Origin of the sequence: Gluconobacter frateurii (assembly GCF_002723955.1) — a bacterium.
Classification (GTDB): Bacteria; Pseudomonadota; Alphaproteobacteria; order Acetobacterales; family Acetobacteraceae; genus Gluconobacter; species Gluconobacter frateurii.
Genome location: NZ_BEWN01000001.1, coordinates 921,263 through 1,034,671, shown reverse-complemented (window position 1 = coordinate 1,034,671; position 113,409 = coordinate 921,263). Strand labels below are relative to the sequence as shown.

Here is a 113,409-nt window from a genome sequence, read left to right as displayed (position 1 = left end):
GCGTGCCAGAAACACCAGCGGATCTGGCAGGACACAAACAGATCGGCTTCAGGAATAAGGGGACAGGCCAAATCCAAAACTGGCGCTTTGTGTCACCGGCGGACGGAAAAGCCATACGTTATGTTCCACAACCAAAGCATGTCTTCGACGATGGTGAGGCGGCCTGGAGCATGGTTCGGGCCGGGTTCGGCATCGGATGGGCACCTGCATGGCTAGGTCTAGCTGATCTTCGTAGTGGGCATGTCGTCGAGATATTAAAGAACTGGCGGATCGCTGAAGAGCCTCTTTCTGCCGTACGTCTGGAGAAGCGCCATACGCCTGTACGCACGCAAATCGTTATGGACTTTCTTGCCGCCCTGCCTTCGACCTGGCAGATTTAAAGTGAGACCCCTGGCGGCTATTCAGCTCCCAGTTACGCTCAGGACCCACTGTTTTTTGAGATGGGTTTTGATTCAGGCTCTGTAAGGAAACTGAATATGACCGGCTGACGGAGAAGAAGAAATACACACGCTATGATAGATGACCGAATATCTTCTTCTCGGCCATCTGCCTTGTACAAGCGTTGTGTTCTGGCTAGCGGAAAGACCAGTCTATTTTCTGGTGGCCTGACATTATTCTACCAGCAGATGTCATCGGAAAATGCGCTGTGAATACTGTCGCGTTATGCTCAATGGCATAATTCAAGGCCCATTTGCGCGACATAATGGCTGCCAATGGGTCGGCGTCAAAAACGGTATTCCATTCCGGAACGTTCACCTGAACAGGGTGATGCATGACGTCCCCCGTAAAGAGGGCGCAGTCCGTACCGGACCTCAGGACAATAGATGCGTGATGTGGAGTATGCCCAGGAGTGGAGTAAAAGGAAAATCCTTCGAGAATTTCCGTCCCATCCACGTCAATCTGGTCTGCAAGACCTGCCGCAATAATGGGATCAACGCTATCTTCGCGGGTCATGAAACTGGTTTTATTGCGAGTGGTATCATGAGCGGGATCACTGAAAAAATCGTATTCGGCTTTGGAAAAGAGATACCGAGCATTTGGAAACGTCGGAACCCAGATCCCATCTTGCTGACGTGTATTCCACCCGACATGATCGACATGCAGATGGGTCAGAAGAACAAAATCGATTTCTTCCGGTCGGACACCAGCGCGCCTCAGATTTTCAAGCCATACAGTCCGCAAATGGTCAAAATACGGTGCAGCAGGACGTGCCTTGTTATTCCCGGCGCCCGTATCGACAAGAATTTTCCGGCCGCGATCCTCAATTAGCCAGCTATGAATGCTCAACGGGATCTTCGTTCCGGAAGCATCCAGCGTTTCAGACAGTCGGGGATAAGCCTGAAGAGCACGCCCGCCATCCCAGTCTGGAAGCAGTTGTTCCGGGGAGAGTGCTGACAGCGTCAGATCCTGAATTTTTAGGATACGGGCATCACCTACAGTATACCATTGATGAGCGTTCATAAATATCGGGCTTTCTTTCGTTTTGATTATGCAAGAAACAGGCACTATCATCGTGAAGGGGACAAGAGATTTCAGTTCTGGTAAGGGGCCCCAGCTATACGGCCTGACAGACAATCGAAAAGCGGAGACCGTTCTCTAATCCGCAAATCACAAATCAAGCCTTCGGACGTAAAAGAATTACAAGCAATCATCGCTTCGATCCGTTGAAAACTGTCACCCTTCATGGTCAGAAAGCCTGATTACAGTGGTTGTTCTTCAAAAGACCGGAGGCCAAGAGATTGTCTCCTTGGATCAGACGCGTGAGATACAGCCCGTGCGACGCACCATGTTTCTCTCACCCCGAGCCGTCCGACTGGTCCATGCGAAAAAGAAAAACAGCATTTCAAAGCTCTCTGTCAGAGAAGGCGCTAGCCGATCAATCGGAGAGTTCAGCATATTCCTCTTATTTCGAGGATAAATGGTCTATACGAGACATCAGTCACAACTGAGGATGATGAATGCTTGACCGTCTAACCAGCATGAAGATTTTCATCAAGGTTGTGGAATTGGGCTCTTTTGCAGCGGTCGCTCAGCGTCTGACCCTGTCGCCGCAGATGGTAGCCAAACATATAGAAGCTCTGGAGCATCATCTTGGCGCACGCCTGCTACATCGGACCACACGTCGTCAGAGCCTGACAGAAACGGGGCGACTTTACTGCGAGCAGTGTCGCCTTGTGCTGAAGGGCGCCGATCGGGCGGACAGTCTGGCGGCCAATACGCTTGGTACACCGCGCGGAACGTTATCTGTCAGTGTACCCGTTACCTTCGGACGAACGGTATTTCTTCCGTTCCTTCACGACTTTCAGAAAAGATATCCAGAAGTCCAGGTCCAGTTGTCGCTGACAGACCAACTGGTCCATCCCACCATGGATGGACATGAAGCCGTCATCCGGATTGGCAAACTGGACACGGACCTCACAGCCATCAGTCGTCCTCTGACGCCCTATCGACGCGTCATCTGCGCCACTCAGACTTATCTGGAAAAACATGGAATTCCAGATATGCCGGAAGATCTGACCGCGCATCAGTGTCTCGTGTACGAAAATGCCGGAGGTCCTGTAACGACGTGGCACTTTTCACGAGGGAGCGTGACGCGAGCTGTCACCATCTCGGGCAAGACTATCAGTAATGATTCAAGTGTCCTGCGTTCTGCGGCTCTTGCTGGTGATGGGATCCTGCTGGGATATGAGCAGGCCCTGCTGCCAGAAATAAGGAGCAAGAGCCTTGTCCGGCTTTTGCCTCAGTGGACAGTTCCGGACAGACCCATGCATCTGCTTTATAACGCGGGCCCGGTCATGGCACCCAAGCTTCGAGTATTCGTAACGGAGCTTCAGCAGGCATTTCCGACTTAAGCATTTTTTCGGCGTCAGGGCCTCGGTTTTGGGACCTGGACTTGCAAATCATGCTCTCTTCACCAGCTTATTCAGTCGGGAGGACAAACAATTCTGGAACCTCCATTCGAAAAGGTGTTTTCAGCGCGAACAGGATCGTTTCAGCAATGTCCTCATCTCCCGGCAGGCCATAAAAATTGCCACGTCGTCCCTCTGCTTACAGGAAGTAGCATCTGTGGGAGGGTTGCCGCCGTTGCATTGAGGACACCCGATACGCTTTAGGCTTTGCCTCACCATTGGGCTGCATGACACTTCGCCAAAAGCCCTTTCATAGCTGGTGAAGAGTATACGATTGCCAACATGGCCCTTTTCCCGTGGCGTAGAAGGCTGACTCTATAATGACGCGGCCACGTTCCTAAACGTTCAGGACTATCCACAGCACAGGGCATGGGCAAACCGACTTCTGCAACGACCAGCCGTTCAGTGTGGCCGTATAGTCAACCGGACATACGGAGAACTCTCAAGCCAGTTCCATGAAGGTCATGATGCTTACGATTTCAGGGCAAAGACGCAGGATCGTCTTGCAAGTAAAATATAAGAATTTGAAGTATAGTTTATTTAATTAATCCCTAAAAATCAGGCGTCATTATTCCGGATTCAAACCATTTTGACAAAATTAAATTTCTTTATTTCAGTTTACCAACATTATTTCTCAGATTTCGTGAGAAAATCTTCCATGCTCTCTCCTCATCCGACCACAAATGACCCGCTTTCCAGAAGTTTGACACACTCAAATGCAAGAATCTTTTTTCTCTTGGATGAGAACCCTATGTCCGTAAAGCTACCAGCATTATCGGACATAGGGCTTTTTCCATCAGGCCGGGAAATTTGTGGGAATTTCTCCTGGACCAGAATGGCACTTTTGCATGGTCTCGCAGCAGCCCTGTCGCTCCGTCAGAGTACCTGACGATCATGGCGTCCGTCGTCTACTTCAGCTCGTCGCGGGTGTAAGAATCTTCGCAGAAGCCGTTCCTACGACGTTTATCCGATACCCTGGATCGCGAGAATTCGAGACCCAGCCGAAATGACAGAAAGACACTCGCTGAACCGTGACACGAGCTACCCGCCTTTGCGTCTGCAAGATCAGTTGCTTCTCACCCGAGCAAACGACCAATTTGAGAGTAAACTGTCTATCCGCTTGTGAGCAGAGAATGTGAAAAGCCGATATCGGGAACGCGTAAATATGGCCTGTCTGGACGGGACTAGCCCTTTCGATTTTCCCGATGTTCCGGTGATGGACGGGATCAATCATCCGAACGACATCAGCCACCCGGAGCGGCAGGCCGGCGTTCTGCGCTTTGAGCGCGCGGCAGGATTCTGAATCTTCTCAGGTCCAGACGACGGCAACGCATCTCGATGTTCGCTCGCTGCTACCTGGTGCTCATGGCCCTGGCGTATCGCATTGGGGACATTCCGACATGGCGGGCAAAGGCCGTACTGAATGTGCTTCCCGAGCCATAGCCGACTTGCGTGGCGATATGCTCGATCGCGAACTCGCGGGTGCGCAGCAGGCGTCTGGCAAGAGCCATGCGCCATGCCAGCAGGTATTCCATCGGCGGATGCCCGACGACACGCGTGAAGCGCGCGAAAAACGCCGAGCGCGACATTCCGGCTTCGGCGGCGAGGCCTGCAATGGTCCAGCCGTGCGCCGGCCGCGCATGCATGGCCCGCAAAGCAGCGACGAGACGATCATCCGCCAACCCCCGGGAGAGACTCGGTATGGAGGTGACGTCGGCCCCGCACCGTAATACCTCGATGAGCAGCACCTCCAGCAGGCGCTCCAGGACCACCTCCCGTCCTGGGCGGGAATGGCGCGTCTCATCCGCCACCAGTTGAAGTAGAAGTGCGAGCCGCGGCTTGCCGGTGGCGACGATCATCGCTGGCAGCAGGGAGACGAGCAACGCGGCGTCCGGTGAGGCGAAACTGCAGAGTCCGATCTGCATCCGGAGGTTTACGGCTCCGTCCGGCGGTCCGACCCGAAAACGCCCCTCGCCGACCTCTGTCGGCATCATTGCGATACCATGCGAGGGCGCGTCGATGCTTTCGACGATGTGATCGCTGGTCGACGGGGACAGTACGAAATCTCCCTTTCGCACGATGATTGGTGGCCGACCGGACGACACCACTCGGCACTCGCCCTCCAGGACTGCGAAAAAGACGGGTTTGCCCTCGATGTTGCGGTGGATGCGCCATCGCCCGGTGTACTCGACAAGCTTGGAGTAACTGGCCGAAGGCTGGAGCAGGGTCACGATCTCAGTGAGCGGATCAACGGTCATAACAGGACTATCGCCAATGAATTCGAGACGAAGAAGCATAGATGGTCTGTCGATTTATAGCCATATCTGGATGACCACAAACACCTTCGGAGCATGACCATGCCGACTGTTCTTATCACAGGCTGTTCCTCGGGCTTCGGTCTCGAGACTGCAAAGCTGTTTCTCGAGAAGGGCTGGCACGTCGTCGCGACGATGCGCCAGCCCAAGGCCGATATCCTGCCCGCGTCAGCCAATCTCACCGTCTTGCCGCTCGACGTCACCGATCCGGACAGCATCAGCAAAGCGTTCGAGCAAGCCGGTGCGATCGATGTGCTGGTCAACAATGCAGGAATTGGCGCAGCCGTGCCGATCGAACTGATTGAACCGGATACAGCGCGCCTGTTGTTTGAAACCAACACGCTCGGCACGCTGGCGACGATACAGGCGATCCTTCCCAGGTTCCGCCAAAGCCGTAGCGGTACCATTATCAACGTTACGTCGACCGTAACCCTCAAGCCTCTACCGCTGGTTGGTGTCTACAGGGCGAGCAAAGCGGCCGTGAACGCACTTACCGAGAGCCTCGCAGTCGAAATGAAGCCGTTCGGCGTGCGTGTGCATATCGTCCTGCCGGGACGCTCGCCCGAGACAAGCTTTGGCAGCAATGCCATGCCGCATTTGCGGGGACTGGACAACGCTGACTACAAGCCGATGATCGAAGGCATGATCGCAAGCTTTCGCGACGAGAGCGGTCCGGTGACCCATGCTTCCGATGTGGCAGCGGCGATCTGGCGGGCAGCCACCGATCCGAGCGCACCGCTCAAAATTGCTGCGGGCGAAGATGCGGTACAGTGGCTGAGCGAGGCCGGACGGCCATAGCCTGAGCACGCAAGCAGTTGCTTCTATCAGCCTATAGCGGTCGTTCGCTCAATGGCTCGGGATTACCTTGACTTTTTCGGCGGCTGAAATGGGCGTGTCCGCAATCGCTCGAGCCTGGCTGAAGGGCTTTGAACCCATTATGTCCGGTACGCTGGTGGAAGTGGCCGAACGAACCTTGCGCGTTTTATCGGAATGAGCCGGATTAGGGGCTGCCTCAACGTGCATGATGGTCTGTTGGCGCACCAGTGCGGGCATCATCAAGGACGATTGCCCCGAAAATTCCGACAGTTCCCATCGAGACACGTCTGCGTGCGGCCGGTTCATCGTCCCCGAACCGGTCGACCGCCCAGGACAACGCCAGGACGAGTTCAAACACGTCCGCCGCGGTCACAGTGCCCGCGGCATCTCCAGAAAGGGTTACCTGCCGGAGAAAGACCGCCGTCCTGTCGACCAGCGCGGCGCACGCCGTCGCCATGGACGATTGCGGATCTGCCTGGGCGGAAGCAACACACGTTGGCAGGTCGTGCCAGATGCGCAGTCTCCAGGCGAGCCGTATCAGCCATTCCAGCAGTGCTTCCTTCGGGGCGAGCGAGCCGGACAGCGCATCGGCTTCGGCCAGCGCAGCTTCGATGCTGACCGACGCCACGGCGGCGAGCAGATCGTCCCGCGTCGGAAAGTTTCGATACAGCGTCGCATTGCCCACGCCCGCACGCAGGGCGATGCCGTCAAGGGAAGCGAGAACGCCTTCCTCCTCAAATGTGGCGCGTGCGGCCGCAAGGATCGCGTCCCGGTTGCGCCGCGCATCGGCGCGCATGGGACGCGGCATGGCCAGGCTTGTGTCCTGCTCGGCGGTCATCGATATCCTCGCTTGACGAATCGGGGGGAGTCCCCGGATAGTGTTTCGGGGATTGTCCCCACTTGATGGAGAACTACAGGATGACGCAGCCGATCGACAAGACCCACCGCACGCTGGAGGACCGGGTCGTGCTCGTGACCGGCGCTAATGGTGGTCTCGGGGAAGAATTTGTCAGGCAGGCCATTCAACGAGGGGCAAGCCGCGTCTATGCGGCGGCCCGGCAGCCCAAGGCCTGGGATAACGCTCGCATCGTGCCGCTGCCGCTTGACATCACGAAGGCCGATGACATCGCACGTGCTGTCGCCAGCGCACCTGACTGTGACCTGCTCATCAACAACGCAGCCATCGCACCGGAAGCCGATATCCTGCTTCAGCCCGAGGAGGAGACACGGCGCATCTTCGATACGAACTTCTTCGGCACGTTGAACGTTGCCAATGCCTTTGCACCGGTCCTCGGCGCCAATGGCGGAGGAACGATGCTCAATATCCTGTCATCCGCGGCGTGGATCAGCATACCGACGGCCTATGCGGCCTCGAAAGCGGCGCTGTGGTCGGCAACCAACGGGTTGCGTATGGCGCTGGAGGGACAGAAGACGCAGGTGACAGGCCTTCTGGTCGGCATGATCGACACGCCGATGACGAAGAACCGGAATATTCCGAAAAGCAGTGCGACGAGCGTCGTGACACAGGCCTATGACGGCATTGCCGCAGGGGCGCTCGAAATTCTGGCCGACGATACGACGCGCGACCTGAAAGCAAGGCTCAACACGAAAGGCGAGGAACTGTACCCTTGGCTGCATGCGCAGCTCCGGGCACTCATAGCCTCGTAAGCGGCCTACAATACCAGCATGGAGATGGGTTGATGGCTAGCCTAAGAGAACATGTCTGCTTCTCTTCCGCGCCCGACCCATGATGAAGGTCGCATATGACGCGTAAGCAGCACGTCCGCTTCATTCCGGCCATTCGATACGTTCTAATCGGGCGCGGAAAGCGGACATTGCCGGTAGCGATGCGTCGGCGTGCCTGATGGTGAACGCAGGGTCCTGCCCCCATCGGCCAGGAGACGGCAAATCTGCCCCGTCTGCAGCACTGGTTTTCACGCAGCATGTGGCAAGCTGGTGGTGTGGAATCAGTTACGCTTCAGCACCGAGGCCGCGAAAGAGAAGTGCGAGAATTCGCCTTATCTGCGCCTTCCCGTCCGAGGTGGGTGAAATTCGTAGTAGCAACGCCAGTAGCGTCAAGACATCCTCAGGATGGACGCCCGACTGTATTTCGCCCCGTTTTTCGCATGCTTCTATTAATTGGTGGACCGCGCCGACCAGGGGCCAATAGGTTTCCCGCAAATCCTTTTCGGAGATTGCCGAACTCAGCGTATCGGCAACGCCGTGCTTCACCTCGCCGAACTGGACAAAGCGATCGCACCACAGTCGCAAGGCTTGCAGCGGCGGGTGGTTGGCGAGCAGGTCTGGGGCCAGACTCACCAACTCGTCGATTTCCTTCCGGTATACACCCACCAACAACGCCTCCCGGCTTGGAAAGTGGCGGTAGAGCGTACCGGCGCCCACCCCGGCCGCTTTTGCTATGGCATTGAGAGACACCCCCGGATCTGCGGCGAATGCATCGCGCGCGATGTCAAGAATGCGGTCGCGGTTTGCCTGCGCGTCGGCGCGCAATCTTACGTCAGGATCAGCCATCATACCCCTTGACCAAACGGAGAGCTCTCCGCTAATAAATAAGCGGAGAATTGTCCATTTAATTACTCTGCAAGGACGGCCCATGCAATATGTGAAGCTCGGTCACTCCGGCCTTGAAGTATCGCCCATCTGCGTCGGTTGCATGGGCTTCGGAGACCCCGCGGTGGGTCATCCTCGCTGGTCGCTTGACGAAGAAGCCAGCCGCTCGCTGATCCGCCATGCGCTCGAAGCTGGCATCAACTTCTTCGACACCGCGAATCTCTACTCGAACGGAAACAGTGAGGAGATCGTTGGCAAGGCGCTCAGGGATTTCGTCAACCGGGACAGCGTAGTGATCGCCACCAAACTGTGCGCGCCCATGCACAACGGTCCCAATGCGTTCGGCCTGTCGCGCAAGATGATCATGACCGAGGTGGACCACAGCCTGCGACGGCTCGGCACGGATTATATTGACCTCTACCAGATTCACCGCCGCGATCAGACCACCCCCTGGGAGGAGACACTGGAAGCGCTCCACGACCTCGTAAAAGCCGGCAAGGTGCGTTATCTCGGCGCGTCTTCGATGATGGCATGGGAATTTGCCAAGGCGCTGCATCTTCAAAAGACGAACGGCTGGACGCGATTCATCTCAATGCAGGACAATTACAACCTTCTCGCCCGCGAGGAAGAGCGTGAGATGCTACCGCTTTGCGCCGATGAGGGTGTACAGACCATCGTTTACAGCCCACTGGCACGCGGCCGCCTGGCGCGTCCGTGGGGAACGACCACCAGGCGAAGTGAGACCGAGCCCGCAGGCGCTGAGCAGAATGAGGCCACCGCTGCCGCCGACCATCAGATCATCGATGCGGTGAACGCCATCGCAACCGAACGCAGCGTCAGCCCGGCGGAAATCTCGCTTGCCTGGCTGCGCCGCCAGCCCGTCGTCGCCGCATCCATCGTCGGAGCGCTCAAACCCAAGCACATCGACGATGCTATCGCAGCGCTCTCAATCGCCCTCACTGACGATGAAGCGAAGCGATTGGAAGCTCCTTATACGCCGCGTCGTGATGACCAGGGTACATCCGACCCGGCCGCGCTCGCCCGGATCCTGGAAACGGTAAGCGGATTTAAAAAGGACACGCCAGATCTCATCGAAAGAAAGTAACCCGAACCGCCTGTTATCAGCACCATTCCCGTTTCGGTCATAAACCGTTGTCCTTCTCCGCACGCATCAGTCAGCGATTTCAAGCTGCACAAGATCGGCAATCAGTCCCGGACCTGTCGGCTCCCATCCCAATACCTGCCGCGTCAGTTCGCTGGAGGCCCGCATGTCGAAACCTGCGAACATCGCGAAGCGCCCGAAGAAAGTCGGTGCCTCATCCGGCAGGATTGATCGGACCGGCAGGTCCAGGCGACGGCCGAGCGTCTCGACGATATCGCGCATCGCCACCCCCTCTTCGGCCACCGCATGCCAGGCGGTGCCTGTCGCCCCCTTTTCAATAGCCAGTCTGTAAAGACGGGCAACATCGAGCACATGCGCCGCAGGCCAAAGATTGCTCCCATCGCCCACATAGGCGCAGGTGCCGTTCCGACGGAACGTCTCGATCAGCGGCGTGATGAGCCCCTGCTTGGCTCGGTCATGGACCTGCGGCAGACGCACCACTGAAGCGCGGATATCCTGCGAGATCAGCGCCAGCGTCGTCTGCTCGGACACGCGCGGGAATGGGAAGTCCGACGGAATAACATCCTTTTCGGTCGCCACCTGGCCAGGTGGCGCCAGTCCCGCCAGTCCTCCCGTGGCAAGAAACGGCTTGTTGGAGCCGGCAAGCGCGGACCCGATTGCCTCGATGGCGCGACGATCTGTTTCGCAGCTTGCCAGGAAGTTCGACCAGTCATGAATAAACGCCAGGTGAATCACGGCATCCGAAGCCGCCGCACCCTTTTGCAGGCTGTCGAGGTCCTCAAGCGTTCCTCGCTGCACCTCAGCGCCTATGGCGGCAAGCGATTGAGCCCCCTCATCCGAACGGGCGAGGCCAAGCACCTCGTGGCCGGCGGCAATCAGCTCCCTGACGGTCGGCATACCGATGAACCCGGTCGCGCCGGTGACGAATATACGCATGAGCTAAGTCTCCCGTTTTCAGATGAAGACAAATCTCGGTCCATGCCCTATTCTGGTAAAGTAGTGACCTTATCGTATTATAAAGATTAACAGGATGAGCGAGCACCAGCACGTTGAAAAGCGGCTCGGTACCTGGCTGAAAGATCGCCGCGCGAAGCTTGATCCGGCTGCCTTCGGCCTTCCCTCGGAACGCCGCCGTACGCCAGGCCTGCGCCGCGAGGAGGTCGCGCAGCGGGCCAACATCAGTCCGACCTGGTACACCTGGCTGGAACAGGGGCGTGGTGGTGCCCCGTCAGCCGACGTGCTGGATAGGATCGCCCGCGCCCTCATGCTGACCGACGTCGAGCGCGAGCATCTGTTTCTACTCGCCCTCGGGCGCCCACCCGATGCGCGGTATCGCAAGAGCGGCACCGTCACGCCTCGTCTGCAACGTGTGCTCGACGCGTTGGACCCCAGCCCGGCGGTGATCCGGACCGCAACCTGGGATGTGCCGGCCTGGAACCGGGCGGCGACCATTATGCTGGGGGATTACGGCGCCCTGCCGCCGGCGGAACGCAACATCCTGCGGATCATCTTCCTCGACCCGCGCTCCCGTGCCATGCAGCCCGACTGGGAAAGCATGGCACGCTACGTGGTGAGTGCTTTTCGGATCGAAACAGCGCGCGCCGGCGCGGCGGATGAGGTCACTCCCCTGGTGACGGAACTCTGCCGGCTCAGCCCCGAATTTCATACGATGTGGCATGAGAACAGCGTCACCGAGACACCCGTCGACATCGTCAAGCACATTGACCATCCGGTCCTCGGCTCCTTCGCCTTCGAACATTCGATATTCTCGGTCGATGGCCGGCCGGATCTGACGCTGGTTGTCTACAACCCCGCGACACCGGAGGACGCGGAAAGAATCAAGGGTTTTCTGCCGCATGACTGATCCTGACCGAAACCACGGGCGAGCTGCCTGGATCAGATAGAACGTCTCGACAAAACCCGAGACAAATCAGTTCGCGCTCAGATGACCTGACCGCCGGAAACTTCGATCCGTTACGAATTGACCCCGCGATTGCCCTCGGACAGCAGCGAGGCGATCATCGGGCCGATATCGTCTGGCAATCTCGGGCACCCGAGCACGATCGCTTCCGCGAGGTGCCGGGCAACATCCCCGGATTGTCCCGGATAACGACCCCCGAGAAATCCGTCTGGATTGCGTCGTGCGGGCTGGTGCGCTCGCCGACAGCGACATGCTGGGACGGCATGAAATGCCCACAACATCCGAGGCACTTGAGGACCATCAGATGATCGGCTTCGTGTCGTCGCGCACTGGCTACCCCCTGCCTCTGGAGTTCACGCGCGGAAACGAGGTGATCGAGGTGACACTGCCGACACGGCTCTCGGTCAGTAGCGTTGAAACCAGTGCCGCCGCTGCGCAGAAAGGCTTCCGCCTCGTGCAGGCGCCACGTTACCGCTTTATCAATGATCTCGAGAAGGGGCAGGCTGATTGAGGTTCGGGCAGATCTTCCATCGACGCCCTCACCGCTCTCCGTGCCATATCCAAGCAATCGACAGCTTTCTCCGCAGGTACGTGTCTTAGTCGACTGACTGATGGATATTATCCGCCCGAGACTTCATCCGGGCCAATGAAGCCTCCGGCGTGCAGCCGTATCAGACTGGAGCTTCGAAGCTACCAGGACTTTGATCAGTCGCCGTCCATCCCGCAGTGCGCTCGGGACTGGCCGAAGCCAGCGCTTTCGCTACGCCCGCCGCGTCCAGGTCCGCGCCATAGACCGGTGTTCCTGGCTGCTGGCGCCAAGATTCCGCCAGCGGCCCGGCATCAACGGGATCAAATCCAATGTCGTCGACCAGTCCCATGACGGTTTTCTTCGCAGCAACATCGTCCCCCGCGACTGGCAGCGCGATCCGGTTCGCCGTGCCCACGGGGGTTCCATTTTCCAGCAGGTGCTTCGCATAGATGTTGTTGAAGACCTTGATGACCGGACGGCTGATCTGCTCCGAGACCCAGACGCTTTCCACCTTCCCCGCTTCGATGGCGGCGATGCGGCCATCCCGCTCGCGGGGGTAATAGTTCCCGGTATCAACGACAACCACGTCAGCCGGAACATGTTCGAACGGCCTGTAGCCAAGGGCAGGAATGTTCTTCTCGGGGATGGTGACGACGATCAGGTTCACATCCCTGACTGCATCCGCGACGGTAACGGGTTTCGCGCCGCTTTCCCTCGCCAGTTCGGTCAGGGTCTGTGGGCCGCGTGAGTTGGCGATCTTCACCTCATGACCACAGGCCACAAACCTGCGCGCCAATGTGCCACCAATCTGGCCTGCGCCTATAATGCCGATCTTCATGTCGTCGTCTCCCGGTTTTTGAGCACTGTTTTCGATATGGGGCGCCAGCGGACAAGGACTAGTCCGACATGTTCATTTGTGAACGCTCTTTTCCTCAAACCGGAAGGAATTCAAGGAGGCAATCTGCTTCAGCCGCGTTCCAGAAGAAGCCGACACTGGGACATGGTTTGGGCCAATAGAGCAGGATCAACGCCTCTGCTGAACAAATAGCCTATACATCGGGAGGACTGGAGGCCGCCGTTCCGCTCAGTCGGCGTTACGCATTTTATTCCAGATAAGCACCGGACAGGCGGCATCCGCTTCATTTTGGATATAAAGTGCCTATCCCGATAATAATGGACATTCATGGATGAACATAATTCAATATCAGACAGGATCTGAACAACTCTTCAGGCGATAAGTAAAAACACTTCGGTAAATCCGCAGTTCGTCTAAAACGAATTCTTAGTTCTCACCTGCCCCTTGCCCAAGCCTGTGACCAGATCTGAATCCGTGAGATTGGGCATGCCATGCGATCAGGAACCCGGAAACCGCGAGGCCCAGCACAGCCCATGGGAACGACATAGCGCCCCACGTTTCAAGCAACATACCGCCCAGAAGTCCCCCACCGGCTATCGCGCTATTCCAGACGACGACATTCATCGACAACGCGACATCCGCGCCCTCCCCGGCTGCATCGGCAAGTGCCGTCTGGAGCAAAGTCGCAGCCCCTCCAAATGTCAGACCCCATATTGTGACGCCGATCATGATCACCGCAGGCGACGTAGACCCGATTGCAAAAAGACCTGCAACAGCAGCGAATATCGCGAGACTGGTCAGAACGGACAGACGCAGGGCGTGATCGACCATACGACTGGTCAGCAAAATTCCAGCAAGAGCAGCGAGACCAAAAAGCAGCAGGATGCGATCCGCCCGCCCTGCCAGCCCAGCCGGTGTGATGAACGGCACGATATAGGTGTAGAGAACATTATGTGCGAGCATCCATGTCACCACGACGCCCAGAACAGACCGTACACCCCGGGTTCGAAGAACACGCCCGAACGGCAGACGCTCGTGTTGCGCGACACCCGGAAAATCCGGTATGCAGGCCAGAACCCAGACGATCAGCAGGAGGGTCAACCCTGACATGATCCCGAAGGCCAGTCTCCAGCCCACGACAGCGCCCAGCCATGTTCCGACGGGCACGCCTATCGAGAGAGCAATCGGCGTGCCCACCATGGCAATGGCCAGAGCCCGCCCCTGCTGAGAACGTGTCACCATCCTGCGCGCATAGCCCGCCAGCAATGCCCAGGCGAGACCTGCTGCCGCACCCGCGCCGTAGCGGGCAACAAGGATCATTCCGTAATGCGTCGAAAACGCTGTGATTGAATTGAAGATCACAAAGCCGATGATCGCCAGCAGGAGAACCCGCCTCCGTCGCCAGCGCTGCGTGGCCAATGTCAGGGGGATCGCGGCGCTCAGGGAGCCCAGGGCATAAGCGGTGACCATCTGTCCTGCCAGCGCAGGAGAAACATGCAGGCTGGCCCCGATCTGGGACAGCAGACCGGCGGGGAGCGTTTCGGTCATGATGCAGATGAACCCGGTCATGGCCAGTGCGAGCAGACCAGCGATAGGCAGCCCGTCATCGGCGCTCTGCCCGGGTGGTGTCGTATTGAGGGTCATACGGCTCTCATATATGGATCGATTGGTATGTATATAAGGACTACAAAATCTTGGCAATCACTTCTGGATCACTTAATATGAAAGTCTTTCAGAAGGAGCAGCAGCATGGCGCGGACAGGGCGTCCTCGTGAGTTTGACAGGGACAAGGCAATTGACGCCGCCACGGCACTCTTCTGGGCACAAGGCTACGAACCAACTTCCCTGACGCAGCTCAAGTCGTGCATGGGCAACATTTCGCCCGCAAGTTTCTATGCTGCGTTTGGCTCGAAAGAAACCCTGTTCCGCGAAGTCGTGCAGCATTATCTGGCGACCTACGGGCAGGTCATGGCACCCTTATGGGACGAAAATCTGGCGCCGCGCGATGCAATTGAGCAGACGTTGCGTGGGTCGGCGCGCATGCAGGCTGCCCGGACGCATCCCTTTGGCTGTCTGGTCGTATCGGGTGCCAGCAACTGCTCGCCCGAGAACGAACCTGTTCAGGTTCTTCTTGCGGAGGAGCGACAGCGGACGCGGGCTGGCATCAAGGCCTGCGTGGAACGGGCGATTGCCCACGGCGTGTTGCAGGATTGCGCAGCAACAGAGGCGTTGCCCGGTATTCTCGCGACGTTTTTCCATGGCATGACGTGCGAAGCCAGGGATGGGATGACGTCAACGCATCTGGATGCGGCAATTACCTCTCTTCTGACGTTGTGGGATGCCAATGCGGTGACACCGGAGGCAGGAAAACAGTCAGACAGATGATAACGATCCCGGCACAACTCGGGTCTTAAAGCTGCATCTTCGGTACTGGTCGATCCATAATTCCTTGACCCTGCTTTGAACGCGCATTATGGACTGATCGGTACGGAAGTAAATTCCGGAACATATCGCCGTGTCTCGGCCAAGGAATCCGGTTATGAGCAAACAGGACATTGCATTCGTCACGGGCGCCAATCGCGGCATCGGATACAGTATCGCGAAGCATCTGATTGCCTCGGGCATCAACGTGATCGGGACCTATCACTCCAACGAAGACGAGGCGAAAGCTGCCGAAGCCGCCCTCGTCGGCGAAAGCGCAAAACTGCGTATGCTGCGGCTGAATATCGCGGACCATGAGTCGTTCGCGGATTTTGCCCAGCAGGTCAAAGCACTTCTTGCCCATGAATTCGGACAGCAGACGCTGAGTTATGTGGTCCAGAACGCGGGCAATATCATTCACACTCGCTTCGATGCTGCGACATCGGAACAACTCGACAACCAGTATAACATCCACTTCAAGGGCCCCTACTTGCTGACGGTGGCTCTCCTGCCCCTGATCCGGAATGGCGGTCGCATTCTGAACATTACCTCCGCCGCGACGCGTTTCTACCTGACGGATCATGGGCCTTATTCGGCCATGAAAGCGGCAACAGAAGTCATCTCGCTCTATATGGCGAAAGAGCTGGGCGAACGGGGGATTACCGTCAACGCCGTCGCCCCTGGGGCGATCGCTTCGGATTTCGGCGGTGGTCTGGTCCGTGACGATGCCACGATCAACAAAAGCCTTGCAGAGATCACCCCCTTGGGGCGGGTCGGACAACCCGACGACATTGGTGCCGCAATCCGTGCACTTCTGTCTGACGACATGCGCTGGGTGAATGGTCAGCGCATCGAGGTGACGGGAGGTCAGTCGCTATGACATTCAGATACTCACAGCCAGGAGTGGCCCCATGATCCATGTTATGGCCAGCAGCGTCATTCCTGCATCGGTTCCCTCCGTCTGGCAGTTGGTCCGTGATTTCGGCGCCCTTGGACGCTGGTTGCCGGGCGTACACAGCTGCGTGATTGAAGGTGATGAGTCCGGTGACCGTGTCGGGGCAATCCGCCGTGTTGAGATGGGCGATGTCGGCCTCATCCGTGAACAGCTTCTGGCGCTGTCCGATGTGGATCATGCGGTCACGTTCTCGATCGTTGAATCAGCCCTGCCGATCCGGAACTATCGCTCTACGATCAGCCTTCTTCCCATAACGAAGAGCGATCACACGTTCATCCAGTGGCGGGGGCAGTTCGAGGCGCCTGTCGAGCAGGCCGCCAGCATGGAGGCCCGGATGCCGACACAGATCTATCAGCCAGCCTTCGATAGACTGGCTGAGATACTGGCCTCAGATGCACCATCGCCATGACCAGTTTTTATGGCAAATCCGTCCTCGTGCTTGGCGGAAGTCGCGGGATTGGCGCTGCAATCGTGCGCCGCTTCGCCTCGGATGGTGCAAAAGTCGTGTTCTCGTATCTGTCTTCCCCTGACGAAGCTCAGGTGCTGGCTGCCGAAACCGGAAGCGAAGCCCTGCGCGTCGATAGTGCTGACCGTGATGCTCTCATCGCGCTGATCGCGTCACTCGGCCCTCTCGATGTGCTGGTCGTCAATTCGGGCATTCTTGGCGCGGGCGATCCCCTGAACATGCCACCGGATGATATCGACCGACTTTTCCGCATCAACATCCATGCGCCTTACCACGCGGCTGTTGCTGCTGCCCGGACCATGCCCGACGGGGGCCGTATCATTTTTATCGGCTCCGCCAATGCCGACCGTATGCCGATGGCCGGGCTTGCTGCCTACAGTGCCAGCAAATCCGCATTGAAGGGTATGACCAAGGGGTTGGCACGTGACTTTGGCGCGCGCGGCATCACCGTCAATGTTATCCAGCCCGGGCCTACTGATACCGACATGAACCCTGCCGGAGGGCCACTGAAGGACGTGATGCACGGCTTCATGGCGATCAAACGCCATGCCAAGGGTGAAGAAATTGCGGGACTGGTGGCGTATCTTGCCGGGCCAGAAGCCGGCATCATCACTGGCGCTGCATATAACATCGATGGCGGCTTCACTGCCTGACGGACTGGTTTATCCCTGACAGCCTGCTGACAAAAAGGACCGAGGACCATGCTCCACCCAGCTTCCAACGCCTCCCGATCCGGCACATTCAGGATCGGCGGCGATCTCGACATCAACCGGCTTGGTTTTGGCGCCATGCGCATTCCCGGTCCGGGGATGTGGGGGCCGCCTGCCGATCATAACGAGGCCATCCGAATACTGAGACGCCTCCGGGAACTCGGCGTCAACTTCATCGACACGGCTGATTCCTATGACGAAGAAATACGGCGTGCATCCGACCCAGATCGCCCTCGTCTGGGTCCTAAAACGCAACAAGGTGATGCTGCCAATCCCGGGGTCCTACAAGGTCGCTCATCTGGAGCAAACGTCGCCGCGGCCGACATCACACTCTCCAATGAAGACTTCGCAGTGTTGGACTGCAGAAGGCCGAAAGGCGTTTCAGTCAACGCAGTAGAGAATTATACGTGGACAGTTAAAGCCCCAGATCATGTGGCAGGCAGCTAAATACGTGAACGCCTGACATTTTCGCTTTCGATGTAAATAAGGCTGCTCCAATGAAAATTTACGACTGGCCGACAGGGCCCTATCCCGCTCGTGTTCGGATTGCGCTGGCAGAGAAGAATCTCCAGTCCGACGTCGAATTCGTGCCGATCAACTTGTGGAAGGGCGAACACAAGAGGTCCGGTTTCCTCGCCAAAAATTACTCCGGAACATTGCCAGTTCTTGAACTGGACAATGGAGTGGTTCTCGCCGAATGTACGGCGATCACGGTCTATCTTGATGCGCTAGCCGGCGACCCCATGTTGACTGGTCGAACGCCGCTTGAGAAAGGCGTGATCCAGATGATGACCAAACGCGCCGAGATCGAGATGCTGGACGCCATCAGTGTCTATTTTCATCATGCCACACCTGGTCTTGGTCCCGATGTGGAACTCTACCAGAATCAAGAATGGGGACTTCGTCAGCGTGACAAGGCTCTGCGCGGAATGCATTACTTCGACGCTGTGCTGAGGAAACAGCCCTTCATAGCCGGTGAAGCTTTCTCGATGGCGGACATTGCAGTCATCGGGGGTTTTATATTTGCAGCAATCGTAGAATTGCCGATCCCGCAGGAATGTGTGGCACTTTCAACCTGGTTCGAGAGGATGCAAGAGCGTCCGAGCGTTCGGAAGCAACTGGCAATTGTTCCGCCAAAGCACTGATGTACAACGCAACACCAAACGCGTGGACAGCTTTCACCTTCGGGGCCGACATGAATTCGCGAAATTCGTTTTTTTGACAGCGACTACCACTTCCTGGAGCTCCCAACAGTCCGTGGACGGATCAGTTCTGCCCAATCCGCAATATCTTTTGAGATACGTTCACGAACCAGTCGGAGAGCATCTTTGCCCCAGAAAAGTTGCGGTGGGGGCGTCTGACGCAACAAGCTGAAGCACTGCCGCGGCGAGTTTCGCCGGATCGTCTAGCTGGCCGCCACCCTTCTCGTGTCCACCTTCAAAAAAGTGTCTGGGGAGCGGCTGATACCGGACGATTTTTCGAATGTCGTTCTATCGATATTGAATGTTGCAGAACAAGCCACGCCTGTGCCGCGAAAAATAGCCCTATAGCGCCTCTCTTGCGGGCAAGAGGATATTCTGCAATCAATAGAAACGTCATTGTATTATAGTCACTCTTATATTTATCCTTGTGAATAAATGGAATACCTCCCGGAAAAAGATCCATAGCAGACAGTATGGAAAGATATTTAGGAAAATTTCGACCAATATATAAAAGAGGAATTTAGGAAATCTCTATTTTAATGTGATATACAAGACAGGATATAGGCAATTTTCCGGAAAGAGGTATCTACTTTTTTCTCGTTGCTAAAGAACGGATATTCTATTCTTCTCGCACCGCTGCCTTTAGGTACGTGATACTGCAAGTGGCAAGCCTGCAGTATCACGTCTCAAATAGTTCTGGTTCGAAGGTTAAGGGGTAGCAATAGCGTCAAGGCGCGCCTGAACATCAGCGGACAGTTCCAGCGTTGCCGCCGCGAGATTTTCGGCCAGATGAAGGGGATTTGAAGTTCCCGGGATAAGAAGCACGTTGGATGACCGGGCCAGCAACCAGGCCAGTGCCACTTGCAACGGAGTACTTCCGAAATCGGCCGCGATCTTGGACAGGGCATCGGACTGTATCGGGCTGAACCCACCCAACGGGAAAAATGGAACATACGCGATGTCCTGTGCGGCCAGCACGCCGATCAGTTCATCATCTTTTCGATGGACGAGGTTGTAATGGTTTTGCACACAGACAACTGGCGCAATCGTCTGTGCTTCGGCTACCTGCGCAGCGGTTGCATTGCTGAGGCCAAGATGGCGGATGAGGCCCTGCTCTCTCAAAACAGCCAGTGCTGAAAACGGTTCTGCCAACGACCCTTCTTTGGGAGCATGAATGTCTCCCATCAGTCGCAGATTGACCACATCAAGCCGTTCCAGTCCCAGATTACGCAGATTATCATGCACGGCTCTGGTCAGGTCCTCAGCGCTCTGGGCTGGCTTCCATGATGCATCCTCACCACGTAGCGCGCCGACCTTGGTCACGATCACAAGGTCATCACCATAAGGGTGCAGCGCCTCGCGAATGATCTGGTTGGTGATATGTGGGCCATAGAAATCGCTGGTATCGATATGATTAACGCCAGCTTCGACAGCAGCTCGTAACACAGCAACAGCAGCTTTACGGTCCCGCGGCGGCCCGAAAACACCAGGGCCAGCAAGCTGCATCGCTCCGTAGCCCATACGGTTCACAACGCGGTCGCCGAGTATAAAGGTTCCGGCATTGACGCGACTGCTCATTGGTATCTCCTTGATAAGGGGTGCATACCAAACATGGACTACGTTCAAATGATCGATAAGCTGGTCAAACCTGAACGGGCTGTACGGAAAATCGCACAATGTCACTCGAGCTTGATGATCTTTCGGCGTTCGTCGCCGTTGCGCGTGCGGGAGGTTTTCGCGAGGCTGCGCGCGTTTCAGGTTCGTCAGCATCGGGACTTAGCGACGCTTTACGGCGACTGGAAACCCGTCTTGGTACCCGCCTGCTTCATCGCAGCACGCGTAGCATTTCGCTCACCGAAACGGGTGCCCGGCTGTTCGAACGGCTCTCGCCTGCGCTTGCCGAGATCAGCGCCGCACTCGATACGGTTCATACGCAAACCGATCAGCCTGCGGGGACGATCCGTCTCAATGTGCCGGCCAATGTCGCCAGGACCGTACTTCCGGGCATTCTGTCGCCTTTCCTAATCGCTTACCCGCAAATCCGCATGGAAGTCACGGTCGAGGACAGTTTTGTTGATATCCTCGCCTCTGGCGCGGATGCAGGTATCCGTTATGAAGAGCGTCTGGAACAGGACATGATCGCAGTCCCCATCGGGCCGCGAACTCAGCGCCTTCTGACTGTGGCCGCACCATCCTATCTGTCTATGAAAGGACGTCCCCAGCATCCAGGTGAGCTGCTGGAACACGCCTGTCTGCGCCTTCGCTTCTCCGGTGGAGCGTCAGCCATGTGGGAGTTCGAGAAAGACGGTGAGGTTATTCGCCTCGATCCACCAGGGCCCTTATTGGTTCAACCCGGATCGGCCTGCGATCTTCTGGTAGAGGCTGCCATAGCGGGTCTTGGCATCGCCTGTCTGTTCGAAGACTGGCTGGCTCCGCACATCCGTAACGGTGCGCTGGACGTGGTGCTTGAAGACTGGGCCACCCCTTTTTCTGGGCCTATGCTTTACTATTCCGGCCGTCGCCAGTTGCCTCCGCCGCTCCGCGCATTCGTCGATTTCATTCGCTCGCATGCGTCTGAGGCTTAATAATAGCTGATATTTTGATCCACAATGACTGCCGTGCTGGCTTTTCGTTGAGCGGGAGAAAGCCCCTCAGAGAGCAATGGTGGGATTCAGAGAAGCACAAGAGTTTAAAGCTTACCATCGCATAGAATACCGGAGGCCCTCGTCCACGGAAAAAGTCACCTCCAGGAAACACCGTCCGATCGTCTCCGCCACCCTACAATGCGAGACCAGTCAGTTAGTGGCGGGAATGCTAGTGACGGCGGTATCAGGCCGCATGCCAAGCTCCGCACCAACGAGACGCCCGATGAGGCTGGTGCCCCCGATAAGCAGAATGTGCGTTGTCATCGCAGTATCAGATTTGTAATGGCATCGGTGAGTTTGCCGAATGGTGGCTGAAGCAGCATTGCTGCATTGAAACGGCCCTGCCGGTACACACCACGGGCATGCGTGAGCGCGATGAAGCCTTCCTTTCCATGATACGCTCCGATGCCACTGTCCCCCACGCCACCAAACGGCAGATCGTCCTGCACATAATGCATCAATGTGCCGTTGATCGTGACGTTTCCCGAAACTGTGCGCTTCAAAAGCCTGTCGCGTTCAATACGGTTGTCGCCAAAATAATACAGGGCCAGAGGCCGGGGACGCGCATTGATGAAGGCAATTGCTTCATCAAGGTTCCTGTAGGTCAGCACAGGCAGGACAGGCCCGAAAATTTCTTCCTGCATGACCGCCATTTCAGGTTTGACGTTCAGTATGAGAACCGGCGCAAGGACATGGCTGGCGGCTGAATCGCTCCCCATCCGGATAATCTTGGCGCCATGCTCCTCAGCATCACGGATCAAACCGCTCAGCCGCTCATAGTGATGCTGGTTGAGAATGGCCGTATAATCAGGAGATCCCGCATACCCGCCCGGATGCAGCTTTTTCACGGCCTTCTGATAAGCCGTGGCGAACGCATCCCTGTCGTCTTCATGGACCAGCATATAATCGGGCGCGATGCAGGTTTGCCCGGCATTGGTCAGCTTGCCGAATGCTACCCGGTCCACCACCCGCCCCATGGAAAAACCGGGCTCAATCACCACGGGGGACTTGCCCCCTAATTCAAGCGTGACGGGGGTCAGGTTACGCGCCGCCGCTTCCGCAACCTTCTTTCCGACCGCAGTGCTGCCGGTGAACAGGATATGATCAACGGGCAGAGAAGAAAATGCAGCGCCCACTTCACCGTTTCCCGTGACAACAGAAATATGCTCCGGCGGAAAGGCGGCCCGCACGATCTCGCCAATCACCTTCGATGTGGCTGGAGTGAATTCCGAGGGCTTGAGCATGGCTCGGTTACCAGCGGCGATTGCGGTTGCCAGCGGCACAAGGGCCAGCGAGACCGGATAGTTCCATGGCGCGATAATGCCTACAATACCTACCGGCTGCCGGACCACCCAGGCACGACCGCACTGGAAATAGGCCGAGACGTGGCGACGTTCCGGCTTCATCCAGCGCCCCAGATGCGTAATCATATAATTGATCGACTGCACCAGTGGGATGAGTTCCACGATGGCGCTTTCACGCTCGGATCGCTGTCCGAAATCCATTTTCAGGGCGTGCACGATGTCACCGCGCCGCTTCAGGATTTCGGCTTTCAGGCGCCGCAGATCGGTCCGGCGCTGTTTCAGGTCGGGTGGTCCATCACGCAGAAACGCGGCACGCTGGCGGTCGAGAATACGGTGCAGGTCAGCAGGCGTAACATCGGACATCACGTCCTCCATGTTTACAGGAGAAACTTGTGTGGGCACAATATGGAGCACGACGATCTGGTGTCAATAAAAGTTTCTTCTGTAAACATGAGCCTCACAAATGAGTGAAACCAACGACCGCCCTTACCACCACGGTGATCTGCGCCGTGCCCTGATCGACACGGCACTTGCCATGCTGGCCGCAAACCAGAACTGGGCCTTCACCCTGCGGGAAGTGGCGCGGCGTACGGGGGTCAGTCACGCGGCTCCCTACAAGCATTTCCGTGATCGCGAGATGCTGTTGCGGGAACTGGCCTCGATCGGCTTCGTCAGGCTTGGAGAGACCATGACAGAGGCCATGTCCCCAGCCAGGCCTTCCACGCGTGCGCAATTCGTGGCCGCAGCGCAGGCCTGTATCGCGTTTGCCTGTCAGAACCCCGGTCTTTATCGGCTGATGTTCAGTTCCGATGCCGACAAGACGATTGATCCGCAGTTGCACGCCACGGCCATGAGCACTTTCGGGATTCTTGTGGGTCTTCTGGAAAGAGGACAATGTGACGGAAGCTTCCGGCCGGTTGCCGTCAACGCGCTGGCGGCGGCCAGTTGGGCGCAGGTGCATGGTCTGGCCATGCTGGCGATCAGTCATCAACTGCTTGAAGAGAAGGTCGGGCCAGCGCCGGTTCCGGCCGCACTGGACGTATTGCTGGATGGGATGTGCTGCCCCGATTGATTGAGCTACCACACGATGTTCGCTTTTCGGAACTGGTAATGCTTTCCTTGATGATCAGCATGAAGGCAAAAACGGACTGACCGCTTCCGCCGGCACCCAGGACATTCAGATCATTCCAGAATGGACCGGAAAGCAGACAGTCGTGGCGGGCTATGTCATTTCCGATAAGTGCGCTGGATCAGCACCGTAACCACGGTAAGCAGGCCAGCGCTGCCAGTCAGCAATGTCAAGAGTGCTAGGGCAACGCCGATCTGATCAATCAACAGACCTGTAACCCACGGTAGGATACCGCCAAGCAGATAGCCGCCCGTCTGGGTTAGCCCGGCCAGCCGTGTCGCCTCTGATCTGCCGTGTGCGAAATCCAGAGGCTGGAGGAGCGCTATCGGGAACAGGCCTCCCGTCGCAATTCCGATCATCAAAGGTGCCAGCCATGGCAGCGGCTTTGCGAGCAGCAGGCTGAGCGTACCCAGAATGGCGAGGCCGGAAAAAATTAGGGCTGCCTTGATGGTTGTAAGTTTCAGAGCGCGCATGATGACATGCATGCAAAAACTGATGCTCGTCTGGAACAGCATCATGATGGCGACAAGAAGCCCTGCAGTATGGTCAGAATAGCCCAGGGCACCATACAGGGACGGCAGCCACGCTATTGCGACGTAATTGATCCCAGCCTGAAGACCGAAGAACAGCGTCAGTCCAAGAATGCCGCTCCGGCTGATCGTGAGAGAGGGCTGTGACGCGGAGCGCGCAGGCGCGGGGATATCCTCGCGCCATAGTATCCAGCAGAACCCGGCGAGTGCCGCGGGAAGCGCCCAGAAAGCCAGACCCAGCGGCCAGTTCCCGGTGGCGTCACTGATGCGGGGCGTTCCGAAAGCGGCCAGGGCCGATCCCACGCCCATACTGGCGGCATAGACGCTCATGGCCGCAGGCGCGCGGGAGGCAAACTCACCCTTGATGAAACCCGACAGCAATGGCCGGATGATCGCGTCGCCTACGCCAACGCCGACGGCCGTGAAAAGCAGCAGCCCATAGCTGCCACCATCAAAGCGAAGGAGCAGGACGATCGTCAGAAGCGCCAATGCCATTATCATGGAGCGTTTCAGGCCAAGTCGCCGTTCCAGCATATGCCCGAGCGGAGAGAGGCCGCCCATGCACAGGACAGGAAGTGTGGTCAGCAAGCCCAGTTCTGCGTTGGAGATGGCAAGAGTTCGTTCGATCCGGTCGAGGATGGGAGAGAGGGACGCAATTCCGGTACGCAGGCAGATACCGGCACCGAAGATCATCAGCCAGGGCAGAAGCGTTTTGGCGGAACGTGTCATGCCCTCTGCTATACAGGCTGATTTTTTATCCAGCGCTCGACAGGATGCCATAAACTGTCGAAAATATGCCAGATGAAGCAACTCCGATCCCTGCAGGCCAGCAGTCTTGCTGATCCCACGCCTCCCACAGAGCTACGTCCAGTGCGCGTGCATGCGGAGCATCATGTGGAACCTGCGGATGTCGAACCTCATTGTCACGCTGATCTCGGGCAACTTCTCGCAACCACACATGGCGTGATCCGCGTCACGACCGAAGATAACCAGTGTCTGGTGCCCCCCGGCCGGGCACTCCTGCTGCCACCGGGTATTGTGCATGCTGTTCACAGCCCCAAGGAAAGCAGGCTGCGTGCCGTGCTGATTGCGCCGGAGATGTGCCGTGATTTTCTGCCAGCCTGTCGCATCATTGCCCTTACAACGTTGGTGCGGGAACTGATTGATGCGGTTGCCAGATGCCCATCAGATTATCCCGTTCCTTCACCGGCGTCGCGCATGGTGACGGTGCTGCTGGACCAGATCGCATCGGCACATTCCGAACCGCTGGGTGTACCACGTCCTTCGGATACACGACTGCGGCGTGTCACGGATGCGCTGATGGCCTCTCCGGCGGATGGCCGCTCACTGTCCGAATGGCAGGCTGTGGCTGGGGCCAGCAGTCGGACGCTGGCCAGGTTGTTTGAAGTCGAAACCGGCATGAGCTTCAGTCATTATCGTCGGCAGGTGCAGATGCAGGCCGCCGTTGGCATGCTGGCATCAGGCCTGCCAGTTGGAGAGGTCGCACACGCACTTGGTTATTCCACGGCATCCGCGTTTGCGTTTGCATTCCGCAAGACCCTCGGCAGTCCGCCCAGTCGATTTCGTGACCAGGTTGAATGGTCCGGTTGCCGGACTGTTTAAGAACGAAAGATTTCGTTTTTCGTCGAAGACACTTGGCCCCGAGGCGATAAGTCCGACCGGCAACTCTCGCCGTTATGTCGGACATACATACCTATGAACAGCTTTCTGCACAGCGGACATAAGCGGCACAGTGTTTTTTTAGCCGAGCTGGGGCTGACTTTGCCTGTTCGCTTAGCAGCCAGCTGACACGCGCCTCCAAACTTGGATCTAGATCATATGGACCTATATTCGCCTTTCAGGGTCGCCCTGTGGATACGTAAAACATAGCCAGCATGGCGGGTGTAAAGAAAAATAGGCTGGCGACACACATGAGAGCTGATGGGAGACCATAATTTCCCGTAATTCCAACGATCGAGAAGAATGGGATTGTTGTTCCAAGGACAGTGCCTCCGAGGGCTGCTCCGAAACGGAAGTCAGAAAAATACTTACAAACGTTAGGGAGGATATTCCGGACGTACCAATGTGCCAGCCAGACCGCAAAGCCAGTTACAATGGGGAAAATAAGCCAATTCGGAACGCCCAGTCCTTCAGCAATGAGCGCCATATCACCATGCGAACTCATTGCGCGAAGGGGAGCGTAACTCCAGACATTGAAGACATTAAACGCCGCCAGCCAGGTGAATAGCCACATGCATGTGAGACTCCAGACTGTCTGTAGAGGTTGCTTGCCTATAGCGCGCAAAACATGGCCACAGATTATACTGCCGCCACCGTTAGCAATTAGAGGGCCTGCAGCAGCGATTAATGCTCCCTGTAGTCCACTGTGTGCGGCGAAGATTGGTGCGTAACGAACGTTTTCGTCGATCTGCTGCTGCATGAGAATATTATCTATGGTCGGCTTTCCATAATTCAGAGCAAGAGGATTATCTTTCCAACCGAGTGCCCATGCCGTGAATGAATGAGCGAATTCATGCAGGAAAAAATCGACTGCGTGAGCGACGATCACAGAAAGAAAGACTATCATCCCATAGATATATGGAAGAGCCATTTGCTGCGTTGCTTTTCCAATGCCAATCAAGTCCGATATCCTGTCTCGAGTAATATCAAAATAAGCTTGTATCGATATTCTGATTACGACATAGGAACAATACTCTTGTGGCGGCTTTCCGGAGATCGTTCAGATGCCCCCGTTGTGCGAGATAAGGGCGAAAACGGTAGGCCTGCTTATACCGCATTTCCGATACACCGATTATAGATATATCTTCCGCAAAGCGGACCGCCTGAGAACCTAAAATCCAGACAGCTACTGATCTGTTCCTGGCCGCCCAGTAATTTGGGAACAGGAAAACACCCTTGCGTCTGCTCGGAGGTTGCAATTGTTTCGTCGCCGGTTGCTGCCGTAGGCTAGATTCCAATCGCATACCCGTCCTGACTACCCGCCATCATACGGCCATAAGATTTGTTGCCAAAGCCATGCACACGACGACCATCACGATAGAAGTTGTCCGTGCAGCCGTTGATGACGAGCCCCCCACGTGTGGTGCCTGAGCCGGATAGCGACCGAAACAACCAAGAAAAGCTTGAACGTACAACGTTCAACGATGAGGCCTGGGCCGCGACGGGGACCGGAACAAAACTTTCCAAGCCAATTTGCTTCAACGACGGAGAAGAAAGCCGGTTACGGCCGAACCCGGGTCCAGAGATCGTTGAACGCGATTCTATCAAAAAAAGCAGTTCCTGCGATGACGCGACCACCGCGCATTGTCAAAAACCATGCGTAGCTGTTGTCGTAAGGTTTACCGTCATTAGCGATGCCGTGACCGTCGAAATGTACGATCACCATATCCCGTCCTCATAAATCCCATGGATGCGCACAGGCCTGAACTTGGTCGATGATCTGTTGAACCGTGCAACAAAAGGCAGGTTTGTCTTCTCGTTGAGCTCGGCTTTACCGTTCGTCGTTCCGGCAATCAGCGAATGGCCGACGATCGTCCATCGAATATCCTCAGAGATGAGGGCGATAAAGGGCGCATTCGTTCCCCGGCTCCATGCCTCAAGAGCATTGCGGACAATATCTTTATTGCTCTGGTTAGTGGAAACGTTTGGTTTAGCGTGAACCACCGAACCTATCATTCCGACTGAGACGGCCGCTGCCGATAACACTGCTCGTCGGCTTGGATGTTTCGTATTCATCTGCTGGTTGCTTCCATAATAAGGTAACTGCGTTGTTTCGTATCCGGTCACGAATTCCGATTGCGCACGAATGGTTGGTTCCGCGAAATCTGACGCAGATCCCAGGTTGGCACTAGTCGTCCGATCCGGGATGCTCTACTGAAAATTGACCATGAATGACCGTCCCGGGCTCAACGAGCTTTCCGCATTTATTGCGATCGCCACCCAGCGCAGCTTCCGAAAGGCGGCGGATGCCCTGGGGCTCTCTGCCTCCACGCTCAGCCATATGATGCGCACCCTGGAGCACAGAATGGGGGCTCGGCTGCTCAATCGAACCACACGCAGTGTCTCGCCGACCGCCGCGGGCGAAATGCTGCTTGCCCGTCTGCAACCCATATTACGTGATCTCGACATCGCCTTGGCCGAGGTCGACGAATTTAGCGGGCAACCGAGCGGCATCTTGCGCATCAACGCCTCGGAAATTGCCGCGCTTGTGCTTCTGCGCTCGGTCATTCCGACTTTTCTCAATCGGTATCCCAAGATGCATCTGGATCTGGCCGCCGAAGGGAAGTTCGTAGATATTGTCTCGCAAGGTTTTGATGCGGGAATTAGGCTTGGGGAGTCAGTTCCGCAGGATATGATTGCCATTCGCTTTGGTGGTCCAGCCCGGCTTATTCCAGTCGCGTCTCCTTCCTATCTTGCTATGCATGGAACACCGCAAACGCCGGACGATCTTGCCGGACATAACTGCGTCCGGTTCCGGCTACCGAGCGGCAAGCTCTTCCACTGGGAATTCGAAAAGAACGGTCAGGAAATATCTGTCGATGTTAACGGTCACCTAACGCTCGACCGCGTTGATCTCATGGCAGAAGCCGCACTTCTTGGACTGGGAATAGCTTTTGTACCGGAGCGGACCGCCCTGCCCTTTATCGAAACCGGTCGGCTCACGGGGCTGCTGGATTCCTGGTGTCCAAAATTTCCCGGCCTGGTTCTTTACTATCCCGGGCATCGTCTTGTTCCTCCCGGACTTCGGGCTTTCGTAGACGTCCTACGCGAGACAGAATCCCAGCTGAGCATCGGGGACTGACCAGGCCCTCGCTAGGGGGCCTTTCCGATTGCTGCTCTTTTTTCATTAAGCCGTGCCAATTTGAACCGATAGTCGTGAGTGCCCAACAACCTTAACTAGGTGCAAGAACAAATACACTTTCCGTCGTATTCACCCAGCGGTCTGTCGGCGGAAAGACGCTCCAGCACCTAGGAACCGTCATGACAAAAACATGGTTTATCACCGGTACCTCATCAGGTTTCGGCAGAATTCTCACCGAGAAGCTGTTGGAACGGGGCGATCGTGTAGCTGCCACCCTTCGTCGCCCGGAAGCACTTAACGAACTCAAAAAAACGTTCGGCGACCTTTTATGGATCGAAGCTCTGGATGTAACTGATACGGCTGCCGTCAGACACTGCGTTGACAAAGCGTTTGCTGATCTTGGCCATATTGATGTCATCGTGAACAACGCCGGTTACGCGCTGTTCGGTGCCGCCGAGGAACTTACGGACGATCAGATCCGTCGGCAGATCGACACCAACATCATTGGCTCGATACAGGTAACACGTGCGGCACTCCCTCACCTTAGGGCCCAGGGCGGAGGCCGGAGCATGCAACTCTCTTCAATGGGCGGCCAGATCAGCCTTCCGGCATTAAGTCTCTATCACACGACGAAATGGGCAATTGAAGGCTTTTTTGAATCGGTCATTCAGGAAGTTGAATCCTTCGGCATCGAGGTCACATTGGTCGAGCCTGCAGGAGCGCGCACCAATTTTGCGTATGGCAGTATGGATAACGCCGTGCGCATGGACGTCTACACAGACACGAAAGTTGGCGAATTTCGGAAGGCGCGAGCCGCTGGCGATTATCATCCGGCCCTTGACCCGGATAAGGTCGCCCTGGCGATGATGGCGTCCCTTCGGACAAGCCCCGCGCCGAAAAGACTGACGCTTGGCAGCGATGCCTACAAGCTCGTCCATGCCGGGCTTAGTAAACGACTGGGGGCGCTGGAAGCACAAAGAGACATCGCGCTTTCCGCCGATTACGACCCAGTTCGATAGCATTCAATACCGTATTGACCGGCGCATCATTTCATCTGCGCCAGAAACATGCCCGCCAAGAGCGAATACTGACAAATCAGGAAACCATCATGACGAACAAAGTTATCGCGATCACTGGTGCCAGCAGCGGTATCGGCGAAGCCACAGCACGCCACCTAGCCAGATCGGGCGCCATCGTCGTTCTGGGCGCACGTCGCGTCGAGCGCCTGGAAAAAATTGTGTCCGAGATCAAGGCCTCTGGCGGAGAAGCGCTGGCAGTCAAACTCGATGTGACTAGCCGGGAGGATATGACGACCTTTATCGAGACCACCGTTAATCGCTTCGGTCGCATTGATGTCCTGATTAACAATGCGGGCGTCATGTTGATTGCTCCACTTGCAGAGACAAAGGTGGACGAATGGGATCGTATGATCGACGTCAACATCAAAGGCGTGCTCTATGGCATTGCCGCGACGCTGCCGGTCATGCAGCGTCAGGGCAGCGGTCATGTCATCAATGTTTCGTCAGTGGCCGGACACCGGGTCGGTAAGGGCGCTGCCGTCTATTGCGGCACGAAATTTGCCGTGCGGGCGATTTCGGAAGGCTTTCGTCAGGAGGTGGGCGGCACAATCCGCAGTACGATTATTTCGCCTGGAGCAGTCACAACCGAACTCCCAGACCATACCACAAGCCCACAGGTCGCCGAGGCAATGAAAGCCATTTACTCGACTGCGATCGACGCAGATGCCATCGCAAGGGCTATTGGTTACGCCATTGAACAACCCGCTGATGTCGATGTGAATGAAATCTTCATTCGACCGACAGCACAGGAACTCTGATGAATAGTTCTGACGCCTTTGCGTAACTGATTATATTTTTCAGAGGTGCGGCCAGATACACCACTGACTGCGCCGACATCATCAGTCAGGATGGGAGAGAAGTGAGTCTTCTCTAATGTTCCCGCCCATACCCGCCCATCCACCCTCTCAAGACCGTCATCCACCCAATCGTAACCCGGAGGGCCTTCCATGCCTGATCATAAGCTTACCCTTATCAGCCACGCACTTTGCCCTTTTGTTCAACGCGCAGCGATTGTGCTTCTTGAAAAGGGTGTGCCTTTCGAGCGGATTGACGTCGACCTGAAGGCCAAACCTGACTGGTTTCTTGCAATTTCTCCAACGGGCAAGGTTCCCCTGCTCAAGGTGGCGCGGCCAGACGGACCAGATGTCGTGCTTTTCGAAAGTGTGGCGATCTGTGAATATCTGGATGAAACGCAGTCCTCCCCGCTCCTGCTTCCTGCCGATCCCATTACGAGATCGCAACATCGAGCCTGGATCGAGTATGGAAGCGGGGTACTGGCGGATGCATGGCAATTCCTGAATGCCAAAGACGTGCCAACGGCGCAGAGCAAAGGTGCTGCATTTCGGGGTCATTTGAGCCGACTGGAACAACTCCAGGGATTTGGTCCCTATTTCGGCGGTGCTACATTTGGACTTGTAGATGCGGTATTCGCACCGATTTTTCGCTATTTCGACGTTCTGCCTGACGCTGTGGGTGCCCCTTTGTTTGAAGGTCTGCCGAAGATGTCAGGATGGCGTCAGGCTTTGAAAATTCGGCCGAGTGTCGCACAGGCTGTGGGGATCGATTATGGAGACCGCTTTAAGCGCTATCTGTTCGAGAATGGCGCGATACTCCACTGATTATTATTCTGACCTCAGGCCACGAGGGCGTGGTGCTTTTTTGGCCATGTTGGTGTCCCGTGATGCAGCTCGAGACGTCTGATGCGCTCTTTCAGCGAACGGCTTATCAAAGGTTTCCAGCTGTGGCCGGTCATGGACCTGATGATAGAAGAAGTTGGAAAAGCTGATCTGAAACCCTCGCTTTCCAGAAAACGAGCTTCATCGTGAACTATCAGGGTTTTACAAGATCAAGCTTCTGAAAGACGGCTACCGTCCTGAATCCGGGCATTCAACCCATCTATTTTTTTCCGACAAAGCGGACATAAATATTGTCCGCACTATACTCGACGGCTTGCTCGACATTTCGGCGCAGAGCAAAACGTCAGCTCCTTAAGCTGATGTAAGACGGGACGGCTATCCATTTATTTTTCAGGATATTCACATGTCGCTTCCTGACACGCTCACCATTTCTCCCTCCGTCCTCTATTTCGGTACGCCTGTGGCACTCGTTGGCACAGCAGACAGCCAGGGTAACGCGAATATTTCGCCCGTTTCTTCACTCTGGGCTTTGGGACAGACCATTGTGCTGGGGCTGGGTACAACCGGATGCGCGCTCGCCAATATTCGTGAAAGAGAAGAGTGTACAATCAATCTTCCATCGGCTGATCTGTGGCCTAAAGTCGAAGCGATTGCTCGAACGACGGGAAGTTCGCCCGTGCCCGCGGACAAGGCTGCAATGGGGTATGTCCACCATACAGACAAGTTTGCTTTGGGAGGCTTTACACCCGTGCCTTCCGAGGCGGTCGGGGCTCCACGCATCGCCGAATGTCCTCTGCAACTGGAGTGCCGCCTTTCGGCGCTTCATGGTGATGAGTCCCGGGGATTTGTCCTCGTCGATCTGACGGTAAAGCGCGTTCATGCTCATCGCGATATCGTCGTCGGCGGGACGCATCACATCGACACTAGCCGCTGGCATCCCCTTTTCTTTATCTTTCGAGAATACTTCGGCGATGCGCACCCCTTAGGTCGAAATTTTCGTGCAGGCTGCTGAAAGCCTTTCTCAGGAACACGCCCAGAGGTTGGCTACCCGTTGCGCTTCTTCAGGCCTGTCCGTAACCAGAACAAGCTGGTGGTCATGATCGCTATAAAGCGTTTCGATATTAACGCCTGCGTCAGCCATGCGCCCGGTCAGAATTCCAAGCTGCCCCGGAACAGCCTGTTTGAGACGCAGAAGAACAACCTCCCGGACACGCCCGACCGCTATTCCTGCGTTGCCCAGAGCCTTGCTGGCCGCTGCCCCGTCTTCAAAGAGGAAGTGCGCCACGCCTCTGCCTTCGGTCACCCACGCCCCGCCCCCTTCAACGCTGATTCCTGCCTGGCCGAGGGCAGTCCCCATCCGCCCCAAAGAGCCAGGACAGTCTTCAAGAAGAATTTCCACATCAAACATGATCATTCTCCACGGCTGCATGGACTGCCCTGCTATCGGACGGTGCTTCCTCCCGGTCGCTCAGCCCATAATTCCGGACAACCTGCGCAACCCGCAAACGATAATCCGAAAATACGCCGTCCCGCCCTGCCGCCTGTGCCATGCGATGCGCTGACAGACGTCTCCAGGCTGCAACGGCGTTTTCGTCCCGGAAAAACGATAATGACAGCAGCTTGTCCGGGTCAGTCAGACTCTGGAAGCGCTCGACTGAGACAAACCCCTCCACGGTCTCAAGTTCGGACTTCAGATGTGCAGCTAACGATGCATACTGCTTTTTTCCTTGCCGCGTGGGCCATGCTTCGAACAGAACAGCGATCATACTGGGTCTCCCGGTTGTTTCGGGATGATCTTAGGAGCTTGCGATGTCCGGATGTTTCGGTGCAGATCAAAGCATGAAAGACGGCCCAGACATCGCGCGAATTGCTGCTCTGATTGGTGATCCTGCACGTGCTAACATTCTGACAGCCCTCATGTCTGGCAAGGCCCTGACCGCGACTGAACTGGCCTCTGAAGCAGGTATTTCAGCGCCTACAGTCTCAGGTCACGTCCGAAAGCTGATGGATGGTGGTCTGATCGTCGGGTGCAGTCAGGGGCGACATCGTTATTTCCAGTTGGCCGGTCCGCACGTTGCGAACCTGCTGGAAGTCATCATGGGATTTGCAGCGTCTCAGGGGCATTTGAGAACGCGTCCAGGGCCTCGAGATCCCGCCCTCCGAGCGGCGCGTATCTGCTACCGACATCTGGCAGGCGAAGCCGGTGTGCGGATGTACGACAGTCTTCTGGCTCGGGCGTTTCTGGTGCTCGATGGAGACGCGTTAAGCCTCACGCAACAGGGAGAAGGCTTTCTTGTTTCACTGGGAGTGGACCTGGCAGGTTTATCGAAGAAGCATCCCCCGCATTGCCGGAACTGTCTGGACTGGAGTGAACGCCGGTATCACCTTGGAGGTCCACTGGGCCGAAGTCTCATGGACTTCATCATTCAACAGGGGTGGGCGCTTCAAGCCCCCGGCAGCCGAGTTATCCGGTTCACAAAAACGGGCCAGAAAGCATTCGAAAGGATGTTTCCCCTTTAAAACGAGGTGAAAACAGACCTGTTTCGCCGTCATGTGGGACGTTAAGCTGTTTTTTTGATCTCATAAGTGAACATTATCTAAATACGCATCGGTTGTTCGCCATATAGTAACCTTCGTATCCGTTTCATAACGGATTGTCGTTGTCTCGAAAGCGGATCATACTTCAGTGCGATAATTTGATGAGGGCGGGCATGACTGTTCTGGGGCTGAACCACATCACTCTGGCCGTGGCGGATGTCCAGCGATCCTTGACGTTTTATCGAGATATTCTGGGCTTCAGAGTGCGCGCGATCTGGGCAAAAGGCGCATACCTTGAAGCTGGTAGCCTCTGGTTATGCCTGTCTCGCGATGGTCATGTGAGACAGACACCGCATGCAGACTATACGCATATAGCCCTCAGCGTTTCCGAGGATGCTTTCGCAAACATGAGCGAAACACTGATGAGCAACAGCGTGATCTGGAAAGAGAACAGGAGCGAGGGACACTCGGTCTATTTTCTGGATCCGGATGGACATAGGCTCGAAATCCACGTCGGCTCACTTGAGAGCCGATTACAGCATTACCTGAACACGCCCTCGAAAAACGTGCAGGTTCTCTGAAAAACCGCTCTTCGTTCAGCCACATTGCGAAGCCGTAAGAACATTTCATGCAGCTTGTTCTCGCCCCGTCAAACCTTGGACTGAGTCCCCTCCATGACGAGCATGTGCCCGGAACATGGCGCGCTCCCGAAGCCCTAATGGATGCTGGTCTTGGGGAAGCCGTAAACTATAGCCACCTCCATAGCCTTCCGAGACCGGATTATCATCCTGAGGCTCAGGAGGGAACGCGTATTCGGAACGGGCATGCCATTCGTGCATATGCCCTCACCCTTGGAGAAACGACCAGGGATATTTGCACTTCAGGTGAGTTTGCGCTTGTCATTGGGGGAGACTGCTCCCTGTTGCTTGGAGCACTGGTAGGTGCCCGACAGGTTGGACCTGTTTCACTGGTCCATATCGACGGACACAGCGACTTCAGACACCCGGGGAATTACGATCCCGCAGTAGCTCTTAGCGGTGCGGCCGGTATGGATCTGGCGCTCGCAACCGGGCGGGGTGAACCGCTTTTGACTGTTTGGCCCAACGTGTCAGGTCCGCTGGTTTCGGATGTGAATGTCATCCAGATTGGTGAGCGTGAGAGTCACGATCCCGACTTTGCGTGGTCCGATATCGCAGACACGGCGATTGAACAGGTTGATATTTTTGAAGCCCAGAAGATCGGTCCGTCAGGTCTATCTCAGCGGATCCATGATGTGCTTCTTCGAGCACCTGAGCAAAGCTTCTGGATCCATTTCGATGTCGATGTCATGGATCAGGCGATCATGCCCGCAGTGGATTGCCCGGGCTCTCCTGGCCTGTCACCTCAACACTTGGTCCAGATCCTCTCTCCCCTTGTATCCAGCGCGCGATGCCTGGGAATGACCCTGACGATTTATGATCCCGATCGAGATCCGACAGGACGATGTGCCGCGACCATCATCGATATTCTTCTCGCGCTCCCTTTTCGATGACCATATTTGCATAATTGCCTAATTCATTCCCGGAACAGTCCCAGCCGGTTCAAACCGCGGAACAACTTCTGCCCCTGGAAACTCAGTGCGATCATGAGAAAGAGGGTGACCGGCCCGAGTATACCCTGCAGCGCATGGGCTCTTGCCACAGGCAGTTGCTGCGCCATCCACAACCAGACAAAAGCCCGTACCGCAAAATAAGCGGCCCAGACCCATGTATACGCCCGAAAAAACGTCTGCAGATCATGCCGGTCTGTCGGGAAGGGTTTACCCTGCCGCTGTTCGGCAATGTCCTGCACCAACGGTTTGCGCCAAAGTGCGCCGATGACAAACATGCCCGCAATCAGCAGGTTGGCGGCAACACTCTCAAATGGAGGCCAAGCCACTCGTCTTGTCACGATGTCCAGCGCGGCCAGTGCCAGAGCCAGCCCGTTGAACAGATACCAGACCCGCGGAAAGCCCAGAGCACCCTGCCAGCGACGTAGTCCGTCAGCCAGAACAAAAGCCAGCACTGCTATCGAGGCATAATGCTCATAGCCGAGCGCATCACAGCCCCAGAACAGCAGCAATCCGCCGGCTTCGAGTAGAAGAGCCTTTAAAGTAGCAGCCCGGCTCATCGCGACAGCTCCCCGGCCAGAAGAACATCCGGCACGAAACTACCGTGAAAGCCGTCAGGCACACGCTGCGGCAGGATTACGGAAGCAACCGGACCATCGGCGACATGGGCGGCATCAAAAACGGCCAGGCGCGACGAAGAAAAATCGGGTCGCCAGATCACGCTCAAAAGCCAGCCGTCATCCGATCTGGCACAGGGGTGGCGCGGTACGAAGACCGGTTCCGAGACCGAAGCCTGCCTTCCGAAATCGAACTGATCGACTGTTCCCTGCCTCAGATCGAGCCGTGCGATAGCCTGAAAGCCCGACTGCTGTGAATAAACGCGGCTTGTGCAGTAGATCTGGTCATACCGGCTTCCGGCGAGGCGATCATCGATCCGTCCGAATTCGCCACACATATCATACAAGGGCTCGACGCGGACCGGCGCGTGATTGGTGAGCGCCACGCTCCATCTGCAGGGGCGACCCCGTCTCTGCGAGGGCGGCTGCCCGTCCGGACCGGGAAACAGTGGAGGCGTGTCATACACGAACAGGTCGAAATAGAGGCGCTCCTGGTCCTCCCATGCATTGGCAATATGAAAGGCATAGACGGTCGGTGCCTCATACCACCGCACGGTGTCACCAGCCCCTCCACGTTCCAGCACAGCCAGATAACTGCCCAGATCAGGACGCCACGCAAAGCTGAATGTTTCGACAGACTCCCTGACCAGTGGAAAGACCGGCAGGGCAATGTGTCGAGGCGTCACGGCTGCATCATGGATCATGCTGCTGAATGGCGCCTCAAAGCGTGTTTCCCAGCTCAGGTAACCAGACCTGTCCAAAGCTCCACAACGGATGGCACGTGATCCAGCCCCATCGGCAGCGTAGCCAAAAAAGATGAGCTCCCCCGTTAAAGGGTCATGCTTCGGATGTGCCGTGAAAGGACCAGACGGGTAAGACGCGCCAGAACGTGTCAGCGTCGACGGCGCCAGGGCCACCGGTGGGTGTGCTTCTTCCAGAGCCATCAGTGACCCCGCATGGAAAATGGCGTGCGTATTGGCTTTCCCAAGAGCGTGTTCTGTCTGCGGCAGGACCCAACGGTTGCGGTAGGAACATCGCCCGTCCACGAACGAGAGGGCATGGATCATGCCATCTCCCACGAACCAGTGACCTTCCGGCGTTCCCGGACGAGGATTGGGGCCATTCCGATATAGCGTCCCTCGCAGACCAGCCGGCAATTTTCCCTGTACGGAAAGTCCGCAGGCATCGATTTCCTGCTCGATCGGCGCTCTATTGGTCACCATCATTTTCTCCGGTCTTTACATCGTAAAGAATGACGGATGAAGAAAGTGCTCGTCAAGTTATTTTTACAGTGTAAATTTACGTCTGGAGGATCAGGATGAAGACGCCCACGAAAAGCAGCTATCATCATGGAGATCTGCAAAAGGCCTTGGTGAACACGGCCCGGCTTATGCTGGAAAAGGACGGCATTGCGTCCCTGAAGCTCAGGGCGATCACCCGGAATGCCGGCGTCTCTGCGACGGCCGCAGCCCCGCATTTCGGCAACCTGACCGGCCTGCTGAGTGCCTTGGCCGCACAGGGTTTCGATGAGCTTTCTGAAGCCATGTCACCCGAGCACGCCAGAGAGCCTCGGGATGTCGGGCTGGCTTACGTTCGTTTTGCGATCGCCAATCCGGGACTTTTCACACTGATGTTTCGTAGTGATGCCATCGATCCGGATCATCCGGCCCTTGCGACAGCCTCAGCCCGGGCTTTTGCCAGACTGGCGGCTCTTCCGGCATCCGACCAGTCCGGTATCTCCCCGGAAGCAGCCATGGCCTCTCTCTGGGCGAAGGTTCATGGACTGGCCGTGCTTGCGATAGACGGATTACTTGCGCCGCTGATCCGGCACAGCAACGCGCCTCTTACGATCGATCAGCTGGTTGAGGAGGCTTTCCGCTAACATCCTGTTGGCTTCCGTAGCGGCAGACTTTTAATCCTGTCTTCACGTGACATTATTGGGTACCTCAGCTGAACTTACTGATCATCCAGCTGAAAAACGTGGCGTGCCAGAGAGTTTGGGCCCCGAGCTGGCAATGTTCCGCCCCTCCCGAGAGAGTGTCAAAGGTAACCGTTTCGACGGATCGTGCGCCGGTGCAGGCTTTTGCGAAATCATCAGCCTGAGAGGCAGGAACAAAGTGGTCGTTTTCACCGACGAAGATCAGAACGTCGGAGGTGATTTTTTGAGACACGTCTCTGAGGGTATAGGACGTCATAGCCTTGGCGGCTTCTGGCAGCGTAGTGACTCCAAGAGTCCAGCAGGCGTTATCAACAGCCCAGACCAGATCCGGATTTTTTGCGGCCTCAGGCTTTTGTGCGAGGGCAGTGTAGCGTTCAGCGATACTGCCCATATCGAACAGGACATCATAAGCAACGACGCCGGAGATGCGTAGATCGAAGGCAGCTGCCCGAGGAGCAAGGTAACCCCCCATACTCATGCCAATGAGAACAGTTTTCTCCGGACGGAACCAGGCGGCTTCAAAGTAATCCAGAATGGCCGCAGTAGGTTTTTCCCATTCCGGTGTGAAAGTGAGACCGTATTCGCGCAGAACGCCCCCCTGACCCGGGCCTTCATAGGTGAGGACACCATAACCGCGGTCATAGGCCGCTTTGGCCAGAACGAAATACAGTTCTTCCAGCGTGGAATCGTAGCCGCCAACCAGTACGATAAGCGGCTTTTCCTGCCACCCATCAGGACCCGGATAAAGGATGCCACGGAGGTGACCGGTTTCATAAGGAATGGTGAAACGTTCATAAGCGATACCGGCCAGTTTTAGACCATTATCGAAAGCGGCGATTTGCCGCGCCCAGGCAGTTTTGCGTCGCAGATCGTCGGAAGGTAGAAGGAATTCTGCAGTACGCCAGTAATTGTGGGACCGGAGCCAGGCATAGCCATTGCTGAGCGGATCCAGACAGGTGGGGATACGCTTTTCGGTGCGGATGGCGAGTTCGGAAAAGGCATCAAACCAGGCGTTTGTATCACCGTCCGGGATGGAGCTTATGGCTGTCAGCACTTCGCTGAGATCCGCTCCATTGGCGACGATGTCGTTCAGAGCGCGAAGAGTCTGGAAATGAAAGGTCTGATTGCGGAAAAAACGGGAAACGCCGTGATCTGCAAATTCAGAGTATGCCGAGACATTGGGTTTATCTGTCATTCGTACACTGGCCTCTAGTAAGAATAATGTTAGTCTATGCGGAATGTTTTAGGTTGCATGGACTATCTGGTTCTAAGAACCGGGATGTATTATGTTCAGATCATTGTCACGCTATGGGCGTAACCATCCGGGCGGATCAATACAGATGAAATACCAGCCAAACTGGGACTGTCATTAACGCAATCCGCCGTGATGTGTTTGACGATATGTGGATCCAGCCAGTCAGGAAATTCTGAAACATCCTGTTCTTTGGAAGAAAGTGCCAGATGCACCCATTCACCCTTTTCCAAGCACCCATAGAGTGTCGCTGACTGGTTCTCGACGATCAGGTCGACATCCGGAACGCGTTTACCGGAAGCCAGATGCATTGGTAGAGTTTCGGGTACAACGCTGTCGTATCCGTAGGCGATACCAAATCCCGAAATTTCTGAAGCAAGGCGGCGGTTTACGTCAGGGAAAGACAGGATGTCATTCATTGTATTTCGTAATGACAGATTTGGCGGCGTAAAGTTGGTTGCCAGGGCAACCTGCGCCAACGTGTTGTCAAACAACATCTGACCGACCGGTCTACGCTCGGAATGATAGGTATTAAGCAGGCTTTCAGGAGCCTGTTTTTTAACGACCATGGCCAGCTTCCAGCCGAGATTCATCGCGTCCTGTAGACCGACGTTCAGTCCCTGGCCGCCCATCGGGGCGTGAATATGCGCAGCGTCTCCCGCCAGCAGAATACGCCCTTTTCTGTAAGCAGACGCAAGACGCGTGGCATCCGTAAAGCGGGACAGCCAGGACGCTTGGCCCATTCCATAATCTTTGCCGGAGATTTTCAATGCAGCAGACGCCAGTTCTGCAACGGTGAGCGGTGTCTCCTTTGGCACCGACGACCGCTCCGCATCAATGGCGATGACCCGATGATGCGCACCGTCGCCCAGGGGAGACATCATGAGGGCGCCGCGAGACGTCACCATCGACAGCACGCCGCCTCCCTCTGGCGGCTTCGCCAGAACCACATCTCCCAGCATCGCGGTGATACGCCCATCAAAGCCGTCAAAGTTGATGGCCGCCTGATGCCGAACCAGGCTGCGTGCACCGTCGGCACCAACCAGCCACGCGGCAGAGAACTGCCCTTGGGAAGTGGTCACCTGCACCTCGGCCCCATCCTCTTTGACCTGAGTGACTTCCGTTTCACGGAGCAAAGGTACACCAAGTGCCAAGGCGCGCTTTTCCAGAAATTCTTCCGTTTTGGTCTGACGGAGAAACAGAGTGAAAGGAAAGCGGCTTTCAAAAGAGGAAAATTCAAGCCGCGTGTCCAGGGCTCCGTATTCCATCAGGGGTATTTTCTGTCCGGCTGCAAGAAAGTCTTCCACACAACCGCGTAGACCGAACATTTCCAATGTCCGCCCATGGATCGCCAGTGCGCGTGATTCCGCCGTCCGGGTCGGCCGTCGGTCGAGGACTGCGACATCGATTTGGGCAAGTTTCAGCTCGCAGGCCAGCCACAATCCCACGGGGCCCGCACCGCAAACCAATACATCATACGAAGTTTTCATGGTCTGCACCCCTCGAAACTAACATTGTTAGATTCGCAGCCTAACGGTATTAGGTTGTAAGGACAAGGAGGAGACGAGGACGCCGTGAGTGCGAAAATTGTAAGGGAGCAGGTCATCAGTTCAGCACTGCAGTTGCTGGACATGCTGGGAATGGAAGGTCTGACAATGCGCAAGCTGGCAGACATGCTGGACGTACAGGTTCCCTCACTCTACTGGCATTTTGCGAATAAGGACGCGTTGTTCGAAGCGGTGGCTGACACACTTCTCGAACAGGTAGCAACGACCACGGTCGTTGCGGAAAAATGGCAGGAAATGTTCTTCAGAATTTCCTGCGAAGTCAGGCAGGCATTGCTGGCTCACCGTGACGGGGCCCGCTTTCTGGCAAGAACTTATCCGCTTTCCGATAACGTGGCCCGCATCAGTTCCCAGATGATCTCCAGCCTTAAGGAAGCCGGTGCAGATGATCGCACAGCCACCTGGGGGACTTTTTCCACGCTCTACTTTGTCATCGGCTTTACGATCGAAGAGCAGGCATTTGCCGAAAAACGCCCCGATCATAACCAGAGTCCGGATCTCCAGTCTCTTCTGTTACGCTATCCGGTTGCAGCCTTGGCGTGGCATCAGATCCTTCAGAGCGACCCTGATGAAGGTTTCCATTTCGGCCTGAAGATGTCTCTACAGGGACTGGCACAAAATCTTCATACTTTGGAAAAAGAGCGCTGCGAGATGTCGCCATGATGACCGCCGTCAAAAGTGCGGCGTCACCTTCATGGTTTCGGATTTAATCCAGATTTTACATTACCATACAGAAACAATCTGAGGATTAATCAATTGATGACGGAAAACATTTCTTCTCAGACGGAAGTAACCAGTCTGGACTTCCAGCAGGTTGATGTATTCTCGTCTGTACCCTTGCGAGGGAACCCTTTGGCTGTAGTGGAAAAAGCGGACGCTTTGTCTGCAGCGAAAATGGCTGCGTTCGCCAACTGGACCAATCTGAGCGAAACAACATTTCTTCTGAAGCCTGAACACCCCGATGCAGATTATCGGCTAAGAATATTTACCCCTTACAGCGAACTTCCTTTTGCGGGCCATCCTACGCTCGGAAGCTGTCATGTCTGGTTATCTTCCCGGAATTTTCCCGCGGGGAGAGACATCATGCAGGAATGTGGAGCAGGCTTGGTAAGGATCCGGCGTGACAATGGAAGGCTGGCTTTTGCTGCTCCGACACTTCGCCGCAAAGGACCGCTTGAGCCGGAACTGCTGACACAGATCAGGAAGGGATTAAACCTTTCCGAGAAAGACATTGTTTCTGCTGAATGGGTGGATAATGGCCCTGGCTGGTTGTCACTTCTTCTCAAGGACCGTCAGACTGTCCTGTCACTGAAACCTGATTTCCAGGCGATCGCGGGAATTCGCGTTGGGGTCGTTGCCCCCGCAGCGGAAGAGGATGATGTGGACTTTGAAGTGCGAGCATTTTCTGCCGCCGGTTTTGAGGATCCTGTCACCGGAAGTCTGAATGCCGGGATTACCCAGTGGCTGATAGGCAGTGGCCTTGCGTCTTCATCCTACATAGCACGCCAAGGCACGGTTCTGGGACGTGCGGGCAAGGTCTATGTCACGCAATCCGGTGGCGAAATGTGGATCGGAGGTGATGTCGTGACATGCGTTAAAGGCGTGCTTTCTCTATAGTTTTGAGTGTGATAATTTTTGGACCCTGACGCTAAAGCGCGGCGTCAGGCCCTGTCTTTAAAGATGGCGAAAATAGACGATAGCTTCGAGAGTGAATTGTAACAGGCGTCTATTCTGACCAAGGCGAGGTATTTCGTTACACGTCTTCCGATTAACCCGAGCCAGACTTTCTTCTTTCCCCCAAACCTCCACTCATAACTGCGACATCGCACTGCACAGCCGCGGAAAAGCCCTCTCCATCGAGGGTTATGGAACCTGTTTGATGATCCATTTTTCCAGGATGCTGACGCTGTCTGTTATTTCCATGCCACTTGGCCAGATCAGCCCATAAGATGTTCCATCCGCGTCGAACCTGGCCGGTGCCACAAGCCGGCCGGTCGCGATATCGTCCATAGCGATGATACGGGGCGACAGAGCAACCCCCAGACCATTGGCGGCGGCTTCCAGCATCATGAAATGATGGTCGTACAGACGGACGTCGCGCGGTGTGGGCATGTCGGGCCGGAACGCCAGCCAGTTTTTCCATGCCTCGGGCCGGGTGCGCGACCCGAGTGCCAGATAGTCCCCGTCAGCGAACCGCTGTGCCATGTCAGGGCGCATGACCGGCCCGACCGTCTCCTGCGCGATTATGGTGACAGCCCAGTCGGGAGCAAGTGGGAAATCAAGACGCCGGATTGCCAGCGTAACGCGGTCACGTGCGAAATCCAGCGCGCCCCCACCGGTCGAAAGATGCACATCGATCCCGGGATGACGGTCCTGGAAGTCGGACAGGCGCGGGATCAGCCAGCGCATTGCCAGTGACCGCTCGCATGACAGCACGATCGGCTGGGCATCAGATGACGACCGGATCTCGGTCAGCGCCGCCGCAATCCCCTTCAGTGCATCGGTTGTCGCTTCAGCCAGACGCGCGCCGTCCCGGGTCGGTCGCACCCCCCGCCCGTCCGGCTCCAAAAGCTGGAGTTTCAGATCATCAGCCAGCTTGGACACCCGACGGCTGACAGCCCCATGAGTCAGAGCTAGCTCTGTTGCTGCCGCCCGTACCGAACCCAGGCGCACAACCGCTGCAAAGGCACGCAGATCGTCCAATGAGGGAATGTCAGAACGCTTCATTCGTCAGTTTTTATCACCAGAATAGGTCAGTTCATATCGGTTTTCCTAATAAACCATTTCGTTATTCTCACTGGAATGATGGAAAAAAACTTTCACAAAATTTTGCCGATGGCGGTCACGATGGGAGATCCCGCCGGGATCGGCCCCGAGATCGTGGCACGGATGTTCTTGCGGCAACCGGCACAAAAGCGCTGGATTGTCGTCGGCGATCCGCTGGTGATGCATCAGGCGTTGACAGCACTCGACTCATCGGCGTCGGTGCGGCGGATCGCAACACCAGCCGAAGCCCGGTTCGAGGACGGAGTGCTGAATGTGCTGGCCTCGTCGGAATGCGTAGAATTGCCCCCTATGGGTCAGATCAGTGCCGAAAGTGGCCGCGCCGCTTACGCGGCAGTCTTGGCCGCAACTCGTTTGGCGAAGGCAGGAGCAATCCGAGCGATTATTACCGCACCGATCCATAAGGAGGCGCTCGCCGCTGCCGGACTGCACTATCCCGGCCATACGGAAATTCTTGCCGAGCAGGCTGGCGGCTCGCGTGTTGCGATGATGCTGGCGAACGAGGACATCCGCGTCGTGCTGGTGACGATCCACTGTTCTCTCAGGGACGCGATCCAGCGCGCTGATTTCCCCGCCCAGACGGCAGCAATCCGGCTGGCTCACACGGGAGCACGCGCACTGGGTATCGAACGCCCACGTGTCGCCGTAGCGGGCCTCAACCCCCATGCCGGAGAGGGTGGCCTGTTTGGTGACGAAGAGACCCATATCATCGGTCCCGCCGTCGCCCAGGCACGTCGTGAAGGCATTGACGCATCAGGCCCATGGCCCGGTGACACGGTGTTCATGCAAGCGCGCGAGGGACGGTTCGATGTCGTCGTCGCGCAGTATCATGACCAAGGACTGATTCCCGTCAAATACATGGGTTTGGCGCAGGGTGTGAATATCACCCTCGGTTTGCCCTTCACGCGGACAAGCCCCGACCACGGCACAGCCTTCGATATTGCAGGACGGGGTATCGCCGATCCATCCAGCCTGGAAACGGCATTCGATTACGCCCTTCGCCTCACCAATGGAGCCTCAGTATGACCCGACCCGAGTTCATCTTCATGCTGACCCGCCATGATCGTACGGTGGAGAACGCAGTCGATCTGGTCGAAACTGCCCGTGAGGCAGGTGTCCGGCATATCGGGTTCAAGGATATTGGTCTGCCTTTTACGGTGCTCCAGACGCTGGCCAGCACTATCCGTGAGGCCGGAGCAAAAACCTATCTGGAAGTTGTCTCTCTCGATCGCGACAGCGAACTTCGCTCAATACAGGCCGGGATCGCTCTTGGTGTCGATTATCTGCTGGGTGGCACACATGTCGGTGATGCGCTGAAGCTGCTGGAAGGCACAAAAATCCGCTATTATCCCTTTCCCGGCCGGATCAGCGGGCATCCGAGCATTCTCGAAGGAACCAAAACCGAAATCGTACGCAGTGCGGTCGATCTCGCGGGCCGGCCTGGTGTCCATGGACTGGATTTGCTGGCCTATCGGTTCGCAGGAGATGTACCGAAGCTAATCCGGCAGGTCTGCGCCGCGGTGCCGAATAAGCCTGTCATCGTGGCGGGCTCGCTCGATCGGGCGGAGCGTATTCGCGCTACCACCTCTGCGGGTGCTTCGGGGTTTACGGTCGGCACAGCTCTGCTCGACGGCGCTTTTCCTGCATCACCCGATCTGGCGCAACAGATCGGCTACGTCCAGACTATCATTCGACAATTCTGACGGAGGAAACCAATGGAAAAAATAAACCTGACTCAGGCTTTCACGGCATTTTCCGATTACTGGAGCCCCCGTGTGGCGGGTGACATCAACACATCCCAGATCAAGCTGGCAAAATTCAAGGGAATGTTCGACTGGCACCATCACGAGCATGAGGACGAACTGTTCCTGGTTGTTTCCGGAACATTGCGCATGCATTTCCGGGATCGCGACATTGACATCGAGGCCGGTGAATTCATCATTGTTCCGCATGGCGTCGAGCATTGTCCCGAGGCTTTAGGCAACGAGTGCCATGTTGTTCTGCTGGAGCCGAATACGACCCTTAACACGGGCAATGTGACCACTGACCGAACCGTGCACACACTGTCGCGGATATAACCTGGAATTCCAGTACTGAGGACCTCAATATTCCCTCAGAAAACTGAGGATTATCTGTGCGTGAAGTGAGCCAAATATATGTCCGATTCTATACTTGGATAACCCAAAAGCGGACCTGCCGCTGTCCCCTCCCCCTCTAAGCAGACTTTAATTCGTTGGACCTTAAAATGCTGGACGTTCAGATGGGCTTCATGGGCTGGTGCCTGAGCCAACTCGAAAGCCCTCTGCATGCACATCAGGGTATCGGCGCGTATTCCAATCTCAGACCGAATGGCCATGTCGGCAGACAGGTTGGAGCGTCCGTTCCGAAGAGCACTGATCGGTTGAGCCGGGAAACACCAAAATGTTCTGCCACGGTGTTTGCCTTGATACTATAAGGCTCCAGTATTTCCGTTCTGAGCCAGTCGGCCAACATGAATAGCGTGATTTTTATAAGACACTGTTGGCGGTGACATCGAAGGTGACGTCAACGTCCAGTGCGACCCATTGACCGGTCGCCCATGGCCCCTGACCAATACCAAAGGCAGAGCGGAATAATTTCGTATGCCCTTCAGCGTGTGCTTTAGCGCCCTCTACATTGAGCGTAAACAGGAGCGTTACTGGTTTGGAAGCGCCGCGCAGGGTCAGATTTCCAACGGCCTCATAGGTATTTTCGCCTGTCCTGTGAATCTCCGCGCTGGAGAAGAAGGCATGTGGAAACTGGGCAATATCAAACCAGTCACGACCCGGCAGCGCCGTATCCCGTTGCCGGTCACCGGTTTCCGCACTGCCGAGGTCGACATCGACCGTGATATGCGCTGCTTCAAGGTGATTGGGGTCGAGGGAAATGGAGGCATTATAACGCGAGAAATGCCCCTCAAACTTTTTGCCCGTCTGGATGCCAGAAAAGCCAAGGGTGCTTTTTGCGGTGTCAATCTTCCAGTCCGCAGCCTCTGCCTGTGTCCCCATGGAAACCAGGCCAGTCATGAAGGCCACAGTCGGCCAGGACGGAAAATGTTTCATAGTCGTGATTTTCCCCAATGGAGCAGCATCCGCGCCATGATATCGTCCCTGAGAAGAAACTGGTGGCGCAGAGCGGCAAGGATGTGAAGGGCTACCAGCGCAATAAGCGCATAGGCGCCGTAGGCATGGATGGTTTTCAGCACGGCTTCGACGGGAGCCTTGTCGGTCAGGGTCGAAAAAACCGGCAGGTCCGGCCACGGCACCAATCCGTACAGGACGGTTGGGATACCGAATACGGAACTCGACACCAGCGCCCAACCTGTTAGCGGGATGATAAATAGCGCGGCATAGAGGATGATGTGGCCAGCATGAGCCGCCGTCTTTTCACCTGGTTGCATTGTCGGTGGTAGCGGAGGCGGACGATGGCTCAAACGCCACACCAACCGCACCACTGCTGCCAGAAGAACCGTGATCCCGATCGACTTGTGAAGCTGATAAAGCCAGAACATTGTATCTGGCGTGAGACCGCCATGAACCATCAGAAGGCCGATGATAACCAGGGCTGCGATATTAAGCGCCATGATCCAGTGAAGGATGATCGCCAGACGCGTATATCGTTCAACAGACCATGACGCTGGCATGGGTTTACTGCTGAAGCTCGAACGCGCCAGCGATTGTCAGCGTCACAGTATCCCCCACGAGCGGCACATACTGTTTGACGCCAAACTGGCTGCGAGCAATCGTCCCGGTCGCTTCAAAGCCAACGGTAAACATCTTGTCGAGCGGGTTGGTCCCGCTCCCGACCAGACGGGTTTTGAGCGTGATCGGTCGTGTTATACCATGCAGGGTCAGGTCTCCGGTGATATTCGCAGTGTTGGCGCCGGTCCGGACAATCCGGGTAGACTTGAACGTTGCGCTGGGAAACCGATCTGCGTCGAACCACTGCGCACTTCTCAGTTCGCCATCCAGCTTCGGTACCGTGGTGTCGACCGATTGCACCGGAACCGTAACATCGAGATTGGTCGCTGAAAGATGGGCCGGATCAATCGTGAGCGAACCGGATGCTCCCGTGAAAAAACCGGAGAAATTGCTGAAGCCCAGATGCGAGAGAGTAAAGCCGACCTGCGTATGATAGGGCTCGATCTTGTAGGTTCCGGCCTTCACTGCCGCCGGATCGGTGCTGGCCACCTGCTGTGCTGAAGCCTGTGAAACTGTACCGAAAACGATAGCTGCCATAAGGGCAGACTTAGCAAAATGACGTTTGATCATGGATGAGCATTCCTATGGGATAAGAAGGTTGTCAGAGCGGAAGATCGACGATTTCGCCTTGGGCCTGTACGATGGCAGCGTCTTTGGCATCCTCCCCCAGCGCCAGTCCTTCGGCGCGGATCCAGGTGACATCTGTCAGGCCAATGAACGCCAGGATGGAACCGAGATATTTTTCCTGATGATCCAGGGCGGCAGCCGGGCTGCCCCCGGTATAGACCCCACCGCGCGTCGAGATCAGGAATGCCTTTTTGCCTTTTGGAAGCAAACCTTCCGGGCCTGTCGCACCGTACTGGAATGTCTTGCCAGCGACGACTACGCGATCAATCCAGGATTTGAGCTGGACAGAGACGGAGAAATTATACATCGGTGCACCAATGACGATGATGTCAGCTGCCAGAAGGTCATCGATATACCCATTGCCGATCGCAAGATCATCAGCGAGTGCTGCATCCGTGACCGGTGCCCCCTGGAACGACGCCATATGCGCGCCTGTCAGGTATGGCACGGGATTTGCAGCAAGATCCCGATAGGTGACAGTTGCGTCCGGATGCACAGCCTTCAGACGCGCAACGGTGTCCGCTGAAAGCTGCCGGCTAACCGAGTAATCTCCAAGAATACTGGAATCGATATGCAGGATCTTCATCGTGGTCGTCTCCGTAGAGGAAAGTGACAGGGACTCTCTGTTGCGCCCTGAGAAGAGATTTTTGATTGCCCTGAGCATGGATCATGATGTCTCACGCAGAGACCTATCTAGAAAGTCTCTATATTCCGATATATACTATCGTTTAAAACGATACATTGAGAGGCTCTATGCTGGACGGCGTATCATTGGATCAGCTGCGCACATTCATTGCCGCCAGTGATGAAGGCAGTTTTTCGGCGGCGGCCCGGCTGCTGCACCGGTCGCAATCGGCGGTCAGCGAAATGATCGCCACCCTGGAGGCGCAGATGGGAGTGGTGCTGTTCGACCGGACGGGCCGCTACCCGCAATTGACGATCGCCGGCAGAGTGCTGCTGGCTGATGCGCGCGGCGTAGTCGGCAATGTGGACTTCATGAAGGCTCGGGCCAGAGGTATGTCCTTGGGGCTGGAGCCCGAGTTATCGGTTGTAGTGGACGTCTTCTTCCCAATGGACCGGATTACAGCTGTGGCGACCGGTTTCCGTGAGAGATTTCCGCATACGCCCCTGCGGCTGTACGTGGAGGCCCTTGGTGGCGTCTTTCAACCTCTCCTCGATGGACGGGCCAATGTCGGTATTGCAGGCCCTCTTCCCGGTCTTCCCAGTTCCATGTCGAGTGAAGCGCTGGGAGACATCCGTTTCATGATGGTCGCGTCCCATGACCATCCACTGGCGCGGATCGACGGCGTTATTCCCAGAGAAGAACTTGCACGCCACGTCCAGCTTGTGCTGACAGACCGGACCGAGCTTTCCGCGGGAAGAGAACGCGGCGTCCTGTCTCCGCTGACATGGCGGCTCGCGGATCTCTACGCCAAGCATCATTTTCTTCTTGGTGGCCTCGGCTGGGGCGGGATGCCATTCCACACTGTCCGCGCCGATCTCGAAAGCGGCCGGCTGGTCGAACTCCGCATCGAGGACATTTCTCCAGGAGGAGCCGACATGCCCATGACGGTCGTCTATCCCACGTCCGAGCCGCCTGGACCCGCCAGCCGCTGGCTTATCGACAAACTGAAGCTTTGCCCCGGCGAAATTACCGATCGCTGATTCGGATTTCAAAACGGTTGGTTTCGATCCGCTCTACAATGCACCCAAAAACCGAAAGCGACGTTATCGGGAGCTAACTTATCAGCAGAGTTCGGCGGGAGGAATGGCAGCTCCGTCAGGCCCCGCCTGCACTGTCGTCCGAGGCCTAACCGCCGATAAGCCACGAGGAAAGTCCTGATCGTTACATCGGGCATGGATCTTGCTCATAAAGCTGCCGCGTGATCGACCAAAACCTGAGAAGGTTCGCCCTTTTGCTCCGGTGGCCTACGAATGGGCGCGGATCACTGTGCTGTCAGTCGTTGCCCATTTCTGGTCTGTCAGATCACCTCATGCAGTATCCGCTCCAACGTAATGCCACGCTGAAGCAGCCAGTGAATCAATCTGACACACACATGGCTGAGTGGAACCCTAGCATGGATCGGTACTCAAGGACGTCAGTTCCATCACGTCGCGCTTGGGCGCAGTCCCAAAGCTGCGAACATAGTCCCGACTGAATTGCGACGCGCTTTCGTAACCGACTTCAAACGCTGCATGCGAAACGTTGAAGCCTTCTGACACCATCAGACGACGTGCCTCAAGCAGGCGCAACTGCTTTTGATACTGGAGCGGCGTCATGGAGGTCAGCATTTTGAAATGCTGATGGAAGGACGAGAGACTCATGCGTGCGACTGCGGCAAGACGTTCAATCCTTACCGGCTTCGCAAAGTTGGCCCGCAGCAGGTGAACGGCTTCCGCAACCCGTTGCATGTGGCTGTCGGGCAGGACGAGTTTACAGACTTCGCCCGCATGAGGCCCTGTTAACAGCCAGAAGCAGATTTCACGCATGATCGCCGGCCAGAGGATCGGGGGCGCGGCCGGATTATCGAGCAGTCGTATGAGCCGCCGGATGCAGTCGGACAGATCCTCGGACAGGTCGGCGACGAATACCCCGATACCCTGATCATTCGACGGTAAAGGGGGCTGGGTAAGTTCAGCCATGACCTCACGCAGGATACCGGCATCCAGATCTATCGTAATGCCAATGTATGGGCATTCCTGACTTGCTTCCGTCACGCGGCCAAGAGCGGGTATTTCGATGCTGACCAGAAGAAACGCCATGGAACCATATTCGAAGATGGCATCGCCAAATTCTACCTCCTTCGCGCCCTGAAGAGTGATACAGAGCGACGGTTTGTATACCATGCCATTCGGTGGCGTCTTTTCGCTCAACCTGATGATATTCATGCTGTCAAAAGCCGTCGTGAAAAGCCCGTCTGTGCCATGTCCCTGCCCGTCCAGATAGCAGGTTACAGCCCTGGCGAGAGATGAAGACATTTCCTGCTCCAGCCGAAATTCCAACACTTCCCGTCTACACGCAGCGAACCGTCTGAGCCAGAGCATTGCAGGATCGGGCAAGAAATTTGAGAGTTTGGGCATTCGTCTCTCTACCCTGCACGCCTAAGTATCGGGCGTCGGCTGGAGTTAATGGCGAGTGCTCGAAATATCAGCCTCTCTCCCCGAAGAGACTTCCTTACGTGGACAGGAGCCCAACATGAGCAAATGGACGACATCAAACATTCCGGACATTCGCGGCCGTTCATTTGTCGTAACAGGGACAGGTGGCCTCGGGTTTGAAGACGCATTGGCACTCGGGAAAGCTGGAGCGACAGTCATTCTCGCCGGCCGAAACCCTCGCAAAGGTGCGGAAGCGGTCGCCCGGATAAAAAGGGAAGCACCTGAGGCCGCCATCAGCTTTGAAGCTCTTGATCTGGCTGATCTGGCATCGATTGCTGCGTTTGGTGAGCGCCTGCGCGGCCAGCACGGCCGTCTCGACGTTCTGATTAATAATGCCGGGGTAATGACGCCCCCCGCCCGTAAAGTGACCTCGGATGGTTTCGAACTACAGTTCGGGACCAACTATCTTGGGCATTTTGCTCTGACCGCGCATTTGCTGCCCCTGCTTCGCAAAGGTCATGATCCGCGGGTTGTCACACTCTCCAGCATCGCAGCGCGTGACGGTCAGATCGCATTCGATGATCTTCAGGCCGCACACGGCTACAAACCCATGCCGGTCTACAGTCAGTCCAAGCTGGCCTGTCTGATGTTCGCGCTGGAACTTCAGCGTCGCAGCGACGCAGGAAACTGGGGGATAACAAGCATCGCCGCCCATCCCGGTATTTCGCGTACCGATCTTCTTCCGAACGGTGCAGGCGCTTCGAGCGTGTTTGGCCTCGCACGCCGGATATTGTGGTTCCTTTTCCAGCCCGCCGCTCAAGGTGCGCTGCCGACCCTCTTCGCCGCGACGTCCTCCGGGGCAAAGGGAGGCGGCTATTATGGCCCCGACAGACTGAGCGAGACGCGTGGATATCCCACCACTGCCAGAATTCCCCCTGCCGCACGCGACCGGCAGGCTGCGGCTCGTCTGTGGGATATTTCCGAAAAACTGACCCACGTGCAGTTCGGGTAAGCACCATGCACAGGACTTTCCTGCTTGCGGCCTACATCTGGCTGACCTTCAGCGGCACACTGCATTTTCTTATAGACGTGGTTTCGCAATATATGCGCCGTAAACATGTGCCAGGACCGGAGACAACCCTCTATTATGGCCTCAACACGTCGTTTGCACTGGGCCAGATTGTCTTTGGTCTCCTCTGCCTCTGGCTGGTCTGGCAGGCGCCAGAACTCAGCCATCAGCGAGTATTCACAACAGTATCGTTCGCCGCAGCTGCAGGCTGGCTCGCGGTCACGTTCGCCTTCATGAGCTATTGGGAACCAAGGGTGAATGTTATCGCCTTTGGGATCTTGTTGGCCGGGGCGCTCCTGAGTCGTTGAAGGCAGATACTGCAGGAATTACACCCGCGATCCGGCGATCAGAATGTCGACAAGACGCTTTGCGCTGGTCTCCCAGCCAGGTCCGGCCGAGAAGTTCGAGACCCCCGCCAAAGCCCGCAGTAGATCGAGTGGCTCAATCTCCGCCTTAAAGTCGCCACTGGCAACGGCAGATTCTACAAGCCTGTCGATCGCATTCTGAAGAATCATCCCGGACTGAGCGTAAAGCGCGCTCGTGCCCTCAACCAGACCATTGAGGGCGGGCGCAATCACATGTTTGGCGGCAATGTAATCCACGAACAACAGCATCCATGCTCGAAGCGCTTCTACTGGTGGATACTGTGCGGCCAGAGCCGGCGCAGCATCGGCCAAGCGATCCAGTTCCGCGCGATAGACGGCCTCAATGAGAGCATCACGATTGGGAAAATGCCGATAAAGCGTTCCAATCCCCACGCCCGCACGACGCGCAATCTCGTCCAGGGGGATATCGAGTTCACCCGCCGTAAACGCCGTCTTGGCGACGCCCAACAGGTGCTCCCTGTTGCGTTGCCCGTCACTCCGCGGTCGGCGGCGAGGCTTTTTTTCGTCGATCACAAGGTTCCCTCTTGTTAAACGGAGCATTGCTCCGTATATACTAAGCGGAGCAATGCTCCATATATAAGTTCGAGTGCTGTTTCAGCAAGAAACTGATGCACCATTCCAAGGAGTTTAACCGATGACGCAGATTTTTGGCGCACATTCGACAACTGAAGACGTCCTCTCCGGCGTGTCCCTGAAAGGCAAGCGCGTTCTCGTTACGGGCGTCTCTGCCGGTCTGGGCATAGAAACAGCCCGCGCGCTTGCTGCCCATGGCGCCCAGGTGGTGGGAGCCGCCCGTAATCTCACAAAAGCAGAGAGTGCCACGGCGCAGGTCCGTATGGACGCTGAACGCGCAGGCGGAACATTTGAACTGGTCACCCTGGACCTTGCCGATCTGAGCAGTGTCCGCGCATGCGCCGATCAGTTGAATGCAGTCGGTCTGCCGTTCGATCTCGTGATTGTCAATGCGGGCGTTATGGCAACGCCTTTCGGGCATACGAAGGATGGGTTCGAGACACAGTTCGGAACCAATCATCTCGGACACTTCGTGCTCGTTAATCGCATCGCGGGACTGATGCACGCCGGTGCGCGACTGGTCAGTCTGGCGTCGTCTGGCCATCGTTTTGCAGATGTTGATCTGAAAGATCCGAACTTCGAGCATACCCATTACGAGCCGTTCATCGGCTACGGGCGCTCCAAGACAGCCAATATCCTCTTCGCCGTTGCCTTTGATGCCCGCCATCGCGCGCGCGGGGTACGCGCCACGGCCGTTCATCCCGGTGGCATTCTGACCGAACTGGCGCGTCACATGCCGGCCGGTGCAATTGAGGCGATGGTGGCGCAGGTGAATGAACAGGCTGCGGCAGAGGGGAAACCACCGTTTCAGTTCAAAACCATTCCTCAGGGAGCGGCTACTTCGGTTTGGGCTGGTGTGGTGGCGGAGGCCGATGCGGTTGGAGGACATTACTGTGAGGATTGCCAAGTAAGTCCGGTCGTGCCCGATGACCAGCCAATCAGCCTCGTCAGTCAGGGCGTTCGTTCCTACGCCCTCGACCCTGCACACGCCGAAGCGCTGTGGGCAAAAAGCGAAGAAATGGTCGGAGAAAAGTTCTCCTGACGGGCCCTTGCTCTCCTGTTGCTGGGCATAACGGTCACGCCTGACACCCGGCTTTGCTGATCAGTGGCTCAGACGCAGGGAAGCTGAGAGTTTTTTCCTGCGCCTGAGCGCGCTACTGAGCAGGGAAATTTCTAACGATTGTAGACCTCTCGTTCGAAGAGAAAGCCGTTGGAGGATTTGAGCTATGCGCATTGCAGTTGTTGAGTGGCCAGACGAGCTGGAGCCAGATAGCACCGCCTGGAAGGCGATCATACAGGGTGTGGATGCCTCCAGGCCGGACATTCTGATCACGAATGAAATGCCCTTTGGGCCGTGGGTTGCTTCTGCGCCCGCCTTCGACACGGAAGTGGCAGCGCAAACTATTGCGATCCACGAGGCAGGCCTTGTTGCGTTATCGACCCTGTCAGCCAAAGCAGTAATTTCATCACGCCCGGTATGGGCAGGGAATAAACTTTCCAACGAAGCGATTGTGATAGAAGCGGGATGCGCAAAGGCCGTGCATCACAAGCAATATTTTCCCTCTGAGCCAGGCTGGTATGAAACCGCGTGGTTTGGCGCTGCGTCGGGCGAATTTGAAACTACCCGTATTGGTGATATCGACGTTGGAGTTCTGCTTTGCACAGAACTTATGCTCAACGAACACGCCCGGGCCTATGGCCGTCATGGCGCACCGCTTATTGCGATACCCAGGGCGACAGGCGTTTCCAGAGATCTTTGGCATTTGGCGGGGAAATTTGCGGCAATTACGAGCGGCGCATATGTCGTTAGCTCAAACAGAGTGGGCTCAGTCACCGGTCCTGTCTTTGGTGGAGGGGGCTTTGTATATTCTCCAACCGGAGAGTTGCTGGCGACGACTGATGCTGACCATCCGCTGGCAGTATTTGAATTGGATGCTGCTCTGAGCAAGCGTCAAAAGCTCTGTTATCCGTGCTACGTCGCAGAATGAGCAACACTTATCACCCATGTCGTTACACGAGAAAATTCATCTCCTCTCTCCCCGTCAATGCCTGGGGCACAATACCTGAGGTATAAAAGTAACTCTTGATTCAGCCGCGGCTATGCCCACGCAGGATGAAGCGGCTTTGCCGCTTTTCCCGAGGTTGAGCGGGAAGCGACAAGACTGATCCAAGCCTCAGCTTCAAATAATCGTTTGCCATTTCTATGTCTCTGTTTGTTCATCCATTCCCCCAAACCGCCTTCGGTAAACTGCGGGCGTGACACCCGTTTGCCGCTGAAAAGCACGACGGAATGTGTCAATGTCCCTGAAGCCAAAAGCGACAGCGACCTGCTTGGGATAATCCCCGGCCTCCAGTCTGGCACGCGCAAGATCAATGCGGATCTGCTCGACCCATTGAGCCGGAGTTATGCCAAATTCCTGATTGAAAATCCGTGTGAAATGACGGGCGCTGAGCCCCGCTCGGTTCGCCAGAGCCGCCGTACTGGCGTCTTCGTCGGGATGAGCAATGAGCCATCTTTGGATATCCTGGATGATTGAGCGTCCGGCAGGTCTGACTTCACCCCGTCTGCTGAATTGCAACTGGCCTCCCGGCCGTCGGAAAAACATGACCAACTGGGATGCGACGTCTTTTGCAAGCGCAAGACCGCAGTCTTCCTCGACCAGAGAGAGTGCAAGATCGAGGCCAGCGGTCACGCCGGCGGCTGTGCGGAGCGGTCCATCTCGCACGTGTAGCGCATCGGCCTCGATGTCTGCGGCGGGACATGCCCGAGCAAGTTGATCGACTACGGCCCAGTGGGTCGTCACGCGCCGACCATCAAGAAGACCTGAGGCCCCTAAGAGCAACGCGCCCGTGCAGATGGAGCCATAGCGACGGCAATCTGGTGCGACACGGCGGATCCAGTCGACAATTTTCGGCTCATAATGAGTGTTTTTCAGGCCCGGCGCACCGGCAATCAGGAGGGTATCGAACCGCCCGAAAGCGTCATCTACGGTACAGTCCGGTAGAAACCGCATTCCAGATGACGATTCAATCGGCCGGTCAGAGATACCCACGACAAAAAGAGCATACGCTTTATAGCCGATCTGGCTATTAGCCTCTGCGAACACATCCAACGGGCCTGAAATATCCAGCATCTGTGCACCGGGGAGCGCCAGAATGCCAATTTTGCGCATATTCTTTCCGTGTCCTGCCATGATGTAAAATGTCCTGTTTCGTCGTCAAACGACAATATGAGACATTGTATCCAAAAGATATGATTTGGGCAGACATACAGGGAAAGGGAAACCAATGCCCACCATCGAGATACCCGACAGCAAATTGGCGAAAGAGATCGCGGAACTCGTGCGCGACACCGAAACAGAGCTTCTGTTCAACCATTCCAGCCGCGTTTATATGTTCGGCGCCCTGGCCGGTGCACACAGAGGACTGAATTTTGATCGTGAGCTCCTTTACGCAGGAGCCATGTTTCATGATCTCGGGCTGATGTCTCCTTACAGCAGTCCCCATGAGCGTTTCGAAGTGGACGGAGCCAACGCGGCGAAAGCGTTTCTTTCCGGTCGGGGGATTGCCCCCCAGGATATTGACTTGGTCTGGACGGCGATTGCGCTTCACACCACGCCCGGCATTCCCAAACATATGCATCCGATTGTTGCACTCGTGACTGCAGGTGTGGAAATGGATGTTCTCGGTCTTACCTACGACGAATATACGGGTATTGAACGAGATACGGTCATCAAGACATTTCCTCGTACACCGCATTTCAAGGAAGACATTATTCAGGCTTTCTACGACGGTATCAAACACAAGCCAGAAACAACATTTGGTAACGTGAAAGCCGACGTTCTCGCTGACAAGGACCCTCATTTCCACAGGGGCAATTTTTGCAGCGTTATCCGTTGTTCGCATTGGAGCAGCTGATAACGTCACTGTTATATAGGAACAGGTTCGACAAGTCCCTGCATGCCGACCGGGTTGCTTACCCAGCTCGGTCCTCTCATCGGTCTGGAAACCATCCCGGTCTTACCGGACACTGTTACTTGTTTTAGCAGACAGCAGGATTTTACCCTGTCGCATGCGTTCCTGAGTTTCGTTGGTAACTGGTCTGACTTCTCTCAGAGAACGATAGAGAGCAGTTACCAACGACGAACGCTTATCTAACATCGCCAGCAAGACCTGAGCTGGTCCAGTTGGCTGGCGACGCCCATGTTCCCAGTTCAGACGGTCCCCTTGGCGACCCCGATGCTCCTGGCGAACTGTGCCTGAGAGAGCCGGTTCGGGTTCTGATGGCCGCCCCGTCCATAGCCGGAACACGCACCTGGTGGGTCACGCTGTTTTCGGCCTGGGCTTTCGAATAGCAAGAGCCTCATTGAGACCCGGCAGAATGCAGTCATAAGCGCCCATAATGGGTTCCCCGTATTTCGCGATCAGAGTCTTGCTTAAGTCTATCAGGGCGGACTGTTCAGACCGGATCAGATTTTCTTTTTTGGCAAAAACAATCAGCAAGGGCAGATGTCTTCCACCAAAGATGTAACGGGTTCTGTACCCTCCCCTCTTCCCGCTACCATAGGGTGAAAAGCAGATCTGTCGCAGGCTGCCGCCCAAAGAAACGCCAGAATAGCGGCCCATAAACTTCACACTATATCCAGAACCATCGGTTTTCTGCCGTAAAATCTATGTCCGTTTTTCCTCTTTTATCGGACATAAGGTATGACGCACGAAAGAAAGACCCCTAAGGGCCTTTTCGAGGCGTGTACTGCAAGATGCGCGTCCATGGATAAAGGCGTCTCCCGGAAAGACAGTCCGATCGTCTCTGCTGCCTTCTGCAAGAAGCATCTCAACTCACGCAGACCTGCAACCATGTCTAGGTGTCACGGCCGCTTTTGGGAAAACGGAATATCTCCTTTTCAGGGAAAAAGGCATAAAATAGATACGAATTTCCTAATAGGTTTTTTATATGCTTATTTGTATAGCATATTGCATATTCGAGTAGGATTGTTCTAAAGCTCTCGTCCTACCGAGGGTCCATAGTTCCTCCAAACATCTTTGCAGACTGTTCATCATGCCTCTTCCAAAACGAAGCATTCCATTCATTCACCGTCGTAATTATAGCAATTGCTATAACATAATGAAGTTTCTATTAATCATAAAATGCCCTCTTGCCCGCAAGGGAGTCGCTGTAGGACTATTTTTTCTCGGTACAGGCGTGGCTTGTTCTGCAGCACTCAATATCGATGGAACGGCATCCGAAAAATCGTCCGGTATCAGCTATTCTCCTGGGCATTTTTCTAGGAGTAGCACCCGCATTATGAAAAAAACTGCCTCCATTAATGCTGCGGTTCCCAGGCAAAAAACATCCCATTCCGAACAGATCAGTGTCGTCGGCCACCTCAACCGGGAACGCGCCCATATTTTCCCCGGGCTCGGCGCGGTGGATTACAACATCGGCCAGCAACAGATCACGGCTACACCCGGAGGCCAGAACGCTGCCTTCAGCCAGATACTTCTGCGCGTTCCCGGTGTCGTTCTAGACAGCTACGGCGAGGTCCATGTCCGCGGCGAACATGGCGGACTGACCTATCGCGTTAACGGAGTGCTTCTACCCGAAGGGCTAAATGGTTTCGGGCAGGAGATCGACACCCGGATCATCCAGTCCGTGGACCTGCTGACCGGCACCCTGCCGGCCCAGTTCGGCTTCCGCACGGCTGGCGTGGTGGATGTCACCACCAAGACGGGTGAGAATCTCAAACACAATCAGGTCTCGCTTTATGGCGGGAGTTACAACACATTCGTGCCCTCGCTCCAGTTTGGTGGGCAGCATGGAAAACTGGACTATTTCACCACCCTGTCCTTCACCCGCAACAATATCGGCATCGAGAACCCCAGCAATACCTTCCGTGCTGTTCACGACGTGACCAAGCAGGAAAAGGCTTTCTCCTATCTTTCCTGGCACATCGACGACAAAAGCCGCGTCACGCTGCTGACCAGTGCCTCATATGCGGATTTCGAGATCCCTAACTCGTTCAAGACATTCGATGCGAACAGCCCGGATTACACGACCATCTATGACACTGCCGGCGTAAATCCCCATGATCCGTCCATGAACTGGGCTAACCTGAACGACAGCCAGACGGAACAGAACTACTACGCGGTACTGTCCTATCAGCGTACGACGGACAAGATGAACTTCCAGGCTTCGCCCTATTTCCGTTACGGGCGAATTGATTACACGCCCGATCGTGACCGGGACCTGATCTATCAGGGCGTATCCGAACATGAAGTCAACGACTTCACAACCGGCGGCATGCAGTTCGACCTATCTTACGAGATCGCGCGCTATCACACATTACGCGCGGGGCTCCTTGGCCAGTACACGTCCGAGCGGCTGGACACCAACACGCTGGCATTCCCCGTCGATGAGGCCGGCAATCAGAGCTCAAACGTCCCGGCGCGACTGATCGACAATACGGGGAACTGGTCGGTCGAAGCGGGTGCCTATATCCAAGATGAATACAAGATCACCGGGAACCTGACATTCAATTACGGTGTCCGCTACGACCGTTTCGCGTCGTCTTTCGACAATGAAGGCCAGTTGAGCCCACGCGCGAACATGGTCTGGAAGCCGACACGCAACACGACCCTCCATCTGGGCTATTCCCGTTATTTCGCTCCGCCCTCTCCACAGTATGTTTACCCCTCCACGCTGGCCAAATTCGCAGGCACGACCAATGCCGCTGCGAACACAGTCAATGATGCGACCAAAGTTGAAAAATCACACTACGTGGATGGCGGCATCCTTCAGCGCATCACGCCTGAGTTCCAGATCACGCTCGACGCCTACGCGAAATGGGCCCACAATCTCACTGATCTGGGGCAGTTCGGTCGTGCGGTGATCCTCGCGCCCTTCAGCTACAGGCGCGGACTCGTCTATGGCGCCGAATTCGGCAGTTCCTGGCGGCATGGACCGTGGTCGCTTTTCGGCAATTTTTCTTACGTCAAAACATCGGCCCGCGACATCAACTCCGCACAATACCAGTTCGATCCGGCTGAACTGGCCTACATCAAAAAACATGCCATCCAGCTCGACCATCAAGGTGAATTCACAGCGACGGCCGGTGCTTCATGGGCTACGAAATACGATATGGCCTATATTGATTTCGTCTATGGCTACGGCCTTCGCAGCGGCTTTGCGAACCTTAAGAAGGAACCGCAATACGACGTGTTCAATGCCGGTTACCAGCACAGCTTCACGAAGGTGCCATTCGGACACGACATCAAGATCCGCGTTGATGTCGTAAATCTATTCGACAAACGCTACCAGCTCCGAGACGGCAGCGGCGTCGGCATCTATCAGGCCCAGTACGGCCAGAGGCGCGGAACTTTCTTCTCGGCCGTCTCAGAGTTCTGATCCAGAACGTAACCAAAGATATCCTGAGTTCTGTATGACTTCGGATTGTCCGCTATCAGAGGCAAAAGCGGTCAGTGCGGTTACGCCTACATGTCGGACGCTAGAGCGTAGCCCTACGCTTTCCCCGAAGACGACGTGGCTCATGGCTTGCGAGGATTGGTCTCCAACAATCCCGAAGCAACTCGGCCGATCCTCACCCTGCTGTAGGGTCCGGTTTCGGAGTGAAAGGCAGAGGCTCGTAGGGAGCGGATTGCGATAAATTTGGTCGTTTTGGCCCGGAAAGTCTCACCACTTCGAAGACGCGGAGCAGGTCCTCGTCGGTCAGTCTGACCGTGCCCGACCAGTCTGCGCCATTTCCTGGGCGCCCGCCGGGTACGATCGTTGGCCATTCGCGGTGAACGTCTTGCCAACGATTTTTGTTATTATGCTTGAGAAGGTTTACGAGGCTAGTCACACTCTTGAGAGATTTGTGCGTACTAATATTCAAACAACTTTGACAAAAATTCTCTAGTTCTTCGTGGCCTCTGGGGAACTTCACTGATGGTCTATCTTGGTTAGGGGGAGCCTGTGAATAGGCGTGGTACCATTCAGAAACGGACCTCTCCCAGTGGTGATAAGCTGCGACGCAGAACGCTTTGCGTAGTTCGTTGAGCGCATCCTTGGCCATATCGATGTCACACTCGACATCGTCTTGTTCTGACCAATCCTCACACCCTTCGTCATATAAAAAGTTCTTTCGAACATTCGGTGGAAGCAGCGTGAGCTGTTTTTGCAGACCCCCAATCTTCGACCGAAGGGCATCAAGGCCGGTCTGAGCAGCGATGCACAAAATGTCTATTCCGCTGTAGTATTTAATGCGCTGCAGCGGCAGAGCGACCTTGCCAGCCATTTCAGAAATTTTGTATTTTATCCGCTTTTCCATAGGCATCGGAGGACCGTAAGACCTTCTGACGCGATTTCTTGGAACGGTCATTTTCGCTCCACTTCCGAGGCTATAAGCTGCAGGGGACTGGATCTAGTCGGTAGCTTTAACACTGCGAATGGCTGCTTTCGGTCATCCCTTCATCATAACCGACTTTCCGCTCCCCTCCCCTATAGTTGACATCTTGATGATAATGACTGCGGTACTGCCTTTTCATTCAGCGGCAGGGAGCGCCTCAGATAGCAATGGTGAGTTTCAAACAGGCATAAGAGCTTAAAGCTTACGATCGCTCAGGACACGACAGTCTTACTCCGTAAATTCCATGTCCAGTTTTTCTTTTATCGGACATGGAGTAGTTTTTCATCATGCCGTGAAATGTGCTGGAATTCCTCACTGACGAGAATGGCGCTTTAGCCTCAGGCCCCATTTGATTTTTAGGTGGAATTTGATTCAAGCTCTGCGAGGAGACTGGAGATGGGTGACCTGTCTTGGCTGAAGGACAAGCAGATGGCGCGTCTTGAGCCATTTTTCCCGTAGAGCGATGGGAAACCTCGTATGTATAATGGACAGCTTGGTCTTCGGGAAAGCAGAGCGCCAGACCGTTATGAGGTGATGCGACTTACCTGAAGGCCCATCGCAGGGCGTGGAGGCTAGGGGTAAAAAAGGATCCGGGTCGCGTGATTGCTCGCACCACAGGTGGCATGAAGACGAAGCTTCATGCCATGTCCGCCCGCAATGGCAGACCTCCGAGTTTCTTCATGACGGCAGGTTGGGGCAGCGGCCCTTCCCGACAGTTTGCCAAAGGCCCACTGGTTGTAGACAGACAGGGACTATGATGCCGGCTGGTTCCGTAATGCTCTTCAGGTGAGAGGGATCAGGCCATGTATTCCCGAGCGAAAATCCCGCGCGCGTCCCGTCAAACACGACAAGCGGCATTATAAACACTGCAACCGCATCGGGATCATGTTTGGAAAGCTCAAGGACCAGAGGCGTATCGCCACTCACTATGAAAGATGGCCGAGAATGAGACGGTGGCCATCTGTCTCAGTGCAACCGTCATGTTCTGGCTACGAGGCCTGAGCCTTTTCGCAAAGCACTTACCTGCCCAATTGGTAACGGCATGAGCGCAGGGCAAGGGAGGAATTTGTGCGTCTCTATGGATTTCAGACGTGATGGGGAAGCTAGCGCTTCCCCATCATCATTCAGAGCCCGTTATCCGACGTGACGCAGATCAGCCTGGGAGACAGGAGCGTCCATCAGATAGGGTCCACTGGACACGATCTGAATGGAAAGAACGCTCGGCTCTCTGGTCAATGTGCCACCACTCTGCAGAGGCAGAGCTGCATTGCCCTCTGTCCAGCGATATGCGGAGGATTCCAGAGCATGCCAGCCTGACAGATCAGCCACAGAAAGATGCGCTGTCAGGCTCACCGTCTGCCGGGCCGCAAAGAGCGAAACGTCCCCGACAAGAACACCGAGATCACGGCGATCGTCCACGAACGGTCCGATCGTGTCACTCGGACGGCTGGTCCGTGAAACCACACGGACAGTCACAACATTCGTGGGGATCATGAACATGACCCGATCGTTCGTCTGACGTAGCGGCCGGATAACCTGACCAAAGTTCGTGACCAGATGCAGATCCGGATCCGTGGTCAGTTCAGGCTGCGTCACAGCACTTGCCGCGCGTGCTGCAATCTTTGCATGGATCGGCTCGATAAATGCACGCGAGGTCTCAAGTGGAAGCGTTTTCGAACCGCCAGCTTTTGATCCGCCAAAGAGTGCGGTCACGGTGTGATTGTCGAACTGGCTGCGGTTACCCGTGTCCAGATAGCTCTCGGTCAGTGCATTTTCCGCCCAGACTGCTTCGTGGCTCTCCAGTTCTACATGATAGTAAGTATAGCTGTTGATCGTGCGATCAATCAGGATCGAGGTACCGTTGACCAGCATACGGGCCGGAACAAGCTTGCCCTCGAAGACCATGCAGTGTTCCTGCGTCACCAAGAGATCACGGGACGGTACACCATCGGCCAGAGCGCCCTCTCGGATGCGGACGAGCCAGTTTTCTTCCGGCACAGGCTGGCTGGAGACGGTGATGGAACGATGGCCTAGCCATTTGACGGGCATGGCACCTTTGGGTGTCATGACCAATGTACCCGGCACGAGGGTCTCGACGGTTGCTTCGCCGTCTGGTGTCGTGATCGAGGTGCCTTCTGCAAAACAGGTGGAATAGATCAGACCGCCATTGCTGTCAGACGACAGCGTATAGCCATAGCTGCTGGCCCCAGGCACGTTGAGCGAGTAGGTCCCGCCCGCGGTGTAGAACGTGATGCCGGTGGTTGTTGTGGTGACGCTGGTGACACTCGCTGCCGGAATGGACGCCAAGTCGATCGTATCTGCAGGAGACCAACCCGAAATGGTGTTCGTTGGCATTGTCGTGCCGCTGATAACCAGATGCGCACCGTCGCCAGATAGCAAAATGCTATTGCTACCGACAGTACCGTTAACGACGAGTGTGCCACCAGAAGAGACAACAGCCTGCCCAGCGATCGTACCGCCAGAAACAACAGCTACGGTGCCACCATTCTGAATTGTGGGCGTGGAGATCGCGGCACCACTTAGAACATTGAAGGTAACGTTATTGGAAACAGTCCAGGTTCTAGTATCTTTAAATCCGGATTCCAGATTAACAACACCACCATTCGACGTGAAGGTTGTATTGTTGGTTCCGCCAGTTACTGTATAAACATTCAGCGTTCCGCCATCGACTACCGTGCTGGATACAACACCGCCCTGAACGTTTATCGTGCCACCGGAAGAAATACGCGAAGCGGACAGAACAGCACCTGAATTAACGGTAATCGTATTTCCGCTGGTGGCATAATTTCCGTTGGTTGCAGTAAAGGTTACGCCAGACTCAAGAATAAAATTACCGCCTGTACCAACGATTGTCGTGCTTGTCGTATTGTTAGTGTACAGGTCGAGCGTGCCGCCGCTTATGACAAGATTTTTCCCTGCACTTGTATTTGCAAGAAGAGTTGCAGAAGCACCGCTTCCAATCGTCTGGTTCGCGAGAGTTGCACCGGAAGATACAACTTCTGTAGTGCCTGCACCGGAGAGCGTGCCGCCAGAAATAGTCGCTGCGTTCGTGATTGTACCGGTCAGGATAGTTGCGGCATCCGCGATTATGGACCCACCGGTGGAGATCGTGGCACCGCTGATCACAGCCCCAGATGTTGCACTCAGTACACCACTGCTGAATGCATATGCTGCCAGCACTGTCGAACCACTCTGAGCGTCGACGGTGCCACCATTAGCAATAAAGGGGTTATCGGCTGTTCCCCCGACGTAGACGTGCCTGATACCCCCGCTTTGAATCACCCCCTGATAGGAAGAGCCACCGCTAGAGATATAATCCTGTCCTGCGCTACCAACGACACCATTGCGGACAATGCCACCGAAGCCAACATAACGTTGCCCACTGTTGCTTTGATCCTGGGTGGCCCCGCCGGATGAGACAACTTCTACGTCTCCATACACGAGAGCATTCGAAACCACTTGCCCAGAAGAAACTATATAAGTCGCCATTGCGTGTGCATCCTCAATCATCAGCCATGGAGCGTAATGTGAAAGCGTTCACGCTCTGGCCAAGTGAACTGTTTCACTGCAATTACCCGTCATCCGTATGGGGGCAGCGGCAATGAGAGGAAAAAACAAACACCCTTCAGGCATGAACTCAAGCTTTTTCCGATAAAGCTTGGCATGAGATTTTAACGTTTTTTTTACACACGAACAAAAAAACAGGCCAAAAAAATATTTGGAGTTTGAAAAGTCTAGAAATAATCAGACATTTTTCTTTTTCCAATAAAAATCCGAAAATCAATGTATCCACCTAGAGGACCAGAATATTTCTTAATCACAAAAACCGATTCGCCGTAGCTTTGACGAGAACTTTGGATTCGAAATGGAGTCTGGAGATTTTTCGATTTAATCAAAATCGGAAATTCGCCCGCAAGTGATGAGAATTTGAAGAAAAATCAGATCAGATTTCATTTTGAAATTCAGAATGCTTTCAAGCATCGCTCTAGGTTCAGGATCCATTGATTTGAGTGCGGCAATCTGATTCAGGGTCTGTGGGGAGACTGAAGATGAGCGATCTGTTTTGGCTGACGGACGAACAAATGGAGCGTCTGCGGCCCTTTTTCCCAAAGAGCCATGGTAGAGCCCGCGTTGATGATTGCCGGGTGTTGAGCGGCATCATTTTTATCAATCGGAATGGCCTGCGCTGGCGTGATGCGCCCCGGGAATATGGTTCCCATAAGACGCTCTACAACCGTTGGAAGCGCTGGGGCGCCATGGGGATCTTCGCACAAATGACGGACGGGCTGGTTGCCGGAAAGGCAAAGCCCCAGACCAACATGATTGATGCGGCGTATCTCAAGGCACACCGCACGGCTTCGAGCCTGCGGCTAAAAAAGGGGATCCAGGTCGCCTGATCGGCCGAACCAAAGGTGGCATGAACACGAAGCCGCATGCGATCACTGATCAAAGCGGACGACCGCTGAGCTTTTTCATGACTGCGGGGCAGATCAGCGATTATACCGGCGCCGATGCCCTGCTGGACAGTCTTCCTGCAGCACAATGGATGCCGGGAGATCGCGGGTATGATGCCGACTGGTTCAGAGACGCCCTGGAAAAGAAAGGGATAAAGCCCTGCATTCCAGGACGGAAATCTCGCGGAAAACCGGTCAGATACGACAGGCGAAAATGTAAACGCCGCAACCGCATCAAATCATGTTTGGAAGGCTCAAGGACTGGCGGCGGGTCGCAACCCGTTACGACAGATGCCCGACCGTCTTCTTCTCAGCCATCTGCCTCGCCGCAACCGTCATGTTCTGGCTATGAGTCCTGAGCCTAACGAAATTTATCATTATCAACCTAATAATGTGTCTTCAGAGCGTGAAGTTGACACGCCCGTAGTAGTATCCGCCCGTCATCGGCACCTGTGAAGAGAAGGTGTCATACGGATTTCCACCCAACTGATTCAGTTCGCCAGGCAGCTTACGTGGACGAATATTAAACACATTATTTGCACCTACCGCGACATGCCAACGCGAATTTACCCGGTAACCGATCTCAAGATCCGTCAGCCAACGCGGTGAGTTCTTGAACTGCGCAAAGCAACTGCTGGATTGCGAAAGCTGCTTACCATCAATTGGGCAGATCGCAGCAGTCGGTGTCCAGTCCTGATACGTCATCATGTCAGTTGTCTCACCATAGCGCGTCTGACGAACATTGATGTCCCACTTCCCAACTGTCCACAATGCGTTCAGGATAATTTTGCTACGCGGATAAGCTGTGGTGAGATAGGCGATATTTTGCGCGTTTAGTAACGGTGAGCCTGTTGAAGACATGCCATTATGTGTCAGACGCGTGCGATTCAGATCCAACGCCATGGAAAGCGTGAGATTACCGTACCGATGCATGCGGAACATGTAATCCGCTTTGATATCAAGGCCTTGGGTGCGTGTGCTAGCACCATTGGTAAAGTAATAGGTCTGAACAGAGTTTTCAGAAAGCTGTGTGAGGGCTGGCAAGGAAACTCCCATTCCTTCAAGAGCGGCGATGGCGGGAGCACCCGTCACATTACCACCTTGCACGACACGATCCCGGATGTTGATCTGGTAGACGTCTGTTTCGATGTGGAACCCGTCAATGGGTTCCAGCACGATACCGCCCGTCGCACTTGTGGAACGTTCCGGCTTCAGAGGAGAAGCGCCTGTGGCCCGTGCTTCGGAAGAAGAAACCGGAAGCAGTCCCAGCACCGACGTTGGGCCGACGTTAATCGCACTATAGTGCTGTTCCGCCATTGTCGGTGCACGGAACCCGTTGCTGATCGTCGCACGTAGACCAATGCGGCGTGTGATGTCATAGCGGGTCGAGATCTTGCCGTTCTCGGTATTGCCGACATCCGTATAGTGTTCAAAACGACCTGCGAAATCCAGATCCCAGTTCTTGAGCGGGTGGAAATCACCATCCAGATATGCGGCCCAGACGTCACGATCCCACTTGCCCGCATCCTGCGGTGTCAGACCGGCAAGAGCTGATGTTCCGCCATATTCGTAAGACGCCGGCTCGCCTGCGAGAATGGTATACTGCTCAAGCCGGTGTTCACCGCCAAAGGCAAGCGTCATCGGCACAACATTCGCGATCTTGAAGTTGCGACGAAAATCGAGGTTGTTGGTCCACTGCGCAAGGCGGAAATTGGATGTCCGCACCGTGGTTGGGCTGTAGCCCGTTGCAGCGTACATGTTCGGGTTGGTCGTGTTCTGGTTGGAGATCTTGTCGAGATCCTCACCCCAGGTGCTACTCAGATCCCAGTCAAACCCAAAGAAGTGACGTCCTTTCAGACCGAGGGTCGCCGCATAGTCGTTTTCATCGATCGTCTCGAGGGGGGAATAACCAGATGGAAACAGTTCCGGATTACTGGCGCTACTACCCGACGGAACACGGTAGTTTTCATAGGCTTCTGCGTGACGATGCGCATATGTGACCTGGCCATAGAAATCGACATTGTCAGTCAGTTTTTTGCCAAAATCGATCCCAAGGTTTTCACGTGTTTCCTCAGGTGTGCTCATGATTTTGTTGGAATTTTTGGGAACCTTGACTGACCCCGTGTACAGCTCATTTGCAGCACCCGCAGGCACATAACCTGCCAGTCGGTTGTCCACCGTGTTCGTCACAAAATGGTCAGTATGATACACTTGACCGGAAATGTGCATATAGCCATCCCGACCGAGCTTCAAACCGCCGTCGGCGTTGAGCTGATACTGCCAACCATCGCCATTATAAGCATTTGCACCAGTCTGGGCGCTCATGCTCAGACCGTGATCCTGCTTCTTGGTAATAATGTTCACAACGCCTGCAATGGCGTCAGAACCATACATTGCGGCCGCACCGTCTTCCAAGACTTCGATATGATCGATCATGTTCGCCGGGATCATGTTCAGATCGACTGGCGTAGCACCGAAATTCGGACCGGCATCAGCGTTGATGTTTGCTGTGGTATGACGACGCTTGCCATCCAGAAGAACCAGGACCTGATTTGGGTTCAGACCCCGCATCCGGATGAAGGATGTCAGGGCGCCTGCATCATTTCCCATCGTGCTCATATTGATAGACGGATAAGTCTTTGCCAGCGCGTCGGCCAGGTTCATCTGACCTGAGCGGCGTAGCGTTGCACTTGAGAGAACAGTAATCGGGTTTGTGCTTTGACGGGCATGGCGATTTGTGGCGTGCGTCCCCGTGACAATCAGCCCCTCTTCTCCACCCGAGACGGACTTCACCTGCCGACTGCGCATTGCATCTTTCTGAACTGCAGCCCGGCCTGCTGCCTTTGCCTGCGATTTGTGCACGGGCGTCTTCAGCTGATCTGCCGGCGCCTTTGTCGTAGCGGCCATAACTGAGCCGGTACTGAAACTGACAGAGAGGAAGGTGGAATAAAGCGCAAGTTTCCTGATATTCATGATCGGCTCCATTGCCCTGCCCGCGCAGGGATATCAGTCGTTTTTTTTTCAGAGGCGATGGAACAGAGGCTGCAAAGCCCCATATCACACCGGGTATTTAAAAAGTCTGGGAAGTCACGCAGCGGTGGGACTCAAAAGCCGCATAAGAGCGCCCGCAACCACCTTTGTCGCGCGCCGCAGATCTTCCAGGACCACATGTTCATTGGCTCTGTGCCCATTCGCATCCTGCAGACAACGTGGACCAGCGCCATACAGAACGGTAGGACAACCTGCATTGCTGTAGATCCGCGCATCCGTGAAAAGCGGCATTCCCTTTTTACTGATGCGCTCTCCGAACACAGCCTCTGCAGCATCCTGCAATGCGTGGATCAATGGAGCCTGCCCCTCGCTTGGAACCAGCGGCAACGCCAGAAGATGTTGCGACACAATGCACTCCACACCAGCAACTTCACTGGCGGCCCGCATGATTACGCGACGCAATTCTGCTTCCACGTCATCCGCCTGCTCATCAGGCAATATGCGGCGTTCCAAACGAAATCTCGCCTGCGCTGGCACCACATTTGCCGCAACACCGCCTTCGATCGTTCCGATCACCAGCGTGGGAGCATCAATACCCTCAATAGAACTATGATGCCCGGAGAGCTTATCTCGATATGCGTACAGCGCAGACATGACGCGGCAGGCCGCTTCGATCGCATCGGCACCGGTTTCAGGCCACGCAGAATGGGCGGCGCGCCCCGTAAAAGCGACGTCCAGCTGAAGGCTGCCGTTATGCGCGATCATCACGTCATACGTAAAACCAGCGCTCACCACATAGTCTGGCCTGCTCAATCCTTCTGCCAAAAGCCAGCCAGGTCCCACATGACCGCCGATCTCCTCGTCATACGTCAGATGAAGTTCAATTGTGCCCGAAACATTGGCACAGGCTTCTTTCAAAGCACGGAGAGCAAAGGCATATGTCGCGAAATCTGATTTTGAAACTGCGGCGCCACGTCCATAGAGCCGGCCCTCTTCAATCACTCCCGCGTAAGGATCATGGATCCAACCTTCCCCGGGTGGCACCACATCCCCATGCGCGTTAAGCGCGACCACCGGCCCTGATCCATCTCCAAAGCGTTCCCGAATGATCAGGTTGGTAGCGCTCTTCATACCGTGCCGCTCTACGAAATCCTGCGGAACGGTATGTCGCTCAACTTTAAAGCCCAGCTCTTCCAGTAACCCAGCTGAAAAAACGGCATGTGGGGCGCAGTCTCCAGGGGGATTATCGGACGGCACACTTACAAGCTTTTGCAGGAAGGGCACCTGCGCATGGTCAAAGTCACGATCGATGACGCTGCCAAGACAGTCGGTGGCCGTCTTTTCGTAACAGGAATCGTTTTCCGACATACCGCCCCCATTGAGCATTCAATATGCCCTCAGTTCATATTCCTTTTGTATACCGAATGAATTCGATCTTGAAGTGGAATGTTACGGCTATCTGAATTTTTTTTGTGATTGCTATCAGGATGCTTCGTATCGAAGGAAAACCTGCGCCCGCTCTGAGCAGCGTCCCGCAAAAAAATCAGCCGCGCGGCAATCATCCACGATCTCCCCCGCATCCACGAACAGGATCCGCGTCGCGACCTGTCGTGCGAATCCCATTTCGTGCGTCACACACATCATGGTCATTCCTTCACGGGCGAGTTCCGTCATGACCTGAAGCACTTCCTGAACCATCTCTGGATCCAAGGCGGAAGTTGGTTCATCGAACAGCATCACATCCGGCCGCATCGCCAGAGCACGCGCAATAGCGGCACGCTGCTGCTGGCCCCCAGAAAGCGCAATGGGATACTTGTTCGCGTGTCGTTCCAGCCCCACCCGACGTAGGAGCGTTTCCGCCAGAGCCTGGATTTCGGTCGTCTCCCGTTTCTGAACGATACGCGGGGCAAGCATGATGTTCTGTAGAATGGTCAGATGGGAAAACAGTTCGAAACTCTGAAACACCATCCCGGCTTTTGCCCGCAACATCGAATGATCTGTGCCCGCAGACCGCACAGCGGTTCCATCCACATAAATTTGGCCGCTCTCAAATGTCTCGAGCGCATTGATACATTTGATAAGTGTGGACTTCCCCGACCCTGAAGGGCCACAGACGACAACCACCTCTCCTTTTTCTATTTTTGCCGAACAGCCTCTGAGGACCTGAAAAGAGCCATAAGACTTCGTCACATTCTCAAGTGTGATCATGATGGCTCTCCATAAAAGCGGTTTGGGGAAAAAATCTTCAGATCAGGCCGCTCGCAGCGTCCCATAAGCATGTCCGCAATGTGCCGGCCCATTGCGGGTGCAAGCGTCACACCATTGGCTGTCACCGCCGTAAAAAAACCCGGAACATCAGGGCTTTCACCTAAAATTGGCGCACCATCCACATCAATATTCATGGCTGCCCAGCTACGGACAACATTCACCGCGCCCAGTGCGGGTATCAGGCGCTGGGCAACCCACAGGTTACCTTCCAGGTTTTCCCTCAAGGGGCGTGGATGACCGTGCACAGGATCCAGACCTGCACTCCATCCGCCTCCGATCAGCAGGGAGCCATTTGCAGCCTGTTTGAGCGTAAGATGACGACTTGCATGCGCGAGAAGTGAGTTCACCAGGGGGGCAACAGGTTCTGTAACGATCATCTGCAACGGTGCTCCGAATACGGGTAGCTGCCGTCCGACAAGCCCTGCAACTTCTCCAGCGTAGGCTCCCGCGGCATTCACGATCGCGCCTGCCGACCACGTCCGCTTACCTGCCTGAACTTTGAACCGCTCCCCCATACGTTCGATTGTGGAAAGTGGTGTTAGTTCTTCGATGCGCACCCCTGCCTGACGCGCCCGGGCCAAGACAGCCTGTGTCGCGACCATCGGATTGATCTTCCCCTCCTCGGAACAATATGCGCCGCCAAGAAATCCGTTTCGAAGGTTGGGTTCGATCCGTTGCAGTTCGTCTGCATCCACGATCCGCGCATCCACACCCAGAGACTGTTCGATAGCTACTTTGCTGCGTAGTCGCGCCATGTCAGCGTCTGTTTCCGCAACCACAAGTCCCCCGCAGACCTTGATTTCCAAGTCCCTGCCGAGCTGGGTTCGGAGCTCTTCCCACATCCGGATAGACTCCCGCTGCAAGGCCAGCGTTCGTGCGGGCATGGAAGGCCCGTCATTATCGGCACTCGAATCAAATGCCATTAACTGGGCATGGAGACTTCCCGCATTTCCACCTGACGCCAGTGCACCGGCACGTCCCCGTTCCAGAACCACAACTGACTTTCCAGCTTCAACCAGAAACAAGGCGGCGAAAAGCCCGACGATCCCGGCCCCGACTACCACAACATCCACAGCGTCGCAGGGAGTATCTGGCATCTTTGAATGGATACCCAAAGCCGAAGAGATGGCCACACGCCGGTGCCCACGCCATTCAGGTTTCTGGCGCGCGAGTGCGGCTACTGGCACTGGACGCAAGGGAATTTGTGGCGCCGTGAAATCGTGCTCATTTGTAGGCGCCGGCAGCATTGTCGTCAGGGATGACTGACAGAAGCGTCCCTGACAGCGCCCCATTCCCGCTCGTGTCGCTCGCTTGAGAGAGGCGATGTCCTGGATGTTATCTTCTGATATTCGCGCACGGACTGTTGCTGCCGTCACGCACTCGCAGCGGCAGAGAATGGTCTGGTCATCAGGCGCCGGGAGCATGACTGCGGGCTTGTAGAGCTTCCAGAGTAAGGACTGAAACTGCTCGTGCCGGGAATAAAGACGACGGCTATGCTTCAATCCCGGAGAATTGTCGCGCCCTGCACCCGCGAGAAGTCTGACCGCACAAAGCTTTCCTTGAGCCTGCGCGAGAAACGCCCCTCCAAAACGTCCTGCTTCTCCAATGATTGAGACATCCGGCTGATCAGTCCTACCATCGGGTGTTCGGCCCGTTTCCGGGTGAACAACAGGCCAGTCTCGGACCTGCTGGCGACAACCAAGAAGCCTCGGTAATTCTCCCGCTGGCACGAACCCATCCCCGAGACAGACCGTCTCTACATTTAACCAATTTTCCTGGCCGTTTTCATGGCGTACACAGGCCCGCTCTACCCGCTCATCACCTTCAATACGCGTCACCACACTCCCCCAGAGGAGAGGAACCCCCGCCCGGCGTAAAGTCAGCAGATGCTGCATCCCAGCTATGGCCAATCGGGGCGACGCCACAGACAGACGCCCCGCCAGTATCGGCCGTTGCATAGGCTCAGGAGCGCCCTCCACGACAGCCGCAACGTTCGCACCTTTCTTCACCAACTCCGCAGCGAGCTGAAGATTGAGCGGCCCATTTCCTGCAATCACGATTGGACCAGAAGGCAATGTTTCATAAGCCCGGAGCAGCGTCTGCGCTGCCCCCGTCGTCAGGACACCCGGAAGAGTCCATCCTGGGCGTGGTCTGGGTGTTTCCTGCCCACCCGTTGCAATGACAATCTGCTTCGGCCGAACATAGAAGGCTTCACCGCCCCTCAGCCCCCCAATGATGAGCTTCCCGTCTTCGCGATATGCACTCCACACAAGCGTGTCAGGCCATACCCGTGCGCCACTCTGACGAACGGCCTCAATAAGTGCCGAGCCCCGCTGTCCCTGAGCATCCTGCGCGCGGGGATGAATGGCATTCTGCTTGAAATACTGCCCACCCAGGAGGTGGCGCTCATCAAGCAGCAGAACATCCAGTCCACCCCTCGCCAGTTCCATGGTTGCAGCCAAGCCGGCTGGCCCTGCTCCAATCACCAGAACATCACAGGAATGTTCAGCTAAAGGGACCTCTCCGGCATCAGAATGTTCATCAGCCAGCACACGCGCTGTTGCAGCATCCGGAACACGCGCGTTACGTCGGACAGTCATTCCGTCGCGAACAGGCGTCATGCAGCCCCGGACCGACATTTGACCGTCCACATCCAAAAGACACTCCTGACACGCGCCGATCCCACAGAAAGGCCCCCGCTCCGAGCCATCAGGTGCAGTTCGATGGACAAGCTTTCCTGCCGCAAGCAAGGCCGCCGTCAGGGTCTGCCCACGCTTCGCGGAAACCGTATCGCCCTCGAACGTGAAACTCTGCTGCTCCGACATCAGCGGGCATCCTGCGAACTGATCGGCAGTTCCATAACCGCTTCAGGGATCACGCGCTGCTGACGACGATAAGGACGCTCTGCAAAATGTTCGATCCGCCGTTGGAAAAAATCCCAGGCTGTCGTCATCAGCAGGTAATACAGTGCCGCTACCGAGAACAGTTCCAACACCATGAACTGATCCTGAACCAGAATTTGGCTCCGTTGCATCAGTTCTTCCATGGAAATGACGGACGTCACACTCGTGGTCTTGAGGAGACCATTTACAGAGTTTCCAAGCGGCGGAATGATAAGGCGAAACGCCTGCGGAAAAGCAATGCGCCAGGCGATCTGTCGCTCGCTCATCCCAAGAGCACGCGCCGCAGCTATCTGCCCTGCAGGAACGGCATTAAGGCCCGCGCGGATGATCTCCGCCAGATAGGCCGCTTCGTTGAGTGTCAGCCCGATAATTGAACACGCCATCACGCTCAGGCGAATATCCAGCTTCGGCAAGCCAGCATAAATTACCACAAGCTGTACCAGAAGCGGCGTGCCCCGGAAAAACCACACGTAAAATCGCGCGGGCCATGAAAACCAGGGCTGCGGTGAACGCTTCATGACCGCGATCAGCAATCCCAGGAAAAAGCCCAGCACCATTGATACGGCTGTCATACCCAGCGTGAGCAATGCACCACGAAAGATATACGGGCTTCCAAGATAAGTAAAAAAGCCGTGCCAGCTCCAGATTTGCATATGGATGCCCCGTTTTAGCGTGTTGTTAAGTCAGCGTGCTTTGGCAGGATCGGGCATTCCGGAGACTGTAATATGCCCCGGAAATGGCATGACACCGTAAGGCGCCATGAGATGCTCCAGTGTTCCGTCTTTCCGCATATCTTCCAGTACCGCAGCCACTTGGCGCGCCAGATCCGGATCACGTAGCGCCAGCGCAACGGGCGTTGGATACAGCCCCGTCAGAACGGGCCTTACACCTCCCTGCTCCGCGTTGCGCCTCGCTACAGCATCAATGGAGAGAACTGCGGTGACCTGTCTTGCTCGCAGACCTGCAAATGCAATGCCGACGTTCTGAAACGTCTTGATTTCAAGGCCTGGTCGCCCGGCCGCCCGCAAAGCGTCATCAGCCTCACGGGCATGACGCTCTTCAATGCCGCCCATTTCCACCCCGACCGACATTCCCGAGAGATCTTCGATCCGGCTGAGATGCAGTGCTGCATCTTCATTGAGCGAAACACTGATCGCCTGAATTTCGTAGGGGATCATGTGCATCAGCTTTGCTCGCTGAGGTGTATAAAACATGCCCGTGTTGATGATGTCCCAGCGTTTCTCCAGCAGGCCCAGCGTCAATTGTGCAAAAGACGTGGACAGCACAACGGGCCGGAGACAAAGCCTACGGGCCAGTTCGTCACCCAACTGCATCCGCATTCCGGTGATCCTGCCGTCGACCGTCACGTATTGCAGGGGCGGCAACGTCGGATTGGTTGCCATGACCACCTGTCCCTGGGAAATCAGACCCTTGGTCGCAGGGCATGATGCTGCATGAGCTGTCATCGACAACGTCATGGAATACAGGGCAGCGCAAAGCTGCCCTGTATTCCATAGCCGCCGGGATAACCTGCTCTCAGACACTTTCTTCAAACCGGAGGTCCAGATCCCGCACGATCTGAAGCGCACGTGCATCATCTACCTCTGGCAGAGGCAAGCGCGGGGCACGTGGGCCGCCAACATCCAGTCCCATGTGCTTCAGGAGAGCCTTTGTTCCCGCCACATAACCCTGTCCCCCAACGAACTGGATCAGCGGCACATGGCGGAAATACATCTCCCTGGCCTTACCAATGTCACGATATCCGTCGCAGAGATTAAAGATATCGCTCATGACTTTCGGGGCGACATTGGATGCCACGGCTACCCAGCCGATCGCCCCTTCCAGGAAGCTCTCAAAGCCCATGATGCCACCGAAAACCGACAGACGATCACCACACAGTCGGATGATATCCCGCACACGGGTCACATCCATCGTGGATTCCTTGATCAGACAGCAGTTGTCGATATGCGAGAGCCGCGCCACCAGTTCCGGTTTCAGATCCACATTTGCCGTCGCCGGATTGTTGTAGAGCATGATCGGCAGCCCGATCGCATCCGAAATACGCCGATAATGAACGAACAGTTCATCATCGGTCGGGGTGGAATAGAACGGGGGAATGATCATGACACCGTCCGCACCCAGCCGCTCGGCCTCCTGGCTGTAACGGATCACGTCATAGGTATTTTCTGCTCCAGTGCCGATGAATACCGGAACGCGACCAGCGGCCTGATCGATCACCGTCTGAGCCACAAGCGTCCGCTCGTCATCAGTCAGTGACAGAAATTCTCCAGTCGAACCCAAAGGGATAAGACCGGCAATTCCCTGGGCAATCTGCCAGTCAGTGAACCGTCGCAGACCTGGAACATCAACACGTCCCTCGCTATCATAGGGCGTGATCATCACGGTATAGGTTCCGCGGAACTTCATCGATTTTTCCTTTATTGAGGGAGACATCAGAACTGCGGCTCCCGGAAGCCCTGAGGCGAGCCACCGGCGGATGCTCCGCTTTCCGGGTCATCGCTGTGAGTGTTCATGAATGCCGCAATATCAGGGGTCTGCGAGGCCTGCCCCCGACCATGTCCGAGCGCCCGGACATGACCCGCCTCCAGAAGAACAATCCTGTCCGACAGGGAGGCGACGACACCCATCGCATGAGACACCTGAATGATCGTCATGCCGTCACGTGCAAGATCACGCAGGAGACTGCTGACCTCCTGAACCTTCCGCGGATCCAGCGCAGAAGTCGGCTCATCCAGAAGCAGAAGTGCAGGCCGAAGCATAAGAGCCCGAGCAATGGCAACACGCTGTTTCTGCCCACCAGACAGATCGTCAGGAAGGACATTCGCCTTGTCCGCCAGACCGAGCTTTTCCAAAAGCTCGTGAGCCTCATGCTCAGCCTCACGATGCGTCCGCTTTGCCACGACGGTGGGCGCAAGGGTGAGATTTCGCAACACCGACATATGACCGAACAGGCCAAACTGCTGAAATACGATCGCAGCCTGCGCGCGGAGGACTTTTGCGGAACCGGGCTCCGACATGTTTACCATGCGTCCGTCCACGGTCATACGTCCGCACTCTACGGACTGTAGGCCGATCAGCGTTCGCAACAGCGTGGTCTTTCCCGATCCCGAAGGTCCGATGAAACTGACGATCTCTCCGCGTTCCGCCGTAAACCCGACGTCGCGAAGCGTCTCAGTCTTTCCATGTCGGACGCAGACGTCCCGAACATCAATGTACGGCAATGCGCTTCTCCAGAAGACGGCTTAGACAGGTCAGCGGATAGGAAATCGTGAAATAGAGCAGCAGCACGGCACAGAAGACCTGCGCTGAAGGAAGCCCTCGCCCGGAAAGGATCACCCCGGCCTGACTGAGCTCCACAACACCGATCTGAGACGCCAGCGCGGTGTCCTTGATGAACAGCACCAGATATCCAATTGCCGGCGGCAGGACGGCCGACATTGCCTGAGGCACGATGACATACCGCCACCGCGCCCAGAGCGGCAGGTCCAGGGTCAGTGCAGCTTCAACCTGCTCAACCGGGACTGTAAGGATCCCACCGTGCAGTATTTCGCTCAGATACGCTGCCGCAATGAGCCCGATCGAACCAATCGCCACAACTGTTGCCGATACATCCACACCGGCCATACCAGTGCAGAAAAATACGATATAAAGGGTTACGATGAACGGGATACGGCGAATGATCTGGACATACGCAACGGCCAATAGTCGTAGCGGCAGTAACACCTTGCCGCCCGAAAGACGGAGCGCCGTCAGAATCACAGCACCGGCAACGCCCATCAGACCCCCACCGACAGACAGGATGATCGTCCGCAGCAAGGCCTGAAGCAAAAGGCTGGTGTCATAATGTGAGAACGCAATCATACCATGCGCTCCAATCCACGGCGGCACAGCATGAAGATCCCAGCCAGAGCAAAGGAGAGCACCGCATAGAGCGCTCCTGTTACAAGCATGACCTCAAGAATTCGGAAGGTGGTTGATCCAATGTCGTAGGCGCGGCCCGTAAGATCTTCGACCCCGAAGATTGATGCCATCGCACTACCCAGGATCATGATCTGAAAATGATTGGCTAACGCCGGGAACATTGTGCGGCCCACATGCGGCAGGATAACCCGGAGGTAAGTCTGCCGCCGGTTCAGCCCAAGCGTAAGCGCAACCTCATGATAAACGGACGGAACCCTCGACATGCCGGCCCCCAGGATATCCGCCAGATAAGCCGCAGCATTCAGCGTCATCCCTATAACAACGGACAGGAAAGGCGAAACCATTACGCCCATCAAAGGCAGGCAATAGAAAACGGCAAAGATCTGGGAAAGCTGAGGCGTATTGGTCAGCGCCGTGCTGTATCCACGGCTCATCCGCCGCCAGACACCTCTATTTTCGAAACGAACTACGACGAGCAATACTGCGAGAGACAGCCCCAGCCCAAAGGCCAGCGCCGCGATCAGGATTGTGATCCAGACACCCCCCAGCAAATAAGGCAAGCGCACCAGGACGGGATGAAAATCCAATCGGTTCATGGCGCCCTCTGATCTGTGCCAGGATCGAACCATTTACGATGGATGGCCTCAAGCCGCCCATTTGCTTCCATCTTCTCCAGCAGACGATCGACATCTGAACGCAGTGTCACATCCTGAGGAGAAAGACCTATGCAGTCATCTCCTACCGGCGGAGCGAACCCCCGAATGACTCTCCACTGCACCTGGGGCTGGGTAGGCAGGTAATGACCGACATATTCGATCACGTCGACCATTGCGTCTCCCCGCCCTTGCGCGAGAGCACGGATTGCATCGACATAACTGTCCAACAGCAGCATTGATGCCTTTGGAGCGTGTTCGCGCAGATAGGCCACAGCCGTCGAACCCCGCACTTCCACAAGCTGATGTGCGCCGGAAGTCAGATCTCCGAAAGACATAATTTTTCGTTCAAACGGGGAAATGATCGCAAATTGCTCGGAATAGAGAGGGTGCGAAAATGCGATGACCTCAGCCCTCTCAGGCGTTCGCGTCAGGCCGCCAAGCACGATATCAACTTTGCCCGCCAGCAGGTAAGGGATGCGGCCACTCGATGACAGCGTGACAAAACGCGGTTCAACACCCAGCCCGGCCGCAATAGCCCGCCCGATATCTATGTCGTAACCAGCGAGTTCGTTGCGGGCATCGTACTCCCCCAGCGGCGGAAGCCCCGGTTCCACACCGATATTGATATGTCCGCTTTCGCGAATAACTGCACTCCCTCTTGCATCAGCATTGTCGGGCAGAAGAACACTGCAGGCAGCGCAGAACCCTAAAAACAGACTGGTCCGGATCGCTTTCAAAAAGGTTTCTCCGATGCTCTGCGACTTTAGGGTTGCGGTTACCAGATCACTGATCTAATTCGAATATACGTTATGTATACGATAGAAAACCCTTTGGAAGAAATTTCTTCTCCGGACCGATCCGAATGAGCAATGGACCCTCTCCTGTGACCTTCACTTACCTGACTCAAACGATTGAAGGTTTTGAAGGAGAACCTGTGGCCGCAGCCCTTCGCCGCGCAGGCATTCTTGAGCTCGGGCGGTCAGGAATCGACAACAGTTCCCGTGGTGCTTTCTGCTTCATGGGAAGCTGTCAGGAATGTCGTATCCGGATCAACGGCACAGTTGCTTACGCCTGCAAGGCTCCTGTTTTCTCGAACATGACGATCACGCCCTATGCCCAGTCCTGATTTCTCCCCCGTCACCGTCATCGGTGGAGGCATCGCTGGCAGTACAGCGGCCATTGCGCTTTCCCGACACGGACTGCCCGTCACGCTTATCGACGAACAATCCGAGGCGGGGGGGCAGATCTTCAGAGCTCCCTCACCTTATGCCCGCCAAACCGTACCACCGAATCACGAATTCAGCGGTGGTGATACTCTTCGTGGAAAGCTGGCAGCTTCTGACGTTACAGTGCGCCTTGGAACAAGGGTCTGGGGTCTGTCACCCAGCCTGACGCTGGACCTTATCGGTTCTGACGGCATGAGCCAGCTTCCACCTTCGACAGTTGTGGTCGCCAACGGTGCGACAGAACGTTTTTTTCCCTTTCCGGGATGGACGACCCCTCGCATCACAGGCCTTGCAGGGGCCAGCATCCTGATGCGCAATGGTGGAACGCTGCCGGGTCAGACAGTCGTGGTCGCTGGCTCGGGGCCACTGCTGTTTTCTGTAGCCCATCAGGTTCTGGAGCTCGGTGGCAAGGTTGCCGCTATCGTAGATGCAGGCAGTCGCACCGACTGGTTTCGTCTGGGCGCCATGCTCGCACTCGATCCCTCTCGCATGGCCCAGGCACTCTCTTGGATGGGGCAATTACGCAAAGCCGGAATTCCAATTCATCACCGATCCTTTCTGTCGTCTGCACAGGAAACCGAAAGCGGCCTGCTTTTGACAGTGAGTGAAATGGATCATCCCCAGCGCCGCCATCTCTATGCCGCCGAGACCGCGGCCTGCGGCTATGGCCTCAAACCCTCGACGCTGATTACGCGATCAGCTGGCGTTCAGCACCATCACGACGCGCTTGGGGGGTATCTTGAACCCGTCACGGATGTTGCCGGACGTACAAGCCGTCCCGATCTGTACGTTACAGGCGACGCCGCAGGAATCCGCGGCATGGCTGTCGCCCGTCTGCGCGGACTTGTCACGGCCCATGCCCTGGCTCAGGATCGCGGTCTGATTTCGTCAGCCACATATGAAAGTCTGACCAGAACTCCACGTCGACAGCTTCGCCGCCTTGATGCCGTCTCTCGCCGGATGCTTCCGTTGATGAACGCTGGCCGAGAACTTGCCGCAAGCGTGCATGACGACACCATTGTCTGCCGATGCGAACGCGTAACCGCAGCAACCCTGCGATCGGCCATCCATTCCGGCGCCAAGGACCTGAACCAGCTCAAGGCTTGGACACGCTGCGGGATGGGGCCGTGTCAGGGGCGAATGTGTGAAGACAGTGCACGAAATCTCGTTACTGGCACATGCAAAAACACGCCTGAGGACGCAGGGAGTTTCACTGCGCGCATGCCGTTCTTCCCCCTCCCCCTGACCTCCGTGACCGGCACCTTCGATTATTCCGACATTCCCTTGCCAAAGGCTGCTCCCCTATGACCGTCGCGCTGCATGAAAAACCAGCCGTGTATGACGCCGTCATTGTTGGCGCAGGCGTCATGGGAGCTACGACCGCCCTGTTCCTGGCGCGTGCCGGCCTGAACGTTGCCATGATTGACAGGCAGGACATGTTCCGTGCCGCTTCGGGAGTCAACGCCGGGACATTGACCTTGCATATGACCCGTGCGCAGCTCATTCCCCATGCCATTCGTGGGCGGGAAATGTGGCTTAACAGCGCCGAATGGCTCGGTGAAGATGTTGGCGCCCTTGCAACGCCTGGCCTGTCGATGGCGTTTACCGAAGCCGAAGAAGATCTCCTGCGTCAACGCGCCCGTGTCCGGCAGGAGATGGGGGCTCCGATAGAAATCGTTTCTCCCGAACGCGCCATTAGCATCGAGCCTGGTATCAATCCCGGTTTGCGTGCTGCTGCCTATTGCGCGCTGGATGGTCATATCCCGACCTATCGTGTGGGAGGAGCTTATGCCCGTGCGCTGAAACAGGCAGGCGTCACGCTCATCGAAAACGCTGCCGTTGAAACCATCGCTTCATCAGGTGGTCAGGGTTATGAAATTCGACTGGCCAATCGGAACCAAGCTGTCCACGCACATCGTGTCGTCCTGAGCACGGGGGCGTGGCTGGAAAAGATGCTCGGCTGGTTCGGCCATGACATTCCGATCCGCTGTCTTATCAACCAACTCGTTGTTACGGAAACGCTTTCTCCCGTTATGAATAGTGTCCTCAGCATTGCCAATGGACTGCTCTCTCTCAAGCAGTTTGCCAACGGCAGCGTGCTCATCGGGGGCGGCTGGCAGGGTGAAGGTAATATTCGTGACGGTGGCACTCGCGTCATTCCCGAAAACCTTCAGGGGAATGTTCGTCTTGCCCAGCATGTCGTTCCACAGCTGAACACTGCGCAGATCCTCCGGGTCTGGCTTGGCCTGGAATCCGAAACACCGGACGCCATGCCGCTGATTGGCCCCCTCACACATGATGATAACGCGTTCGTTGTGGGCTGCGTCCATTCTGGCTTCACCAGCGGTCCTTATATGGGCCGCCTGCTGGCGGAGCGCATTCTCGGCGCAGATCCTGACCTGACTGCTTTTGACCCATATCGTTTCTCCTCCTCTCCAGCCACCGGATCCCAGCCATGATTCCCGCTTCTCCCGCACCTTTCCAGGGCGTTTACGCTGCTACACTGGTGCCCTTTCTGGCCGACGGAACGCTGGACGAGACTCTTTTCTGCGAGCATCTCACAGATTGTACGGGCCGTGCGGGCACCGTAGGCATTCTGTGCAACGGACATGCTGGCGAAAATCATCTTCTGACACGCGCAGAAAAACGCCGGGTGGTGGAACTGGCTGCGGAGACCATTGGCGCGAACCGCATCATCGTTTCAGGCGTCCTTTCGGAAGACCTGAATGAAGCCTGTGACCACGCCCGTGATGCCGTAGCCGCTGGCGCAGATGCCCTCTTGGTATTTCCGCCGTTCTCCTGGGCGGTCTCACAGGACGCAGAGGCCATTATTGCTCATCACACTGCCATCTGTAATGCAGTCGATGTACCCATCATGCTTTACCAGTCATCGATTGGAAGTGGAGGCATGGCCTACTCCATCCCCATCCTTGAAGCACTTCTTCGCCTGCCGAAGGTTGTTGCCGTCAAAGAAGGAAGCTGGGAGGCCAACGCCTATGACCGTCACCGCAGGCTGGCCGCACGCGTTGCACCCCATGTGGACGTCATGGCCTCAGGTGACGAGCATCTCCTTGCATGCTTTGCCATCGGCACAACAGGCAGCCTTGTCAGCCTCGCAGCGATCCTTCCCACTGCCATGAGCCGGCTGTTCCGTGCCGTTGAAGAAAATGATCTTCCTCTAGCACGCAAGATCCACGAGGCCATTCAACCCCTTGCCAATCTGATCTACGGATGCCAGCCCGGAGGCCGCGCAACCCTGCGGCTGAAAGCCTGTCTGGTTATGCAAGGTAAATGGCCCTCCTGCCGAACCCGCAAGGCTTCTGATATCATCGCTCCTGAAGAATGGCAGGAACTGTCAGCCGCATTGGAAACTGCCATGACAGTGGAAGGACCCTAATGAGCGATTACATGGTAGCCGAACGTGAGCAAAATCTTGCGGAACTGGCTTACACGCAAATCAAACGCATGATCCTTGAGAAAAAACTGCCCAGCGGAATGTCCGTTGTGGAAGGGCGGCTTGCGGATCATCTCGAGATCTCGCGTACCCCTGTGCGCGAAGCGCTGATGCGCCTCGCCGCCGAGGATCTTCTTGTCAAACAGGGATCGCGCTCTTTTGCGGTTCGAAACGTTTCTGCCACTGAATTTTTTCAAGCCATCCACATCCGTGAAATTCTCGAAAGCGAAGCCATCAGCCTCTCTTTCGACAGGCTTGACCGGTGTGCACTCGAGGAGTTGCGTAGTGATATCGTAGAACTCGGCAAAACCCCGGACCAGACAGCCGCTCAGTGGCAACTAGATGACCGTCTGCACAGGATGTTCCCCAGAGTTTCAGGCAATAGTGTCCTTCTACGCACCATTGATGAACTCCGCACCCTCACTCGTCTGTGTGAAGTAACCTACCCATTGGGGCGCGTTCCGTCTTCCACAACTGAGCATCTGGCTATTGTCGACGCGCTGCTTGCAGGCGATCGCGACGCCGCACGCGCAGCAATGGTCACACATCTGCGGAATGTCGCAGCCGACTGCATGGATATTCTCAGAGGCGGCTAATGCGCCTCATTACAAACAGGAAAAACCGTCATGACGACTTTTGACCTTGTGATCCGGAACGGCAAGATCGTTACCGCCACTGACACGTATATTGCCGATATCGGGATCAACGGTTCGAAGATTGTCGAAATCGGTTTTAATCTTGCTGGCCATGAAACAGTTGATGCCAGCGGTCTGCTTGTCATGCCTGGCGGCATCGACGGTCACTGCCACATCGAGCAGGTCGAGGCCGACGGCACGATCCATGAAGACGACTTTGTCTCAGCGACCGGCACGGCCCTCCTTGGTGGCACCACGACCGTTGTATGTTTTGCGTCCCACATCCCGGAAAAGGGACTGGTCGAGCAGTTTGAAGACTATCGTGCTCGCGGGGCCAATTCCCGTATAGATTTCGCCATCCACCAGATCATCACCCGCACTGATGACAAAACGCTCAGGGAGGAAATCCCTGTCGTGGCCGAGCGCGGTGCAGCCGGTTTGAAGGTCTTCATGACCTATGACGATTTTCACCTTTCGGACGGGCAGTTCCTTCAGGTTCTGGAGGCCGCCCACCAAAGCAACATCATCGTTTCGGTTCACTGCGAGAACTATGACGCGATCCGTCACCTGATCCTGCGTCATCTGGAAGAAGGCCGGATTGAACCTCATGGTCATGCAACCTCTCGACCAGCAAGCGTCGAACGCGAAGCCACCTATCGCGCCATGACCATGAGTGAACTCGTAGATCAGGAAATCCAGATCTTTCACGTTTCCTGCCCTGAAGTTGCCGAGGAAATCAGTCGCGCTCAGTCACGCGGCGTAAAAGTCACGGCTGAAACCTGCCCGCATTATCTGACCCTGACGGAAGAAGCTCTGAAATACGACGGGTTCGAAGGCACAAAATACATCTGCAGCCCGCCTCTTCGTACACAGGCTCAGCAGGACGGTATGTGGCAGTATCTCCGCAACGGGGTCATCAGCATCATCTCATCGGATCATTGCGGTTACACCTTTGATGGCACTGTCGGGAAAGGTCGCCATGGCCGGGACGCAGATTTTTCCCTTATCCCCAATGGCATGCCAGGACTAGGAACACGTATGCCTGTCTTTTATGACGCTGCTATCAATAGTGGCAAATTAGCCCTGACTGATTTCGTGCGCTTGACTGCTACCACACCAGCAAAACGTTACGGCCTTTACCCCGAAAAAGGTACAATTGCCCCAGGTTCTGATGCTGATCTCATTTTGTGGGATCCAGAACGGGTAGTAACAATCACCAATGACCTCTTCAAAAGCAACATCGATTATACCCCGTATGAGGGCCGCACAGTTCGAGGTTGGCCAGTAAAAGTCTTTCTGCGCGGCACTCTCGCGATGGATGACGGAAGTCTCCTCGCCGCCCCTGGAAACGGAAAATTTCATAAGGCTCGACATCGTTGAAGTGATTTGAAAGGATCTCAGAACCGTCGAATGCTGTCATAAGAATTCAGGCTCTGTAAGGCGACTGAAGATGAGCGACCTGTATTGGCTGACGGACGAACAGATGGATCGCCTGCACCCTTTTCCTCGAACAGTCACGGCAGGCCGCGCGTTGATGACCACCCCGCGCTGAGCGACATCATCTTTGTCACATGATGCGCCCTAGGAGCACGGTCCTTACAAGATCCTGTACAACCGCTGGAAACGCTGGGACGCCATGGCGATCTGCGTGTGGATGATGGACGGTCTTTCAGCGCAAAAGGCGCCACCTCAGATCATTATGATTGAGGCGACCTCTCTCAAGGTCCACCGCACAACTTCGAGCCTGCGGTTAAAAAAGGGGATCCGGGCCTCCTGATTGCGGCGCACAGAAGGTGGCTTGGATACGAAACTTCAGGCGGTTACGGACAAAAACGGACGGCCGCTCAGCTTCTTCATGACGGCAGCGCCTGCGAGCGATTACACGTGTGCGGCAGCCCTTCGCGACAGTCTCCCTGTCTCCCCGTGGATGCGGGCCGATCGCGGGTATGATGTCCGCTGGTTCCGGGATGCTTCGGGGAAAACCTTGCATTTTCATGGCTGGAAATCCTGCAGCAAATCCATCAGATACGACAAGAAAAATCTAAACGACGCACCCGGATCGAGATCGTGTTCGGACATCTCAAGGACTGGCAGCGGGTCGCAACACGCTACGACAGATGCCCAGCCGTCTTCTTCTCCGCTCTCTGCCTCGCTGCAATCGTCATGTTCTTATTAAGAAGCCTGAGGCTAATCTGCCTTTCGTAGCAGACCCAGAGGCTCGATGTCGGCGCGCAACTCACCGGCGGCGATGGCAGAGGAGACAAGGCTGTTGACCGCGGCTTTGAGAACATCGCCGGAATGCGCATAGAGCGCCCCAGTTCCCCCGACCAATCTGTTGAGCGCGGGAGCGACGACCTGCTTGGCGGAGATCTAATCCACGAATAGTCGCATCCATGCGCGAAGCGCCTCCACCGGCGGATGTTGTGTGGCCAGTATCGGAGCCGCTTCAGCGAGACGATCCAGTTCTGCGCGATAGACAGCCTCAATAAGAGCGTCGCGACTGAGAAAGTGACGGTAAAGCGTGCCAATACCCACACCCGCACGCCGTGCGACTTCATCGAAGGGAGTATCCACTTCACCCATCGTAAAAAACGGTTTTGGCCAGGGCCAGAAGAGGCTTCCGATTGCACTGGCCGTTGCTGCGCGGTCGGCGACAAGGCCTTTTCACGTCGGTCACCTCTCCTCCTTGTTAAACGGAGTTATGCTCCGTATACAAACGGAGCCATGCTCCACATAAGATATCCAACGCCATTTCGGCAAAGAACGGATGCACCATTTCAAGGAGTTCTACCCATGACTCAGATTTTTGGCGCAACTTCAACGACCGATGATGTTCTCTCCGGCGTGTCCCTGAAGGGCAAGCGCGTTCTCGTGACCGGTGTTTCCGCCGGATTGGGTGTGGAAACAGCCCGCGCGCTGGCGGCTCATGGCGCGCATGTCGTGGGCGCGGTGCGCGATCTTGCAAAAGCAGAGCCTGCAACCGATCAGGTCCGCGCGGCTGCAGCGCAGGGAGGTGGTGCGTTCGAACTTACCGCACTGGACCTTGCGGATCTGGCGAGCGTACGCGCCTGCGCCGACCGTCTGAACACGGAGGCCACGCCCTTTGACCTGGTGATCGCCAATGCGGGCGTCATGGCGACGCCGTTCGGACATACGAAAGACGGGTTCGAGACGCAGTTCGGCACCAATCATCTGGGACATTTCGTCCTGATCAACCGGATCGCCGGACTGCTGCGCGATGGTGCACGGGTGGTCAATGTGTCCTCGGCCGGACATCGCTTCGCCGACGTTGATCTGGGCGACCCGAATTTCGACCATACGCCTTACGTGCCGTTCGTGGCCTATGGACGCTCCAAGACCGCCAACATTCTCTTTGCCGTCGCCTTTGATGCCCGGCATCGCTCACGGGGCGTGCGGGCAACGGCAGTTCACCCCGGTGCGATCATGACGGAGCTGGTACGGCACATGGCGCCTGGCGAGATCGACGCCATGGTAAGCCAGATCAACGAACAGGCCGCCGCCGAGGGCCATGAGCTGTTCCAGTTCAAAAGCATCCCGCAGGGTACTGCAACCTCGGTGTGGGCCGGCGTCGTGGCTGAGGCCGATGCAGTGGGTGCCCACTATTGCGAGGATTGCCACGTCAGCGATGTCGTGCCGAACGACCAGCCGATCAGTCTGGTCAATGCTGGGGTACGCGCCTACGCTCTCGATCCGGCACATGCCGAAGCCTTATGGACAAAAAGCGAGGAAATGGTAGGCGAAAGCTTCGCCTGACGCGTTTGCGCGAACAACACTTCGGGTCAGCACAGGGTCACGCCCGTGTCCGAAACGCCGACGGTCATCGCAAGCCGTCGGCTCCCCCTATCGATGAGGATGTCCATACTCGTGCGCATTATCGTATTCGGCCTGCTTCTATCGATCGTGATCCTAAACTGGTTATGGCCACTGCCTCTTCCGGTTGCCGTGAAACTTCCGGTGGCCGTCTTCGTCATCGTGGCGTCGCAATTCCAGTTCTGGAGCAGGCTCTCTTCGGGCTCGATGTTCGCGCCAGAGTTCCCGAAGCCGCTTATTATCCTGTTCAACTGGGCGGTCGGAACGATCCTGTTTCTTATGCTGTTTCAGCTTGCACTCGATCTCTTCGCGCTGGTGGTTGCGCTGATTACTTGGCAGCCGGTTCATATAGGCACCGAAGTCCGCATCACGGTAGGTGGACTGGCCGGGCTGCTCGCGGCCATCGGCGTCATCAATGCGCTCCGGGTGCCACAGGTCACGGACGTGACCGTCACCATACGCGGATTATCCCCGCTGTTTGATGGATACCGACTGCTCCAGCTGAGTGATCTGCATATCACGCGGCTTTTCTCTGCGGGATGGGCTGCCCGTGTTGTAGGTCGCGCCAATGCGGCTGATGCCGATCTGATCGTCGTGACTGGGGATTTTATCGACGGGTCGGTGGACATGCGCCGTGCCGACATCGCACCGCTCTCCGAGCTGAGCGCGCCCGATGGCGTATTGGCTGCTCCAGGCAACCATGAATATTTCTTCGATTACACGGACTGGATACGCCATCTGTCGGCACTGGGTTTCGATGTGCTGGAAAACCAGCACAGAATCATCACGCGCGACACGGCCCATCTTGTTATCGCAGGCGTGACGGATCGCTCGGCACGTGGGCACGGTCAGGTGGGCCCGGATCTTGACGCCGCACTGTCGGGCTGTCCTGCCCATGCGCCGGTTGTGCTGCTCGATCATCAGCCCGGCGATGCCCGGGCCGCAGCGGCTCGGGGCGTGGCACTTCAGCTCTCGGGTCATACGCATGGCGGGATGATCCGCGGTCTCGATCGTCTCGTGGCCCGGGGCAATAACGGCTTTGTCTCCGGACGCTACCAGGTGGGCGGCATGACGCTTTATGTCAGCAACGGAACCGGTCTATGGCCCGGCTTCGCACTCCGCCTAGGCGTGCCAGCCGAAATCACACGCTTTCATCTACGGGCTGGGTAGGGTTCGAGAGCAGCCTACAATCTCTTTCGGGGGCCCGACCATTTCTGTCGCCATGAGTTTGCTTGTCGGGCGTTATCAAACCGTAAATCGATTATGGCTTACTCTTGCGCAGATCCTGAACGATGAGTGTTCCGACTATGCCGTTGAATAAACGGCGGGAAATGTCCTCGGCACGGCTAACTTTTTTCATCGGCTCTCAAATCGTCTGCTGCTCAGTCAGAGGGCGTACGACAAGATTGAAATGCTGCACGTTCAGGTCGGCTTTACATTCCTGTGCCTAGGTCGGTTCGAAATCAATCTGCATACGCATCAGGGTGTCGGCACGCACTCCAAAGGCTTTTCCAAACCGCATGCCTATGTCAGCAGACAGGCTGAACCGCCATTCAGTCGATTACTGACCTTCTGAGGAGGGACGCCAAAACGCTCTGCAACGGTGTTCACCTTGATATTATAGGGCTCAGTATTTCCGCCCTGAGCCAGCCACCAAAATGAACGGTCAGTGAGGCATGCATTTTAGACACTGTGATAATTCTCCAGTGTCATATCGTAGAGGGAGCCCTGCTCGTTCAGGCGAAACACCAGCATTTTCCGAAGTCGACCGACATCGCCAACAAGACTTTTATCATTGCCCGTCTCGAAAAACCGACGTGGACCTTATTACTGAGGGACAAAACAGGAAGTATTTTCCTGCTAAGCCGTGACATTCCACGAAATTTCTTATTGGAGAAAATGGTACTTTAGAAATATTTTTCGACCGAAAAAGATCTCGTTCAGGTGCCTCACCACCCCCGCGTCCGTCGTATGCTACAGCCAAATCATGGTCGTAAGACGATTGCGAGACTGCATATTCAGAATTCTTCCAATATCTTTGATCGCAATAACAAAACTCCTAATCGCGACACAGAAATCACCCACGATCGGGAGAAATCCAAAGCATCTGATCCAACAGCAAGACGTTTTTCCAATCATGCGAAAACTTGTCCCTGTTTTTTCTCCATGGCTCTTCCTCTGGGGTGTGGGTTTGCTGCCGCAGGGAGGCATGACAGGCAAAATAGGGTCACCACCCTAGTTCGGGCTTCTTCGCAAGCCACAAGGCAAACAGAGGCCTCATTCGCGGAGTTTTAGCCGATAAGGCACAGGCCTACTCCCAAAATCAGGGGCACCTTCTGAGCTTTATTTTAACCCGCAACCAGGTTGCAGCCTACAAACATAAACGTCTTGATGAAACGTCCAGCTCCAAGTCTTAAAGTCATGACGGCTCTCTCCGTCATGAGCATCCTCAGGCCACACCGTCGCCGGAAGTAGATCCACTCTTCTATCAACACGATATAGCGATATTCCTTTTTTCGTCTTGATTAGAGAAGTTAATAGGAAACTTGCTGGCATACATAGTCTTAACGCTCTGAGCAGCTGAAAAATCTGACGCTGAACGGAGCGATTTCCAATGACTGATCTGTCTGTCGCCAGACCCTGTCGTCTTGAAATAAACGGGAAAAGCTACGTCGCTGACCTTCCCCCTTGCGTGACGTTACTGGATCTCCTTCGGGAGCGTCTGGATCTGACGGGTACAAAAAAAGGCTGCGATCATGGGCAATGCGGTGCCTGCACTGTGTTAGTCGATGGAAAGCGGGTGAAAAGCTGCCTTATCTTTGCTGTTTCCATTCCTGATGCCAAAGTCATAACGATTGAAGGGCTTGGCTCGGAAGGTCATCTGCACCCCATGCAGCAGGCATTTATTGATCGAGACGCCTTTCAATGCGGCTACTGCACACCGGGCCAGATCATGTCAGCGATTGCCCTTTTGGAAGAAGGACATACGCAGTCCCGCGAGGAGATCCGCGAATTCATGAGCGGTAATCTCTGCCGATGTGGAGCTTACAACGGCATTATTGATGCCATTGAGCAAGTCATCGCGCAGCAGCAGAAAAACCGTACGGGAGAAGCTGCATGAGACAGTTCTCCTATTCCCGTCCCACCGCGCTTTCAGATGCCTGGGATGACTTTGAGCATGCACGCTATCTTGCTGGTGGCACTAATCTCGTTGATCTCATGAAATCGGATGTTGAGCGTCCTAACCATGTAATCGATCTCAACAGCCTGCCGCTGAACAAGGTTGAGGAACTGCCGGACGGCAGACTGCGTCTTGGTGCCCTTGTTACAAATGCGGACACGGCAGCCCACCCCTTGGTCACCGAACGCTACCCTCTTCTGGCATCTGCCATTCTCGCAGGAGCAAGTCCGCAGATCCGGAACAGAGCGACAAATGGCGGCAACCTGAACCAGCGTACGCGATGCCATTATTTTTATGATCCGGATATGGCCTGTAACAAGCGTTCTCCCGGAACCGGATGTTCCGCAAAAGGTGGCCGCAACAGGATCATGGCCATTCTTGGGACCAGCGAAGCCTGTATCGCGACCTTCCCTTCCGACATGTGCGTGGCCCTCGCGGCCCTGAATGCGACAGTGACCCTCGCTGGTTCTCAGGGCGAACGCAGTGTGGCTTTCCGGGATTATCACCGCCTTCCCGGCGACCAACCCTGGCAGGACAATATTCTCCTTCCCGGAGAAATCGTGACCTCTATTGATCTCCCTGCCCTCTCGTTCGGCCCTCATTACACCTACCTCAAAATCCGTGATCGACTGTCTTTTGCCTTTGCTATTGTGTCCGTTGCAGTCGGGCTGCAAATGGAAAGCGATGTAATCCAGAAGGCGCACATCGCTCTCGGAGGTGTGGGAACAAAGCCTTGGTGCGTTCCAGAAGCGGAAGCACTTCTTGAAGGTAAGACCCCTTCTCTCTCCCTTTTTCGCGATACTGCTGAATGCCTTTTGCGTGGCGCTGTCACAGATCGTGATAATGCCGCCAAACTCAGGCTCGCTCCACGAGTGATTATGCGGGCACTGTCTCAGGCCGCTGACGGTACGCCTCAATCCCAGACGTATAAAAGTATTTCCTGAAGGAAACCGGACATGACCGTTATCTCCACGACTATTGGGCAGTCCGTCTCTCGCATTGATGGTTTTGCCAAGGTCACCGGACAAGCCAGATATGCTGCTGAACCGCATCCTTCCGGCATGCTATACGGCGTCATTGTGAATAGCCCCATAGCGCGCGGGCGTATTGAGACAATCCGTGAGGAAGCTGCCCGCGCGGTACCGGGCGTTGTGGAGATCATGACGCATCTCAATCGGCCCCATACGGCTCTTTTCGAGAAGTCCTATGTCGATGGTCTAGGTGTTCCTGGCTCTCCTTACAGACCACTCCATGACGGGGAAATCCGTTTCAATGGCCAGCCAGTCGCTGTTGTCTTTGCGGAAACCTTCGAAGCAGCTCGCGAGGCCGCGATGCTTATGGAAGTCGATTATGAACGCTGGCCTCATAATGCAGATTTTGAGGTGGCCCTTCATCAAAAATACATGCCCGAGAAACCACGCAGCAATTATGTGCCTCCCAAGTCCCGCGGTAAGGCTGCTGAGGCCTACGCTTTAAGTCCCATAAAGGTTGAAGGCCACTATCATCTGGCTCCTGAACACCACAATCCCATGGAGATGCATGCCACGACGGTCATTGTGGAAGATGATGGCAAGTTCACCGTCTGGGACAAGACACAGGGACCTCAGGCCGTACAGGCCTATCTGACAAGCGCCCTCTCGCTTTCCAAGGATCAGGTACGCGTTCGCAATCCTTATGTTGGTGGCGCTTTCGGATCTGGCCTTAGGGCACAGCACAATGTGTTTCTGGCAGCCCTTGCTGCGAAAATGCTGAAACGCTCGGTACGTGTCTCCCTGACGCGACAGCAAATGTTCACGCATGTCTTCCGCCCGGAGGCCATCATGGACATTGCGCTCGGCGCCACGCCGGATGGAACTCTGCAATCCATGATCGTTGAGGGTGTCACAGACACTTCACGTTTTGAGCATAATATGGAGAATCTCGTTGTCTGGGGGCTGATCAATTACAAATGCCCCAACGCAACGGCTGATTACAAAGTCGTCCCTCGGGATACGTACACTTCCAGCGATATGAGGGCTCCCGGAGCGGCGACAGGCGTCAATCTCTTTGAGATGGCTATAGACGAAATGGCTTATGCCTGCAGCATGGACCCACTGACCTTTCGGCTGCACAACTATTCCGATATCGACGCCATGCACGATATGCCCCTGACCAGCAAAGCTCTGCGCGAGGCGATGCTCCAAGGAGCAGAGCGTTTTGGCTGGCAAAATCGTCCAATGACGCCCGGAAAGATGCGTGACGGCAAGGAACTGATTGGCTGGGGTATGGCAACCGGCATCTGGGACGCCATGTTCTCCCCCACATCAGCGCGAGCCAGATTGACTGCCGATGGGCGCCTCCATATTGCAACCGCCGCATCTGATATCGGAACCGGAACATATACAATCCTGGCCCAGACAGCATCGGAAGCCTTCAACATACCACTTGACCAGATTGATATAGAATTGGGAGACTCAACACTCCCACAGTGCCCAACAGAAGGCGGTTCATGGACAGCCGCCTCAGCCGGAGCCGCAGTGTGGCTTGCCTGTCAGAGCTTGCGGGAAAAGCTTTTCAAAACGCTTGGCAAAAACAGTAATATTTCTGCGTGGCTAACAGAAGGCCTTCGACATAACACCGTAGTTTTACAGGATGGTTTTCTAAAAAACACTGATGGCGATGAAGCTTTTGAAATGTCTCTTCGAGACGCTCTGTCCTTGACAGGTCAGACGGAGCTTGAAGTCGAAGAAACGGCAAAGCCGGGTCTTCGTGGGACCATCAGCCAGATGAGGAAGGCCCGCTTCACCCACAGCGCAGTATTCTGCGAAGTCCGTGTGGATGAGGAGCTTGGCATCGTCCGTGTGACACGGCTAGTTAATGCCGTTGCAGCTGGACGTATCATGAACCCTAAAACGGCAGCCAGCCAGGTGCGAGGTGCAATGGTGATGGCGACAGGAATGGCCCTACATGAAGAATCCTTGATGGATGAACGTGTTGGCCGCTTCATGAACCACAATTTTTCTGAATATCATATCCCGGCGCATGCAGATATTCCGGACATGGATGTACTCTTCGTCAACGAGGAAGATACCGAAGTCAGTCCACTAGGTATCAAAGGTGTCGGCGAGATTGGCATGTGCGGAACGGCTGCAGCGATTGCTAACGCAATTTTCCATGCAACCGGTCGACGTCATTATAATCTGCCCATTGTACCCGGAGACTGATGCCGCCGCCCTCTCTGGTTTCTTCGATCCAGAGAAGGCGTAATTTAGGGAGAGGGTAGGAAGCCACATCAGCCGTTAATAATCTTCCCACCATTCACATGCAGTGTCTGCCCGGTCACAAAGGACGCATCTTCACTGGCAAGATAAACATATGCGGGCCCAAGTTCCGAAGGATCTCCACACCGACCCATAGGCGTATCTTTTCCCAGCTCAGCAACGGTCTGTGGGTCAACAATGCCCCAGCTTGCAGGCTGAAGGGGTGTCCAAACTGGTCCAGGAGCAACAGCATTCACACGAATACCTCTGGAAACCAATTGCAAAGCCAAAGAACGGGTAAAACCCATTTCCGCTGCCTTGGTTGTTGAATAGGCTAAGAGATCCTTATTTCCTGCAAAAGCATTTATGGAAGATGTATTAATAATTGCGCTTCCCTTTCCAAGATGTGGGAGAGCAGCTCTCACTAAATAGAAATATCCATTGATGTTGATATCCATGTGACGCTGCCATTCCTCGTCGGATATCGCTTCTATGTCTTCCTGAACCATCTGAACACCTGCATTATTCACCAGAATATCCAGACCTTCGAACTGCGTCACGACCTGTGCAACAGCATCGTTGCAGACTTGGCTGGAAGAAACATCGCCTGCAATAGCGAGGCCTTTACGGCCTTCTTTTTCGATGAGGCGGATTGTCTCATTCGCATCGTCGTGTTCCTCCAGATAGAGGATCGCCACGTCCGCTCCCTCGCGGGCAAAATGCAATGCTGCAGCACGCCCAATGCCGCTGTCCCCGCCACTGATCAGGGCTTTCTTCCCAGCGAGCTTGCCGCTTCCTCGATAACTGGCACGAATATGCTCCGCGTGAGGCTGCATTGGCTCTTCAAGACCGGGCTGATGATTTTGGGATTGGGGAAGAATGTGATTTGGCACGAGCAAGCGCTCCTGAAAGGTTGTGTTTCATGACGCACGACACGTCATTCAACTCAACAATCAGAATAGAAAACTGTTTCCTTCGAATGCTCTTTAACGCTTCACATTGTTTGCTACGGTTGCATATTGAGAGACTCTGGTCTGATCCTAGGGAGCCTTAACAGAGATTTGGTCCGGAGCTTTGCGAAGGGCGAAATGAAAGAAACTTGGGCATGGCACGGCTGTCATATCGTAGCAGAGTACGATACGCCGCGCCGGCAACAGCTTGGTGCCTTCCGGATTGGTAGAACATACCCTGTATAGGCACCTCATTTTCAGAAAAGAACTCCATTGCATCAATCATGATGGCCGAAACTCATCTTCCCATCCCCAAAGCTGTCTATCATCTGCAAGAAAATTCTCGGGGCGCTCCGACATTTCCATCAGATAAAGGTCGTCTTATGCAGTCCATAGTCTCAGTATGCATTACGACGGCACAGGCCATTCTGGTTCAGGCAGATAACTTTTGCTCTGATTGTCGATGATCATTGAGCCGAAGCCTGTGATGGCTTTTGGAAAGAACAGAAAGCGAACCAGCGGTCCCTCTGCCGTACCTGTATGGATTTTTATCTTCAGTTTTCTTTAAAAGGCCTGGTTCAGAAAAATTACCTCCATAATCAATGCGTCTTAAGTCTACAGCATAGAATGAATGCAATTGCTGCGCTTATAGCTCCAATGAAATATACAGATGAAAAGCCTGCATAATCCGCCACAATTCCAGCTATCGGCCCAGTCGCGCCATAAGCTAAATCCTGAAAGGCCGCAAAGCCCCCCATCGCGGTGGCGCGAAGATGAGGCGCCACGCGCCCTACGACCTCCACCCCCATAGAAGGGAATACCATTGAGCACCCTGCTCCCGTGAGGAAAGCACCAGTCAGTGCTAACGCAGGCTCTGGAGCCAGCCAAATGAGGACCTGCCCTACCATCTCAATGAACAACGAAACAATGGCTATGCGTATGCCACCAAACCGGTCAGGCAAATGACCACAAAAAATACGCACCAAAACAAAAGCTACTCCAAATGCACTTAGTCCCCACCCTGCATTTTCCCAATGTCTCTGCAGGAATAGAAGTGGCATGAACGCACCAACCACCGCAAAGCCAACTCCCTGCGCGAAAACAATGATACCGAGATCCCATATCCGCCCTATGATTTCCCTCACAGGGGCCCGACCACCACGATGGATCGGTGGGGGTGCCATAGGCAAGGCAATGAAAAGCCCCATAAGCGGCAAAAAAAATCCGGCAACGCACACACTTGCGTAGCCAAAATGATGCATAATCATCATACCCAGCGGACTGCCAACCGCAAACGCGCCATAAAGCGCCATACCTACGACGGCAAGGACACGACCTGCCCTTTCATTCCCCATTACTGAGAACCCCCAGGCAAGTACCCCTACAATCGTAAAGCTCTCGCCCAAGCCAAGTAACAAACGGCCTACAATCAATACTATGGCAGAGAGAGCGTCGTAATTGCTTATCCACGAAGAAATCGAAGCTATTATCCCTGCTAAGGAATATAACATGAGTCCCAGAAGTACTGCTGTGCGGCCGCCCTGCTGATCAGCAAGTTTCCCCGCCACACCTCGGGTCAGGATCGTCGAAAAGAAAGCAATGCCGACACACAACCCGGAATAAAAATTACTATAATGCAGGGTCTTGCTAACAAAAACTGATGTTGTCGGCATGGACATGGCAACAGCGAGATAACTTATAAAGAGAAGTAGAGATAAGCGATAAAGCTGCTTCGGGCCAGTATCTCTTTCCATAGTGTCAGTTGAGAAATACATTCTGAAACCGAACTCCATTGGCAAAATTAGTGTGACCACATATCTGTGCACGAAATATACGAAAATTTGTATACTCTAATAGTTCTCTCAGAGAATATCTAAAGACCATTCAGAAAAGGCAGAAATCCAAATAAAGACATCCTAAAAAACTGGTTTGTCAAAAAAAGAGAAAATTTCTCATTTTGAAACTCAGTATCATCTTTCACGCTAAAGCCTATAGAAAATTCTTATTTAGCTCAACGCCAGAGATATGGATGGAAGGGAAGCGACATGCGGCTTGATGGCTGCCCAGAGACAGGGACCGGGCCAATATGCCCAACCAGAAATGAGGGATATCTTTCGCTAGAAAAATATGGGGCCCTAGGGGACGGCCGCTCAGTCGCTTTATCGGGAGCGGACGGGTCGATCGACTGGTGGTGCGTGCCCAATATGGACTCCCCTCCTCTCTTCGATCGCCTCATCGACGCGGTAAATGGAGGGTATTTTATCGTTCAACCGGAAGGTGAATTTCGGACAGAACAACACTACCTCCCGGAAAGCAACGTTCTGAAAACAGCTTTCCAAACGTGTGACGGTGAAGCGACCCTAACAGAATCTCTTAACAGCAGTCCTGCCGGTCGATTACCATGGGCAGAACTAGCAAGGCGTATAGAGGGTGTAACAGGCAGCGTTCGTTTTGCCTTCAAAATCGTCTTCAGCCGACGTGCTGATACGGCAAGCCCTTACAAGTCTCAGATTGGTCGATACACGGTTTTTCATGTCAGAGATATTTTAGGATTTTTCCTGCATAGCTCGGAGGTTTGCTGCGAACAGGATGATGCAGGTATTACAGGCCATTTCGTAGTAAATGCAGGAGATCGGCAAGTTCTTGCCCTTGTCGTCGGACAAGATGAGCCACTGGTTGTTCCCCCTATTGAAGACATTGATGCGAGGATCGACATTTCTGATCAGGCATGGCGGTTCTGGGCCAGTGCAATTACCTATCAAGGTCCGTATCGGAATGGCTTTGTTCGTAGTGCTCTCGCCCTGAAGCTTCTTCTGTTTTCTCCATCCGGGGCAATTGCTGCTGCTGCAACAACGTCTTTGCCGGAAAAAATCGGCAGCCATAAGAATTACGATTATCGTTTCGCATGGATTAGAGATGCAGGTTACACAATCAAAGCGTTTCTGGCTGTTAATGCTCAAGCCGAAGCACAAGCTGCATTTGCGTGGCTCCTGAAACGCCTTCAGGAGCATGGACCTCTCGTCTGTTACACCTTGAGTGGGCAAAAAGTTTCGTCCGTGAAGGAGACTAACTGGCCAGGCTATAAAAATTCACGACCCGTGGTAACAGGTAACCTTGCAAGCAATCAGCACCAACATGGCATTTATGGAGATATCTTCGGAACAGCTTGGCGTTTCGTCGAAGCCGATAATATCCTTGATAGTTCCAGTGCAGAACTTTTATCACATATTGCAGACGAATGTGCAGATAACTGGCGTCAGAAAGATGCCGGTATCTGGGAACTTGAGGACGAGCAGCACTATACTTTCTCAAAAATCAGTTGCTGGCAGGCACTGGCTCGAGCGGTCGAGCTTGCAGACAAAGGACAGTTACCTACCACCTGTCGTGATCGGTGGATGCGAGAACGGGACCGGATCGCATCCTGGATTGATGAGCAGTGCTGGTCAGACGAAAAACAGTCATATGTTATGTATCCGGGCTCCGGAAAGCTTGATGCAGCAATGGCTCTCGCTGCACGTTTTCGGTTCACAAATGAGGAACGTCTCCGTCAGACACTGATCGCTCTCGACCGAGAGCTAAAAACAGGCCCTTATCATTATCGATACAGCAATGTCGCAAACGAGGAAGGATGCTTCCTGGCCTGCTCCTTCTGGATAGCTGAAGCATGGGCTCTCTTGGGAGACGTCAGTAAGGCGCAAATGGCTTTAGAAGAACTTACGCTCGCCCTTCAAGGAGGTGTCGGCGTCTGGACCGAAATGGCGGATCCAAGCGATGGCTCATGGCTAGGCAATATGCCCCAAGGCCTTACCCATCTGGCGCATATCACTCTTCTTGAGACCCTTATCCTGAAGCAAAAAACTTCATCATGAGCGAGTATTGCTGCACGTCTTCACGCTGTTCATTTTACTGTGCGTGGAATGAGGTCACTTGAATGTCAGAATAGTAGGATCGACGTCAGAAATCCAACTGTGTCAGGTTTCCAACCCAGCCCAACGGAGCACAAGGCATGATTGATTTCTCGGACATGGCAGCACTGATTTTTGATTGTGACGGCACTTTGCTGGACACACCTCCTATTTATGCGCGCGCATGGTTTAAGGGGTTTCAAGACACAGGCAGGCAGATGCCCCGGGAATGGTTCATGGATCGCGCAGGTATGTCTGATCACGTTCTGATGGACGCATTTGAAAGCGACTTCAAAGTTAAAATTCCTGATCGCGTTAAGGCTATCGAAGCAATGCGGCAAGAATTTTTCAATAATATTTCCGATTTAAAGGAAATCGAGACGATCGCGCAGATAGCACGCGCAAACAAAGGAAAACGACAACTGGCGGTAGCTTCTGGGGGGGCCCGTCTAATTGTTGAGACATGTCTGAAAGCTACGGATCTATTTGATCTATTTGACGAAATCGTAACGATCGATGATGTCGCCAGGCCCAAACCTGCACCCGATCTATTTTTGAAAGCAGCTCAACGTCTCAATACAGCTCCAGATCTTTGTTTTGTTTTTGAAGATACCCAATCTGGTCTAGAGGCAGCCCATGCCGCAGGGATGCGCTGCATCGATGTTGCACGTATAATATACCCGTAAGGGGATCAAAATTTATTCCATTTAAACCAATTTAGCAGGCTCTTGTTATCCGAGCCTCAAGCTTTTCTCTATTATCCGACGTTAATTTCTGACTGCAAAATCTAAACTTACAAGGCCATATCCGTCTTTTAAAAGTGATGTGAACTCTGGGTCTACTCATCGTTTGAATAGACTTACTGATGGAGGCTTATCATGTCTTTTCAAAATACTGCTCATCCAAGAAACCCCACGAAAGCTCCTGGCTCCCCCGACGAGTATGAGCCTTTTGATCCATATCCAGATAAAAGCCCCATTACTGATGAACCGCCGGAAGAAGAACCGAGCGAAGAACCAGGCAAAAAATATCCTCCAGACAAACGCGCTCCTTCTCCCGAGCCTGGTGAGTCCCCTGCGCTTCCAGATGCACCTGAGAATCCAACCAATTAGGAGCTGTAGTGCTGCAAGCGCAAAAGATGGATGGCTTTAAGTGGCAATTGAACTCTACAATCCTCTTTGGAAGAGAAGGAAAATAATAATTGCTATTCCCGTATGTAATGAGGAAGAACATATTATTCCTTGTCTTCTGGCGCTGGCACGTCAAAGCACTCTTCCAGACAAAGTCATCCTATGGATTAACAACACTATCGATCAGACAGGTGCGCGGGCAACATCTCTCATTAATATGCTCCCATTCGAACTGCAGATAATTAAGGTAACCTATTCTCGGGCCGTAGCCGGCGCAGGTATCGCGCGACGTGATGCTATGGCATCTGCAGCAGAAGGAGCTTCGCCTGATACTCTTTTACTGACCACAGATGCCGATAGTGAAGCTGCTGAAGACTGGATAGCTCGTACACTGGATGCTTTTGCGGATTATCCGGTTGAAGCTGTATTCGGTAGAGCTTTGCTTCTTCCCTCGGAAGCCCGAAAAATTCCTTTTCATCTGCATGAAGATGAAAAGGCAGAACAAGCCTATGGCGCCCTTCTCGAACAAATCTCCCTCCTGCTGCATCCCGAGCCACATGATCCATGGCCACGTCACCTAGAGCATTCTGGTGCCAGTATTGCGGTAACCCATCAGGCGTGGCGCAAAGTCGGCGGAATCCCGTGTATTCCCTCAGGAGAAGACCGCCAGTTTTATCTGGCACTACGCAGACAGGGGGTTCCTGTTCGGCATGCTCCTGAAGTGCTGGTTTATGTTTCAGCTCGACTGGCAGGGCGCGCACAGGGAGGTATGGCTGAGACTCTGGCAAGACGATTGATTGCGCAGGATGAATATATTGATGAAATTTTCGAACCTGTTTCAAGGCGACTGCTGCATGTTCGCAGAGAATGGTTCCATGCCAAGGCAAGACCGGCATTCTCTCTCACAGAAGGCTCTACCGTCCGCATACGTCGTATTGATTTGCCAGCGCATCACAGACGAGCTCAGCGAGTGCTGAATTACCTCATACGGCTGGCGCATCCTGTTTCTGGTGACCCCTTGCAAAAGACAGCCGATCAATCCGGTATCCCTCACCTCGTTCAGTCAGATCAGGCCGCCAGGACTGTTCATGACAGGCACGGATAAAGCACTCGGCCGCCTCATCGCCCGTACAAGGTGTATCAGTCAGCCCTGTCCAGTTCACGATCAGAATGCTCCCATTCGTCACCAAACTCTGGGTAACCAGAACAGCAAGTTTCTGGATATCTGCTGAATTCAGGAAATATAAAACTTCAGAGATCAGAATAAAATCACAGTCCGCCGCCTCAGAAACCGGATATTCTGCAGGCAAAAAAGCTTTGAGGAACCTGACCTGCTTTTGCTCCTTACAACGCCGCATTGCCATGTCGAGCGCAGTTTTCGAAGCGTCCACTCCCAACACACGCTCGCAGCGCCGTGCAAGCGCTAACGTACCGACGCCAATGGCACATCCAAGTTCAACAGCGAAAGAAATAGGAAAGGAGGGCAGACATTGCAGAACATGCCTGAGCTTCTTTTCTTCGTAAGGGCTGCTCTCAAAACCCCATGGGTCAGGATGCCGCTGAAATAGGCTTTCGAAAATATCTGCTTTCCATGTTTCGTTACTCATGATGTGATAAATATTTCATAGGGTTGCAGCATTTTCTCCAGTAAGTGCTCTGGTAGTACAAATCCGCTAGGATCATCTTGTACAACCAGTCCTCTTTGGCTTCGGTGCGCCTGAATGGCCCGTCGTTTTTTTTCCAGATACGGCTGAACATTCAATCGCACCCCTGTAAGAGTATTTTCTCGAACCTGTGCTTCAAGGGGAAGCGTCAGGCCCCAAACTGGATATTGCAGCGCCTTAAGGCCAGGCTTCAGGGTTTTTAACGCCTGCCCCATGAACCAAACTGCTTCATGGTCACAATGTGGATCGTGCCTCCACGGCATTAGGAGGGTTTCACACTTGTAACGAGACAGAAGCTCAAGCAGATTATGGACCGTAGAATTGAAGCGCGTTCCCCGTGTCGGAACTTTCGTATCTTCAAGGTTCATAAATATCAGTCTGTCTGCCCCAAGACCCAGAAGCGATGCAGCATGGACACTTTCTTCCTGCCTTTGGCGCGCCAGCCGCTGCGGGGGCCATGCATCGGAACCTGGATGAGATGCGGATCCGTCCGAAACGATCACAACGAGAGGTGGACGCCCTTGCTCTACTGCCGAAGCTATAAAACCTCCACAACCTAGACTTTCATCATCAGGATGGGGTGCCAGCACGAAAGATGTCCCTGGAGCGATGGCATCAAAGGATGCCACAGGGAAGCGGGCAAATTTTTCTAGAGCTTCCTGAATATTCATGAGACTACTTCCGGCCAGTCATTATGAACAAACCACGAAGCTGCCTCAGTTAAAGCTTCGTCAGGTGCAGGTTGCCTTAAATAAGTGGCCAGATCCCTCATAACCTGTTCTACCGCTTTACCTTTTATGAAGGCCGACAGACCAAGGCTCCTTTGGACGAGTGTAATCAATTCCAAAGCTGCCCGTTCGACTGCCAATCGGGCCAGATTGATGATCGAGATCACATCTTCTGATGCCATATGAACGGAATAAGCCGCTTTAACAGCTTCTTTAACCCACATCGCTGCGGTCTTCCGAAGAATAAGTGCTTCTCCTATCCTGGCCAGCTGATGTGGATTGTCAGCTCGTCCTCGAGCCAGAAGCTCCTGTCTGAGCAGGTCCACCAGATGATCTATTCCTCCCAGGGCCACAGCCGATCCTCGCCACGCGCCCGCAGAAAACTCGGGCTGTCGGAGATAATCACCTGCTGATCCAAGAATGTCTTCAGGCGCGATCCGAAGGCCCGTAAAATCATAGGCTCCTGTTCCGCTGGCGTGCATTCCGGTGAGTGTCCCTGGGCCAGGTCGTTGACGATTCGCATCGGTTGTCGGGACAAGAACCATGACCGGGGCACCCTGATTGGGCGTCGCTGTTATCAACGCCAGACTGACCTGTTTGACGGCACTGGCAAACCCTTTAATTCCTGAAAGCCTGTAACTCGAACCTTCCCTCTTTAGGGTGACCAGAGGATTTCCATCTGTAACCCAAATTCCAGCCAAACCAGCCTGTTTCAGGCGAGACCTTAGGACATGGCGCTGAGCTGTGGTGCCATACAATTCCACGAGACGCACCACATTCACATGCCCTTCCAGACATCGTCCCAAAGACAGGCTCAGATACCCGACGCGCCTCAGCAGGGTGAAGAGATACTGGCCTCCTTCTGCGGATCTACACATCCCAAGGCCGCCTTCCTCGATCGAAAAAAGAGCCGAAAACACGCCTTTTTCTTGCAGCTCCTTCAGGAGAGCAACAGGAAACTCGTTTTCAGGAGCCGAAAGCGGCTTGGCCTTCCATTCCTCAAACAATCGCTGCAACTTTGCTTCAAAAACAGCAAGCCCTTGTTCACAAGCATCCTGCTCTGCAATCGCCATCCCTCAGCATTCCTTCACGCACTGCCATGAAGGAACGTTTAGTGTGGGTTGATAGATCCCGTTCAGTGCGCCGCAATCCATTCACTCTTTTGAGCGAAATAAACTCCATAGGATATTCAGCAGTCACACTTAATCCGAAGAGATTGAGTGAGTTTCCGGCATGCCCAATGCAAACAGACCCGCCACGATAACGCCTGCAACGCCCAAGGCGACGAAGGTCATACTAAACCCATAAGAGGATGTCAGCATTCCGCTCGCAAGATTAGAGAGAAGTGCACCGACTGTTCCAAGTGCTAATCCTAATCCAATCAGCAAATTACGACGCCCGCTCTTTACAGCGATATCTGCCAAAATGGCGTAAAACAGCACAAGAATAATGCCAGAAGACAATCCGTCCAGAATCTGTATGACAATGAGCGCTGGCCAGCCCGCGCTTAGCACAACAAGACTGTCTCGCACCGGCTGAAGGGCCAGAGCCAGGACAAAAAGAGGTTTGCGAGGCCAATGCGGTGCTTTCTTACCTACCAGATACGCGACAGGTACCATGGTAATCTGGGCAACCACGATGCAGGTAGCTGGGACAGTGGCGGGGTTACCCAGATGAAGAAAAGCATAACGCTCGATCATGAGCGGTACCACGGCGCCATTTGCCATATTGAACAGCAGGTAGGTCGCCAGAAAAACAGTCAATCTCGGTTCAGATAACAAGGTAAAGACCGCACGGAGGGTCTCATGAGCCGATACGGATTTTCCAGAATGTTCTGGTGGCTCATCAACCTGACTTGAAAAGCCACCAACCAGAAGAAGGCTGACGGCCGCAAGTCCTCCTACCCCCCAGAGAGGGGCCACGGGGCCCATCATCTTGCCCAGAATGCTCATCAGCAAACCAGACGACGCATTCCCCAGATGGTTGAAAGATTCATTACGGCCCATACGAGCAATATAGCCTTTAGCTCCAGCAGTATGCTGGCTGATTGCCGCAAGAATAGGTGTGAAGAGTGCCCCTGCTCCGCCTGCAATAAAATGAGCCAGAAGGATGGGATAAAACAGAGGGAGCCATGCCATTACACCGACAGACGCACATGTCACCACACAGCAAAGTGCCAGCATCAGGCGCCGGCGCGCAACAATATCGAGTGTCCACCCTCCGACAAATCTGGCCAGAACAGCCCCTAGACCGCCAGCTGCAATTGCAACCCCGATCCGGTTCGATGGCCAATGTTGCAGGGTCAGAAAAGCCGTCAGGAAATTTCCCAGATTGTCCTGCACGTCTGCGAGTAGAAAACTCAGCCCATCTAGTGAAAGGTCGTCCTTTCGATGTCGGGGCTGCGCTCTGTTTTCCGCCACATTATTTCCAGTCAAAGTATTACAAGAAACGGCACAGTCTGAAAATTCGCCGCTTCAAGACACAACGAGCCGGTCAAGAATATGTTACGAAAAAACAGGGAAAGAAATTTTATTTACGTAAAAGTCCAGTTCGCCCTCAGACATTATCTGACACTAAGTGAGGACAAGGACTTCACCCGTTTACGAGCAGGAATTCCTATGAAGCGTGCTGACATACAAGCTTACGGTCTTAACATTTGAAAAAAAGCGCGCCGAACAAAGCAATTTCCAATGATGGATGTTTCTGCTGCCCGTTCCTGCCGTTTTGAAACCAACGGACTGAGATGCCCACAGCTCCCGACCAAGAATGATAGGCGATTATTGATCAGATCAAGCGGGCAAGGCCTTAGCGTTAGACCACTGAGCTTAACGCTGTCCCTACAGGATGAGATCGTTTTAAAAAATATAAATTTTTACTTATTCGCAAGACTTACAAATAGAGTTGAAGATCTATCGATCGCACCGGCATAATTTTTACATGATACTTTTTTCTCTTTTCGTGCGCCTTGCATGACAAGCCAGCAACGCTCTCTATTCGGGCTTGCGGGCATCATAGCTCTCTCTTTCGCTACAGAAATGAACGAGCAGGTCTCCGCTCAGGCTCTTCCGGACGTCGCCGGGGCGCTAGGCCTCAGCATGGACTCTCAACGCTGGTTCTCGACCCTGTATGTGACAGCCGAAATCATCGGTATGTCAGTTTCTCCATGGCTTGCCGTCACGCTCACCTTGCGTCGGTTTTCATTTTTTGTGGTGACTCTCGCCGTTCTCGCATCCAGCCTTATTCCATTCACTTCCATCCTGTCCCTACTCTACATTCTGCGGGTTTTTCAGGGGCTGGCAGGAGGTTTTACCGTTCCGCTTCTCATGACGATTGCCCTGCGAGTTTTGCCTCCACCCATCAGGCTTTACGGTCTGGCCGCCTATGCCCTGACTGCCACCTTTTTTCCCAACCTCAGCATGGCATTTGCCGGCCTGTGGACGGACCTGGTGAACTGGCGGTTTGTCTTCTGGCAGTCGATCCCGCTGTGCACATTGTCTTTCCTGCTGCTGTGGTATGGAATGCCGGTCGATCCTCCGAAACACGAACGGTTCTGGAAGTTCGACTGGAAAGGCTTCCTGCTAATCGTCTTTGGAATGGGCTCGTTCTCGATCATGCTTCAGATGGGAGACTGGATGGACTGGTTCAACAGCCCGTTCATCTGCGTTCTGGGTCTTATAAGCCTTGTCTGCATTCCCCTGTTCGTTCTGAACGAATGGTTCCATCCCCTTCCCCTTTTTAAATTTCAGCTTTTGGGGCGACGCAATTTTGCCTACGGAGCCAGCACCCTGCTGACTTTCGTAGTCATCTCATTATCCTCTTCCTCGCTGCCAGCGTCATTTCTGAAATCTGCAGCAGGTTATCGTCCGGAACAGATTTACCCCGTTACTCTTGAAATTGCCGCCATACAGCTCGTGATGCTTCCCCTGATGGCGGTCCTGCTGAACAAGACCTGGGTGGACTCCCGTGTCGTCAGCTTTATCGGTATGACCTGCATTCTGACTGCTTGCATCGGTGATTTCTTTCTCACATCCAACTGGAACCGCGACCAGTTCTACTTATGGCAGGCGCTCCAGGGCATCGGGGACGCCATGATCGTCATGCCTTTATTGATGATGTCCACCAATACGCTGGATCCTTCCGAAGGTCCTTTTGCTTCCGCCATGGTCAATACACCCCGCGCCGTCGCAGAAGCCGTGGGGATCTGGCTGCTCCAGCTCATGCACCGCGAACGCGGTTCACTACATTCAGACCGGATTGCGGACCGCCTCGGACAGGTCCGTTATAGTCTGGTGCAGGGCACGAATCCCGTCCTGCAACGCCCAGCTCCTCTTACACCCTCCGGTGAGCCCATCAATCCGGGCAGCATGGCTGCCCTGCACGCCCAAATGACGCGCCAGACGGCCACACTGACTTTCAGCGACGACTGGATTGTGCTCGGTAGCCTTGTGGTTTTCCTGATGGTGTGGGTCTGCGTGCTCCCAGTTCGAACCTATCCCCCACGTATCGTGTTTCAATCGAAATAACTTCAAAATCTTCCAGCCATGTGCCGGGAAAGAAAGGAATTGCCGCAGGATGGCGGATCAGAACGACACATCTTCCCCCCCCCCTCAGGAAGACGAAAAGAAGGAGCAGAAGCACCGCAACATCACCCGTTGGCTGTTCATCAGTGGGGGCGGGATCATTCTCATCTTTATTGCCGTCGTGCTGGCTATCATTTTCGTCCCCAACCGGCATGTCTGGACTGACGACGCTTATGTCACGGCCCATTATACTGTTGTCGCCCCTCGTATCGCAGGACAGGTCATCGCCGTGGACGTGACCGACAATCAGCCGGTCCATGCCGGCCAGGTTCTTGTCGAGCTCGACCCCCATGATTATCAGACGACACTGGACCAGAACCGTGCAACCCTCGCCCGGGATGAGGCCTTGGTGCAGGATGCTGCTGCCAGTGTAACGCGTCAGCCATCAATCATTGACGAAAATGTCGGGGAAGCTGCTCGGATACGTGCCCAACTGGTTTTTGCCCGTCAGAATGACCAGCGCTACACCAATCTTGCACGCACGGGGGCGGGCTCCACTCAGGAACACCAGCAGTCCACAGCAAGCCTGCGTGAAATGGAGGCCACGCTCCAATCTCTCGAAGCGCGCATCGCCGCTGCCCGGGCCCAGCTTCCCATTCTTCAGGCTCGGCATAAATCTGCGGAAGCAACTGTCGAAATGGACCGGGCCCATGTCCATCAGGCCGAACTGAACCTGTCTTATACCAAGGTCCGGGCCCTGGAAGACGGCATGATCGGCGAACGCAGCGTCCAGACCGGAAACTACGTTGCTCCGGGGGCGGCCCTCATGGCGCTCGTTCCTCTTGATCAGATCTGGATCCGCGCCAATTACCGCGAACTCGCCCTGCGCCATATGCGGCCCGGCCAGCCTGTCAAAATCCATGTGGACGCCTATGACATAACCCTGAATGGGATCGTGGATAGCATTCCCCCCGCATCGGGCGCCGTCTTCGCCCCCATCGCACCAGAAAATGCAACCGGCAATTTCACCAAGATCGTGCAGCGCCTGCCGGTCAAGATCATTCTCGCTCCCAACCAGCCACTTGCGCACCTGCTACGCCTTGGCTTTTCTGTGGAAACAACCGTCGATACCAACCTTGATAATGTCGCTGCAGAACAACTCCAGAGCCCCATAACCGTCACGGCGCCTTCCCAAACTTCCACCGCGGCCACCGCACCATGAAGCACCTTCGTGTTCTCGCATTTGTTGCAGGAAGTCTCGTACTTTCGGCCTGTACCATGGGCCCTGACTTTCATCGTCCCGCCATTGATACTCCCGGCGTCTGGGGCCCGGAGCCCCACAGCAACAGTCAGACTTACGCCGGTGCCATCGACACACAGTGGTGGAACAGCTTTAACGACCCTGAACTGAGCAGCCTTGTCGCCCGTCTCGGAAGGCAGAATCTTAACCTGCAAATTGGCCTGGAACGCATTAACGAGGCACGCTCCCAGATGAAGGTCGCGGCCTCCGCAGGTCTGCCGCAGGCCAACTGGTCCGGCTCCTACGCCTATCGGCAACTCAGCTCACAGGGCATCTTCTCTCTTGCCGAACCGCGGCCCGGTTCAAGCATGAACTTCAATTTGTACGAAAACGTCCTCAGTACCAGCTGGGATCTGGACCTGTTCGGCACCATACGTCGCAGTGTCGAAGCTCAGCGCGCCAATCAGACAGCAACGCTGGCTGCGCGCCGTGCCACTGCCCTTGCAGCCGTCAGCGATCTGGCAACCGACTACATGCAACTGCGGGGTGTTCAGCAGCAACAGGCTATTTTGAAATCGAACATCAGCCTAGCCCGTACCAATCTGAGACTGGTGCAGGACCGTTTTAAGAATGGCGTCGCCACAAATCTGGACGTCTCGCAGGCGTCTGCACAGCTTGCCAGTATGAGCGCAGATCTGCCCGGTCTTGAAAACTCCGAAGCAGCGCTCATCAATGCTATTGGCCTGCTCCTTGCGGAACCGCCACGAGCTCTTGAAACCGAACTCAGGTCTACTTCCATCCAACCGCCATTGCCTGCCCGGGTGCCTGTTGGTTTACCCGCAGATCTGACACGTCGGCGTCCGGACGTCCTTGAGGCCGAAGCGCGCCTGCATGCCGCCACCGCCGAAGTGGGGGTCGCTACAGCGGCCTTTTATCCAGACATCACTTTAGCCGGAAACATGGGAACGGAATCCTTTTCCGCTGCTGATTTTTTCTCACTCCCTGCGAAGCAGTTCAGCGTCGGTCCGACTCTCAATGTTCCGGTTTTCGAAGGCGGCAGGCTGATTTCTACCCTTCAATTCCGCAAAGCCGCGCAACGTGAGGCTATTCTGACCTGGCGACGTACTGTTCTAAACGCCTGGCGTGAGGTGGACGATGCTCTGACGGCTTATACAAAGGCGCAATCAACTCACGAGCTTACAGAACAGGCCGCCTTACAAAACCAGGCTGCCTTCAAAGCTGCCCGCGAGAGGTATCAACAGGGTGCAACGGATTATCTGAACGTGGTGGCGACACAAGCTGCCTTACTTGCCAGTCAATCTGCCCTTTCTATCAGTCAGACGCGTACGGAGACGACACTGGTGGCGCTTTATCGTGCTCTGGGTGGGGGATGGCAATATGCAGAAACTGCACTCAAGGGACCTGACCAATAGAGCCTAAAGAACCATGTTAATAGATATCTGCTCTCTCGTTTCATTGATGAAGAGCAGACCTTGTGTTCTTCCCGCTAATTCACCAGCTGCGAGACGCTCCTCTTAGCCCCAGTACAAATAGAAAGGAATGAGACAGAACACGGTCCATGCGATAAGAAAGACGAAGGGCGCCTGATGAGCGAAAAGTGCGCCCCGCTGTCCACGGCGCATCATGTCCCGCGTTTCGTCGTCGCTCGCTGCCAAGGTAAATTCAATCAAATGAGGGTAACGATGGTGAAGGGCCCGCTGCTTTTCTTCCCATTTACCGATCGCCGCGTAGCCCGCGCGGATACCGGGTAATGCCATGAGTGCAAGCATGAAGCCCAGGAGGGAAAAAAGCGGTGGGACAAGAAGCACCATCCTGTCTCCCCACCGAGTAGTCGACCCTGTCATTGCCGTGGCGTAGGCAATCACAAGGAAGGACTGTGACCCCAGCAACGCTTGCAGACGACCGTTGACAACTTCGCTTTCAAAGCGGATTTCCGAGCGGTAGAACGCGAGCAGTTCGTTGTCCGTAGGATTTCCCTGCGTGATGACGTCTTCGACGTTCGGCGATGGCGACGCGGCCATGACCATCTCAACCTCCATAAAATTTTTCGCCTCTCACACGGCAGTGCCAAGAAAAATGCTGCGAGCGTCTAAAGGTGGCATCTGGGCACTATGTCCTGTGAGGAGACCACCCTTTCCAGAGTAACTACTTGCGTCACAATGTTTGGTTCCCCACCCTCGCATCAATCATGGTCATTTCGCTTTTCACGTCGTGACGGTGCTCGTAAATTTCACGTAATTCTGCATGTCCATAGCCGCAATACGCGGAATAGTTTCTGGGGCAGAAAGCTTTTGGCTCCTGCGGAAAAATATATTTCCATTAGGGTGCCGTATAGAGTCTCTTTGTCTACTCTAACCTTCACCATCAATACTTATATTCTTGCCACACTGATGTGCAGTCCGGCAAAGGGAGGGCATTGTGCACCCTCGCGTTGGTATCGTCGAATATCCCGGACGTTCCATTTCTGGCAATTTCTGCGCGAATATGATCGCGCTTCTGGATATGTGTTTGCGTCTTGGGAAGAAAGAGAGCCCCGCTTCCATCAGTCGCCAGTGCCTGGTTTGCTTTGACAAAAGGTCGCGTTATTCTTTCATAAGCTACGAACGCATCTTCCGGGCGCGCACGGGTAGCAAGTTCGCCAGCGAGTACACAAGCACTAACCAGCGCCAGCTCGAGCCGTGTCCTGACCGAAAAGACGGGGCAAACGCAGCCATCCCCTACGAGCGCCACATGCCCTTTCGACCAGCGTGGCATGCGCATCTGTCTAACGGGATCAAATTACAGTTCATCAGCTTTCGCCATCGCCTCAAGTAGGTGCGGAACCTCCCAGCCTATGCCAGCAAACGCGGTCTGAGTCCGTTGGATCTGCTCTTCTGCATTACGACAGAAGGCCGACGTAGGGTCGTCTGTTGCGAAAGCCGGGAAGCCAAAAACCCTTGGACTATCTTGAGCCATCCAGATATCAGCCGTGCTACCGGCTTGGATGTGGACAATCCCACCATGTGACAGATTTTGTCATTGGGCATGGAGAAAAGATTGAAAGAGAAGCCCAAGGAATGATTGAATAGTTCTTCATAGAATTCTGAAGAACGTGTTGCTCACCTGGGCCGTCTTGGTGAGCAATTCAAAGCGTTTACCCGGACTATGGAATATCTCATCAATGATCCCTGCCGTTTATGGGTTTTCTTGGCGTGGCCTGACGGATCGCCTGCTGACTGCAGAGACGATCCGTCTGTTTCGTCAATGGCTGACACAGTCCGGTGCCATCGAGATCCTGTTCATGCATCAGCAGGCAGCCAATAATTGCCCCTTTCCCCCTAACTCGCCAGGCTTCCACCGGTCTCTGTAAGCACCAGCTTCGAATTGCGTCTCCCTCTACCGGAAATGGTCTTTAGTCGACAGAATCTGGGCACAGGACATTTGAAAACGTGCCAGCTTATTGTTTCTGACCAAGCGCCACATTCAGAACGGCGGCGAGACGGACACCTGCCTGTTGCAAACGCAGTTGAATAACCGGCCACGCAATAGCCGTATAAGCGTCTCGAATGTCTGCTCCTTTGACCTGGGGCAGTGCGCCATAGGAAATGGAACGCGCCAGAGCATGGCTTTCATCCGCCCAGTCGACGACCGCATGGTGAACATCACCGCTGGAGAGGTCAGCCACCCAGTAAGCCGTTTCATCTGCCGTGATGGTTGAAGCAAGCTGGTTAGCCTCTGTGCGGGCCTTGGCAAAATCAATCGTATAATGTGGCCCGACAACCAATGAGGCCTGACGGTCCAGCACCCCCTCATCCCACAAGGCATGAAGGTTCATGTGGCCGTTTTCCGTCTCTCCGTAATAAGAAAGCCGAACGGCGTTTCCTCCCTTGTCATGGTCTCGCTCAGCGGCGTGCAAAGGCTGGTGAAGATCGCCGACAAGATGAACGACCCATTTGAGTGCATCCAGCCTTTGCTGTGGCGTGGCTGAACGATCCGCCAGTTCCTTCTCCAGTTCCGGCAGCTTCTCGACGACGCAATTTCCATCCGCACAATCTCGCTCACGCTCGTAAGCGGGATTGGCAACGTCCGTATCCACGTAGTGCCACGCCAATGTTTCCGGGAGGCCGCCCTTCTTCTTTGGAACATGGCCTATCGTATCAGGCCATGACGCGACCTGATCCAACGTTTGATGTCCTTCCTGTGCGAGAAGAGCCTGCACCGCCTGGGCGGCTTCCGGGGTTAAGCGATCCTGAGCAATGTCAGCAACAATAGCGTGTCCATAAGGGCCCCATGCACGAGCCTGCGGGACACTCATGACTACAGCAGCACAGGCAAACGAAACAGGTAAGATCCACGAGCGCATAGAGAAT

Annotated in this window: 107 protein-coding genes and 7 pseudogenes (1 of these 114 running past the window's edge); 62 read left to right on the top strand and 52 right to left on the bottom strand. The window is 55.1% G+C overall.

Going from position 1 to position 113,409, the window contains the following annotated elements; all coding sequences use genetic code 11:
• On the top strand, window positions 1-380 hold the end of the coding sequence (locus GFR01_RS04840) for a LysR family transcriptional regulator (protein WP_099181626.1). 550 nt of this gene lie to the left of the window's left edge; only the last 380 of its 930 coding nucleotides appear in the window; the start codon falls outside the window, past its left edge; it ends in the stop codon at window positions 378-380.
• A gap of 193 nt (window positions 381-573) precedes the next feature.
• On the opposite strand, the gene GFR01_RS04835 is transcribed toward GFR01_RS04840, so the two are convergent.
• Window positions 574-1,461, bottom strand: coding sequence for an MBL fold metallo-hydrolase (locus GFR01_RS04835; protein WP_099181461.1), 888 nt, complete (start codon window positions 1,459-1,461; stop codon window positions 574-576).
• 497 nt (window positions 1,462-1,958) lie between these two features.
• On the opposite strand from GFR01_RS04835, the gene GFR01_RS04825 reads away from it, so the two are divergent.
• Window positions 1,959-2,852 carry a LysR family transcriptional regulator gene (locus tag GFR01_RS04825; RefSeq protein ID WP_099181460.1) on the top strand — a complete coding sequence of 298 codons (894 nt, stop codon included), beginning with the start codon at window positions 1,959-1,961 and terminating at the stop codon, window positions 2,850-2,852.
• A 67-nt stretch (window positions 2,853-2,919) separates the two neighbouring features.
• On the opposite strand, the pseudogene GFR01_RS16170 reads toward GFR01_RS04825, so the two are convergent.
• Window positions 2,920-3,068 (bottom strand): annotated as a pseudogene (locus tag GFR01_RS16170) (oxidoreductase); the annotation flags it as partial.
• Window positions 3,069-4,044: 976 nt separating this feature from the next.
• Here GFR01_RS16170 and GFR01_RS04815 point away from each other — a divergent pair.
• Entirely contained in the window at window positions 4,045-4,212 is a 168-nt protein-coding gene (locus GFR01_RS04815; RefSeq protein ID WP_244902158.1) for a hypothetical protein, read from the top strand.
• A 49-nt stretch (window positions 4,213-4,261) separates the two neighbouring features.
• Here GFR01_RS04815 and GFR01_RS04810 read toward each other — a convergent pair whose 3' ends face one another.
• Window positions 4,262-5,167, bottom strand: coding sequence for an AraC family transcriptional regulator (locus tag GFR01_RS04810; protein ID WP_099181625.1), 906 nt, complete (start codon window positions 5,165-5,167; stop codon window positions 4,262-4,264).
• A 99-nt stretch (window positions 5,168-5,266) separates the two neighbouring features.
• Between GFR01_RS04810 and GFR01_RS04805 the strand changes: the two genes are divergently transcribed.
• Complete coding sequence (locus GFR01_RS04805) at window positions 5,267-6,022, top strand: SDR family oxidoreductase (protein ID WP_099181624.1); 756 nt, start codon at window positions 5,267-5,269, stop codon at window positions 6,020-6,022.
• 214 nt (window positions 6,023-6,236) lie between these two features.
• Here GFR01_RS04805 and GFR01_RS04800 read toward each other — a convergent pair whose 3' ends face one another.
• Complete coding sequence (locus GFR01_RS04800) at window positions 6,237-6,878, bottom strand: TetR/AcrR family transcriptional regulator (RefSeq protein ID WP_244902157.1); 642 nt, start codon at window positions 6,876-6,878, stop codon at window positions 6,237-6,239.
• Between the two features lie 80 nt (window positions 6,879-6,958).
• Here GFR01_RS04800 and GFR01_RS04795 point away from each other — a divergent pair, with 80 nt between their 5' ends.
• A complete protein-coding gene (locus GFR01_RS04795; protein ID WP_099181459.1) occupies window positions 6,959-7,708 on the top strand; it encodes an SDR family oxidoreductase in 750 nt (249 codons plus the stop codon).
• 303 nt (window positions 7,709-8,011) lie between these two features.
• Here the strand turns inward: GFR01_RS04795 and GFR01_RS04790 are convergent, their stop codons facing one another.
• Window positions 8,012-8,575: a TetR/AcrR family transcriptional regulator gene (locus GFR01_RS04790; RefSeq protein ID WP_244902156.1), complete on the bottom strand. Its 564-nt coding sequence runs from the start codon at window positions 8,573-8,575 to the stop codon at window positions 8,012-8,014.
• Window positions 8,576-8,654: 79 nt separating this feature from the next.
• On the opposite strand from GFR01_RS04790, the gene GFR01_RS04785 reads away from it, so the two are divergent.
• Window positions 8,655-9,716: an aldo/keto reductase gene (locus tag GFR01_RS04785; RefSeq protein ID WP_099181458.1), complete on the top strand. Its 1,062-nt coding sequence runs from the start codon at window positions 8,655-8,657 to the stop codon at window positions 9,714-9,716.
• A gap of 66 nt (window positions 9,717-9,782) precedes the next feature.
• Here GFR01_RS04785 and GFR01_RS04780 read toward each other — a convergent pair whose 3' ends face one another.
• Window positions 9,783-10,670: an SDR family oxidoreductase gene (locus GFR01_RS04780; protein WP_099181457.1), complete on the bottom strand. Its 888-nt coding sequence runs from the start codon at window positions 10,668-10,670 to the stop codon at window positions 9,783-9,785.
• Between the two features lie 94 nt (window positions 10,671-10,764).
• On the opposite strand from GFR01_RS04780, the gene GFR01_RS04775 reads away from it, so the two are divergent.
• The gene (locus tag GFR01_RS04775; protein WP_099181456.1) at window positions 10,765-11,598 is read left to right on the top strand and encodes a helix-turn-helix transcriptional regulator; all 834 of its coding nucleotides are present in this window, start codon (window positions 10,765-10,767) and stop codon (window positions 11,596-11,598) included.
• Window positions 11,599-11,923: 325 nt separating this feature from the next.
• Complete coding sequence (locus tag GFR01_RS04765; protein WP_167384180.1) at window positions 11,924-12,166, top strand: type 2 periplasmic-binding domain-containing protein; 243 nt, start codon at window positions 11,924-11,926, stop codon at window positions 12,164-12,166.
• A 160-nt stretch (window positions 12,167-12,326) separates the two neighbouring features.
• On the opposite strand, the gene GFR01_RS04760 is transcribed toward GFR01_RS04765, so the two are convergent.
• Together GFR01_RS04760 and GFR01_RS04755 are read right to left on the bottom strand one after the other, a co-directional pair.
• Window positions 12,327-13,022 carry an NADPH-dependent F420 reductase gene (locus GFR01_RS04760; protein ID WP_099181454.1) on the bottom strand — a complete coding sequence of 232 codons (696 nt, stop codon included), beginning with the start codon at window positions 13,020-13,022 and terminating at the stop codon, window positions 12,327-12,329.
• Between the two features lie 444 nt (window positions 13,023-13,466).
• Window positions 13,467-14,684 carry an MFS transporter gene (locus tag GFR01_RS04755; RefSeq protein WP_099181453.1) on the bottom strand — a complete coding sequence of 406 codons (1,218 nt, stop codon included), beginning with the start codon at window positions 14,682-14,684 and terminating at the stop codon, window positions 13,467-13,469.
• A gap of 105 nt (window positions 14,685-14,789) precedes the next feature.
• Here GFR01_RS04755 and GFR01_RS04750 point away from each other — a divergent pair, with 105 nt between their 5' ends.
• The 6 genes from GFR01_RS04750 (at window position 14,790) to GFR01_RS04725 (ending at window position 18,737) form a co-directional block, all read left to right on the top strand.
• Window positions 14,790-15,425, top strand: coding sequence for a TetR/AcrR family transcriptional regulator (locus tag GFR01_RS04750; protein WP_063902729.1), 636 nt, complete (start codon window positions 14,790-14,792; stop codon window positions 15,423-15,425).
• Window positions 15,426-15,579: 154 nt separating this feature from the next.
• Window positions 15,580-16,341 (top strand): SDR family NAD(P)-dependent oxidoreductase, encoded by a 762-nt coding sequence (locus GFR01_RS04745; RefSeq protein ID WP_099181452.1) that lies wholly within the window; start codon window positions 15,580-15,582, stop codon window positions 16,339-16,341.
• A gap of 31 nt (window positions 16,342-16,372) precedes the next feature.
• Window positions 16,373-16,825 carry an SRPBCC family protein gene (locus GFR01_RS04740; RefSeq protein ID WP_099181451.1) on the top strand — a complete coding sequence of 151 codons (453 nt, stop codon included), beginning with the start codon at window positions 16,373-16,375 and terminating at the stop codon, window positions 16,823-16,825.
• Complete coding sequence (gene bdcA, locus GFR01_RS04735) at window positions 16,822-17,535, top strand: SDR family oxidoreductase (RefSeq protein ID WP_099181450.1); 714 nt, start codon at window positions 16,822-16,824, stop codon at window positions 17,533-17,535. The genes GFR01_RS04740 and bdcA overlap by 4 nt, the downstream gene beginning before the upstream one ends.
• A gap of 48 nt (window positions 17,536-17,583) precedes the next feature.
• Window positions 17,584-18,039 carry an aldo/keto reductase gene (locus tag GFR01_RS16255; protein WP_244902155.1) on the top strand — a complete coding sequence of 152 codons (456 nt, stop codon included), beginning with the start codon at window positions 17,584-17,586 and terminating at the stop codon, window positions 18,037-18,039.
• Window positions 18,040-18,089: 50 nt separating this feature from the next.
• Window positions 18,090-18,737 (top strand): glutathione S-transferase, encoded by a 648-nt coding sequence (locus tag GFR01_RS04725; protein ID WP_099181449.1) that lies wholly within the window; start codon window positions 18,090-18,092, stop codon window positions 18,735-18,737.
• A 765-nt stretch (window positions 18,738-19,502) separates the two neighbouring features.
• On the opposite strand, the gene GFR01_RS04715 is transcribed toward GFR01_RS04725, so the two are convergent.
• The gene (locus tag GFR01_RS04715; RefSeq protein ID WP_099181448.1) at window positions 19,503-20,372 is read right to left on the bottom strand and encodes an aldo/keto reductase family oxidoreductase; all 870 of its coding nucleotides are present in this window, start codon (window positions 20,370-20,372) and stop codon (window positions 19,503-19,505) included.
• Window positions 20,373-20,470: 98 nt separating this feature from the next.
• On the opposite strand from GFR01_RS04715, the gene GFR01_RS04710 reads away from it, so the two are divergent.
• Window positions 20,471-21,379: a LysR family transcriptional regulator gene (locus GFR01_RS04710; protein WP_099181447.1), complete on the top strand. Its 909-nt coding sequence runs from the start codon at window positions 20,471-20,473 to the stop codon at window positions 21,377-21,379.
• A gap of 320 nt (window positions 21,380-21,699) precedes the next feature.
• Here GFR01_RS04710 and GFR01_RS04705 read toward each other — a convergent pair whose 3' ends face one another.
• Window positions 21,700-23,106 (bottom strand): coniferyl aldehyde dehydrogenase, encoded by a 1,407-nt coding sequence (locus tag GFR01_RS04705; RefSeq protein WP_099181446.1) that lies wholly within the window; start codon window positions 23,104-23,106, stop codon window positions 21,700-21,702.
• A gap of 100 nt (window positions 23,107-23,206) precedes the next feature.
• Here GFR01_RS04705 and GFR01_RS04700 point away from each other — a divergent pair, with 100 nt between their 5' ends.
• Window positions 23,207-23,815, top strand: coding sequence for a TetR/AcrR family transcriptional regulator (locus tag GFR01_RS04700; RefSeq protein ID WP_099181445.1), 609 nt, complete (start codon window positions 23,207-23,209; stop codon window positions 23,813-23,815).
• 155 nt (window positions 23,816-23,970) lie between these two features.
• Here the strand turns inward: GFR01_RS04700 and GFR01_RS04695 are convergent, their stop codons facing one another.
• Window positions 23,971-25,131 carry an MFS transporter gene (locus GFR01_RS04695; protein WP_099181444.1) on the bottom strand — a complete coding sequence of 387 codons (1,161 nt, stop codon included), beginning with the start codon at window positions 25,129-25,131 and terminating at the stop codon, window positions 23,971-23,973.
• A gap of 72 nt (window positions 25,132-25,203) precedes the next feature.
• On the opposite strand from GFR01_RS04695, the gene GFR01_RS04690 reads away from it, so the two are divergent.
• Window positions 25,204-26,025: a helix-turn-helix domain-containing protein gene (locus tag GFR01_RS04690; protein ID WP_099181443.1), complete on the top strand. Its 822-nt coding sequence runs from the start codon at window positions 25,204-25,206 to the stop codon at window positions 26,023-26,025.
• Window positions 26,026-26,260: 235 nt separating this feature from the next.
• On the opposite strand, the gene GFR01_RS15910 is transcribed toward GFR01_RS04690, so the two are convergent.
• From GFR01_RS15910 to GFR01_RS04675, 3 genes are all read right to left on the bottom strand, one after another.
• Complete coding sequence (locus tag GFR01_RS15910) at window positions 26,261-27,043, bottom strand: hypothetical protein (RefSeq protein WP_244902154.1); 783 nt, start codon at window positions 27,041-27,043, stop codon at window positions 26,261-26,263.
• 600 nt (window positions 27,044-27,643) lie between these two features.
• Window positions 27,644-27,808, bottom strand: a complete 165-nt coding sequence (locus tag GFR01_RS15685; RefSeq protein WP_167384198.1) for a nuclear transport factor 2-like protein — start codon at window positions 27,806-27,808, stop codon at window positions 27,644-27,646.
• Entirely contained in the window at window positions 27,802-28,209 is a 408-nt protein-coding gene (locus GFR01_RS04675; RefSeq protein WP_145994550.1) for a nuclear transport factor 2 family protein, read from the bottom strand. Before GFR01_RS04675 ends, GFR01_RS15685 begins: the two co-directional genes overlap by 7 nt.
• Before the next feature lie 100 nt (window positions 28,210-28,309).
• On the opposite strand from GFR01_RS04675, the gene GFR01_RS04670 reads away from it, so the two are divergent.
• The 6 genes and pseudogenes from GFR01_RS04670 to GFR01_RS04645 all read left to right on the top strand — a co-directional run bounded on the left by GFR01_RS04670 (window position 28,310) and on the right by GFR01_RS04645 (window position 32,952).
• Window positions 28,310-29,224 (top strand): LysR family transcriptional regulator, encoded by a 915-nt coding sequence (locus GFR01_RS04670; protein WP_099181440.1) that lies wholly within the window; start codon window positions 28,310-28,312, stop codon window positions 29,222-29,224.
• Window positions 29,225-29,403: 179 nt separating this feature from the next.
• A complete protein-coding gene (locus GFR01_RS04665; protein ID WP_099181439.1) occupies window positions 29,404-30,243 on the top strand; it encodes an SDR family oxidoreductase in 840 nt (279 codons plus the stop codon).
• Window positions 30,244-30,332: 89 nt separating this feature from the next.
• Window positions 30,333-31,061, top strand: coding sequence for an SDR family oxidoreductase (locus GFR01_RS04660; protein ID WP_099181438.1), 729 nt, complete (start codon window positions 30,333-30,335; stop codon window positions 31,059-31,061).
• Window positions 31,062-31,250: 189 nt separating this feature from the next.
• The gene (locus GFR01_RS04655; protein ID WP_099181437.1) at window positions 31,251-31,922 is read left to right on the top strand and encodes a glutathione S-transferase family protein; all 672 of its coding nucleotides are present in this window, start codon (window positions 31,251-31,253) and stop codon (window positions 31,920-31,922) included.
• 148 nt (window positions 31,923-32,070) lie between these two features.
• Window positions 32,071-32,175, top strand: a pseudogene (locus GFR01_RS16155) (type II toxin-antitoxin system mRNA interferase toxin, RelE/StbE family); the annotation flags it as partial.
• A 168-nt stretch (window positions 32,176-32,343) separates the two neighbouring features.
• Window positions 32,344-32,952 (top strand): flavin reductase family protein, encoded by a 609-nt coding sequence (locus GFR01_RS04645; RefSeq protein ID WP_099181436.1) that lies wholly within the window; start codon window positions 32,344-32,346, stop codon window positions 32,950-32,952.
• Between the two features lie 9 nt (window positions 32,953-32,961).
• Here GFR01_RS04645 and GFR01_RS04640 read toward each other — a convergent pair whose 3' ends face one another.
• A complete protein-coding gene (locus tag GFR01_RS04640; protein WP_167384197.1) occupies window positions 32,962-33,348 on the bottom strand; it encodes an amino acid-binding ACT domain-containing protein in 387 nt (128 codons plus the stop codon).
• Window positions 33,341-33,706 (bottom strand): antibiotic biosynthesis monooxygenase family protein, encoded by a 366-nt coding sequence (locus tag GFR01_RS04635; RefSeq protein ID WP_061509628.1) that lies wholly within the window; start codon window positions 33,704-33,706, stop codon window positions 33,341-33,343. The genes GFR01_RS04640 and GFR01_RS04635 overlap by 8 nt, the downstream gene beginning before the upstream one ends.
• A gap of 43 nt (window positions 33,707-33,749) precedes the next feature.
• Between GFR01_RS04635 and GFR01_RS04630 the strand changes: the two genes are divergently transcribed.
• The 3 genes from GFR01_RS04630 (at window position 33,750) to GFR01_RS04620 (ending at window position 36,009) form a co-directional block, all read left to right on the top strand.
• Window positions 33,750-34,460: an ArsR/SmtB family transcription factor gene (locus GFR01_RS04630; protein WP_099181434.1), complete on the top strand. Its 711-nt coding sequence runs from the start codon at window positions 33,750-33,752 to the stop codon at window positions 34,458-34,460.
• A gap of 191 nt (window positions 34,461-34,651) precedes the next feature.
• Window positions 34,652-35,059, top strand: coding sequence for a VOC family protein (locus tag GFR01_RS04625; protein WP_099181433.1), 408 nt, complete (start codon window positions 34,652-34,654; stop codon window positions 35,057-35,059).
• Window positions 35,060-35,106: 47 nt separating this feature from the next.
• Entirely contained in the window at window positions 35,107-36,009 is a 903-nt protein-coding gene (locus tag GFR01_RS04620) for an arginase family protein (protein WP_099181432.1), read from the top strand.
• A gap of 23 nt (window positions 36,010-36,032) precedes the next feature.
• On the opposite strand, the gene GFR01_RS04615 is transcribed toward GFR01_RS04620, so the two are convergent.
• Both GFR01_RS04615 and GFR01_RS04610 read right to left on the bottom strand, forming a co-directional pair.
• Window positions 36,033-36,626: a DUF3159 domain-containing protein gene (locus tag GFR01_RS04615; protein ID WP_063902770.1), complete on the bottom strand. Its 594-nt coding sequence runs from the start codon at window positions 36,624-36,626 to the stop codon at window positions 36,033-36,035.
• Window positions 36,623-37,909 carry a carotenoid oxygenase family protein gene (locus GFR01_RS04610; protein ID WP_099181431.1) on the bottom strand — a complete coding sequence of 429 codons (1,287 nt, stop codon included), beginning with the start codon at window positions 37,907-37,909 and terminating at the stop codon, window positions 36,623-36,625. The genes GFR01_RS04615 and GFR01_RS04610 overlap by 4 nt, the downstream gene beginning before the upstream one ends.
• Window positions 37,910-38,001: 92 nt before the next feature.
• On the opposite strand from GFR01_RS04610, the gene GFR01_RS04605 reads away from it, so the two are divergent.
• Window positions 38,002-38,565, top strand: a complete 564-nt coding sequence (locus tag GFR01_RS04605; RefSeq protein ID WP_099181430.1) for a TetR/AcrR family transcriptional regulator — start codon at window positions 38,002-38,004, stop codon at window positions 38,563-38,565.
• Between the two features lie 64 nt (window positions 38,566-38,629).
• Here GFR01_RS04605 and GFR01_RS04600 read toward each other — a convergent pair whose 3' ends face one another.
• Window positions 38,630-39,817: an alpha/beta hydrolase family protein gene (locus GFR01_RS04600; RefSeq protein WP_099181429.1), complete on the bottom strand. Its 1,188-nt coding sequence runs from the start codon at window positions 39,815-39,817 to the stop codon at window positions 38,630-38,632.
• Between the two features lie 95 nt (window positions 39,818-39,912).
• Entirely contained in the window at window positions 39,913-41,364 is a 1,452-nt protein-coding gene (locus tag GFR01_RS04595) for an FAD-dependent monooxygenase (protein WP_099181428.1), read from the bottom strand.
• Between the two features lie 84 nt (window positions 41,365-41,448).
• On the opposite strand from GFR01_RS04595, the gene GFR01_RS04590 reads away from it, so the two are divergent.
• The gene (locus GFR01_RS04590; RefSeq protein ID WP_099181427.1) at window positions 41,449-42,102 is read left to right on the top strand and encodes a TetR/AcrR family transcriptional regulator C-terminal domain-containing protein; all 654 of its coding nucleotides are present in this window, start codon (window positions 41,449-41,451) and stop codon (window positions 42,100-42,102) included.
• Window positions 42,103-42,198: 96 nt separating this feature from the next.
• Window positions 42,199-43,056 carry a PhzF family phenazine biosynthesis protein gene (locus GFR01_RS04585; protein ID WP_174694655.1) on the top strand — a complete coding sequence of 286 codons (858 nt, stop codon included), beginning with the start codon at window positions 42,199-42,201 and terminating at the stop codon, window positions 43,054-43,056.
• 246 nt (window positions 43,057-43,302) lie between these two features.
• Here GFR01_RS04585 and GFR01_RS04580 read toward each other — a convergent pair whose 3' ends face one another.
• Entirely contained in the window at window positions 43,303-44,166 is an 864-nt protein-coding gene (locus tag GFR01_RS04580; RefSeq protein WP_099181425.1) for a LysR substrate-binding domain-containing protein, read from the bottom strand.
• Between the two features lie 120 nt (window positions 44,167-44,286).
• Here GFR01_RS04580 and pdxA point away from each other — a divergent pair, with 120 nt between their 5' ends.
• The 4 genes from pdxA (at window position 44,287) to GFR01_RS15825 (ending at window position 46,678) form a co-directional block, all read left to right on the top strand.
• Window positions 44,287-45,249 carry a 4-hydroxythreonine-4-phosphate dehydrogenase PdxA gene (gene pdxA / locus GFR01_RS04575; RefSeq protein WP_244902153.1) on the top strand — a complete coding sequence of 321 codons (963 nt, stop codon included), beginning with the start codon at window positions 44,287-44,289 and terminating at the stop codon, window positions 45,247-45,249.
• Window positions 45,246-45,926 carry a beta/alpha barrel domain-containing protein gene (locus tag GFR01_RS04570; RefSeq protein ID WP_099181423.1) on the top strand — a complete coding sequence of 227 codons (681 nt, stop codon included), beginning with the start codon at window positions 45,246-45,248 and terminating at the stop codon, window positions 45,924-45,926. Before pdxA ends, GFR01_RS04570 begins: the two co-directional genes overlap by 4 nt.
• Before the next feature lie 12 nt (window positions 45,927-45,938).
• Window positions 45,939-46,301, top strand: a complete 363-nt coding sequence (locus GFR01_RS04565; RefSeq protein ID WP_099181422.1) for a cupin domain-containing protein — start codon at window positions 45,939-45,941, stop codon at window positions 46,299-46,301.
• Window positions 46,302-46,468: 167 nt separating this feature from the next.
• Complete coding sequence (locus tag GFR01_RS15825; RefSeq protein WP_174694653.1) at window positions 46,469-46,678, top strand: hypothetical protein; 210 nt, start codon at window positions 46,469-46,471, stop codon at window positions 46,676-46,678.
• Window positions 46,679-46,730: 52 nt separating this feature from the next.
• Here the strand turns inward: GFR01_RS15825 and GFR01_RS04555 are convergent, their stop codons facing one another.
• From GFR01_RS04555 to GFR01_RS04540, 4 genes are read right to left on the bottom strand one after another with little or no spacing between them, the layout of a single operon-like run.
• Window positions 46,731-47,303: a YceI family protein gene (locus GFR01_RS04555; protein WP_099181421.1), complete on the bottom strand. Its 573-nt coding sequence runs from the start codon at window positions 47,301-47,303 to the stop codon at window positions 46,731-46,733.
• A complete protein-coding gene (locus GFR01_RS04550; RefSeq protein ID WP_063902795.1) occupies window positions 47,300-47,884 on the bottom strand; it encodes a cytochrome b in 585 nt (194 codons plus the stop codon). Before GFR01_RS04550 ends, GFR01_RS04555 begins: the two co-directional genes overlap by 4 nt.
• 4 nt (window positions 47,885-47,888) lie before the next feature.
• Window positions 47,889-48,512: a YceI family protein gene (locus GFR01_RS04545; protein ID WP_244902152.1), complete on the bottom strand. Its 624-nt coding sequence runs from the start codon at window positions 48,510-48,512 to the stop codon at window positions 47,889-47,891.
• A 31-nt stretch (window positions 48,513-48,543) separates the two neighbouring features.
• Window positions 48,544-49,155: an FMN-dependent NADH-azoreductase gene (locus GFR01_RS04540; RefSeq protein ID WP_099181420.1), complete on the bottom strand. Its 612-nt coding sequence runs from the start codon at window positions 49,153-49,155 to the stop codon at window positions 48,544-48,546.
• 185 nt (window positions 49,156-49,340) lie between these two features.
• Between GFR01_RS04540 and GFR01_RS04535 the strand changes: the two genes are divergently transcribed.
• Entirely contained in the window at window positions 49,341-50,234 is an 894-nt protein-coding gene (locus GFR01_RS04535) for a LysR family transcriptional regulator (protein ID WP_240283625.1), read from the top strand.
• 408 nt (window positions 50,235-50,642) lie between these two features.
• On the opposite strand, the gene GFR01_RS04530 is transcribed toward GFR01_RS04535, so the two are convergent.
• On the bottom strand, window positions 50,643-51,548 hold the full coding sequence (locus GFR01_RS04530) for an AraC family transcriptional regulator (protein WP_099181419.1): 906 nt from the start codon (window positions 51,546-51,548) through the stop codon (window positions 50,643-50,645).
• Window positions 51,549-51,765: 217 nt separating this feature from the next.
• Here GFR01_RS04530 and GFR01_RS04525 point away from each other — a divergent pair, with 217 nt between their 5' ends.
• Both GFR01_RS04525 and GFR01_RS04520 read left to right on the top strand, forming a co-directional pair.
• On the top strand, window positions 51,766-52,680 hold the full coding sequence (locus GFR01_RS04525) for an SDR family oxidoreductase (RefSeq protein ID WP_099181418.1): 915 nt from the start codon (window positions 51,766-51,768) through the stop codon (window positions 52,678-52,680).
• Window positions 52,681-52,685: 5 nt separating this feature from the next.
• Window positions 52,686-53,045 (top strand): hypothetical protein, encoded by a 360-nt coding sequence (locus GFR01_RS04520; protein WP_099181417.1) that lies wholly within the window; start codon window positions 52,686-52,688, stop codon window positions 53,043-53,045.
• 18 nt (window positions 53,046-53,063) lie between these two features.
• On the opposite strand, the gene GFR01_RS04515 is transcribed toward GFR01_RS04520, so the two are convergent.
• Window positions 53,064-53,636 (bottom strand): TetR/AcrR family transcriptional regulator, encoded by a 573-nt coding sequence (locus GFR01_RS04515; RefSeq protein WP_063902808.1) that lies wholly within the window; start codon window positions 53,634-53,636, stop codon window positions 53,064-53,066.
• Window positions 53,637-53,757: 121 nt separating this feature from the next.
• On the opposite strand from GFR01_RS04515, the gene GFR01_RS04510 reads away from it, so the two are divergent.
• Window positions 53,758-54,738 carry an SDR family NAD(P)-dependent oxidoreductase gene (locus GFR01_RS04510; RefSeq protein WP_099181416.1) on the top strand — a complete coding sequence of 327 codons (981 nt, stop codon included), beginning with the start codon at window positions 53,758-53,760 and terminating at the stop codon, window positions 54,736-54,738.
• Window positions 54,739-54,922: 184 nt separating this feature from the next.
• On the top strand, window positions 54,923-55,684 hold the full coding sequence (locus GFR01_RS04505; RefSeq protein WP_099181415.1) for a carbon-nitrogen hydrolase family protein: 762 nt from the start codon (window positions 54,923-54,925) through the stop codon (window positions 55,682-55,684).
• Window positions 55,685-55,897: 213 nt separating this feature from the next.
• Here GFR01_RS04505 and GFR01_RS04500 read toward each other — a convergent pair whose 3' ends face one another.
• Window positions 55,898-56,869, bottom strand: a complete 972-nt coding sequence (locus GFR01_RS04500; RefSeq protein ID WP_244902151.1) for a GlxA family transcriptional regulator — start codon at window positions 56,867-56,869, stop codon at window positions 55,898-55,900.
• 115 nt (window positions 56,870-56,984) lie between these two features.
• Here GFR01_RS04500 and GFR01_RS04495 point away from each other — a divergent pair, with 115 nt between their 5' ends.
• On the top strand, window positions 56,985-57,614 hold the full coding sequence (locus GFR01_RS04495) for an HD domain-containing protein (protein WP_099181413.1): 630 nt from the start codon (window positions 56,985-56,987) through the stop codon (window positions 57,612-57,614).
• 192 nt (window positions 57,615-57,806) lie between these two features.
• Here GFR01_RS04495 and GFR01_RS16150 read toward each other — a convergent pair.
• A pseudogene (locus GFR01_RS16150) lies at window positions 57,807-58,097 on the bottom strand (helix-turn-helix domain-containing protein); the annotation flags it as partial.
• A gap of 904 nt (window positions 58,098-59,001) precedes the next feature.
• Between GFR01_RS16150 and GFR01_RS04480 the strand changes: the two are divergent.
• Window positions 59,002-61,101 carry a TonB-dependent receptor gene (locus tag GFR01_RS04480; protein WP_244902149.1) on the top strand — a complete coding sequence of 700 codons (2,100 nt, stop codon included), beginning with the start codon at window positions 59,002-59,004 and terminating at the stop codon, window positions 61,099-61,101.
• A gap of 193 nt (window positions 61,102-61,294) precedes the next feature.
• On the opposite strand, the gene GFR01_RS04475 is transcribed toward GFR01_RS04480, so the two are convergent.
• The gene (locus GFR01_RS04475) at window positions 61,295-62,074 is read right to left on the bottom strand and encodes a hypothetical protein (RefSeq protein WP_145994549.1); all 780 of its coding nucleotides are present in this window, start codon (window positions 62,072-62,074) and stop codon (window positions 61,295-61,297) included.
• Between the two features lie 423 nt (window positions 62,075-62,497).
• On the opposite strand from GFR01_RS04475, the pseudogene GFR01_RS04470 reads away from it, so the two are divergent.
• A pseudogene (locus GFR01_RS04470) lies at window positions 62,498-63,147 on the top strand (transposase).
• A gap of 88 nt (window positions 63,148-63,235) precedes the next feature.
• On the opposite strand, the gene GFR01_RS04465 reads toward GFR01_RS04470, so the two are convergent.
• On the bottom strand, window positions 63,236-65,611 hold the full coding sequence (locus GFR01_RS04465) for a Hint domain-containing protein (RefSeq protein WP_244902148.1): 2,376 nt from the start codon (window positions 65,609-65,611) through the stop codon (window positions 63,236-63,238).
• A gap of 560 nt (window positions 65,612-66,171) precedes the next feature.
• Here GFR01_RS04465 and GFR01_RS04460 point away from each other — a divergent pair.
• Window positions 66,172-66,928: pseudogene (locus GFR01_RS04460) on the top strand (IS5 family transposase).
• A gap of 47 nt (window positions 66,929-66,975) precedes the next feature.
• On the opposite strand, the gene GFR01_RS04455 reads toward GFR01_RS04460, so the two are convergent.
• The 11 genes from GFR01_RS04455 to GFR01_RS04405 all read right to left on the bottom strand — a co-directional run bounded on the left by GFR01_RS04455 (window position 66,976) and on the right by GFR01_RS04405 (window position 80,073).
• Complete coding sequence (locus GFR01_RS04455; protein WP_240283611.1) at window positions 66,976-69,549, bottom strand: TonB-dependent receptor plug domain-containing protein; 2,574 nt, start codon at window positions 69,547-69,549, stop codon at window positions 66,976-66,978.
• A gap of 114 nt (window positions 69,550-69,663) precedes the next feature.
• Window positions 69,664-70,935 carry an ArgE/DapE family deacylase gene (locus GFR01_RS04450; protein WP_099181620.1) on the bottom strand — a complete coding sequence of 424 codons (1,272 nt, stop codon included), beginning with the start codon at window positions 70,933-70,935 and terminating at the stop codon, window positions 69,664-69,666.
• A 114-nt stretch (window positions 70,936-71,049) separates the two neighbouring features.
• Window positions 71,050-71,775 (bottom strand): amino acid ABC transporter ATP-binding protein, encoded by a 726-nt coding sequence (locus GFR01_RS04445; RefSeq protein WP_099181409.1) that lies wholly within the window; start codon window positions 71,773-71,775, stop codon window positions 71,050-71,052.
• Window positions 71,772-74,660 (bottom strand): FAD-dependent oxidoreductase, encoded by a 2,889-nt coding sequence (locus tag GFR01_RS04440; RefSeq protein ID WP_099181408.1) that lies wholly within the window; start codon window positions 74,658-74,660, stop codon window positions 71,772-71,774. The genes GFR01_RS04445 and GFR01_RS04440 overlap by 4 nt, the downstream gene beginning before the upstream one ends.
• Window positions 74,660-75,391 (bottom strand): amino acid ABC transporter permease, encoded by a 732-nt coding sequence (locus GFR01_RS04435; protein ID WP_099181407.1) that lies wholly within the window; start codon window positions 75,389-75,391, stop codon window positions 74,660-74,662. Before GFR01_RS04435 ends, GFR01_RS04440 begins: the two co-directional genes overlap by 1 nt.
• 30 nt (window positions 75,392-75,421) lie before the next feature.
• The gene (locus tag GFR01_RS04430; RefSeq protein WP_244902147.1) at window positions 75,422-76,204 is read right to left on the bottom strand and encodes a transporter substrate-binding domain-containing protein; all 783 of its coding nucleotides are present in this window, start codon (window positions 76,202-76,204) and stop codon (window positions 75,422-75,424) included.
• A 70-nt stretch (window positions 76,205-76,274) separates the two neighbouring features.
• Window positions 76,275-77,165: a dihydrodipicolinate synthase family protein gene (locus GFR01_RS04425; protein WP_099181405.1), complete on the bottom strand. Its 891-nt coding sequence runs from the start codon at window positions 77,163-77,165 to the stop codon at window positions 76,275-76,277.
• A 26-nt stretch (window positions 77,166-77,191) separates the two neighbouring features.
• Window positions 77,192-77,980 carry an amino acid ABC transporter ATP-binding protein gene (locus GFR01_RS04420; RefSeq protein ID WP_099181404.1) on the bottom strand — a complete coding sequence of 263 codons (789 nt, stop codon included), beginning with the start codon at window positions 77,978-77,980 and terminating at the stop codon, window positions 77,192-77,194.
• Window positions 77,967-78,620, bottom strand: coding sequence for an amino acid ABC transporter permease (locus GFR01_RS04415; protein ID WP_099181403.1), 654 nt, complete (start codon window positions 78,618-78,620; stop codon window positions 77,967-77,969). The genes GFR01_RS04420 and GFR01_RS04415 overlap by 14 nt, the downstream gene beginning before the upstream one ends.
• Window positions 78,617-79,276, bottom strand: coding sequence for an amino acid ABC transporter permease (locus GFR01_RS04410; protein WP_063902848.1), 660 nt, complete (start codon window positions 79,274-79,276; stop codon window positions 78,617-78,619). Before GFR01_RS04410 ends, GFR01_RS04415 begins: the two co-directional genes overlap by 4 nt.
• On the bottom strand, window positions 79,273-80,073 hold the full coding sequence (locus GFR01_RS04405; protein ID WP_099181402.1) for a transporter substrate-binding domain-containing protein: 801 nt from the start codon (window positions 80,071-80,073) through the stop codon (window positions 79,273-79,275). Before GFR01_RS04405 ends, GFR01_RS04410 begins: the two co-directional genes overlap by 4 nt.
• 125 nt (window positions 80,074-80,198) lie before the next feature.
• Between GFR01_RS04405 and GFR01_RS04400 the strand changes: the two genes are divergently transcribed.
• The 7 genes and pseudogenes from GFR01_RS04400 (at window position 80,199) to GFR01_RS04370 (ending at window position 86,856) form a co-directional block, all read left to right on the top strand.
• Window positions 80,199-80,462, top strand: coding sequence for a (2Fe-2S)-binding protein (locus GFR01_RS04400; RefSeq protein ID WP_063902850.1), 264 nt, complete (start codon window positions 80,199-80,201; stop codon window positions 80,460-80,462).
• Window positions 80,449-81,870, top strand: a complete 1,422-nt coding sequence (locus tag GFR01_RS04395; protein ID WP_099181401.1) for an NAD(P)/FAD-dependent oxidoreductase — start codon at window positions 80,449-80,451, stop codon at window positions 81,868-81,870. Before GFR01_RS04400 ends, GFR01_RS04395 begins: the two co-directional genes overlap by 14 nt.
• The gene (locus GFR01_RS04390) at window positions 81,867-83,021 is read left to right on the top strand and encodes an NAD(P)/FAD-dependent oxidoreductase (protein ID WP_099181400.1); all 1,155 of its coding nucleotides are present in this window, start codon (window positions 81,867-81,869) and stop codon (window positions 83,019-83,021) included. The genes GFR01_RS04395 and GFR01_RS04390 overlap by 4 nt, the downstream gene beginning before the upstream one ends.
• Entirely contained in the window at window positions 83,018-83,959 is a 942-nt protein-coding gene (locus GFR01_RS04385) for a dihydrodipicolinate synthase family protein (protein ID WP_099181399.1), read from the top strand. Before GFR01_RS04390 ends, GFR01_RS04385 begins: the two co-directional genes overlap by 4 nt.
• Entirely contained in the window at window positions 83,959-84,612 is a 654-nt protein-coding gene (locus GFR01_RS04380) for a GntR family transcriptional regulator (RefSeq protein WP_240283601.1), read from the top strand. The genes GFR01_RS04385 and GFR01_RS04380 overlap by 1 nt, the downstream gene beginning before the upstream one ends.
• A 30-nt stretch (window positions 84,613-84,642) precedes the next feature.
• Window positions 84,643-86,031, top strand: coding sequence for a dihydropyrimidinase (gene hydA, locus GFR01_RS04375; RefSeq protein WP_063902854.1), 1,389 nt, complete (start codon window positions 84,643-84,645; stop codon window positions 86,029-86,031).
• A 70-nt stretch (window positions 86,032-86,101) separates the two neighbouring features.
• Window positions 86,102-86,856 (top strand): annotated as a pseudogene (locus tag GFR01_RS04370) (IS5 family transposase).
• Between the two features lie 165 nt (window positions 86,857-87,021).
• Here GFR01_RS04370 and GFR01_RS16215 read toward each other — a convergent pair.
• Window positions 87,022-87,234, bottom strand: coding sequence for a TetR/AcrR family transcriptional regulator (locus tag GFR01_RS16215; RefSeq protein ID WP_373317580.1), 213 nt, complete (start codon window positions 87,232-87,234; stop codon window positions 87,022-87,024).
• Between the two features lie 210 nt (window positions 87,235-87,444).
• On the opposite strand from GFR01_RS16215, the gene GFR01_RS04360 reads away from it, so the two are divergent.
• From GFR01_RS04360 to GFR01_RS04330, 5 genes are all read left to right on the top strand, one after another.
• A complete protein-coding gene (locus GFR01_RS04360; RefSeq protein ID WP_099181398.1) occupies window positions 87,445-88,425 on the top strand; it encodes an SDR family NAD(P)-dependent oxidoreductase in 981 nt (326 codons plus the stop codon).
• Window positions 88,426-88,536: 111 nt separating this feature from the next.
• The gene (locus GFR01_RS04355; protein ID WP_099181397.1) at window positions 88,537-89,652 is read left to right on the top strand and encodes a metallophosphoesterase; all 1,116 of its coding nucleotides are present in this window, start codon (window positions 88,537-88,539) and stop codon (window positions 89,650-89,652) included.
• Window positions 89,653-91,096: 1,444 nt separating this feature from the next.
• Window positions 91,097-91,603: a (2Fe-2S)-binding protein gene (locus tag GFR01_RS04340; RefSeq protein WP_099181396.1), complete on the top strand. Its 507-nt coding sequence runs from the start codon at window positions 91,097-91,099 to the stop codon at window positions 91,601-91,603.
• Window positions 91,600-92,607 carry an FAD binding domain-containing protein gene (locus GFR01_RS04335; RefSeq protein WP_099181395.1) on the top strand — a complete coding sequence of 336 codons (1,008 nt, stop codon included), beginning with the start codon at window positions 91,600-91,602 and terminating at the stop codon, window positions 92,605-92,607. The genes GFR01_RS04340 and GFR01_RS04335 overlap by 4 nt, the downstream gene beginning before the upstream one ends.
• A 12-nt stretch (window positions 92,608-92,619) precedes the next feature.
• Window positions 92,620-94,866: a xanthine dehydrogenase family protein molybdopterin-binding subunit gene (locus GFR01_RS04330; RefSeq protein ID WP_099181394.1), complete on the top strand. Its 2,247-nt coding sequence runs from the start codon at window positions 92,620-92,622 to the stop codon at window positions 94,864-94,866.
• 68 nt (window positions 94,867-94,934) lie between these two features.
• Here GFR01_RS04330 and GFR01_RS04325 read toward each other — a convergent pair whose 3' ends face one another.
• Window positions 94,935-95,738 carry a glucose 1-dehydrogenase gene (locus GFR01_RS04325; protein ID WP_174694668.1) on the bottom strand — a complete coding sequence of 268 codons (804 nt, stop codon included), beginning with the start codon at window positions 95,736-95,738 and terminating at the stop codon, window positions 94,935-94,937.
• Window positions 95,739-96,451: 713 nt separating this feature from the next.
• The gene (locus GFR01_RS04315) at window positions 96,452-97,627 is read right to left on the bottom strand and encodes an arabinose transporter (RefSeq protein WP_244902146.1); all 1,176 of its coding nucleotides are present in this window, start codon (window positions 97,625-97,627) and stop codon (window positions 96,452-96,454) included.
• 270 nt (window positions 97,628-97,897) lie between these two features.
• On the opposite strand from GFR01_RS04315, the gene GFR01_RS04310 reads away from it, so the two are divergent.
• The 4 genes from GFR01_RS04310 to GFR01_RS04295 all read left to right on the top strand — a co-directional run bounded on the left by GFR01_RS04310 (window position 97,898) and on the right by GFR01_RS04295 (window position 101,992).
• Window positions 97,898-99,721, top strand: coding sequence for a glycoside hydrolase family 15 protein (locus tag GFR01_RS04310; protein WP_099181391.1), 1,824 nt, complete (start codon window positions 97,898-97,900; stop codon window positions 99,719-99,721).
• Window positions 99,722-99,858: 137 nt separating this feature from the next.
• The gene (locus GFR01_RS04305) at window positions 99,859-100,443 is read left to right on the top strand and encodes an HAD family hydrolase (protein ID WP_099181390.1); all 585 of its coding nucleotides are present in this window, start codon (window positions 99,859-99,861) and stop codon (window positions 100,441-100,443) included.
• 192 nt (window positions 100,444-100,635) lie between these two features.
• A complete protein-coding gene (locus GFR01_RS04300; protein WP_099181389.1) occupies window positions 100,636-100,869 on the top strand; it encodes a hypothetical protein in 234 nt (77 codons plus the stop codon).
• A 40-nt stretch (window positions 100,870-100,909) separates the two neighbouring features.
• Window positions 100,910-101,992 carry a glycosyltransferase gene (locus GFR01_RS04295; protein WP_244902145.1) on the top strand — a complete coding sequence of 361 codons (1,083 nt, stop codon included), beginning with the start codon at window positions 100,910-100,912 and terminating at the stop codon, window positions 101,990-101,992.
• Between the two features lie 34 nt (window positions 101,993-102,026).
• Here GFR01_RS04295 and GFR01_RS04290 read toward each other — a convergent pair.
• The 4 genes and pseudogenes from GFR01_RS04290 to GFR01_RS04275 all read right to left on the bottom strand — a co-directional run.
• Window positions 102,027-102,494, bottom strand: a pseudogene (locus GFR01_RS04290) (class I SAM-dependent DNA methyltransferase); the annotation flags it as partial.
• Window positions 102,491-103,222, bottom strand: a complete 732-nt coding sequence (locus GFR01_RS04285; RefSeq protein WP_099181387.1) for a PIG-L deacetylase family protein — start codon at window positions 103,220-103,222, stop codon at window positions 102,491-102,493. The gene GFR01_RS04285 and the pseudogene GFR01_RS04290, both read right to left, overlap by 4 nt.
• A complete protein-coding gene (locus tag GFR01_RS04280) occupies window positions 103,219-104,352 on the bottom strand; it encodes an acyl-CoA dehydrogenase family protein (protein ID WP_099181386.1) in 1,134 nt (377 codons plus the stop codon). The genes GFR01_RS04285 and GFR01_RS04280 overlap by 4 nt, the downstream gene beginning before the upstream one ends.
• A 129-nt stretch (window positions 104,353-104,481) precedes the next feature.
• Complete coding sequence (locus tag GFR01_RS04275; RefSeq protein ID WP_099181385.1) at window positions 104,482-105,699, bottom strand: MFS transporter; 1,218 nt, start codon at window positions 105,697-105,699, stop codon at window positions 104,482-104,484.
• Between the two features lie 549 nt (window positions 105,700-106,248).
• On the opposite strand from GFR01_RS04275, the gene GFR01_RS04270 reads away from it, so the two are divergent.
• The 3 genes from GFR01_RS04270 to GFR01_RS04260 are packed head-to-tail and all read left to right on the top strand — an operon-like array spanning window position 106,249 to window position 110,472.
• Window positions 106,249-107,802, top strand: a complete 1,554-nt coding sequence (locus tag GFR01_RS04270) for an MFS transporter (RefSeq protein WP_099181384.1) — start codon at window positions 106,249-106,251, stop codon at window positions 107,800-107,802.
• Between the two features lie 49 nt (window positions 107,803-107,851).
• Window positions 107,852-109,021: an HlyD family secretion protein gene (locus GFR01_RS04265; protein ID WP_099181383.1), complete on the top strand. Its 1,170-nt coding sequence runs from the start codon at window positions 107,852-107,854 to the stop codon at window positions 109,019-109,021.
• Window positions 109,018-110,472, top strand: coding sequence for an efflux transporter outer membrane subunit (locus GFR01_RS04260; RefSeq protein WP_099181382.1), 1,455 nt, complete (start codon window positions 109,018-109,020; stop codon window positions 110,470-110,472). Before GFR01_RS04265 ends, GFR01_RS04260 begins: the two co-directional genes overlap by 4 nt.
• 102 nt (window positions 110,473-110,574) lie before the next feature.
• On the opposite strand, the gene GFR01_RS04255 is transcribed toward GFR01_RS04260, so the two are convergent.
• A complete protein-coding gene (locus GFR01_RS04255) occupies window positions 110,575-111,081 on the bottom strand; it encodes a hypothetical protein (RefSeq protein WP_167384196.1) in 507 nt (168 codons plus the stop codon).
• A 343-nt stretch (window positions 111,082-111,424) separates the two neighbouring features.
• A complete protein-coding gene (locus tag GFR01_RS15510; RefSeq protein WP_145994548.1) occupies window positions 111,425-111,814 on the bottom strand; it encodes a Rossmann-fold NAD(P)-binding domain-containing protein in 390 nt (129 codons plus the stop codon).
• 406 nt (window positions 111,815-112,220) lie between these two features.
• On the opposite strand from GFR01_RS15510, the gene GFR01_RS04245 reads away from it, so the two are divergent.
• Complete coding sequence (locus GFR01_RS04245) at window positions 112,221-112,409, top strand: hypothetical protein (RefSeq protein WP_099181379.1); 189 nt, start codon at window positions 112,221-112,223, stop codon at window positions 112,407-112,409.
• 87 nt (window positions 112,410-112,496) lie between these two features.
• Here GFR01_RS04245 and GFR01_RS04240 read toward each other — a convergent pair whose 3' ends face one another.
• Window positions 112,497-113,402, bottom strand: coding sequence for a S1/P1 nuclease (locus GFR01_RS04240; protein WP_244902144.1), 906 nt, complete (start codon window positions 113,400-113,402; stop codon window positions 112,497-112,499).
• Between the last annotated feature and the right edge of the window lie 7 nt (window positions 113,403-113,409).

What these genes read in the sequence shown, in the direction of transcription:
- GFR01_RS04835 (WP_099181461.1), bottom strand. Translation starts at nt 1,461, where the DNA reads ATGAACGCTCATCAATGGTATACTGTAGGTGATGCCCGTATCCTAAAA.
- GFR01_RS04825 (WP_099181460.1), top strand. Translation starts at nt 1,959, where the DNA reads ATGCTTGACCGTCTAACCAGCATGAAGATTTTCATCAAGGTTGTGGAA.
- GFR01_RS04810 (WP_099181625.1), bottom strand. Translation starts at nt 5,167, where the DNA reads ATGACCGTTGATCCGCTCACTGAGATCGTGACCCTGCTCCAGCCTTCG.
- GFR01_RS04805 (WP_099181624.1), top strand. Translation starts at nt 5,267, where the DNA reads ATGCCGACTGTTCTTATCACAGGCTGTTCCTCGGGCTTCGGTCTCGAG.
- GFR01_RS04800 (WP_244902157.1), bottom strand. Translation starts at nt 6,878, where the DNA reads ATGACCGCCGAGCAGGACACAAGCCTGGCCATGCCGCGTCCCATGCGC.
- GFR01_RS04795 (WP_099181459.1), top strand. Translation starts at nt 6,959, where the DNA reads ATGACGCAGCCGATCGACAAGACCCACCGCACGCTGGAGGACCGGGTC.
- GFR01_RS04790 (WP_244902156.1), bottom strand. Translation starts at nt 8,575, where the DNA reads ATGATGGCTGATCCTGACGTAAGATTGCGCGCCGACGCGCAGGCAAAC.
- GFR01_RS04785 (WP_099181458.1), top strand. Translation starts at nt 8,655, where the DNA reads ATGCAATATGTGAAGCTCGGTCACTCCGGCCTTGAAGTATCGCCCATC.
- GFR01_RS04780 (WP_099181457.1), bottom strand. Translation starts at nt 10,670, where the DNA reads ATGCGTATATTCGTCACCGGCGCGACCGGGTTCATCGGTATGCCGACC.
- GFR01_RS04775 (WP_099181456.1), top strand. Translation starts at nt 10,765, where the DNA reads ATGAGCGAGCACCAGCACGTTGAAAAGCGGCTCGGTACCTGGCTGAAA.
- GFR01_RS04765 (WP_167384180.1), top strand. Translation starts at nt 11,924, where the DNA reads ATGCCCACAACATCCGAGGCACTTGAGGACCATCAGATGATCGGCTTC.
- GFR01_RS04760 (WP_099181454.1), bottom strand. Translation starts at nt 13,022, where the DNA reads ATGAAGATCGGCATTATAGGCGCAGGCCAGATTGGTGGCACATTGGCG.
- GFR01_RS04755 (WP_099181453.1), bottom strand. Translation starts at nt 14,684, where the DNA reads ATGACCCTCAATACGACACCACCCGGGCAGAGCGCCGATGACGGGCTG.
- GFR01_RS04750 (WP_063902729.1), top strand. Translation starts at nt 14,790, where the DNA reads ATGGCGCGGACAGGGCGTCCTCGTGAGTTTGACAGGGACAAGGCAATT.
- GFR01_RS04745 (WP_099181452.1), top strand. Translation starts at nt 15,580, where the DNA reads ATGAGCAAACAGGACATTGCATTCGTCACGGGCGCCAATCGCGGCATC.
- GFR01_RS04740 (WP_099181451.1), top strand. Translation starts at nt 16,373, where the DNA reads ATGATCCATGTTATGGCCAGCAGCGTCATTCCTGCATCGGTTCCCTCC.
- bdcA (WP_099181450.1), top strand. Translation starts at nt 16,822, where the DNA reads ATGACCAGTTTTTATGGCAAATCCGTCCTCGTGCTTGGCGGAAGTCGC.
- GFR01_RS16255 (WP_244902155.1), top strand. Translation starts at nt 17,584, where the DNA reads ATGCTCCACCCAGCTTCCAACGCCTCCCGATCCGGCACATTCAGGATC.
- GFR01_RS04725 (WP_099181449.1), top strand. Translation starts at nt 18,090, where the DNA reads ATGAAAATTTACGACTGGCCGACAGGGCCCTATCCCGCTCGTGTTCGG.
- GFR01_RS04715 (WP_099181448.1), bottom strand. Translation starts at nt 20,372, where the DNA reads ATGAGCAGTCGCGTCAATGCCGGAACCTTTATACTCGGCGACCGCGTT.
- GFR01_RS04710 (WP_099181447.1), top strand. Translation starts at nt 20,471, where the DNA reads ATGTCACTCGAGCTTGATGATCTTTCGGCGTTCGTCGCCGTTGCGCGT.
- GFR01_RS04705 (WP_099181446.1), bottom strand. Translation starts at nt 23,106, where the DNA reads ATGTCCGATGTTACGCCTGCTGACCTGCACCGTATTCTCGACCGCCAG.
- GFR01_RS04700 (WP_099181445.1), top strand. Translation starts at nt 23,207, where the DNA reads ATGAGTGAAACCAACGACCGCCCTTACCACCACGGTGATCTGCGCCGT.
- GFR01_RS04695 (WP_099181444.1), bottom strand. Translation starts at nt 25,131, where the DNA reads ATGACACGTTCCGCCAAAACGCTTCTGCCCTGGCTGATGATCTTCGGT.
- GFR01_RS04690 (WP_099181443.1), top strand. Translation starts at nt 25,204, where the DNA reads ATGAAGCAACTCCGATCCCTGCAGGCCAGCAGTCTTGCTGATCCCACG.
- GFR01_RS15685 (WP_167384198.1), bottom strand. Translation starts at nt 27,808, where the DNA reads ATGGTGATCGTACATTTCGACGGTCACGGCATCGCTAATGACGGTAAA.
- GFR01_RS04670 (WP_099181440.1), top strand. Translation starts at nt 28,310, where the DNA reads ATGAATGACCGTCCCGGGCTCAACGAGCTTTCCGCATTTATTGCGATC.
- GFR01_RS04665 (WP_099181439.1), top strand. Translation starts at nt 29,404, where the DNA reads ATGACAAAAACATGGTTTATCACCGGTACCTCATCAGGTTTCGGCAGA.
- GFR01_RS04660 (WP_099181438.1), top strand. Translation starts at nt 30,333, where the DNA reads ATGACGAACAAAGTTATCGCGATCACTGGTGCCAGCAGCGGTATCGGC.
- GFR01_RS04655 (WP_099181437.1), top strand. Translation starts at nt 31,251, where the DNA reads ATGCCTGATCATAAGCTTACCCTTATCAGCCACGCACTTTGCCCTTTT.
- GFR01_RS04645 (WP_099181436.1), top strand. Translation starts at nt 32,344, where the DNA reads ATGTCGCTTCCTGACACGCTCACCATTTCTCCCTCCGTCCTCTATTTC.
- GFR01_RS04640 (WP_167384197.1), bottom strand. Translation starts at nt 33,348, where the DNA reads ATGTTTGATGTGGAAATTCTTCTTGAAGACTGTCCTGGCTCTTTGGGG.
- GFR01_RS04635 (WP_061509628.1), bottom strand. Translation starts at nt 33,706, where the DNA reads ATGATCGCTGTTCTGTTCGAAGCATGGCCCACGCGGCAAGGAAAAAAG.
- GFR01_RS04630 (WP_099181434.1), top strand. Translation starts at nt 33,750, where the DNA reads ATGTCCGGATGTTTCGGTGCAGATCAAAGCATGAAAGACGGCCCAGAC.
- GFR01_RS04625 (WP_099181433.1), top strand. Translation starts at nt 34,652, where the DNA reads ATGACTGTTCTGGGGCTGAACCACATCACTCTGGCCGTGGCGGATGTC.
- GFR01_RS04620 (WP_099181432.1), top strand. Translation starts at nt 35,107, where the DNA reads ATGCAGCTTGTTCTCGCCCCGTCAAACCTTGGACTGAGTCCCCTCCAT.
- GFR01_RS04615 (WP_063902770.1), bottom strand. Translation starts at nt 36,626, where the DNA reads ATGAGCCGGGCTGCTACTTTAAAGGCTCTTCTACTCGAAGCCGGCGGA.
- GFR01_RS04610 (WP_099181431.1), bottom strand. Translation starts at nt 37,909, where the DNA reads ATGATGGTGACCAATAGAGCGCCGATCGAGCAGGAAATCGATGCCTGC.
- GFR01_RS04605 (WP_099181430.1), top strand. Translation starts at nt 38,002, where the DNA reads ATGAAGACGCCCACGAAAAGCAGCTATCATCATGGAGATCTGCAAAAG.
- GFR01_RS04600 (WP_099181429.1), bottom strand. Translation starts at nt 39,817, where the DNA reads ATGACAGATAAACCCAATGTCTCGGCATACTCTGAATTTGCAGATCAC.
- GFR01_RS04595 (WP_099181428.1), bottom strand. Translation starts at nt 41,364, where the DNA reads ATGAAAACTTCGTATGATGTATTGGTTTGCGGTGCGGGCCCCGTGGGA.
- GFR01_RS04585 (WP_174694655.1), top strand. Translation starts at nt 42,199, where the DNA reads ATGACGGAAAACATTTCTTCTCAGACGGAAGTAACCAGTCTGGACTTC.
- GFR01_RS04580 (WP_099181425.1), bottom strand. Translation starts at nt 44,166, where the DNA reads ATGAAGCGTTCTGACATTCCCTCATTGGACGATCTGCGTGCCTTTGCA.
- pdxA (WP_244902153.1), top strand. Translation starts at nt 44,287, where the DNA reads ATGGGAGATCCCGCCGGGATCGGCCCCGAGATCGTGGCACGGATGTTC.
- GFR01_RS04570 (WP_099181423.1), top strand. Translation starts at nt 45,246, where the DNA reads ATGACCCGACCCGAGTTCATCTTCATGCTGACCCGCCATGATCGTACG.
- GFR01_RS04565 (WP_099181422.1), top strand. Translation starts at nt 45,939, where the DNA reads ATGGAAAAAATAAACCTGACTCAGGCTTTCACGGCATTTTCCGATTAC.
- GFR01_RS15825 (WP_174694653.1), top strand. Translation starts at nt 46,469, where the DNA reads ATGCTGGACGTTCAGATGGGCTTCATGGGCTGGTGCCTGAGCCAACTC.
- GFR01_RS04555 (WP_099181421.1), bottom strand. Translation starts at nt 47,303, where the DNA reads ATGAAACATTTTCCGTCCTGGCCGACTGTGGCCTTCATGACTGGCCTG.
- GFR01_RS04550 (WP_063902795.1), bottom strand. Translation starts at nt 47,884, where the DNA reads ATGCCAGCGTCATGGTCTGTTGAACGATATACGCGTCTGGCGATCATC.
- GFR01_RS04545 (WP_244902152.1), bottom strand. Translation starts at nt 48,512, where the DNA reads ATGATCAAACGTCATTTTGCTAAGTCTGCCCTTATGGCAGCTATCGTT.
- GFR01_RS04540 (WP_099181420.1), bottom strand. Translation starts at nt 49,155, where the DNA reads ATGAAGATCCTGCATATCGATTCCAGTATTCTTGGAGATTACTCGGTT.
- GFR01_RS04530 (WP_099181419.1), bottom strand. Translation starts at nt 51,548, where the DNA reads ATGTCTTCATCTCTCGCCAGGGCTGTAACCTGCTATCTGGACGGGCAG.
- GFR01_RS04525 (WP_099181418.1), top strand. Translation starts at nt 51,766, where the DNA reads ATGAGCAAATGGACGACATCAAACATTCCGGACATTCGCGGCCGTTCA.
- GFR01_RS04520 (WP_099181417.1), top strand. Translation starts at nt 52,686, where the DNA reads ATGCACAGGACTTTCCTGCTTGCGGCCTACATCTGGCTGACCTTCAGC.
- GFR01_RS04510 (WP_099181416.1), top strand. Translation starts at nt 53,758, where the DNA reads ATGACGCAGATTTTTGGCGCACATTCGACAACTGAAGACGTCCTCTCC.
- GFR01_RS04505 (WP_099181415.1), top strand. Translation starts at nt 54,923, where the DNA reads ATGCGCATTGCAGTTGTTGAGTGGCCAGACGAGCTGGAGCCAGATAGC.
- GFR01_RS04500 (WP_244902151.1), bottom strand. Translation starts at nt 56,869, where the DNA reads ATGCGCAAAATTGGCATTCTGGCGCTCCCCGGTGCACAGATGCTGGAT.
- GFR01_RS04495 (WP_099181413.1), top strand. Translation starts at nt 56,985, where the DNA reads ATGCCCACCATCGAGATACCCGACAGCAAATTGGCGAAAGAGATCGCG.
- GFR01_RS04480 (WP_244902149.1), top strand. Translation starts at nt 59,002, where the DNA reads ATGAAAAAAACTGCCTCCATTAATGCTGCGGTTCCCAGGCAAAAAACA.
- GFR01_RS04475 (WP_145994549.1), bottom strand. Translation starts at nt 62,074, where the DNA reads ATGACCGTTCCAAGAAATCGCGTCAGAAGGTCTTACGGTCCTCCGATG.
- GFR01_RS04465 (WP_244902148.1), bottom strand. Translation starts at nt 65,611, where the DNA reads ATGGCGACTTATATAGTTTCTTCTGGGCAAGTGGTTTCGAATGCTCTC.
- GFR01_RS04455 (WP_240283611.1), bottom strand. Translation starts at nt 69,549, where the DNA reads ATGAATATCAGGAAACTTGCGCTTTATTCCACCTTCCTCTCTGTCAGT.
- GFR01_RS04450 (WP_099181620.1), bottom strand. Translation starts at nt 70,935, where the DNA reads ATGTCGGAAAACGATTCCTGTTACGAAAAGACGGCCACCGACTGTCTT.
- GFR01_RS04445 (WP_099181409.1), bottom strand. Translation starts at nt 71,775, where the DNA reads ATGATCACACTTGAGAATGTGACGAAGTCTTATGGCTCTTTTCAGGTC.
- GFR01_RS04440 (WP_099181408.1), bottom strand. Translation starts at nt 74,660, where the DNA reads ATGTCGGAGCAGCAGAGTTTCACGTTCGAGGGCGATACGGTTTCCGCG.
- GFR01_RS04435 (WP_099181407.1), bottom strand. Translation starts at nt 75,391, where the DNA reads ATGCAAATCTGGAGCTGGCACGGCTTTTTTACTTATCTTGGAAGCCCG.
- GFR01_RS04430 (WP_244902147.1), bottom strand. Translation starts at nt 76,204, where the DNA reads ATGACAGCTCATGCAGCATCATGCCCTGCGACCAAGGGTCTGATTTCC.
- GFR01_RS04425 (WP_099181405.1), bottom strand. Translation starts at nt 77,165, where the DNA reads ATGAAGTTCCGCGGAACCTATACCGTGATGATCACGCCCTATGATAGC.
- GFR01_RS04415 (WP_099181403.1), bottom strand. Translation starts at nt 78,620, where the DNA reads ATGATTGCGTTCTCACATTATGACACCAGCCTTTTGCTTCAGGCCTTG.
- GFR01_RS04410 (WP_063902848.1), bottom strand. Translation starts at nt 79,276, where the DNA reads ATGAACCGATTGGATTTTCATCCCGTCCTGGTGCGCTTGCCTTATTTG.
- GFR01_RS04400 (WP_063902850.1), top strand. Translation starts at nt 80,199, where the DNA reads ATGAGCAATGGACCCTCTCCTGTGACCTTCACTTACCTGACTCAAACG.
- GFR01_RS04395 (WP_099181401.1), top strand. Translation starts at nt 80,449, where the DNA reads ATGCCCAGTCCTGATTTCTCCCCCGTCACCGTCATCGGTGGAGGCATC.
- GFR01_RS04390 (WP_099181400.1), top strand. Translation starts at nt 81,867, where the DNA reads ATGACCGTCGCGCTGCATGAAAAACCAGCCGTGTATGACGCCGTCATT.
- GFR01_RS04385 (WP_099181399.1), top strand. Translation starts at nt 83,018, where the DNA reads ATGATTCCCGCTTCTCCCGCACCTTTCCAGGGCGTTTACGCTGCTACA.
- GFR01_RS04380 (WP_240283601.1), top strand. Translation starts at nt 83,959, where the DNA reads ATGAGCGATTACATGGTAGCCGAACGTGAGCAAAATCTTGCGGAACTG.
- hydA (WP_063902854.1), top strand. Translation starts at nt 84,643, where the DNA reads ATGACGACTTTTGACCTTGTGATCCGGAACGGCAAGATCGTTACCGCC.
- GFR01_RS16215 (WP_373317580.1), bottom strand. Translation starts at nt 87,234, where the DNA reads ATGGGTGAAGTGGATACTCCCTTCGATGAAGTCGCACGGCGTGCGGGT.
- GFR01_RS04360 (WP_099181398.1), top strand. Translation starts at nt 87,445, where the DNA reads ATGACTCAGATTTTTGGCGCAACTTCAACGACCGATGATGTTCTCTCC.
- GFR01_RS04340 (WP_099181396.1), top strand. Translation starts at nt 91,097, where the DNA reads ATGACTGATCTGTCTGTCGCCAGACCCTGTCGTCTTGAAATAAACGGG.
- GFR01_RS04335 (WP_099181395.1), top strand. Translation starts at nt 91,600, where the DNA reads ATGAGACAGTTCTCCTATTCCCGTCCCACCGCGCTTTCAGATGCCTGG.
- GFR01_RS04330 (WP_099181394.1), top strand. Translation starts at nt 92,620, where the DNA reads ATGACCGTTATCTCCACGACTATTGGGCAGTCCGTCTCTCGCATTGAT.
- GFR01_RS04325 (WP_174694668.1), bottom strand. Translation starts at nt 95,738, where the DNA reads ATGCAGCCTCACGCGGAGCATATTCGTGCCAGTTATCGAGGAAGCGGC.
- GFR01_RS04315 (WP_244902146.1), bottom strand. Translation starts at nt 97,627, where the DNA reads ATGTATTTCTCAACTGACACTATGGAAAGAGATACTGGCCCGAAGCAG.
- GFR01_RS04310 (WP_099181391.1), top strand. Translation starts at nt 97,898, where the DNA reads ATGCGGCTTGATGGCTGCCCAGAGACAGGGACCGGGCCAATATGCCCA.
- GFR01_RS04305 (WP_099181390.1), top strand. Translation starts at nt 99,859, where the DNA reads ATGATTGATTTCTCGGACATGGCAGCACTGATTTTTGATTGTGACGGC.
- GFR01_RS04300 (WP_099181389.1), top strand. Translation starts at nt 100,636, where the DNA reads ATGTCTTTTCAAAATACTGCTCATCCAAGAAACCCCACGAAAGCTCCT.
- GFR01_RS04285 (WP_099181387.1), bottom strand. Translation starts at nt 103,222, where the DNA reads ATGAATATTCAGGAAGCTCTAGAAAAATTTGCCCGCTTCCCTGTGGCA.
- GFR01_RS04280 (WP_099181386.1), bottom strand. Translation starts at nt 104,352, where the DNA reads ATGGCGATTGCAGAGCAGGATGCTTGTGAACAAGGGCTTGCTGTTTTT.
- GFR01_RS04270 (WP_099181384.1), top strand. Translation starts at nt 106,249, where the DNA reads ATGACAAGCCAGCAACGCTCTCTATTCGGGCTTGCGGGCATCATAGCT.
- GFR01_RS04265 (WP_099181383.1), top strand. Translation starts at nt 107,852, where the DNA reads ATGGCGGATCAGAACGACACATCTTCCCCCCCCCCTCAGGAAGACGAA.
- GFR01_RS04260 (WP_099181382.1), top strand. Translation starts at nt 109,018, where the DNA reads ATGAAGCACCTTCGTGTTCTCGCATTTGTTGCAGGAAGTCTCGTACTT.
- GFR01_RS04255 (WP_167384196.1), bottom strand. Translation starts at nt 111,081, where the DNA reads ATGGCCGCGTCGCCATCGCCGAACGTCGAAGACGTCATCACGCAGGGA.
- GFR01_RS15510 (WP_145994548.1), bottom strand. Translation starts at nt 111,814, where the DNA reads ATGCCACGCTGGTCGAAAGGGCATGTGGCGCTCGTAGGGGATGGCTGC.
- GFR01_RS04245 (WP_099181379.1), top strand. Translation starts at nt 112,221, where the DNA reads ATGATCCCTGCCGTTTATGGGTTTTCTTGGCGTGGCCTGACGGATCGC.
- GFR01_RS04240 (WP_244902144.1), bottom strand. Translation starts at nt 113,402, where the DNA reads ATGCGCTCGTGGATCTTACCTGTTTCGTTTGCCTGTGCTGCTGTAGTC.